The following is a 115,343-nucleotide window of genomic DNA, read 5'->3' as shown; positions in this document are numbered from 1 at the left end:
TGGTTTTGTGCGTGATTATTCTGCTGGTTATTAGCTTGGTGACTTTGACGATTATTTTGCTGATTGTTATTTCGCGCACCATTGTTATTAACTTGGTTATGATATTCATCCGAGTCATAGTCTTTGGTGTCATCAATCAAAAACAAACCATTCAAAGCATACTTACGAGCATAAGAACTTGATGCACCGAATGTTTGCGCTACATCCATCCCTTTTTTACTGATTTCAACACCAGCATGTGCTTTAACTACTGTTTCTTTACCATTGAAATCAGTGAAAATCACTTTTGCAGTTACCACAACTACTGATCCAACTTCCTGTACCTCATCTGTAATGATCAGTGTGGAGTTGTATTTCTGCAGGAGTGGCTTAACTGCTTCAAGTATGTCTTCACAGTTACGATAGTTATAATTACCAAAAGAATTACGTTTGCTTTTAGGCGCTTTTAATTCTAGCTGGATTTGCTGCAAGACATTGATAGAGTGTTCTGCAGGATTTTGAATTTGATTATTAGAATTAGTCATGATAATTCCCCTTAAGCCCCAACCCAGCCCATGCGTTTTTTGTACGCACGACGTTCATGTAATGGAATATGCGAACTTTGCATACCAATTGCGAAAGCTTTACGACGTTGAAAAGCACGTTCACGGTCGAAGTTCTGTCGGATCCAAGGCTTAGCCACTTGTTCTTCTAAAGTTACTTTTTCGAGTTCACCGGTTTTACGATCTTTAACAAAGATGTCTTTACCTTGCTCAACATAAACAGTGTGGCCAAGGCGCATAGATATGCTGTTTAGTTCATAACCACCAAGGTATTCAGCGAATTTTTGATTAGAAGTAGTCATTAGTGAGTTCCTCCATTTGAAGATTGGAACTGCAACTGATACTTAACTGCTTGAGCCTGTTGGCGATCTACGTCATCTGAACAACTATGGACTGTGAAAACAGTTGATACGATTGTGATACCGATTAGAGAAACAGCAGCAAACTCTTTGAAAATCACTTTAGTTTTAGTCCAGAAAGATAGATGCATTTCTTCAGGTTTAGGTGGCTGAAACAAAATAGAAGTCGTTTGACTTTTGTTAGTGTCAAAATCTGGGGTTTGACTATGGGAATGGATTTGGTTCATACTTATCTCGCAATTTGCAAAGCCCTGATGTCCGTCGAAAGTAATCGGGGCTTTTTGTTGTCTGGTGAGATAAATATTACCTAAAAGGTAATTTAATGCAAGATAAATTATCTTTATTTTATCTTTTTGGTTGTTTTATTTTATAGTAGACAAAAGAAAACCCATTACAGGGATGGGTTGGATGGAGTCTTTAAGATGACTAGAGAAGATTTTCGAGCAAATTTATATCAAACTTACATTTCTTCAGGTATGCAAGATCCAGTCTTAATACAAGAATATATAAAGATTGCTGAAGAATTTGTTTTTGACAGCAAGCAACACACTAGTCTTCAGCAAATTGAATTGATTGAAAGATTAAAAGCTTAAAATTAATCGTCAGAGGATACTATCTTCAAACATTCTTTATAAATTTCTTTCCAATACTCGATATCACCTGCTTGGTTATTCTGTTTATAGTAAGCAGGATTTTTAAGGTCGATACGTGTTTGTATAATTTTATCAGCCATCTCAATAGCTAAACGTTTTTCTTCAATTGAAGGCATATTTTTCTCCGATATTAATAGTGGTTTAAGATCAATGTTGGCACAAAGTCTTAACTTCATAATATCAGGGAAAATATGGCTTTTTAAAAAAGAAAACCCACATAAAGTGGGTGAGATAGGGCTTACTTAGTTATTACAGGTCTTGTCTTCGGATTAGACCTTGGGTTTAAAATATCGAAAATTTATTGCAGAAATAAGAAACCCACCGAGGTGGGTCTGTGCGAGATAAATACTATCCTTAGTATTTCCGGGTAAAGATAGGCTCATAAGATGTCATTAGTATTTAGATATGCCTGATATATGACCATACAAGCTATCTTTTTGTCTTATAAAAAATGATTAGCAATATTAGGATAAGAATTAGAATTACAGCAATAATAGCTCTTTCCATAATGAACTCCTGTAAATCACATGCGAATCTTTCAGCAGTGAATCTTGTCTTTTTTCTTATAGTAATCCAATGCTATATCTAAATCAGACAGTAATTTAGCTTCAGTGTATTCACTCGGTGAAAGCTTCATTAAAGCTGGCATGTACTTGGTTTTGTATTCAGTAGAGTAGTCTTTACATAGAATCTGAATACGCACTTCTTGTGTTGTGTTTGGATCATCCAATTGATCTAGGAATTTATTAATCCGTTTGTCAGATTTTTCAAACTGGGCATTTGCTATTGACGAGTCTGTTTCATCTGAATCGGATGCTTCAGCTACTTTTGATTGGTTATCGCAGCCAGCAAGAGTAATTAACAGAGTAGTTGCAAGGATTCTTATTTTCATGATTATTGTTTGTTGTTATTGGATGAGAAATTATAAAGAAAAATTGGTAAAAGAAAACCCATTAAAGAGATGGGTTTAAAGAAAATAAGCAAGCTAAGAAGAATCCCTAAAAACCCTCAAAAAAAATAAAGATAAGTTATTATTAATTTAATGAAAAACAAAACAAGGAATAATTAAAAGGTGATTTATTACTATATAGATTGTCTTATATATAATTTAGATTAGATCGAAAAGTATCTAGTTCTAGTAAATGTTCATTATATTGACTTTGATTTAGTAATGAATCTCGTTTATTAATTAGTTCAATAACTTTAAAAGAATGTGCTTCATAATTATTAGGAAGAGATTCCATACCTAGTATAATTTGATGATGCTTGAATTTAGCAATTGTATGCACCATTTTATCTATATTGGGGATGTCTTGTCCATTTTGCTGGATTGTATCAATAATGATAGGGAATAAAGGAAAAGTAGTAAGCTCATAACTTAAGGTTATGTATGCTAAATGGGCTGCTAAAACACTTCTTGAACTTGAACTACCTGTTAAGCTAGGTTTATAATACACCTGTTTAGGTAGTATATCTGTATCAACATCAAGTTTGTCGTAAAAAAATTTAAGATAGCTTTTAAATTTATCTTTTCGATGTTTGATATCTTCTTCACTTTCCAACTCATTAATTTGTAATTGAATTGAGTCTATTTCATCATCTATGGAAAAAATTTGTTCATAGAGTTCCTGCATATTAAAGTTTAGATTTTGCTTAATATCTCTGTTTGAAAATGTTTTAATGATCGACTCAAACGAATAGTTTAAATCATTACTTAATTGAGTTTCTAAAGTTAATTCTTCAATTTCATCATTTATAAGTTTTAATTTTGAATCTAAATTTTTTTCATTTTTATTCAAATTTTCAATTTGTTCTCTTAAATTATATATATTTTCTTCAATTCCTTGAATATCAAATTCAACTGCTATATCTGTTTTTAACGTTTTTAAATGATTTGTTCCACAAGTTGGGCACTCTAAATATGTATTATCTTTAATTTTATTCAAAAAATTCTTATCATCAACTAATTCATGATGAGTGTTATAAGCATTTTTCAAAAGATTATGTAATTTATTTTTTTCTGAAATTACCTCAATTATCTCATTTTTTAGATCTTCTTGAGTTATTTTGCATTTTTTAAGAATTTCTGAAGTTTTTAACAATTTTTGTCTAAAAAAATTATTGTCAATGTCAGGTAGTGGTGTGTTTTCATATTCATGAATAATCAATTGATTTTCAGATTTTTTATAAATTTTAAGTTCAACTTCTAGCTCTTTCTTTTTACTATTTAACTTCTTTTGATTTTGTTTTTTAAGGACTGTCTCATTGGACACAATTCCTGTAAAGTGCTCTATAACTTGTTGATAAAAATCTATATATCTCGTTAAGCCGTCAAATGGACCATTCCAACGGTTTGACCAACTAGAATCTTGGTTTATATAGTATGGGGTAAGGATTCCTTGTAAACCTAAATAATATTCTTGTAAATTACTAAAATGAATAGCTGATAGAGGATAGTTAAAAAAAATAGCCATATGTTCTTGCCATTTTGAGTTTTCACTTGTCTCAAAAATAATTTTTTTACCAAAATCATATAACTTTCTATTTTCACCATTTCGAAAAAAATAAAAAATATCCTCATCATAAGAGATAGTTAATAAACAAGTAATATTTCTATCTAATTTACCATTGGTAAAAAAATGAGTAGGGCTTAGTCCTAATGCCCAAAAAATTGACTTTATAACTGTAGATTTTCCACGATGATTTTCTGCAAAAATAATATTATTTTTGGCCTCTATTATGATTTTTTTTGAACTTTTTTCTTTTTTTGAAAGTATTAAAATCTCCTTGAATGTTATCTTCGATTTCAATTTGTTTCCCCTGTCTTAAGTTACGTATAAGTTTTAATAAGTTATAAGTTGAAGTATTGTTCACAATAAATATCCCCATCGGAAACTTCATAAATTAAAACCGAACATTTGATATATTCTAGTGTAATAAAGTTGTGCTTTCTAACTAAAAAAATCTTATCAGTGACAAAATCAATAAGTTTACTTAATGTCTCAAAATTATTAATAATTGATTCATGTTCTGAAAAAAAACTATCAATTTCGAAAAATAAGTTTTGATTATGTTCTTGATCTCTATTCCTCAAATCCAAAAGGACTTCTGTAGATGTCTTTAAGATTTTTTTTCGTAGACGGTAAGCATAACCTTCATCATTTAGAATTCTAAAACCTTCCTTCATATAATCTTCAGGAGTCTTAAATGTTTCTTCAATTTCATAAATAATATCTTCAAACCCTTTTCTTGTTATACATCTTTCTTTTAATTGTTCAATATTAATTGCATAATTAATATTACTAGTCAATTGATAAAAATGGTTTGTAATATATTTAGCTGCTACACCAATATTTCTAAGATAAATTGGGAATTTAGCTGCCTCATTTAAAGAATAAATTTTTCCAATAACATGAGTATCTGGCTCATTAACATCCATATTTGATATACAAAATTGTATTCTATTGAGTTCAATAACTTCTGTAGTTGATAAATTTAGTTGCCGCTGCAAGGCATTACTCATTCTTGTTACTTCATTTGGGTGAAAGTCAGATTCAAGATTTGAATTAAAGTGTTCAATATCTTTATTATTGCAGTCTTTGCCTTTTAATTTTTGATTTGTAATAAAATACATCTTAGTATCAAGTGGTTTGAATCTTAACCATCTAGAATAAAGTTTTGATAAAATGGAGTCTTCTTTTCCATTTTTTCTTTGAGGTGATTTAATTAAATCATTTATGAGCCATAAATTAGGTCTTTCATTCTTCTTAATTTGAAAAAATTCAATTTTCGTAGGATTTTCCAAACAATCAATTATTGTAAAATCTTCTTTTATTTCTGCTCCTACTGCAAAATTGGTATTCAATAATGACCACGTTTCAAATGTCTTATACGTACACCACCAATCTTGGTATCTAAAACCTCGTTTAGCATGGGTTCCCTGCTTTTCATCTTCTGTACTATCAAGCAGTTTTTTTATAAAATCATTGTTATTATTCATAATTATATCTATTAAACATCCCTATATAACCCAACAACTTTACCCACCAACTTACATCCTTCATCAAGTTCCATGATTTTCTCATGCCATTTAGGATTAAGTGGTTCTAGGTATTTGCCATTGGGTTCAATTATCAATTTCTTAAAAGTTGCTTTACTTTCACCCTCACAAGCAACAATGACTAAATCCCCAGTTTTTAAGTCACTTACCTGAAAGTCAGGGTTTACGTATATCTTGTCTGTAGGGCGGAAGTCTGGAAGCATTGATTCACCAACAACTTCAAGCCCATAACCATTTTTCCCACACTTAGGGTTAGGTGGTAGCCATTCATTAAACTGTGTATCTACAGGAATAGAATCAGCAGTCGTCCAAGTACCAGCCTGTATCCACGAAATAACAGGGATCAAACGGCCAGCGATAGGAAAGGGTGCTGATACATTACTTTCAAGTTTTTCAATTTCCTCTTCATGAGGAATATCTAACCATCCATGAGATTTTCCAAAAGCTTCCTCAATTTCACGTGCGACTTTATTACCAATACCTTTAATTGGATTAGTACCTGCAAACTGACTTGCTTGAGACTGTCCTTTTCCAATTTTTTCAGCAAAGTTAGATACGCCACCTATTTGATCGACAAGTAAACGGGTATTTGAGTATCTGATTGATTTGCTATCCATATTTCTTCCAATAAAACGTTGTGACATGTCACTACTTTAATTGTAGTTTTATCACCAAAAAGGTAAACAAGAAAAAAGGTTGTATTTGCATTACCTAAAAGGTAATATTTAAATTAATCAGTGAGGGTTAATTTATGAATTTCCGTGATTTTATTCTTCAACTTTCTCAAGAAGAATTAGTTGAATATGCAAAAAATGCGAAAACAACAACAGGTTATTTAAAGTCACATTTATTGTATGGCTATAAAGAACCACGTAAAAACCTACGTAAAGCCTTAGCACAGGCGAGTAAGGGAAAAGTTACTGAAGCAGAAGTTCTACAGCATTTTGGGTTATATCCTTCGCAACCATTGCACAACCTAAATGGTAATGAAGCAGTTATCTAATAACCACGTTCAAAAGGAACACGAATGAACATATCAGATGCTGCTTACAACACCGTGCATGACTACAAAGGCGGCTCGAATGCTTTAGCACCACGCTTAGGCATAAGAAGCCCTGCAGTGCTGAACAGCAAAGTGAACCAACATACAGACACGCATCATTTGACCTTGGCCGAAGCATCAAAACTGATGGCATTAACAGGGGACTATCGAATTTTGCAAAGCCTGTGTGCGGAACATGGAAAAGTATCTATTGATTTACCACAAATACCTGAATGCCGAGATACAGCACTTACCGACATTGTTCTGAATATTGGAATGGGTGGTGGAGACGTGTGTGCAGTTTTTAAAGAAATGATGGCAGATGGACGAATTACCAAAGGCGAAGCATTAGACATGTCAAAGGTTGTACATCAACTACATATGTTTTTAGCCGAATTAGATCGTCAGGTGCATTTATGTGTAGAAGAAAAAGAAAAAGCCTGACTTCAGAGATCAGGCTTTTCCAATTCAAAACACTTGCGGAGTTTTAAATATGCAAATGAATTTAGCACAAGATTTAAACAATGACAAATTCGACCTGATTGCCGGAGATGTTGTTGTTTTTATACAGGGAAATATGCCAGATCACTTGATGACAGTTTCAACTGTAAAGCATTTGGGTGTGTTTTTAGATGAAGGTCAAAAGTTTGCTATGAGTCATTTAATACGTACTGCATCGCTAAGCGAACTTAAAGCCAACCACCGTCTAGATCTACCGGTCGCTCTATTTGTTTCGGAGGAATCATGAATAGCCAATTCCAGAAACAACCAGATTTCAAGCAACAGCAGGGCGTTCAATCATTTTATGAACCTGCTCTACAGATCCTGAGTGAAATCCAGGAACAAAAGAAATTAAGCCTTCTTAAAAAGGGCTATGACGAAAACAACGCCGCCGTTACCAAAATTGAGTTTTCACAGTTAATGGCAAGAAGATTTCGTATCACGATTTACCTGGCTGATCAGATTGTATCAAGCCTTGTGAAATCGAATTCAGTTGAATCATTTGGTGGGTATGTGAAGCCCAAAGTAGTTGGGGTTTAGCTATGAGTTTAGATGCAAATATCTGGGCATGGAAAGTGCGTCAGAAGCAAAAGAAAGGCGGCAGTATAAAAGCGCTTAAAAGATTAGTGCTGCTTTCACTTGCCGATCGTGCAAGTGAAGATCATTGCGCATATCCAAGCATAGCCCGTCTGGTTGAAGATACAGAAATGGACCGAAAAACCGTCCTGAAAATTATAGATGAGCTTGTTGAGGATGGTTTGATTGAAGATACCGGAGAACGAAAAGGCCGGACAAAACAGGTCAAAGTTTACCGTTTACTCGGTGTAAATGGTCGTGAAACAGTTCCAACGATGGAACTCTTTAAGGCTGAAAATGATGATTTAAAGAGTTCCAACAACGGAACAGTTCCAACAATTCCATGAAAGAGTCCCAACAATTCCGGTAAACAGTCCCAACGTTGGGACACGGAATCTTTCAAAGAATCTATCATTAGAATCTAAAAATAAAAAATCGTGGTTTTGTTTTAAAAAACTTCGAGAAGAAATTTATCTGGCCGATGACAGCATCGATTTTGAAACCATCATGAATTCGAAATGGGCTGAACGAGAAAAACGTGCATTCGAAATTTACAACGCTGAAAAAACCATGAGCGATGATCTGATGATTTATCACTTTGCTGACTGGGTGATTAACGCATATCGAACCAAGTATTCGAATAATCAAAATCCAGCTTTTGCAAAACCTGCAGGTACAGGATCTAAAACTCAACAGCTTTCTGAAAAACAGATTCACACCTTCGCTCAAAAACTTTCACAGCATCCAGAGTTTTCAAGCAAGTTCTCTGAACCAGGAGAGTCGTACGACAAACTTGCAGCTCGTATCGCCGAAAAACTTGAAGACCCAGCTCAAGCCAAAAAATGGGAATCGTATTTGAAACAGGTTGGATTCAATGGGTCGTTAGGAGCTGCAGTATGACGGATGCAGATCGTACCTACATGAATCTCATGATCTTCAAAACCATGGCATCAACCAAAGGACGTATCTCTGTAAAACAAATTCATGAGGCTATTGAGCCAAATATGGGGATTTCGATTCGTAGCCTGCAACGTTACCTGAATGGCTTGGCGAGTTGGGGAATGGTGATCAAGGATGGAGAAACACCACAGGGATTTATTCTCACTGAACATGCAAAGCAACTTTTTAAAGAACTGGCCAATGGATGTGATGCATGAGCAGCATTTCACTGACTGAATACAAAAAGCTGTATGGCAAACAGAGTAAGACCACAGCTAAATCAAAACGTCAGCCCCGTGGTGCGAAAGTTGAGAGTATTGGTGAGTCATTGCTCGCAACACAGCTTAAAGCGCTCAAAATCGAATTTAAGAGAGAATTTAAGTTTCATCCAGAACGTAAGTGGAAAGCTGATTTTCACATTGTTGGCAAAAAGATACTGGTTGAGGTTGAAGGTGGGATCTGGATGGCAGAGGGTGGTCGTCATACAAGGGGTAAAGGCTATATTGGGGATATGGAGAAATATAACTCGGCAACAATGATGGGTTACCAGGTAATACGGTTTAGTACAGAACAAGTGAAATCAGGTTTAGCGGTTCAGCAAATACAGAAGATGGTAGGGGATTTATAACGATGAGTACTGCAGCAGTGAAGCAACATATTTTACAGTCGGTTGATTGGTCACGTTTTGATTTGGAGGGGTGGTTACAACAGTTTGGAGCATGGTTATATACCAATACTGGTTCTAGCGGTCGCACAGTGAATCCTATCGCCGTGGCCATGGATAATGCGGTAAAGGCTAAGAAGTCTAAAAAGATTCATGCTGATCAGCAGCTGCAGATTATTGCGGATTATCTATCAGGTGACTATGTACCACCGAAGCCTCGTAAAACGAAAATGACTTGTGAAATTGACGACAATGAAGCTCGAGCAGTTCAACGTTTAGTTCTGGATCTACAGGGGCAATCAGAAGTACTGGATGATTGGATGGATGCCATCATTGGCCGTTACTTTTACAGCTGCTCCTGGTCAGAGATGGTGACAGATGAACGCAGTCAGTTAGATGCACGAATGGATGTAAAGTGTGGGCTGGCTGCGTTGCATAGTCGGTATGGGTTTATTGAGTATGTTTGAGTCAAATATTAAGCTTGGTTGACAAACCCTTGAAATAGCCTGAAATTTTGGTTGACAAATAGTCGAATTAGTCCTAAATCAAACTTTTACTTTATAAAAAACATAGTAATGGAAACAGCATTAAAGATTATTGGGGTATTAATAGTACCTATACTAATAGTTATTCTTAACAATAGATTAGCCAAACTAAAACATGATAGAGAAATTAAAGCAGAATTTTTAAAGTTAGCAGAAGATCTGGAAAGTGATGAACTAGAGAAACGATCCACTCTATATAAAGATAGGCTCGCCAAATCAGCCTTTAATGACGATGCAATAACCTATAGTGAGGTTAAGTTTTTCCTAAACTATGAAAATGCAGATTTATGGGTAAGGGATTATGTAAAGATTAGAGGAATGTTGGAACGTGAAAGAGATGATGCAGGGGAAGTTACAGGATTTAAGCGTAAGTCCCACTGGATCAAATTTGTATTTGCACTCGTTCTATATGGTGTTTGCGCTTTCACAGGATTGATTCCATTTGTAATTATGAATAAATATATTGCATGGATGGTTAGTTCTTATGAAAAGGGTATGCCACTGATGATTGTTTTACTGGTTGCCATTCCAATTATTCTTTTAGTTGTTGCATATTTATGCTTAAGATATACAGAAAAATATGCAAGTTGCGGCATCTTTTTACATGACTTCTATAAAGTTGCTTTTAAGGCGAAGGGCGCTGAAGAAAAAAATGACAGTGAAGTAGATGTTGCTGCGTAGTTTGTGAGTTAAACAAAAAGGTTTTCTTGAAAATTTGGTTGGAATGGAAATTTCACAGAAACCTAGAGTTTTAAGAATTGTAGAAGAAAGCGCCTAAGGGCGCTTTTTTATATAGTCTTCATTAAGGTTGAAATTTCCTCAATTACATCAAAGACCTGTTTAAAGTATGTGTAATCTAGACTAGATTCATGTTTTGGAATAATATTTTTAATGAATGAAATTTTCGAGTAAACCTTTTTTTTATCTATTTGATCTTTTGAAGCAATTGCTTCACAAATTAAATGTTTTCCATTAATCATCATTGTCTCATTCAGGAGAGTACTATTGTTATATAAAAACTCAATCACAGTCTTCTCTGGATCAAATGGTACAACAGGTAGCTCAAAAATATAAAATTTTTTAAATAAAGCAAGAAATTTCATAGTAGGTACGGTAGTACTAGAGTGTTCTTTCCAAGAATTTTTAAAGAGTTTCTTAGCTTCAGTAATTACACCTTTTCCTGCGCCATCTCTATCAACAATTATGATAGTTGGATTTAATAAGTTTAATTGAACTTCAGATTTGTAAAGGATTTTCAAATTAGATAGAAATTTTTTTAAATTTTCAGTGCCACCATCTAAATGTAATAATTTTTCAAATTGATAATCTGAGTTGAAAGAACTAAATTTTATGTTAGTTATTCCTAGCTTTTCAGCTGCTTTCTTAAAATGAATAACATCAGTTATACCTTCACAAATAATTGAAGGTTTGTCATTGTATACATATTTTTTATGGAAAATAAATGAGCCATACATCTTATCCAATCCATTTAATGTATTAATATGATGATATAGAAGGCGACTTTCCCAATTTTTTTTATCTATAAACTCATTATGATGTTTTAAGTAATCATCATGCTGCTCTAGTAGCTTATAAGGTTCAACTTTTTTTATATTGTAAATATAATTCAAGATTCCATTTAAAGATTGTGAATCTTCTATCTGTGGCTCATGGAATACATGATATTTCGACTTAACAAAAGTATTAGTTTTACAAAAACTATCAACCATAGCACGCGTTGCTTTATAGTAATGTCTATTAATATTTACTTTTTTATTAACAACTAGTCCAGTTACAACCTGTCTCTGTTTTCTATTTGCTAATCTAGTTTTTTTATTATTAATATGAAAACCAAATGTTTCGAATTGCCTTATTAATCTTTCATTTAAAACAATGAGATTTTCATCCATTGTTAAAATTGCTTCTGGAAACTCTTTTAAATTTGTTGAAATTGTTATGTCATCAGCATATCTAGTATAAACACACTTATTTTTTTTGCATAACTTTACTAGTCGGCTATCAAGCATAGCAGTAAAGAGATTAGAAATGACAGGAGAGCATGGGCTACCTTGAGGTAGGTATCCTATTACTTTATCATTTTCTCGAAATGTTGCAATCCTTGCAATTGTCAAAGCCACTTCTTCACTTAATTCAAAATATTTATTTTGTATGAAGAAACCAACTAATCTATTGAATTTGATTGATGTAAAAAAATCTTTAATGTCGATGTTTAGAACTAAATTTTTATTTGTATGTATATGAGCATTTGTAAAAATTCCTGGGGTTATAGAATGGAAATTGTATGGCGAGTCAATATATATTTTTTTTCTGAATCCATGAGATACTAAGTGAAATTTAGGATATTTATTTGGTCTATTTTCTTGAAATTTTGATAGTGTTTCAGCTAATCGATTATTTTCAATTTCGCTTAAACATTGTTCCAAAAGAACTGATAATTTTTTTTGAACAATTTTTAAATATTCATAAGGTGCACTAATTTTTCTAGAAGTTTGATCCTTCTTTTTAATTTCAAAAGTTGAATATTTAGAAGAAATGTGACCACGATATAAAATAATTGAGAATCTTTTGTATGGTATATCTAAAAGTATAGCTAAATCTCTTGCTGTTTCACAACGTTTTAAATTCTCTAAATTTGTCATTGGAATAAGTCAAGTCAGAATAAGAAATAATAGAAGGGCACCTATGGAAACTTCATGGACTACCTAGTACGTTCTAAAGGTTATACTAAGTTTACATTACATTGTGTCTTAACATTAGATACATGATTGCGAATCACAATCATAAATCTTTCCATAGGTGCTATTTACTAATTTACAATAAAACAATAAATAAATCATTATTTTATTTAGATTTTCTTAAATATTTTTTATTTTTAATCCCTAAAACTCTCATTTCTAGGAATAGAGTACCAATAACGAATTTTCTCACCATTATTTAAAGTTTCGATATTGATTAATTCATATTGTGGGTTTTCATAAATCAGTTGAAATGGATAACCGTATTTTCTCATTGAGAGGTTGCCACCTCATCACATTCTTTGCCCGTACACCAGTCGCTAAAGAATTTCGAAAATGGGTACTCGACGTACTGGAAAAAGAAGTCCTGCAACAGCAAATCGACACACGTATTAAAATCAGCGCACAGCAACAAGCTGAACTTAAAGAAATCGTTGATCGCCGTTGCGAAGGTAGTGTGAAAAGAAGAACTGAACTTTGGAGCAGACACAACCAATACTTCCGTATTCCTCGCTATAGTGAATTACTCGCTATCCATTTTAGTGATGCAGTGACATTTCTACAAACAATGAAACTTAGAACTGTACAACAAGAAGCCAATATTCGAGATTTAGCTTTGCATATGCTTTGGCTAAACCACTGGTGGGGTGAGTTTGGTGATTCTATTCGTAAGCTTAGTCCGAAGACGGGACATGGCATCCATGATCATTTTAAATTTGGTGCACATGAAGCAAGATTGTTTTTAGGAAAGGCGACTTATATGCCCATCTTTGAACTCGCCAAGTCGCATGATTGGCATAAAGGTGGAATGGGCTACAAGACATTAAAAGAAGTAGGTCGATTATCAGTAAAAAATTGATTTAAGAATTCTAAAAATGCCACCTATACGGTGGCATTTTTAGATTAGGATTTTGATAAGATTTTTTCATATTTTTCAATAATAGATTGTTGGATGATGTTTTTTAAAGTTCCGATATCCGTTAAAAGTTGGAGTTCGTTAGTTGTTGTAGCGATCTGTGCTTTATTATCGATGTTATTTTGGGCAATTACTCCCGAAATAGCAGCCATTCCCAAAGCAGTAAGTGGCGAACCAGTAGCCAGACCTAAAAGGGCAGCAACTCCCATTACCACTGGTACATTGTTAGTTTTTTCTATATGTACGACCTTACTCTTTGTATTGGCTACAAATATTCCTTTTTGATTAATTTCTTCAATTGCAAGTTCTAACAAATACATAAATTCAGATGATTTTAAATCAAATTGTTGTCCAAAAATGAAAATTTGTTCAATGCTGATATTTGTTTCACCCTTTTCAAGTTTAGATAAACCAGATGTACTCATTTCGATATTTTGAGCCATATCTGTTTGCTTGATTCCTTTAAATTCTCTTAGGCAATGTAGTAATGCACCTGTTACATGAGAAACCGTAGTAGAGAAATTATAATTTGATAAATTTGTCATAAGTGGATCAAAAATGAGAATATAAAAATATTTTAGCAGAAATTGATAAAATATGTTGATTTCCTCTATTGGAGGAATTAGTATTATTTTGAAAGTTAAGCATTCTGTTTAACTCCCATTAAAAGGTATATATATGAAACAAGTATTGATTCAATTTGGCTTTAAATTACTAGGTTTGTTCCTTGATCACATTTATCAAATGATTGAACTGCGTTTAGCTGAATCTCGCCGTCTTAAAGCTGCACAAAGTATTAAAACGATCAATTAATAGATTGTTTTAATTAAGGTGATTATTTTTAAAAGAATGATGACCTTAGTTTGAACTTGAACTTCAAGGATGAAGAATTCTTAAGTGATAGTTTGTAGAAAGGGCTGATCGTAAGGTTGGCCTTTTTTTATTCTTTAAATGTCTCATTTAAAGCTTGTTGCACAGCATCCACCCGTGACTTACATACTTTGTAAGCAGACATAGACTCTTCAACAATCTTCATTAAATTATCAATATCAGGCTCTTCTTGTGATTCAAGCAACTCAGCATTCTTCTTAAGAACTTCATGGCCTTCTTTAAATGTTAATTCTTTTTTAGTCATTGCTTAATACCTCAGTCACATTGGCTTCGATGGTACCATCCTGTAATTCTACCTGGATGCTGTCACCTGAAATTTGTTGGATGGAACGAATAGCTTTACCTTGGCTACGCACTATACCGTAACCCTTGGCCATCACATTTCGTGGATTCTGTAATAGGGTTTCACGCATCAATGATTCAACCTGATTTGATGCTAATTTGATTTGCTGTTGTGCTAAGTACTGCAGGGTACCTTTCATTAAATCCAGGCTTTTATTGGCTTCATTGATTTGGCCATGCGCAAGTGTCTTAATCACTCGGATGTATTGATCATTTTGGCTTTGATACGCTGTGATCTGGTGCTGAGATAAGAGCTTGATCGTTTGTAGAGAATCTAAAACCTCTTGAGTGCGCTCAACAATCAGGTTACGAATACCACCAATGACTTTGCTGGGTGTATCAAAAGAACGGTGGGCCACTTCATCTAGAATGGTTCGGTCTTTTTCATGGCCAATACCCACCCAGATCGGAACTGAACGTTTGCAGAGTAGGGCAGCTAAATCATAGTCATTCAAATAAGCCAGATCATTTACAGCACCACCGCCACGAATAATCACAATTAGATCCGGGGCTACATCAAAATCTTTAGCCCACTGACGTAAACCATCACCCAGTGAACTAATAATTGAAACTGCAGCTGTATTTCCTTGAAAGGTCGCGGTGTGATAAACAAAATGACAAACACCGGCTTTATCTAAAGCATCGGCATCTTTCTTGAAGTCACCAAGACCTGCAGCATTTTCCGGAGCAATGACCAGGACATTTTGAATGTCGAAAGGAGTGGGGAGGAGCTTATTTTTATTGACCAAGCCTTCAGAAGTTAAACGCTCTAATATCTGTTGATAACGCCGTGCAATGTCACCTAAGGTATAACTCGAATCGATATCTTCAATATTGACTGAGAAACCGTATTGAGGACTGAAAGTAGCTTTAACTTTAATAAGAACGTTTAGATCTCGAGATAATTCGATACCACTTTCACGCTCAAATTTTAAAACCATTTTTGCTGCAGAGAACTTCCAGATCGTCGCTTTACAACTGGCAATCACTTTATCGGTATCTTCTTCTTTTTCAGCTAGCTCTAAATAATAGTGGCCGCCTTTGATACTTAAGTTACGGATTTCAGCTTTCACCCAGACAGGTTCGTCAAAAGTTACGCGTATAACTTCTTGGACCGTATTTAGGTATTCACTTAAAGAAAGCTGAAAGTCAGGCATGGAAGACAGGATTTCTAAAATTATTAATGAAAATAGTATATAACCATGGAATTAAAGGCAATGTAGAGATATTGACCTTGCGCAAGGGATATAGCATATTTCAGCTATAGTGATCAAAGTGTACGTTAAAGCATTAGGTTAATTTAGAAGCTCATCATTGGATGGGCTTTTTTGGGTTTCTGGGATGCTAAAATGTATTAAAAATAATCTGCCTATCCTTACTCTGCTTATAATTGTGTTAGGCGGTTTTGGGTATCCTTTTTATTCGGGCGAATGGATTACCCTTCCACGATTGGCGGAATTTGATGCTAAATGTTATGACATCAATGTGCCTGATGAGGTTGAGTATAAACAGTCTGAATTATTTTGTTCGTGCATGCACATGAGTAAGCTTGAGAATAATAAAGAAAAGTCTAAGTATTGCGCTAACCTAATTAAGAAGTGATATTGGCCGATTACATAAAATGTAAGAAAATATTAGGTATTTTTCCAGCATTAACTCACAATAGGTTTTCCTTATAAAATTTACAGTTCTAGAGAAAAAGAATGCCCATAAATAACTATTTACCCGCTCTAGAACAAGTTTATGAATTTTTAAAAGAAAGACCTGATTTCATAAGTCAGAGTAAATTTGAGAAATCTGTAGAGTATTTTAAAACTCTACATGAAGGGGATCCTCAGGAATTTAAATTCGAAGCACCGCATAATCTGTATGGCAAATTTGGTCCTAATCGAATGTTAAGCTTAAGACTTGCACCAGATTTTGATAATAAATCTAATTTCATTAAATGGGTATATTCACAACTTAATGATCAATTTTAAGATAGCTATGTAAAGCTCAGTAAAAAGGTAAGTTTTTATGGCGGCTCCCTTTATTCTTAGTGGTTTAAATTGAATACCGCCACCAGATAATTGAATTAGTATGAATTATTGTTGGTATAGTGATCCGTTACTAGGACACTTCTAATATGAATGATACTTATAGATATTTATATACGCATATAAGTATATTTGGATCTTTACCAACGCATAAAGTGTTTGTGAGCAATACCAGCAATAAGTCGAAATTAATTTTTGCTGATAATACTTTTATTTATGGTTTAGTTTCTGATTGGACTCTAAGAAATTCAGATTTTGGGAGTGATAAGGTTACCTGGATAGAAGAGCCTAAATCCTATTTGGAAAATGAAAAAAAGAAGTTAGCTTTATATAAGTCTACTCACCCTCTATTTATAACAGAGTCAGCAATTTGATAGATTTAATTAAATTTTATAACTAATTAAGATTTTTTTTTAGATTTAAATATCAAGAAAAGCTCGGTCACTGATCGGGCTTTTTTAATGTTTGGTAAAATTATAGGTTTTTATGCTATTGATACTTTTTATATACTGAATTATAACTAAAACCAATAATAAGGTAACAATTGGTTAGAACATGGAAGGGAACAGAACTATTGTTTTAATTGGTGTATTTTTAATATGCCTATGCTTTCTATGCAGTTACGTTTATTTAGATTTAAAGGCAAAAAAATCAGAAAGAATAAAACAATTGATACAGGAAGCCGAATTTTCTTTATCCAATGTTAATAAAGATAACTAAGTGAGGCTGGGTAGTGATAGAAATCTCGGTCATTAGGTTGTCTATTACAACTTCATAACTATGGTTCATATCACAAAAAAAATTATTATTGTAAAGAATTTAAAACATTTTACCTAAAACCTGTATTTTGAGACACTTCATGATTCAAAGTTAACAGAGTAAAAAACTGATCTTCTTATACTTTAGGTTGAAAAAAATAAGAATCAGGTAATAGAAATGTCCAAAACATTCATCTTAAAAGAAGTAAAAGCCAAAAGTCGTTGTGGTATGAAAATAGTGGTAGAGCAGGTATTTGAAAAGGTTTTTCATGAGCATAAAAGAAAACCTGTATGTGTACCTTTACCTAAAATAGTGATTAATGAAAAGGTGATTGGTCTAGATGATGAAAATACTTTTGTCCATCCTGGAACATATAAAGAGTTCAGGGTGACAAGAGAGGAAGTCATTTTTAAATCAAAATTTCCATATCTTAAAAAGAAAAATAACTCAAAGTAAACAAGTGAAAACAGTTTCTACGCATTCTTTATACTTTTTTATCGAAATTGAGGTGCTATATTTTTATTACTCCAAGAAGTTAAAGCAGTAAAAATAACTAAATGGTAAAGCAAATATTGGCCCGCTTAATTCCCCCGATTAAGCGGGCTTTTTATTGGACTTTGAAATTGAATTTTAAAGTAATATTTTGCCAATGATTGATATTTAAATATATATAAAATACGCGCAGAATCTATCGCTGTAGTTTCTGAATGAACCCTCTAGGTTCTTACTTTTAAGCCCACATCACCTCTCTGAGTGGGCTTTTTTTTGTCAGGAAAAAAAGATGCTCCACCTCTTAATGTGCTTATTTGGTTTACATGGTGCGACTGAGATTGAATACGCGCCTGATGATGAAGAAATCAAAGTGTGTCGGGATTGTTTGAAAGAAGTTAAGTGATTATTTATTAGTCAGAAAATATCAAGACTAAACAAATAATTACACTCTCATGTGTAAAACCTTTGCTAGGATATTTATACATAAAAACAAGTAAATAGTTTTTTAAGCATGACATGGGCCTGTTTGACTTGGGAGAGTTAAACAGGTTTTTTTTAAATCTCAATATTTTAAGAAGTGTATTAACATTGTTGATATGACTAGGCTCCTCTAAGCCTACCTGGGTATTATCCTGCTTTTATATGTTAAAGATAGAAGCTTATGAAAATTTTTTATAATGTATCACTTATTATTGCAGCAGTGACTTTGACTGCTTGTGCAGGTACTCCCGATACAGAAGTTGTTCACAAGCCTGAGATGATGAAAAAATGCGTGCCTGAAAGTGCAGCAAAATTAGCACGTACGACATTATCGAGTGAAGCTGATATCAAATCAAAAACAAATTCTGAGGTTGTTAGACTGGTTGCACCGGGTCAACCTATAACTAAGGATTATCATCCAGGACGAGTCACTGTAATTGCTGATCCACAAACTCAAACAATTCTTAAGGCATTTTGTGGTTAAAAACTGAAAAGCAATAACGTACAGAACCTCCTTCGGGAGGTTTTTTAATACGAATAGGAAATACAAAAAGCCTATCAACTAGATAGGCTCTTCTTACTAATCAAAATATTGAGCTATGATTTATTTTTTATCAGTATTTTCTTTTTGATCATGCTGCTCTTTAGTAGGAGCTGTTTCATTTTGATTAGGCTTGTCTTGAGCAGGCTTTTGCGCTTGGTCATTTGATGTAGGTTTGTTTTGGGTTGCGTTATTTGAAAATTGATTAAAAGAAGCTTTTTGAGCGGTATTTGTATTAACTAACATAATTTTCTCAATTTTGGTTGTCGAAGATTCGACCTAGTAAGAGTGACATAGTGGAAGCACTTACAGTGAGATGATTTAGAGAGGCAAGTGTAGATATATGTAGGATTTAAATGTTTATATCTTATTTATATTTCAAAGGTTTTTATAATAAACTCGTCGCCAGATTGATCTATATCACTATTTAAATAGTCAAGGTATTTAATTTATATCTTCTCGATACCTTGCTGATACAAGGAGTGTATATGGACGAAAAAGAATATTTCTGGAAAACCAAGAAACGCCCACATAAATCTAAACCACGCACCAAACCTTTACCGAAGGCTAAAGAAAAATACTTAGAAGCAGAAGAAACACTATTCCAAGAGTTAGAAGAACATGCCATTGGTTATGAACGTAAGTTTCAATTTGAATCAACCAAAAATTGGCGTTTCGATTTTTATGTTGTGAGGCTGAGGCTTCTGATTGAAATCGTTGGTAGTCCATGGTCAGTTGGTCGTGGTGGGAAAAAGATAGCAAACTCATTTAACAAGTATGATCTTGCCGAAGAGATGGGTTACACATTTGTGCGTTTTGAGCCTCATCAAATTGAATCTGGTTATGCAATTAATTGGATTCAGAATCAGTTAGAGAGATTAGAAGATGGAACAGATCAGACCATTTCCCCCAACGGATCTAATTGACCGAGCAGAAGAACAAGAAGCTATTTTGCTTGCACCCGCCGTGGATCTAAAAGAATGGGTAGTAAAAAACTGGCTAACCATTGGTGGTGAACTTCATAACCCAGATCATGATCACATTGCAGAGCTGCTACATGATGACGAGACCTTTTTAGCATTCGCATGGGCATCATCTGCATGTGTGGCTAAAAAGCGTATGGTTTTAGGTCAATGTGAAAAAGTGATGTTTAATCAGGGTGGTTGGAAGAAAGCACGCCAGGAACAACAGATGCGGGACTGGTTTGGATTTGTACCTCAATACTTAATTACTGTAGATGCTGCTTTCTGTGAACAAGCTTCAGATCGTGAGTTTTGTCGTTTGATTGAACATGAGCTTTATCACATCGGTGTTGAACGGGATGCAGATGGTGAAATCATTTATAGCGATATGACTGGGCTACCTAAGCATTACCTGGCTGGCCACGATGTTGAAGTGTTCTTTGGGGAAACAAAACGATGGGGTGCGGATGAGTCAGTAAAACGACTTTTAGAAATTGCCAAGAATGCGCCATTCGTATCAGAAACTAATATTGCTGCTTGTTGTGGGAACTGTGTGATTGGATAGAGTCTTAGGGCTCTTTTTTTTGGCCATCTTGTACGACGTAGAACGACAAAGAGGTGTTTATGGCAGCACTAAAAGAGCCTGTAAAAATGTTTATAGTTCAGTCTCTTGCTTGCTTTGAAACCCCTCAACAAGTAGCAGACTCGGTAGAAGAAATATACAAGATCAAGATTGATCGTAAGCAATGCCATAGCTATGACCCAACAAAATATGCAGGTCGTAATCTCAGTAAAAAACTAAAGGACTTATTTGAGCGAACACGCAAAGACTTCCGTGAAAATGTTGAGGATATTGCGATTGCGAATAAGGCTTTCCGGTTGATGGAACTTCAAAAGATGTATGAAGATTCTGGAAAAAATAAACGGACAAAACAAAATCTGCTGAAACAGGCATTCCAAGAAACTGATGGTCGTGTGACTAAGCAAGAAATTACCGGTAAAGACGGTAAACCTATTGAAACAGTAAGTTCAAACGTGCCGACTGAAAGCTACCTGAAGGCAAGGGAGCGGGTTTTAGATGAGTATTGATCCAGCACGTGAATTGGCAATACAACTTGAGGCTCAGGAAGATCTGTATTTCTTTTCGCGCTATATGTTTAAAGAACGTCGTAAGTATAAATGGCTGCATAACTGGCACCATCGAGTAATTTGTGATGAATTAATGAAGGTGTTTCAAGGTGAAACCAAGCGTCTAATCATTAACGTTCCACCGCGATACTCTAAAACAGAACTGGCTGTAATTAATTTTATGGCTTGGTGCTTTGGCAAGGTGCCTGACAGTGAATTTATTCATGTTAGTTACTCAGCTACGCTTGCAGCAAATAATGCTTTCCAGACACGTAACCTAGTACAAGAAGAGGCTTATAAGCGCGTATTTCCTGATTTTGCACTACGTGATGACAGTAAGGCCAAAGATGATTGGCGTACTGCAAAGGGTGGTGTCTGCTATTCACAAGGTACTGGCGGTACCATTACAGGTTTTGGTGCTGGTAAATTTCGCGATTCATTTGGCGGGGCAATCATTATCGATGACCCACATAAGGCCAGTGAAGCTCGTTCTGATACGGTTCGTAAAGGTGTAATTGAGTGGTTTCAGAATACATTGGAATCACGTACCAATTCACCAGATACACCCATCATCGTGATCATGCAGCGTTTGCATGAGGAGGATTTGGCAGGGTGGTTGCTTGATGGGGGGAATGGTGAAGGGTGGGAGCATTTAGAGCTTTCAGCTATTCAACCAGATGGATCTGCATTATGGCCAGCAAAGCATAGTATTGAAGTACTTGAGAGAATGGAGTTAGCAGCGCCGTACGTTTTCTCAGGACAATATCGACAAAGACCATCCCCACCAGCGGGTGGTTTTTTTAAGCCTGATAATATTGAAATTGTAGATGCATTACCTGCAGACATCACTCATCAAGTGCGTGCATGGGATTTAGCATCTTCCGAAAATGAAGGTGATTTCACTGCAGGGGTGAGAGCAGCTAAAGGGCGAGATGGGTATATCTACATTGTAGATGTGCAGCGTGCGCAACTTGGACCAGAGGGTGTTGAAAAGCGTATCAAGCAAACTGCTGAGTTGGATGGTAAGTCTGTAGCAATTCGCTTACCTCAAGATCCGGGACAAGCCGGTAAAGCTCAAGCGAAAAATTTCATTACCAAGTTATCTGGTTTCAATGTAAAAGCTGAAACTGTCTCAGGCGACAAGGTCACACGTTCGCAACCTTTTGCGGCTCAAGTCAACGTAGGAAACGTGAAAATGCTACGTGGTGACTGGAATAAACCATTTGTTGAGGAGTTACGAAACTTTCCAAACGGTAAATATGATGACCAAGTGGATGCTGGCAGCGATGCATTTAATGAACTAAACGAAGCACGAGTTGGCAAAAAACCTGCAGGTGCGGGTAGTCGAACTTATTGATAAGGAATACACATGGCAAAGTCTAAAAAAGACAAAGCGTCAAAGAAGGCTTTGTCTCATGGCAACTTATACACTCAAGAAGCTGTCACTCAGTTTCTGGTGAATTTTGGTAAGCAGCCTGACACGGATGAGGTACTTCGTAAGGCAGGCATTACTCGTCATAAATTACGTGTATTGCTTGATGATGACGAGATTGCTCAGACAGTTGAAACACGGGTTGATGCGCTGTTAGCAACGCCGTTGAGAATTGAGCCGAGCGATACCAAAGAAGCTGAAATACTGAATTTGGTACTGAAAGAATGGTTTCATGAAATTGCTACGGGTGCCTTGAATGCACTGTTCTTCGGCTACTCTGTTCAAGAAGCTGTATATGAGTTGAAGCCAGAAGGTTATGTGGGTCTTCAGTGGATCGGTGAAAAGCCAATGCAGTGGTTTGAACCTAAAAATGATGGACGTTTGATATACCGACAAGATGGTCATAACGTAGAACGAGAAGTTGATCAGGTATTTAAGTTCTTCTTGACCCGCCGTAAAGCTTCATTTGAGCAGCCATACGGTAAAGCATTGTTGGCCACACTGTATTGGCTATTCTTTTTTAAGCAAAACGGTTTCAAGTTCTGGGCTAAATTCTTGGAACGTTTTGGAACTCCGATCTTACTGGGTAAGTGTAAAGACACTGAAACTGATGATATGAGTAGAGCGTTGTTAAATGCTCATGCTCAGAGTGTTTTATCAATTGATATAGAAGATGATGTACAAATTCTTTCTGCACCAGGAACAAATGGATCAGCCGGGGCAGCTTTTGAAGCATTCAATGATCAGCTAATTCGCCAGATTCAAAAGGTCGTATTAGGGCAGACGCTCACTAGTGGTACCGATGGAACTGGTAGCCGGGCACTAGGACAGGTACATGAAAATGTAAGAATGGATAAGCTTAAATCTGATATTAGGCTTGTCACACCAACTTTACAGGCCGTAGTCAATGCTCTATGCGCTTTGAATGGTTGGGGAGATTATGAAGTGATGCTTGGTGAAAAGCCTAAACCGCTTAATAAGGATCAGGCTGAACGAGATGCTCATCTTAAAAATGCCGGAGCCAACCTTACTCCACAATATTTTCAGCGTGAATATGGACTGCAGGATGGTGATATTGCTGAGTCCCCTCAATTGCCTACCAATACCCAATTCACCGCATTGCCAAGGCAAGCATTCAGCTTTAAAGCCTCTATCAACAAGTTATCTGCGGCACAGCAGGAAGTTGAAGAATTGACGGACGGGCAGGGTGATTTGCAGTTATTGAAGTCGGAACAGGTTAAACAACTGGTCGGTGAATCGGACAGTCCCGAAGCTCTGGCTTTTAATTTGATGCAATTAATACCAGGTGCAACACAGTCTCAATTTACGGCTAATTTAGATCAGGCTTTGTATGCTGCGGATGTGCTGGGTTATGCCACTTCAAGTAAAGGTGAGTAGTTATGCAGCCAGTCACATTCCTTGAAGCCCTAGAATACGCTCACAACAAAAAGATCGTGCTGCCAGATGAATTCTACTCAATGGATCTAAAGACTCGGCAGATGGCGACTACGGTTAGCTTTTTATCGAGTCTTGAGCAGATTGAAACAGTTATTAAGGCCGTGAATAAATCCATTGCTGACGGTGGAACTTTTAATGACTTTCAAAAGTTAATTGAAGAATCTGAAATCATTCTGCCTAAGCATTACCTGGACAATGTATTTCGTACCAATATCCAGAATGCTTACGGTCATGGTCGATGGCAACAGCAGCAACGGAATAAGGCTAAACGTCCTTATCTCATGTATTCAGCTATCAATGATAGTCGTGTACGTCCTGCTCATTTGGATTTGAATCGTATTGTATTGCCGATTGATCACCCTTTCTGGCTGACTCACTACCCACCATTAGGGTTTCGTTGTCGCTGTACAGTGATTGCTTTAACTGAAAAAGAAGCATTGAAATATGGCATTACACCTGATGATAAGTTGCCAGAAGTGGCTGAAGCTTTGGATTGGAGTTCTCATCCTTTGCAGTTTGGTGAACTGGAAGAACTGGTTGATAAAAAGATTAGTGCTTCATCACTTGATAAAGAGTACTTGCTTGAGCAGAAACAGGTCATTAAGGCCGAATGGACTGCATCCAAAAAGCTGACCAGTTTGTTTGCGCCTATGGATGATAAGACTCGGGACCTATTTGACACGGTGGCCAATACGGTTATTCCGCTTGATCCAAGCATTAGACCAAGTGCCATACGAACTTTCTTAGACTATGTTCAAGGCAATGATTCAGCATTAACCAGTTACCTCAATTCAGCTACAAGCTCACTGGCTGACGATGTTTTGAAGCGATGGTTAGTTGATGACATGAAAGCTATTCAAGCCGTGGCAAGTAATACAGCTTCAACCGTGGTGGGTGCAGCAACTTTTAATCAAGTTGCTGCATATCAAGTTGGTCAAATTGTTCAGCTTAATTCGCCATTATTGATGAGTGATACAGCTTCAGACATTGTGATCAAGGTTGAGAATGCAAAGGGCTTAGGTATTGATCTGAATGAATTGAAGGTCGGTACTGGTGTTTTATTTCCAATTGGACTGTCTTTTGAAGTTGTTTCGATTGAAGTGGTCGAAGGGCAGATGGTTTATACATTGAAGACATTGGTGAATTAAATGAAGCTTATTTTAAAAAATGGAATGAGTGTCCTGTATAAAAATGGCATGTCATTAACTGGATTAAACATCGATTCAATTGTTGCAGAATCAAAAGAGGATCGAGCAGATCTTCGAATGCTTCTGATGGGGGCTTTAAAAGTAGATGAAGACGGTTGTCATCAATTAGGTCGTGGTTTTGGTTCAAATGCTTTAGCGACAAATCCAGATGTATCAAATGGAAGTCGAGCGCTAGGTAATGAGGCCTCCAAGGTAAAGCTATCGGAACTACTTACAAACTGTGCTCTTGATACGAAGATAGAGGTCATTAATGCGTTGAGTGCTGTAGTGAATATCGATGGGCATTTTGATGCAAAGTGTGCAGCAAGAGAGAAGCTTAGCCTGTTAATTCAAAAACTTTAAATAATTCTGAAATTTAGACCGCCTTAATTGGCGGTTTTTTTATGGAGCATGGAAATGCCAGATCCAAATGAAAAGCAAAAAAAGGAGCAAGATCAGTTTTGCTTCCAATTAGGTCAAGTCAGTGTAGACAAGCCTGAAGATGGAAAAAAGAAACGCACCTTCTCGGGTATTGCTTATAGCGGTGAGGCGATTACAGATCATTGGTATTGGGACAAGGTTGTATTTGATCTTGATTCAATTCAAATCAAAGGTCGTATTCCTGCACTACTTGAACATCGAACCAGTCAGCGTGCTGGAGCAATCAACTCTCATTCCGTCAGTCATGCCGAAGGTCTGAAAATTGAAGGTAATTTACTTTCAAATGAGTTTGGTACACAGGTTGCTCAAGACTCTGATGATGATTTTCCATGGCAGATGTCAGTTCGAATCTATCCAACCACAGTTGAAGAGGTAAAGGAAGGCTCGGTAATTGTGAATGGCCGAACCTTCCAAGCGCCTGTTGCGGTTTTCCGTGGTGGTCGTATTCGTGAAGTGTCTTTCTGTGCCTTAGGTGCAGATGATAATACAAACGCCGTGGCTGCCAGTCACTCTCCAAAAAACTTTAATCAACCAGAGGACACAAATGTGACCGAATTAGAGCAGGCGCAAGCCAAGGCGAAAGCATTGCAAGATCAAGTTGATGCTTTGACCGAACAAAACAAACAATTTGCAGCTGCAAAACGTGAAGCTGAAATCACTGCATTGGGTAAAGACCTAGGCAAAGAATTCAGTGCTGAAGATATTGTGGAAATGAAGAATCTTGATGATTCTGCTTTTGCATTCTCCGCTAAGCATTTGCGTCAGTTTGCAGCAACTAAGCCGACAGAGCAGAAAGCACCAGCCGTGCCTCCTGGATTTGCACATTTGTTTGGTCATCAAGCAGTAGGGGGTGAGGGTGATCAAGCCCCACAAGGATCAGCTTTAGACCAAGCTTTCGCTAAATTTGCTGCAGCACAGCAACAAGGAGCTAAATCATGAGCCAATTATTAACAGGCACGATTGAAAACAAACAACTAGTTGTTGGTGATGGTACTCGCACCGAAAATGCCAAAGTAAAAACCGCTACTGCGTACAAGCGCGGGGATTTGCTAAACATTGGTGCAAATAATGTGGCTGATCACCCAAGCGTTACTACAGGTGTGGTTGGCGATTGGAACGCGATTGCTTTAGCAGATTTTACTGCTGAGCAAGCTACCTACCATGCTGCAAATAATCTTGAAATGCCGATCTATGTACAAGGTGCATTTGATATTGCAGTTGTTACTGTGAATGGGGTTGCACTAACCACTGCTCAATATGATGCAGTACGTGCACAGGCATTGGTCAATAAAATCGAACTTCGTAAAGTTGTGGGGAACTAAGACATGAGTCAAACTTTTACATTTCAAAATGCACCCGTTGAATTGCTGGATGTGCCACAACTGGTGCTGCTGACCGATACCACCCAGAAGGTTGATACCTGGTTAATGGATCGCTTTTTCCCTCAGCGCGTGTCCTACACTAAAAAAGAAGTTCCTGTTGGTGAGTTGAATACAGCGACTCCACTTGCACCGTTTGTAACTCCAACTGCCGCGGGTCGACAGATTAAAGTGGGTGAGTCTGGCAACGTGAAATTCGTAAAGCCGGCTTACTTAAAACCAATGATGACTGTTATGCCAAGTGAAGTGCAGAACACAGCACTTATTGCACGCTTACGTCAATTTGGGGTAATTGCAACTGGTTCAAATCGTTTGTCTGATGCAGATCTGTTGTTAATTGATCAGGCTCAAAAAGCTTTATATCTGCGTCAGTCAATTGAAAACCGGAAGCTACTAATTGCGCGTGACGTGCTTCTATACGGTAAAACCACTTTTGCTTCAGCTGACTTCCCGATGTATGAAGTGGATTATGAGCGTAATCCAGCGTGTAACTACGCACCATTAATCAAATGGGGACAATTTGGCGCTACACCTGTTAAAGATATTCAATCAATGATTGACTTATCTATTGAACATTCTGGTACATCACCAATCATGGCTTTAACTACATCTAAGGTGTACAACACACTGATTAAAGATCCAGAGTTCAAAGAAAAATTCATTGCCCCATATGCAGGTATTAGCGTTCCACTGACTCCAACTTTCGACCAGGCCGACAAGCCTCAATTCCGTGGCACAGTGGACAATATTGAAATCTGGACTTATGACGTCAGTCACAATATGGGTGGCACATCTGATCGTTTTATCCCTGAAGACTTCTTTGGTCTTGTTTCGGATGCTAATGGATGGATCGCACATTGTGCATTGCAAAATGTTGAAGCGTTTGGCCAGGCTTTAGAATTCTATTTGGGCCAGTGGCAAGAAAAGAACCCTTCAAGCATTCAATTGCTTGCCGAATCTTCTCCACTTGCTGTTCCGAATAACAAAAACGGTTTAGTCGGCGGTCGCGGATTCGTTTAAGGAGAAATACATGCCAAAGTACATTGCAAAACAATCGATTGGACACTTTCGTCCAGGTCAGGAAATAGAAGGGCTTGAAGCTAAACAACTTCAGGCCCTTTTAGCATCTGGAGCTATTGAAGAATATCAAGAGCCGAAAGATGTTAAAGAGGATGGAACCGCTGCACGTTTAGCTGAGCTTGAAAAGGCTAATGCTGAGCTGACGGCAGCAAACAAGCTGATGACTGAGGAAAAGGTCAAATCAGATCAGATTAATGCTGAACTGAAGGCAAAGATTGCTGAGCTTGAAAAGGCAAAGCCTGCCGCTAAACCTAAAGCAGATTCAAAACCTGCTGATGAAACCAAGTAGGTGATCTATGTACGCGACTAAAACTGATTTGGTCGCTCGATTTGGTCAAAACATTCTTAACATTGCACAGATGTTTCCTGCTGATGTTCCAGATCCATTAGAAACATCTTTGCAGGATGCCTGTGAAGAGGTGGATGGATATTTAGCAGTGCGTTACCCATTACCCTTACCAAATGTGCCCAATAATTTGAAGCGACTAGTGTGCGATATAGCGCGTTATAAACTCCATTTTGAAGCAGCACCTGAGGTGGTTGAACTACGCTATAAGGTGGCGATAGATTTCTTGAAGGGAGTGCGTGATGGTAAAAACTCACTGGCAATTCTAGATACTAGTAACCAAATCAGCGATGACCAACCCAAAGGCAGACCATCAACAGCGCCAATCGGTACTTCATACACCGGTGGCGTATTTGGTGATTCTATCCTGGATCAGATGCCAAGCATGAAGTGAGGTATTTATGGCTTTTGCAATAACCATTCAAGCTGATAGTTCACCAATTGAAGCAGTGCTTAAGCAGTTAGGTAGCTTTGATAGCTTGAAAGATCGATTATTTGATGAAATTGGTCAAGCAATGGTTGTGTCAACTCAAGAGCGCTTTCTTTGGCAACGTGATGTTGATGGCAATCCTTGGAAAATCTCTTGGCGTGCTCGCCTGCAAGGGGGGGAGACTGGTCGTAAGGATGGGCATCTAGTAAACGGTATGAGCCACAACGTTCTTAACAATGGTGTGGAATGGGGTGCTAATCAAACCTATGCACATGTTTTTCATTACGGTGCTCACATCACTCCTAAAAACGGACAGTACATTACTTTTGCTGTTGGTGGTCAATTTCGAAAGGTAAAAGAGGTCAATATCCCCTCAAGAACTTTTCTAGGTATTGATGCCGAGGATGAAGCTTCAATTCTTAATATTGTGGGGAGTTTTATAGATGAGCACCTTCTTCGCGGTGCGTGATGAAATTGCAGAAAAGCTGAAAGAGATTCCAGAATTTCTAAAAATTTACACACCACTTAACTCGGTCAGCACGACTGAGATGTCACAGATTACACCATCAGCTCACGTCAACTTTGTGCGTATCGATAAAAAATCCAGTGCTGGTAAGGGTGCTATGAACCAGATCGGCCAGCAATGGGCAGTTACAGTGGCTTGTCGGAATGCTCAATCACAGATGACAGATGGACGAGCTGTAAGTGATGAGGCGGGCCTTTTAACTGAAAAGGTTATTGAACTGCTTTCAGGTTGGAAGCCTGAAGGATCACGTAAAGAATTGGAATTTATCTCAGTTCGGGATGGTTACAGTCCCGGCTTTGCTTACATCACTATTATTTTCGAATCTCAAAAACTCATTTAGGAGCCAATCATGGCGAAACAATACACGGCAACTCGGCCTGTCGGTCGCTTCAAAAAAGGCGATGTAGTCGGTGGGCTAAGTGATGCCCAAATTAAGAAATTACTGACTGATGGCACAATTCAGGAAGCACCTGAAATAAAAATTGCTGCTCCAGCCAAGAAAATCACAGGGGATGAAAAGTAATGGCTAAAAAGAACTATATCTCTCTGCAAGGTAAGTTTTACTTATCTGAGATTGTGAATGGCATCGCCGGTGCTATGCGTCAACTTGGTAACGTACCTGAGTTTGAATTGGAAATTGGTGCTGATGTTATTGAGCATAAAGAATCAATGACTGGTAAGCGTACCACTGACTTCACCATGATCAATGCGACCTCAGTTAATTTCTCGGGGCAACTCGAAGAAGTTAATCCAGAAAACATGGAATATATTCTCTCTGGTATGACACATGCCGTACCAACAAAAACAGAAGCTGATGTGTCTCTGGGTACTGTGGTTGCAGGTGAAGAAATCAAGCTGGATGGTTATAACTTAAAAACGGTTTCATTCAAGGATTCAACCAGTGGTACGCCTAAAACGGTTAGCGTTGAAGATTACACATTGGATGCTAAATTCGGTACTGTTATTTTTAATGATGTGGCTGATCTCACCATGCCGATTCTTGCGAGTTATACGACTGGTGCAGTAACACATACCACACTAGCATCCGACTTTGAAAAAGAGTATGAGCTCTTCTTTAAAGGGATTAATACTGCGAACGGTGAGCATGTGGCTGTAACACTATGGCGTACTAAAAAATCACCAGAAACGACGTTCCCATTGATTCATGAAGAATTAGGACAATATGAAATTTCAGGTCAGGCTTTATCGGATGTGACGAAAGAAGCAGATCCGGCATTAGGTCTCTATGGTCATGTAGTGACGATTCCAGCAGCGGTCTAACCCATACAGGCACAAAGAACCCCACAGGCGCATGAGCGTCTTTTTTTGTGCCTGTTTAGCCTAAATAATATTTTTATCGATGAGAGTCGGAAACGGCTGGAGAGTCGGGTGAAAAACCATCTTAGGGTGGTTTTTTATCTAAAAATTATTTAAAAATAATAAGTTGTTTGCTTTTGTAACAGTAGTTAGGTATCTTGTGAACCTATACATATGATAGTGAATAAATGCGAATATATAACTCTACAACAATTGCTCTAACATTTTTAATTTTTGGGATGATAATTATTTCCCACCTACAAAGAACTATTACAACTATTCCGATTTAATCTGACATATATTTGTATAAGTTATGACCACCGAAAGGTGGTTTTTTTAATGCTTGAAATTTGTCATAATTTTTTACTTGTTCCATTTATTTAGTATTGATAACAATTCTTATGATGATGTATAAAATTAGAACAATAAAAAGCAGGAGGGAATCATAATGAATACAGTAGAAATGCTCGTAACATCGTCTTCAGCTCTTGCTCTGATGTTGGTTATTCACCAATTTGGGCAAATGTTTAATTAGTGTAAACATAACTCTACAAAACCATTCTTCGGAGTGGTTTTTTTATGTGAAAAATAAAGGTAAGGTGGGTCATTAAGAAAAGGAAGGACTATGAAGAGGGAAATTTTACTGTTACTTGCAATGGGTATGGCAAGTTGCAGCAAAGTTGATGCAGATAATCAAATATCCGATCTTGGAGTGGTAGAAGAAAAGCAACAAGAGGATTCTAGAGAATTTCTTAGAAAATCATTACCAGGCCCAGATTTAGTAATATTTCGAAATCAAGTAGGGGGGTGTGGGGAAGTTAATTACATAAAAAAGCGCGATACCTACACTGGCTTTAAGCGTTTCATTATGGTAGATCAGAATATAGTTCTTATAGAAGGTTTTACCGATCCGGAAAACTTTGAGTTTGCATGGAAGAACACGTGCAAGCGAAGATGGAGTTAGTTTATTTAGCTCTAAAAAAAGCCCTCTATTTGAGGGCTCAAATTTATTCATTCGGTGCTTTAGATTGATTATCTTGTTGGTAATCCAATGCAGCCTGTTGTGCCTCTGCAGCGGCAGTGGCTTCGGGTGGGATTTCTTCTGCAATAGCTACTGTACCAGTGAAGCCAAATATGGTCAGTAATAGAATTTTTGAATACTTTTTCATCTGAATTTCCTCTACGTTTCTAAAACTTAAATCCAGTGTAAAGTGATAAATTAATTTAGTGCGTATGAGCAATGTCTGTAAATGTAAGATAATTAAGAATTAGAGCGGCATCTTATAAGATTTATGTAAGAACACTTATCTAATGATTTTTTTAGTTAATTTGGTTAAAGATTGGTTATTTAAAAAGTTTGATAAATAACCTATTTCAGCTATAAATGAATCTCATACATTAATATGTAGGGGGTATTTTGGACAAGATTATAGCTTTAGTACTTTTGACTTTAGTTACAACTATGGCTTATTCACACAGTGGCAGGACAGCAAGCGATGGCTGTCACAATGAAAGAAGCACTGGCGAAAGACATTGTCATTAAATAAAAGCACCTTCGGGTGCTTTTTTAATACCTGAAATTTATACCTGAGATATAACCATGAATGATTTTTTTCTAGCAACGAATCGAAGTATCAAGCTTCAAGACATCGAAGTTCGTCAGATCCAAATGAAAGACTTTGATATCTGGGCTACACATGCAGAACCGCTTAAAAACTTCATCAAAGACCAAAATCATTCAGATATGATTTTGACAGAGCTATTCAAAGTTCATGGCGTTCAGGTCATTTCAACAATTGCATGTGTTACTGAACTGGATAATGAATTACTGGTCGAACTTGCTGTTGATGAGCAGGGTTTTAAAGAATTGCTCAAAGCTGTGCTTCTGGTCAACCAGGCTTATTTTAAATACGAAAAGCCAAAGCGTGGAGCCAAGAAGCAAACCGCTGAATCAACATGGTTCGATTCATTCCAGTACTTAATCAGTGCTGGCCATCGTCCTGATGACATTATGAATATGACATATGGTGCATTTGATCAATACTTAAAATCAGCGCAAAAAGACCATAAGAATAAACTGCAGTATTTATCGAGTGTGATTCGATCAGCACATCATGCCAATGCCAAAGAGTTTAAAAAGTTCTTTGAGGAATTGAGGGAATAAGATGAATGTAACTCTTATCAAATGATTAGATATTCTCTTTGAAAATAGTATTTTAACCTTGATATAAGAGTAAAAAGATAAGCATCCTAGGATGCTTTTTAAAACTAAACTCAACCACCTTTCGGTGGTTTTTTTATGCCTGAAATTTAGAGGTCAGTATGTCTGGTAAAAATCTAACATTTAAATTAATTCTGGATGGTGACAGTAAAGGCCTCGTTGCGGCAGCAAAACAATCAGAATCGACTGTCAAAGCAGTATTTAATGCTATTAAGTCTGAATCAGATAAGTTAAAACAGGCTACTGAATCAGTTTCTAAAGAAATTGGTAACATTGTTCCAAAGGGCACAAGTGAACTAGCAGACAAACTTACTCAGTCATTGAGTGCTGCTACTGGAATTATTAAAAATGCCGGTGACAATGCTAAATCTACTGCAGGTAACTTTACAGATTTTGGCAATAAGGCTGAAAAAGCCTTAAGCCAACTTAACACTGATTTAACTCACGCTAAGCAAAAACTTCAGGAATTTGCATCAACAAATGCATCACCAGCGGATATCGAGAAAGCTAAAGCGCAAGTTGATCAATTAGAAAAAGAAGTTCAACAAGCTGATCAAGCATTTAATAATTTTCATGCAGAAGTAGGTAAAGCCAATACAAAGTTAAATGAAACTGATAGTGCTGCACAAACAGCTCAAAAAGGGATTAATGGTGCAAAGTTTGCTGTAACGGCACTTGTTGGTGCTATGGCTACGCTTGGTATTGGTTTGGGTATTCGTGAACTTGCTCAAGCAGCCGATTCATACACAAATCTTTCCACTCGTATCAGTATTGCAACGAGTGAAGGTGGAAATTTCCAGCAGGCAATCGCAGGTGTCCATCAGGTAGCACTGGCAACAAATTCAAGCCTTGATGCTACCGGTAATCTTTTTACAAAGATTAATGATACTGGTAAAGAAATGGGGATGACGCAACAACAAGCGTTAGATCTCACCAGAACAATTAACCAGGCAATTCAAATCGGTGGTGGTTCAGCGCAAGCAAGTGAAGCTGCAGTGCAGCAATTTATCCAAGCATTGCAGTCTGGTGTTCTTCGTGGAGATGAATTTAACTCCATCATGGAGCAAGCGCCGGGTCTAACCAGTGCCATGGCCAAAGGGCTTGGGGTGACTACCGGTGAACTCCGGAAGATGGCTGAGAATGGTGAATTAGGTGCTGAACGTTTAGTTAAGGCTCTTCAGTCTCAAGCGAGTGAGGTTCAAAAAACCTATGATAAATTCCCAACTACCATCAGCAATGCCTTACAAAAGATTGCAACACAATGGCAAATTCTTATTGGTGAAATGGATCAAGCTAATGGGTCAAGTGCAACTGTGGCAAATGCATTATCAATAATTGCTGATAATTTAAGGATTCTAAAGTTATTTTTTGATGATGTAGCTGCCGGAGTTGGTTGGTTCCAAGATAAGTTATCTGAGGTTGATCCTTCTACAATTGAAGCATTGAGTAGCACTTTGTCAGCGGTCTATGACACTGTGAAAAGTTTAATTTCCAATTTGGCTGGAATCGCAGAAACAGCATGGAGTGCTTTTACATCAACTTTGGATGCTATTGCACCTCTATTTAATGCCATTCTAAATGGTAAAGAAGATGTAAGTGGCTTAACGACTCTATTTAATGTTTTTAAAATTGCTCTAGGCGTAGTTTCAGATGCAGCTACAGGTCTAAATATTGCGCTTAAATTACTTCTTGCTGGAATTCAATTTATTTCAGGCGGTATTTATTCACTTAGCGCATCCGTACTTGATTTTCTCGGATTTGATGCGTTGGCTGCACAAGCTCAAAATGCATCTGATGCTTTATTTAGACAAGCTGAAAAAAATGCTTCTGAAGCAAATAGGCTTGCACTTGAAAGCAAAGGGGCAACAAAGGCAGCTCTTGAGGATATACGAAAAACTGAGGATGAAAAAAATCAGGAACGTATAGTAAGTAGTCAACAAACCCTTGATCAATTAAAAGCCCAGGAAGAAAAACATAAGGCTGATTACAAGGCGATAAGTGATGAGCGCATTCAAGCCGAACAACAGCTTTTTGATGCGCGCAAATCTGGCAATCAAGCTGCAATCGATTTAGCCGTAAAAGGTCTTGCTGAGATAGATGCAAAGGAAAAGGCTTATCAGGCTGAAAGTCAAAAAATTACTGAAGCTAAAATCCAAGCTGCACAAGTTGTAGCTAGTGCAATGATTAAGTCTGCAGATGCTGCAGGTATGGCGCAACTCAAAGTACTAAATGTTCAACTAGCAGCACAGGGTTTGCAAGCTGAATTTGATAGCACTGGGAAGGTTATCGTAAAAGCCATGGATGACGGTGCAAAAGCTACCGAAAACCAAGGCAATGCCACAGATAAAGCTCGAAAAGCTGCTACTGCGTTAGGGCTGGATTTGGATGTTTCTTTAAATAGAGTTTCAGAGAAATTTAAAGCAGGTGAAGCCAATGTTAATAGTTTTGTAGCTGGTTTAGAAGGCCTGGGAGTTACGGGTAAACAGGCCGGTGATGTTACTTATGAAGCATGGTTAAAATGGCTAGAAGCAGCTAAAAGCCAAGCTGAAATTGATGCTGCCAAAGCTAAGCTTCAGGAGTTTGGTGACCAAGGCCAGATTTCCACATCTCAAGTTGAACAAGGCTTGATTGCAATTAAGCTTCAAGCGCAAAAACTACCTGATGATATTGATCCTGTTACTGAGGCTTTTAAGCGTCTTGGAATTGAAACTAAAGCAAATTTAAAACTTGCAGCTCAACAAGCATTAATGGACTACATCACAATTCGTGACAGTGGCAAAGCTACTGCTGAAGGGGTTGAGAATGCTTATCGGAAAGCAGCACAAGCAGCCGCAGCTTCGGGTGATGCTGGTGTGGTGGCATCGACAAATGCAGCCAATGCTGGTCGTAATCTTGAAGTTCAAATCGATAGCACAGGTAAAGCTGTTGTCAAGACTATGGATGAATGGTCTAAATCCAACGATCGTGTAAGAAACTCGGCTGAAAGAATCGGCGATGGATATCGTCATGCAGGCCAAATCGCACGTGAAGAAGCCAAATCATCGACAGAGGCATGGCGTGATGCGGTTGCAGCTGCTTCCAAACAGTTTGACGCTGAAATGAAACGGCAGAGTAAATCACTCAGCAATGGTATCTATAACTATAACTCTTACAGTAAAGCTGATGTTTTATCACAGCTTAAAAGTAAGGGTTATAGCGATAAAGAGGCTGAAAAACTTGCTGGCACTATTTGGTCTGAGGCGATGGCAGCAGATCGCGCTGCTAAAGAGGACGGTTTGGGTAAAGATGGCAACCTGGGAATAAAAGCACTAATTAATCAAGAGTTCGATGCAGCTGCTGCTAAAGGTTTAACCACTCAATGGGGAACCAACAAAATTAATGACCTTCTTCGCCAGATGACGGCCAGCAATCTTGTTTCAACAGGCCCTTCAACCAAACCGGTTGATATAAACAGCCTTGCACCTAATGTAAGTGCGCCAGTTGCAAGCCCAACTACAACCAATGCATCCAAAGACGTTAATTACAACATTAGCTTTGGTGGTCAGACGCTTTCATTGTCAGGATCAGCAGAACAGGAATCAGCAATGAATCAACTGATCAAACAACTTAAAACACAGGCGAAATCAACATGAAGCTCGTTCGCTTAGCAACATCAGAGACCGTCCCACTAGAGGACGGTTTTTTATGGCCTGATGAATTCTCATGGAAGGCCATTGAGCAGAATCAAGGCTATGCCATCGATGGCACTTTGCATATTCAGGAAGGTAAAAAGAAGTCCGGTCGCCCAATTACTTTGCAGCCGGCAAACACCAGTATGGGGTGGATCAAGCTGCGTGAATTACGGACTGTTTTAGAGTGGTCCAAGCTGCAGGATGAGAATTTTAAACTCCAGTTTGAGCAGCCTCATGACAACCGGCAATTTACAGTCAAATTCAACCATCAGGATGGCGCTTTAGAGGCTGATCCGGTGAAAGGGATTCCAGCGGTATCACTGGATGATTATTACAACGTGACCTTGCGCTTTACGGAGTTAAACGATGGCGATTGAAACCAAAGATTTAGTGATTTACAAGTCTGAACGCTTGACGGATAACTCGGATGGTGGTGGTAAATATTCTGGTGTCGTGGTTCAAGATGGGATCAGCAATAACCTGTTTAATGATGTTTCAGAGATGGATGGGACCATGGGGGATGTCTCCATGCGCAAGATCTTTCCAGCGGTCACGACTGAAGATACTGATTTACTGATGGGTACAACGGTATTTATCTCTGAACTACCGAAGAATCCAAACGTCTCAGCACTGCTTTTCAGTACCAAGAACTGGACCGATGAACGTCAGTCTGCCCAGAACCGGTTAGAGAACTATCTGGCTAAAGGCGGGCAGATTGCCGGTACACCACTGGATACCCATTGGCAGGGCATGTCATCACTGCAAGTGGCGATGTTTCCACAAGAAACTGAAAGCTCTGTAGGTGACACCATTGTGCTGATTAGTGATGAGGGCAAGGTTTTAGAGCATGAACAGTATGTTCGTATCACTAAGGTTGAAACACGTACTGCCATTATGGTTATTGACGGCAAAAATGTTGAGTATAAGATTGCCACCTATTCCTTAAATGATGCCTTGGAAGTTGATTTTGTAGGGTTGTCTGCTCGTCAGTGGTACAACGGTGAGAAATCCAAGACCATCATCCGCGATACCATTGTTGCTGATACCGGCCTGTACTATTCATCTACTGCGTTGGCTTCTGATGCTGGTGTGGGTGAGTTTACAGTCAATGCCAAAAGTATCTTTGCCCAACTGATTCCATCGGCTCAGACTGAAACCCCGATCATTGACGTCAATGCTGCCGGTGAAAGTGTAGTACTGGTGGCAGGTAACAATGGCACGATTACGGCCAACTATCCGAATATGGTGATTGGTGTGAGCCAAAATCTGTATATCGGCTCTGCGGTGATTCCGTCTAGTGTCGCTTTCACATTGCAAGGTCAGCAGATTACGGATCAGGGCGGATTGCTCAAAAATACTCAAGGCACGCAGGTCGGAACGATTGATTATCAGCGTGGACTAATTCAGTGGACTGCAGCGGCTCCGACCGGAACTATGAGCTTAAATATCGCATTTAAGCCGGCAGCTGCACCGAACCAGTATTACCAAAGTGATGCCATTCCGGTCACTCAGAATAATCAAGGTACCAACTGGACCGGCGTTTTAGTTCCGATTCCTGCACCGGGTAGCCTTTCTATTTCATATATGTCGCAAGGCAAGTTCTATGAACTTAAAGATGATGGCTCAGGTCAGTTAAAGGCTGCCAGCCCATCCTTTGGTTCAGGCATGATCAATTATGAAACCGGTTCATGGTTACTCACTACGGGCGCTTTACCTGATGTGGATACACCGATTCTACTGAACTGGGGTACACCGATTGTCACTTTCGTGCGCTCTAATTTAAGTGTTGAAAAAGCTGCGTTTGATTTTGATCTAGGGCAAACCGGTATTGCACCTGGGGTGACTGTGAACTGGCTGCTGGAAGGTGAAGCAAAAACAGCAATTAGTAATGCACAAGGTAAATTTACCGGGGATGCCACAGGTGATATCAACTACGCCACCGGTATTGGCAAGATCATTCCAGGCAAACTGCCGCAAAAAGGCACAGTCTTTTCGGTGATCTATAACTATGGCGCCTCGCTTGAGCAGACCAAGATGGATGTTGCACCCGATGCTAATCAGAAACTCAGCTTTACGATTGGAACAGGTGCAGCAATTCAGTCCAATAGTATTGAGTTAAAAGTTCCTGTTCAAAGTAGTGAAGGGATTACAGGAACCGTGACGCTGACGGATGTACCAGTGAATTCTACGATTGGCAACCTGGTAAATGAGCGTGGTCAGGTACAGGGCACAATCACCTATGCCACAGGTGCGGTTGAAGTTACACCACAAGGTACGGCAAATACATTCGTACCAATCTATATAACCACAGCCGTCTACGGAACTGCATAGCGAGGAAATATGTCTTTTTATTCTCCACAAACATCCAGCATTCGGGGTGAACAGGTCGAACTTAGAGCCTATAGTGCCGTTGATGTGCAAGTGAAATACCGTGATACCTCAGGCTCGAATTCAGCAACGCATACGGTGACGGCTAATAAACTCAAGCTGGATTTGTCATCGGGCTTTGACGAGCAAATTTTAACTGGTTCAGCCCGATTCAAAGTGGGCGTTGATACCTTTCTAGATCGCACCGGTTTGCTATATCGAAACGTGAATCCTGCAAATAACACCGGAATTCAGTCTGGTGTGATCCAGTATGGTACCGGTATTGTTGAAATCGACTCATGGACACCGAATGCAGATAATACCATTGCTTTGGAATCCTTAACCACAACCACTGACTTATTGCCGGTTAATAAAATCAGTTTTAGAACACCGATTATGCCAATCCGCCCACAATCTTTAACCGTGGTGGTGGGTACGCTTGAATATGGTCAGCTTACACTGACAGCTGATGAAAATGGCGTAATTGAAACCAGTCGGGCGCATGGACAGGTGAACTGGGAAAATGGTTTTGTCACGATTTACTTCTACACCAAAACCAAAATCACTGAAGCCAACCGATCAGGGATTGAGGCAAACGACTGGTATGATCCGCTGCTGGAATACCAGGAAGGAATAGACACTTATATCAATATTCCGGTCTGGGTAGATGCTTCATCGGTACGCTATAACGCAGTGGCTTACACCTATATTCCGCTAGATTCGGAAATCTTAGGTCTGTCTGCTACTCGATTGCCGATTGATGGCCGGGTGCCGATTTTTCGGGTTGGTGGTATCGGGATTGTCAGCTCAAGCAAAGCACAAGAGTTACCTAGTGCAATTGCGGGAACTGCGTACGATCTGAATGATCAGCGTATTTCATGGGCTGAACTTGAGGATGTCAATGGAACGAAAGTACCTTTTGATTTGTACGTGGTTGATTATGATTATGGTCGCGTGACGCTCGGTGGTGATTTTACTTTAGGCAATCTGGTTGCACCTTTGGTGGTGAAATATCGCTATCAAGATATGGGGCTGATCCGTGATGTGCAGATCAATGGACAGCTGACATTCACCAAGCCACTGACGCATAACTATGATGCAGTGGATACTATTGTTGGATCTGCTTTAGTGATTGGTGATATGCAGGCGCGTTATACACGGAAGTTTGTGCAAGGCTCATGGAGTGGGGAGTGGGCGGATGAGCCAATAGGTGCAACCATCCCGTCGAATTACAACGATGCACTATATCCGATTCAGGTCACCAATAAGGGCGCCATTCAGGAGCGCTGGTATATCCAGTTTACTGATACGCAGTCATTCCGCTGCATTGGTGAATATTCTGGCCAGATCGTTACAGGTACCACCAATGCGGACTATGCGCCGATCAACCCGGCCACTGGTGTGCCGTACTTCATCATTAAGAAAGAAGGTTGGGGGGCAGGTTGGGCCAATGGTAACGTCCTGCGATTTAATACCATTGCCGCCACTTATCCGGTATGGGTTATTCGCACCGTAAAACAGTCTGAGCCCACAGTGCTGTCAGATCAGTTCCAGATCATGCTACGTGGTGACATTGATCGTATTGTTTAAAATTTAAATCAACTATGGCCGCTAATAGCGGTCTTTTTATGGATATTCGATCATGGCGACAGATGTAGATGTTCAATATTTTAGCCACTTAAATGGTTTAACCCTTGGTAATAATTGGGGTGATTTGATTCGCTTGCTTGATAATACCTTGGTGACCGGTATTGATTTTACCCAAATTACAGCAGCATCGATTGGTGCTCAAGGTGATGTTCATATCACATTGTATGCAGCACATAAGGCTATGCTGTTCCAGGTGGTAGAGCTATCAGGTTTCACTCCCGCTTCACTCAATCAAAAGTACCGTATCAAAGGGGTGCCAAATACCACACAATTAATTCTTAAACCTAAGTTAGATATTGCTGAGCGCGCAATTACCACAACTGGTGCAGGCAAACTTGCATCACTCGGCTATGATATTATTTTCCGTGATTTAAATGATGTTAAGCGGGTCTATCGTGCGAAAAACCCCACGGCACAGCATCCTTTTATTCGTGTTGATGAGAGCCTAACAAGTCCAGATGGCGTCACTGGGATATATGGTTCTAGCTATGCAAAATATGGCATGGTTGGTCTGCTTGAGCGCATGGATCATATCGATGATTACGAAAATCCGGATGTACTTCAGCTGCCATTTGATCCGGCAAATCCTTCAAAAAACTGGAAAATTACGGGTACAGGCACAGGTGCTGCAAGAGGGTGGAGCCGATGGTATTTTGGGACTAACAATGAGCCCTATTCAGGTTCATCGGGTACTAGCGGAGGCTCAAGTGGTGCAAGGAAATTCACGCTGTTTGGAAATGTTGATTGTTTTTATTTAAACAGGTCAACTACTCCAAATAGTCAGTACAAATATATTTCTGGGGCTGGTTTATTTAACGAATCTATAGATTCCAGCGTAATTCCAAGTTGGTTTTTAATGACTTATATGAGTCTTGCTAACGCTGGTCAATCTATTAATCCTGTTGACATACAGGGCGGTGAACCTTTTTCTTGGAATCCTAATACAGGATCATTTTTTACTTTAACATACAATCCCACATCCAGATTATCTCAGCATACAGCAAGCACACCCATCACCCCTGATTTTTCAACCGGTATGAGCGCACTATACTCTGGTTCTGAATTAGCAGCAGTAGAGATTCCTTTTTTTGATGCGGCCAAACGCCTAAGAGGATCTTTAAAGCACATTTTTTATTGTGGCGATAAACACAATATTAATAAAACAGAAACCACACCCATACTGAGTGACAACTCCATGTTTGTTTACGATAGTTTGGATTTGGCTGGCAACTACGGAGGTGTTTATTTTTACGTGGGAGTGCTTGAATGAAACCTGTTTCAAGAAGAGTAAAACACTCATCGAGCCTTTTTCAGAATTTAATCACAGGGCCTGTAGTTGCAAAAATTACAGGGTCGGTAAATAAGCTTGGTCAGCAGTATCAAAATGCCACTGTTGTGCTTTATAACAAAGCCAACTTGCAACCCATCGCAGTAAAAAGGCCAGATCGAAACGGTAACTACAGTTTTTTAGGTTTAAATACTAAATTGAAAACATTTATCGTGGCTTTTGATCAAAATCAACAATTCAATGCAGTCATCCAAGATAACATGGTGCCCAAATGAGTAAAACATCAGTTAATGCTCGGCTTGCCATGATTCAAGCCTTTGCAGGTTTCATGGATAGCGGTAGTCAGAGTGCTACCGCTATTTTTTATGAGGATGTGCAGCCTGCCAGCCCATTAGTCGCAGCAGATTCGAATAATGCCTTGGTCACACTTACATTTCCTGAGCCCTGTATTAAAGAGGTCACAGCCACTTATGTAGAGCTCCATCCAACCGACACGGCAACGGTGATCAAAACCGGTACTGCAACTTGGGCACGAATCTACAATGGTGCTGGTGAAGTGGCTGCCGATCTGGTCGTAGGTGCTGATATTACTTTGGCCAATACCAATCTTGCATTGGGTGGCACAATCTCCATCACTTCGATAAAACTCAGACCTTAAATTAAAAGGGTGCTCATGTGGATTTTAAAAATAAGCTCGGCACCGTTGATGCTCACAATACAAACCTGAATTTTAAGTCTGAAAATACCGATAGTCACAACATCATTTTGAATTTTGAACATCTAGCCGATGGTTCAACCAATCTCAATTTCGGTGATGATGTTTCGGCTGCAATCAATACGGTACTTAATACTGAGTTTTCATTTGAAGTCACAGCAGTCTATGCAGATAGCGGTGCAAATACTGCTGTCATAGACATGGTGATCGACACTGAGTTCGGTTTTAATGTCGTCGCTGAATTTAGTGAAAACACTGATGTTACTGGTCAGATCGATACGGTTTTAGATACCGTTTTTAGTTTTGAAATCGAAGCAGTATTTAGCGAAAACCTCTGTATCATTGATGCGGTTTTAGATGCTGAATTTCAATTTGAGGTTAAAGCGCTATTCGATATCAATCATCTGATGGGGGTGTCTTACGGGTTTAAGATGCGATATCAGAAAGCGATCGTATGTCTGAGTACCACAGAAATACCATGGGCCAAGCCAATTTTAAGAGTTTCGAATGAGGCTCTTTTTTATGATCAGTGCTTGGTGATTTCCAAGCAAGTAGATGTTTGGCATGAGCAGGCCGGGTCACTAAATCGGGTTATCAGATCGCTACATGAACAGGCAACCGGTTTAAATTCTGATGCATACATTATCTGGGAAGAAGGCGATAAGCGCTTTATTCATCAGCGCTATCTGCATGAAGAATCAATCAAATTGAGACATAACCGGGAAACGGTTTGGCAGGAGATGATCCGTCGGCGTAAGACGCTTACTTACTCGCATGAAGTAGGGCAAGTGTTTGAGCACCGCTTTTCATTTAAGTGGGATAAAAGCCTTGAGATTGTCACCAAGTCAAATTTACCTTGGGATAAAGCCAAAGCGATTCATTACCGTAAGCACCCCATTCAACTTTGGCCAAAACCTGAAATACCTAAATATGAAGGCACCGGTGATTTAAATTTCATCTGCCTATGTCATAACGTTGATCCGCACAATGTTATTTTAAATTTTGGTGCAGATGACTGTATTCCAGCACTGCCGAAACGAAACTGGTGGTATATCGTGAATACATTAACAGCCGAGCGACTGGATACCGGCGAGAAAATTAAAGTTATAGAGGGTACCTACAGTACCAGTCGATCACAGTGGTGCTGGACTTACTCAATCACGGTCGCTCATACTGAAAAAGAAAAGCTGCAGCCGATTAACAATCAGCCGGTAATTCTCAAGATCATGATCAATGGATTTGAACATCATATTCTGCTTGAAGATCCTGAAGAGACCCGACGCTTTGCCAGCGTGCTCTACACTTATCCGGGTCGCAGCACTACTGCACTCAATTCTGATAAGTACGCACCTTCACGCTCATTTATTCAGGATAACGAGCGAACCTCTGTGCAACTGGTTCAGGCTGAACTGGATCGGGCACAATCAAATACCACTTTGGATTGGAAACTGATTGACGATCTAGGTTGGATCGTAGAAAAAGAGAGTCTGAGCTATACAGAACTTGCACCGATTGATGCAATTAAACAGGTAGTGGATGCCGGTGGTGGTTTTATCTATAGTCAGAAAGAAGGCAATACATTGTCTATTTTACCCCGGTACCTAAAAGGTTATTGGGATGGGATGACCGTTAATGACTACGATATTTTGCTATCTGAAAGCATGGTCATGCAGCAGAACATCAAACAGAACGATGAATACATTGCTGACTTTAATGCCATTACTGTAGTGAATAGCCGAAACGGTGAAAGCTTAAAAGTACAGCAGCGTGGAACTTCAGGTGATGTGCCACTTGAATCAGCTACCGGCCCATTGTTTAACGTTGTATCGGGTGCCAGTTACGGAAAAAATGAATTGGTAAAAGCGAATATTCAGGAGTTGCACACCTTTTCGGATATTCCGGTAAGCTTCGATATTGGCGAGATGCTACCAGGTAAAACCATTGCTTTTAATGGTCAGTGGTGGGGTGTTATTGATGGGGTGAGTGGCAGCTTTTCCCATGCAAAAGTAAATGAAACCATTACAGTGGAGCGTATCAGCCGTGACTAATCCTTTATTTGAATTACGAAAGCTTTTAAATCCAACCCATGCAGAGTATATCGGCACCATTACATCAGTAAAGTATCCGGAATACCGGGTGCAGATTGATGGTGGATCTGGTCCAGTGCTGTGCACATCCGGTACAGCCTATAATTTAGGTGCCCGAGTTTTTATTGCCAATCAAGTCATTTTGCGACCTGCGCCAAGTGGATCGCATTCAGAAATAGAAGTCTAAACTCAATCAAACAACAGCACCTTCGGGTGCTTTTTTATTACCAAAATTTAGGAGATAGAACGGTCATTATAAAAAAGCAACTTGATACATGCTTTTGGTATTTATTGTGATGTAATTATCATAATATTATTGTAACGAGTGTTGTGTAGTCATACAATTGTCATATTAAGTAACTATTGAGATTTTAAGTGAATACGATTTTATGGGATGGGGAAAATATCTTTCCAGAAAAAATTGAATCCTTCAAAAAGTTCTTAAGAAAGTATTTAACTTCGGTTAGTCGCATAGAGCTTTTACAAGACACACAATTTCATTATGATCCTGAAAGTGATGAATTTCTAAATTCTGAGATCCAAGAATATTATTACTTATGGTCTATTACTTAGAACATATTTAAAAATCTGCATAACTTATACCGCCTAATAGGCGGTTTTTTATTGCCAAAATTTAGGGGGCGGCATGTCCAATGACTACACAACTGATCCACCGATAGCAACAGCAGGGCAGTTGATCGCTATTTCAGACAAGATTAACGATCTCGGCAAAAACTTGGAAAAATTGGCTGAGATGCCTCAAAAGCTTGACCGCATGAATATGCAGCTTGAGCAATTAAATAAAGAGCATCAGCAGACGCGAAATGACCTAACGCAGACTCGCGACAATTTACAGGATGAACTTGATCGAGCAAAGTCAAATTTTAAAAGCGACTTGAAGCAAATCCGCCAGGATACTGAAGTAAAGCATAAAGAGGTTGATCTTCAAATCCGAATACTAAGTGAAAGTAAAACAAAGATTGATAACACCACCAACATTGTGCGCTGGGGTGGGATTGCTTTACTTGGTGCCTTGGGAGTCGCATGGAATACCCAAACTGGTAAAACCGATACTATGACCACTCGATCCATGGAAAACACTCAAAAAATCCAAGTTCTTGAAAAGCAGTCTGATCAATCACTTCGAACTTTAGAAGAAATCCGCAACAAACTTTATGAACGCAATTACAGAGAGAGTGCTAATGAAATTAGTAGATAATGCCCGACAGTGGTATAAATTCTGGTCCATTCGATTAAGCGCTTTAGGCGCTTTTTTATTGTCTGCGTGGTTTGCATATGGTAGTGAAATTACTGCATGGTGGATGATTCATGCCGCTGATTATTTCTCTTTCTTGTCACCGCAAACGATAAAGTGGGTGGGCTTAATCCTCGTAATCACAGGGCAGTTGGCTCGGCTGGTGAAACAACCTCAATTGGTTAAAGATGGTGGTGATCAATGAAACAAATTTTTGAATTCTTGCGCAAGATTAGCGGTGGAAAGCTCACTAAAAAGCAGGTTGAAGCTGCCGATAAGTTAATTGCAACCGCCTACGATGATGTTGCTGGAATGCTTGGCATCGCTATAGACGTAATGAGTAAAAAAATCACCAACGATCAAATTGTTGCTCAAGCAAAATTACTCGGTATTGAAGTTGCGGCCTTAAAAGCAGTAATGGAAGTGGAGTGCAAAGGATCAGGATTCAATACTGATGGCTCGCCGGTTATTCTTTTTGAGCGCCATAAATTCTATGAGGGTCTTCAAGCAATCAACTGGATAACTAAATCCAAAGAATGGTCCAAGTTATATCCAGATCTTTGCAATTCTTCACCAGGTGCTTATGGTAAATTTTCAGAGCAACACAACAAACTAGACCGAGCATCAAAGCTTAATCGCGATGTGGCGCTTGAATCGTGTTCGTGGGGATTGGGTCAAGTGATGGGTTATCACTGGAAGGCACTTGGTTATGCATCACTACAGTCATTCATTGATGCCATGTACAAGGATGAAGCCTCGCAGCTTGACGCAATGTGTCAATACATTAAAGTAAATAACCTTGTGAGTGCTCTTAAAAGCAAGGACTGGAAAGCGTTTGCAAGAGGTTATAACGGTAGAAATTATGCGATCAATAAATATGATGTGAAGTTGGCCAATGCTTATAAGAAAGCCCTCAAGTGAGGGCTGCAGAGTTCAATCAGATAAATTTAGATAAGAATGCTTTCCGCATTACTTCGATACTTCTAGCTTAGGTAAATTAAAGTGCTTTAGATTTCAATTTGACTACCTAGTTCCACAACCCGGTTAGCAGGAATTTTATAGAAGTCACTCACAGGGCTAGTATTTTTTTGCATTGTAATAAACAACTTCTCACGCCATACCGCCATTTTATGCGACAGGCTTGGAATTAACCTTTCTCTAGAAATGAAGAAACTTATATTCATTAGATCATATTTTAGATCTAACTCTGTAAAAGCCTTTTTCAATTCATGAGGTACATTAGGCTCTTCTTTAAAACCATAGTTGATACCTATCCTGTAGAAGCCATTATTTAATACTTCAGTTACGATTCGGTTCGCCTCTTCTAAATAAGGAACTTCAGAAACCTTGATAGTAACCAGAAAATTATATTCATGAATAACTTTATTGTGCTTTAGGTTGTGTAAAAGAGCATGAGGTACTACTTGAGGCGTGCCAGTTAAAAACACTGCATTTCCGCTAATTTTTTGAGTTGTTCCTTCTATATATTCTAAAAAAGTATTAAGTGGAAGCGTATCCTTCTGTAGTTTCTTTTGAAGAATTTCTCTGCCTTTTTTCCAGGTCATCATTAATGTAAAAACAATAACTGCAATAAATACAGGTACCCAACCTCCAATAAGCACTTTTAAAAGGTTCGAACTTAATAGGATTAAATCAATAAAAGCGAAGGGAATAATAAAGAGCAATACTTTCCAAGTTTTCCACTTCCAATAACTATAAGCAAGGAAGGCTACTAATAACGTGTCGCAAAACATCGTAACAGTTACTGCCAACCCATAAGCACCAGCCAGCTTGCTACTACTTTCAAAAATTAAAATCAAAATTGTTATACAGATGAATAGAAGCCAGTTGAGTAATGGAATATAAATTTGCCCAATCTCTGAAGCTGATGTATGTAAGACTGTAAGCCGAGGTAGATAGCCTAATTGAATTGCCTGTTTAGCCATTGAAAATACACCACTGATCAATGCTTGCGAGGCAATGACCGCAGCAGCAGTGGCCAAAATAATCATTGGATATAGAAGAGCAGAAGGAAGAAGAAGGTAAAAAGGATTGGTAATAGCTGATGGATCTCGTAACAGTAAAGCGCCTTGTCCCGCATAATTTAGCATTAGACATGGCAGTACAATTAAAAACCAGCCTAACTTAATCGGTAAAATACCAAAATGCCCCATATCTGCATACAAGGCTTCACCACCGGTTACCGTTAAAACGACTGCGCCCATGACAAAAAAAGAGATAAAGGGATTATTAACAACAAATAAAAAAGCCCAATGAGGGCTGAATAATGCGAGGACAAATGGACTTTGAATAATGCTGCTGATGCCAATAGCCCCAATAGACAGGAACCATAATAGGGTGATAGGACCAAAGAATTTCCCCATCATTGCAGAGCCATGCTTCTGAACTGCAAAAAGTGCTACCAGAATTCCGATACTGATTGGAATGATAAAGCGATCAAATGACGGAGCAGCAACGGAAAGCCCCTCAACTGCGGATAGAACAGAAATAGCAGGTGTAATAATACCGTCACCGAAGAATAAGGATGCTCCAATAAAACCTAAGACAATAATTGCGAGTCTTTTTCCACGAGATAGGCCTTTCTGCCGAAGGTTTAAGGCCAATAAAGCCATAATACCGCCTTCACCATTATTATCAGCTCTCATGATAACGAGAACATATTTAATGGAAACAATTAAGGTAATGGTCCAGAAGATTAAAGAGAGAATTCCTAGGATATTAATTTCATTAATAGGTAGTCCACGTGTCGCGTGAAAACTTTCTTTTAATGCATATAAAGGACTTGTTCCTATGTCGCCGAACACAACTCCTAGTGCAGCCAGTGTCATTGCTGGTAGTGCTGGCTTACTCAAGTTATTTTGCATATATTTGATTTACAAAATTGAGAAGCCTATGATTTTATCATTCCTAATTCTGGTAAATCCTATATGCATAAAAAACCATAGCCGGATGATAGTTAATAGCTTTTCTTTCTAAGCCCGCACTAAATATGTGCATTAAAGCTATTATACTAAGCGTCGGTTAATTCAAAATTATTTGTTTTTTATCGTCTAGTTACTATCTAAAGCTATCCCTCCATCTCTAATAAACAGAATCATTTCCTAGTTTGAGATAGCTTTGAATCCTTTCAAAATCCATGATTATTATTCAATTTTATAGCCCATTTAAGCTCATTCCTAGAAATACATCACCCTTTATCATCTGCTTATTGTAGAAGTAGATATATTCCCTCATATTTTTTCTTTTATAGTTGATTTATATCCACCCAAAACAATGTCCTCAATGGCATTCATTGCTTCTCTTAATTTCCTTTCACTGACTTGTATATAGCCAGAGGTTACATCACGGTCATCATCTTCCTTATGATTAAGCAATTTTTTAATCGTGTACCGGCCATAATCAAGGTTTTCAGCAATAGAGCCAAAGGTTCTACGTAAGTCATGGAAGCTAAACTCAATCCCACACGACTTATTAATCTTTTGGCGTACTTTTGAAATATTAACAATGTGGCCTGAAGCAGATTTAGCAGAAGGGAATACCCATTCTGTAGTTGCTTGAGCATGACGTTTTTTCATTAACTCAAAAAGGAAGTCACCCATGGGTAATGTATGTGGCTCACCATTCTTTGGATCTATCGAGGTGATGCGGCCATATTTTAAATCGATACTTGACCAGGGGAGGGATTCACATTCTTCACGTCTGAATCCAGTCAACACTAAAGTTAATAAAAAATCCCGGTTAGTTTCTAATTGTTGGCCACGATCTTCATATTGAAAAACAGCTTTAATCCAATCCGGCATTTGGTCTTCATTAATATAAGTCTTACGTCGTCTAATTTTATTCCAAGCGTTTTTAGCATTTAAGGTTTTAATCGGATTATGAGCATCCAGAATAGGCTTATCCTTTTCATCTAAATAATGTTCAACTGAATAATTATAGATAGCACGAAAAACACGCATAGCCATATTTGCCTGCGCCTTACTTCTTTGTGATAGTTCTGAGTGCTTGGCTTGAATCATGGTTCGTGAAATATCATCCAGCTTTAAATGATTCCAATCCTTTAGATAGTCATCAACAACGATGGTGTAATCCTTAACACTTCTTGGTTTTAAGATTTTATGAAATAGATAATTATCAAAGGCTGCTTTTAATGTAGGTTTACTTCTAGATAGATCAGTTTTAGCTTTTTCATCAGCAATAGCTTTTTTCTTTACTTCATTTGGATTGATGCCCTGGGACATCTGAGCAAGTTTATCCCGAGCAATGTCACGTGCCTGAATTAGCGTCAGGTTTCCATGTAGACCAATTGTAGACCGAACGGTTTTACCTAAAACCTTCTTTTCAACAATATATGTCTTACAGGTGGAATTCACCCGAATAGCAAAACCAATAAGCTCACTATCCCGAAAAATGGCAGGAGTCATTTCGAGTTGATCAATAAATGTCTTTGTGAGCTTTACTCTTGATGATGACATCGCTAGAATCGCTATCAATTGCAATACTTTGCAATATAGCACAATAATTTCTAGCGTCTACTATGGGTCTACAAGCAAAAAATGCTTGCTCAATAATGAAATGTTAGATAGTATTGCTGCATAGCCAAGCTACTGAATATCATAGTTTTGCTAGATTATAGGGCCTATAGCTCAGTTGGTTAGAGCAGCGGACTCATAATCCGTTGGTCGACAGTTCAAGTCTGTCTGGGCCCACCAAATAAATCAACCCCTTACGTGTATTAATCGTAAGGGGTTTTTTAATGTCTGAATCCATGTAAGCACTATGTAAGATGTTACCTTGTAATCACTGCACAGAAATAGAAGATGATCTAGTAAAAAAGAAAAAATAAATTGATAAAATTAGACCGCATAGCTATTTCGATAAGTTGGCTTTTTTCATCAGCAAAAAAGTAAGATAAAATGAGGAGTGAAAAAATATGCGCAATCTTACTCCCCTGACCAAATTAGATGGTCATTAATTGCTGATTATTAATCAATCATTAAAGGGTTGGAATATAAACATTGGTTAAGAAAAGTAACTTAAGCTAAACATCTTCAAACATAAAAGTTGTATTTTCTATACTTTTTTCGATGTTTTTTGAAGGTATATTATTGTTATTCCAAGAACTTAAAAACAACAATAAGAAACCTATGAATTGAAAAGCCTACTTAATTAGAGAGAATTAAGTAGGCTTTTTATTTATTCTTGTAAAAGTTATTTCTTTTTTAAGAAATATAAATTTCATTACAAAAAATTAGTAAGGACTAAATTAACTAAATAAAATTTTATAGGTTTTAACTCAATTTTTTCAAAAATATAAATTTAATTTTTGGTATATTCCATCATTGAAACGTAATAATAAAAAAGTAAATTGATAAGTCTACTTAACTATAATGTCAATGATATGCAAAATAGAAGACTAGCAATTTTGCTCGGAATATTCATGATTGGATCTTTATGCCTCATGATATCAGTATATGTTCAGGCACAAAGGCAGAAGAGAGAAGATATCCAACGAGTTATAAAAGAGGCAGAAGAGGCTCTTAAGAACCAAAATTTCGGATATTAGTGCGAATTGAAATTGTAAGTTTTTTATTAATTATTAAATTGAATTTTAAAGTAATTTTTTGCCAATGATTAAAAATCAAGTTTATATAGAATATGTATTTAGAATCTATCGCTGTAGTTTCTGATTTTAAATTTTAACCTCCTTAGCAGGAGGTATTTTTTTGTCTGAAATCAAGGAGAAGTAAATGCTCCAATTCTTCCGAAAACTATTTTGCTTACATGCTTATGAATTTGATTACCATCATCAGCATGGGTATACACAAGAATGTCGTAAATGTGGTAAACATGAGTCATTAATTAATTGATTGTCTGACTAGACGGGTGGTTTACGCCACATAAAACCTTACTAAGGATCTATTATTATTTGGGTTTTTCTTTTTTATTTGTAATACTTATAACATGATGTGCATAAATTAAATCTTACGTAGATACGCCTAATATTTAAGAGTTAGTTACACAAAGGATGATTGTTGGGTATTGAATAATTTTATCGAATGTTTGAGCATAATACTTTCTTGTTTGAATAAGTGATGGATCGCCATGATAGATGAAGAAAAGCCTTTAGATTTCGAAGATGATAGTGAACCTCAAGATTTCGAAGATGAAGAATTTATCGATGATAAGAAAGAGGATGAGATGTACAACACTATTACGAAAGATGGTTCGAGTGTTGATCCAGCAGATGATGGGGTACGTCATATCCGTCCGGAGGACGGAGATCCCATAGAAGTCGAAGAGTAGAGTATAGGCCCAATTTAATGTTGGGCTTTTTTATTGCCTATCGAAAGAACAGTAGAGCACTTTATTTCTCAAAAATAATCAAAATAGAGAAACAAATGTTCCGCAAACTTCTCCTAAATATTAACCAATTTAGTGAGATTTTTCTTTTTTTATTAGGGATTTAATTATACGAGAGTATATACAAACTAAAAACTGCAGTTCTGTTATGAAGAACTGGCAAAATATCAAAGTTTAATCCGTTCAAATCCTAAGTTTCATCAAATGATGACTAGGATGAAATCAAGAATGGACTAAAGAGCATTTTAATACCTTATGAAATTTACTGTTCTAACATTTATTTAAAAAATCAGAAAATTTTCCTCTATTTCATGTCTATAAATTAGTCTTGAAGTTAAATTTAGCTTTAGTGGCAATATATTGAATGATTTGATTAATTCTTCATAATTAATTGATGTAAATTCTTTTTCTTTAAAAAAATTATTGTGTCTATACTTTATTTTTATCTAATTTTTTACTCATTGAATAACAAGATTTATTACAGATGATGAAATACTACTATAATTTTAATAGATTTTTTTGATTCTCCTGCCGTTTCGAGATCAGTTTTAATTTTGTGATTTGCTCTAAAAATTGTTGCTAAGTTATTTGAATTATCTCAAAAATATGGTAATAAGTAGTGGTGATGGTTTTTTAATCACACGGTTGTTTCAGGATGAAATGTATTTAAAAAAACTGAATTTTAAAAACAAGCAAAAGGGAGTTTAGAAAATGCTTCAATTACTTATGAAATTATTTTGTTTACATGTGTATGAGTATGAGCACATGGAGGAAATTGGGGAAAATCATAAGGAATGTAGGAAGTGTGGGGTTAATAAGCCACTTTAATTGAATTCTATTTATAACAAAGAAGTGAGTTTTAGCTCACTTCTTTGTTTCTAGCGCAAAATTAGTAATAATGGATAAGTAAAAATTTTTACTTAGGCAAGGCTAAGGCCAATGAACAAAGATTTTAAAGCAAAAACTTATATTGTGAATGAGCATCTGGAAGATACATTAATGTGGTTATGTCATCATCAAGACAGTTTTGATTCATTCACCTATGATACGATTTCTAAAGAATTGGTAGTGTATCATGCCAATGGTACCGATATCATTCGAGTAGGGGATTATTTAAACAGCAGTTATGGTATTTTAATTACGGCACATAACTTTGCAGAATAATTTTTCCCAGAAAAAAAGACCACTAAGGTAATGCTGATCAGTTAAGGGGTTTGACCATAAACTCCTTAGCTTTTAGGTTATTCATCGCGGAGTCTTATTTTTTTTAAATCAAATATTTGAAGTTCGTCAGTTCTTTTGTTTAGCCAAAAGAACCAAAAGCATTCGTCATTCGCAAAACTCGTCCACTACTACTGGGTAGCAAATCAGTTGCAGAAACATTAGCTTATTAATGTAATCCTGCCTCAAACAGTTGTGAATGACGTTTCCGTGTATCAAAAACATGATGAGTCCAAAAATAAAAAATGCCAGTCAATTTCTTAATAGACTGGCATTACTCAAAGAGGACTTTTTTATTAACAATAGAAATGAATCATTTAACTTGCCATTGCATCTACAGATAACTCTTTAACCGTCGGTTTGGCCTTTTCTGCAACCAAGCCCAACTTATCAAATAATTGTCTGTCTTTACCTTCGCCAGCATTTGGAGTAGTCAAAAGTTTTTCCCCAGAGAAAAGAGAATTGGCACCTGCCATGAAAGCCAAGGCCTGGTCCGCATCTGATAGAGACTCACGCCCAGCAGAAAGACGAATATAGCTTTTAGGCATAATGATTCGCGCAACCGCGATAGTACGAATCCATTCGGTGATGTCGAGTTTCTCTACCTCTGCAAGTGGTGTACCTTCAATAGGAACGAGCATGTTGATAGGTACAGATTCAGGATGAAGGGGTAAGGTTGCGAGTTCGTACAAAAGACCAATCCGATCTTTACTGTCTTCACCTAAGCCGACAATTCCACCACTACAGACTTTCATACCTGCTTGACGGACATGATCCAAAGTATTTAAACGATCATCATAAGAGCGGGTGGTAATCACATTGGGATAATATTCGCGAGAGGTGTCGAGGTTATGATTATAATAGTCTAACCCCGCCTCACTCAGGCGTTCGGCTTGCGATTGATTGAGCATGCCTAACGTCATGCAGGTTTCCAAGCCCAGTGCTTTCACTTCACTAACCATTTCCAATACATACGGCATGTCGCGTTCATGTGGATTACGCCATGCAGCACCCATGCAGAAACGTGAAGAACCTGAAGCAAGTGCTTCTTTGGCTTCTTGAATCACTTTATCGACAGCAATACGTTTTTCAGCTTCAAGTTTTGAGTCATAACGTGCTGACTGTGAGCAATATTTACAATCTTCAGGACATTTACCGGTTTTAATTGAAAGTAATGTGCTGACTTGAATTGTATTTGGATCAAAGTTTTCACGATGAATGCGTTGTGCTTCAAAAACTAAATCCAAAAAAGGCTGGCTATACAAAGCCTGAATTTCTTCACGTGTCCAGTCATTACGTACATTCATTGGCGAAAATCCATAATCATCATTATTTATTATTTATCATACCTAATTTAAACTAAATCTAAAGGCATAAAAAGCCAAATTTCATAGTATCTATCGATTATTTTTAGTCAATATAGCCTATTATAAGATTGTATATTTAGTTACAAAGTAAGTCTTATTTCTCTTAAGATAATCGCAAAGTTTTCAATGAGATTTTTTAGTTTGTTTTGAAATGGATGCTATTTTTTTTATAGAGATAAAACTTTGCTTATATCTGAAAAATAAAAAAACTGAAAAATGCTTTGAAGTGGAGGGAAAACCTAACTCGATTTAGCCAACTGCTCCTGAATTGCCCAGTCAATATGGACTTGCACAATCTCATCATGTAATTCGCGAGTTTGTTTTAAAGTTGCCACAATTTGATTAGAAAAAGGTGCATTTCCTAAGCCAATCGCAATATTTCGCATAAAACTTTGATAACCGGTACGACGTATTGGACTGCCTTCAGTGTTGGCTAAAAAGGTTGGTTCATCCCAGTGCCATAAATCCAGTAAATTGATCTGATCTAAACCATGTCGGGGATTAAAATCGTCAATCGTGGCTTTCTTGGCAAAACTATTCCATGGACAAATCAACTGACAATCGTCACAGCCAAATACACGATTACCAATGCCACGACGTAATTCTTCAGCAATAATGCCTTTATATTCAATAGTTAAATAAGCAATACATTTACGCGCATCCAACATATAAGGTTCAACAATAGCCTGAGTTGGACAAATATCGATACAGGCTGTGCAAGAACCGCAATGATTGGTTGCAGGGGAGTCGAAGGGTAAATCCAGCGAAGTAAAGAGTTCACCCAAAACAAAAAAGGAACCTGATTTTTTATGAATCAATAAGGTGTGTTTACCGGTCCAGCCCATACCTGCATTTTCTGCTAGAGATTTTTCAAATACCGGTGCAGAGTCAGCAAAAGGACGCGATTCAAAATTTCCAACCTTTTCACGAATGATGCTGGCTAAAGTTTTTAAACGGCCGCGCATGGTTTTATGGTAATCGCGACCACGGGCATAGCGTGCAATAATGGCGGCATTAGGCTCATCTGGGACATAACGCGGTTTAGGGGTTTCTACCAAATAATTCATTCGTACGCAAATAATGCTTTTGGTGCCGGGAACCAGTAGAGTTGGATCAGCACGTTTTTCTAAATTTTCTTCCAGAAACTTCATATCACCATGATAGCCACGCTTTAAATATTCTTGAAAACGTGGCAATTCTGCTTGAGCATCCGGTTTTGCGATGACACAATCGCTAAAACCTAATGCCAAAGCTTGAGCTTTAATCCACGCTTTTAGCGCTTCAGGATCAGTTTGATCTAAAGGTATTTTCTGTGACGCTGTGGATGTTGCCATAATTTAATAAGAAGGGAAGAACAATGCGTCAGCCAGTTTATCATAGCCCAGTTTATTTGAGCCAAAGTATTCAAGCATGGGAGCAACGCTGGTTTGCCAAGCAAAACGGTTCTTATGCCTTGATGCAGCAAGTCGCGTGGATGATTGCGCAGCGGCTGGTTCCCCTTTTTCAGCATCAGAAAATACAAAATATCGCAGTGTGTTGTGGACAGGGAAATAATGCAGGTGATGGATATTTAACGGCTCAATATTTAAAACAGGCGGGTTTCAAGGTCGAGATTTATGCCGCTGAATTGGGTTCTTCTAAAGATTTGTATACGGCTTATCAAGACGCTATCGCTGCTGAAATAAAAATTCATTCAGGTTTTAATTTTCAAAAACAATATGATTGTTATATCGATGCTTTATTTGGCATCGGTTTAAATCGTGAACTTAGTCCAGAGTGGCAGCAGATTATTCAAAGTATTAATGCTCAATCCGCTTTGAAAATTGCGATTGATGTTCCCAGTGGTTTACAGGCCAATAGCGGTCAGCCCCTACCATGCGCAATTAAAGCCGATTACACTTTCTCAGCCTTGGGGTTAAAAGCAGGACTGTTTACCGGACAAGGCAAAGAGTTTGCAGGACAGATTGAAGTTATTTCCCTGATTCCGACAGATGCAGAACTCAGTCCAATTGCCGAACTCTCGCCTGATACAATTTCATTGCCCGAGCGTCAGGCATTTGGCCATAAGGGCAGTTATGGTCATGTACTTGTGGTTGGTGGACATGCCGATATGGGCGGTGCGGTGATGATGGCCGCCGAATCTGCTTTTAGTGCAGGTGCAGGTAAAGTTACTATTGTCTGTCATGAAAAACATCACACCGCTATTTTGGCACGCTCACCGAATATTATGCTACGTGATATCAATGCTTTGACTAAAGCCGAGATTCAGCAATTATTAGAGCATGTCGATGCCGTCAGCTTTGGTATGGGCCTAGGACGTGATACTTGGTCAGAACAACAATTTTTTAAATGGTTCCCGAAGATCAACACAGCTGAACATTTACATGTGGTGCTCGATGCCGATGCTTTATGGTTCTTGGCCGAGCATCCGGAATTATTAAAAGCGGATTCTTATGCGACACCGCATCCGGGTGAAGCTGCAAAACTTTTAAACTGTTCAGTGAAAGAAATTGAACATAATCGAATTGCAGCGATTCATCAACTGCAAGAAAAATACGCAGGACAATGGGTACTTAAAGGTTCTGGCAGCTTAATTTTGCAAGATCAGCTCTGGATTTGCACGAAAGGTAATGCAGGAATGGGAACGGGCGGTATGGGAGATGTGCTGGCAGGTATGGTGGCCAGCTTAAAAGCACAATTTGGAGAGCAAATTCATCTACATGAAATTGTCACCTTACATGCTTTGGCAGGGGACTGGTTGGCGAAAAAAGGGATACGAGGTCTGCAAGCCCATCATATGAATGAGGCGGTTTATCATGTGGTCAATGGGAGTCATGATGAATAAGGCGATTAAATTAATCATTCATGGCAAAGTCCAAGGGGTGGGTTACCGGCGCTGGTTTGAACAGCAGGCTTTAACATTAGAACTCACAGGCTATGTAAAAAATCTGGCTGGCGGTGAAGTTGAAGCCATTATTGTTGGGACGGAAAATCAGCTCCATACAATAATCGAACGTAGTTATATGGGGCCATCACGTGCCGAGGTTTCAAAGATCATTCAAATTGAACTTGAGCAGGCATCGGAGTTCATTGCATTTACAATTTTGTAGTGAATATGACTTTTATAAAAAATATAAGAGGGAAATGATGGAAAAATATCTGGTTGTGGCAATTGTTATCGCAATTTGCATTGTTATGGTGATTTACACGCAACGTGGTGAAAGTTCAAGTCGCTCAGGCAATACCTCATTTAAGGACATTGTGCAAAAAGAATTCGTGAAATATAAGGTCATTGAAAGGAATCAAACCATTATGATTTGTGAGATAAACCATCGCAATGAACCGGATGAACTGGTTTTGATCCGGATTGATCCCAATCAGAAAAAGAATAGGCGAAGCTTTGGTCGAAGAGTCACTTTTACTTATCCCAAGCAACCCTCGATTGGTGAAATGCGTAAAGATTTCGCGCCGTATCTTTAAATATTCTAGTTATCTTCTTCTGCTGGTACGGCCACGACCGCGTGCCATACCACCTAAGGCATTCAGTACCGCCATTTTACTCATACTGCCTGAAGCATGGGCATGACAAATTGCAGCGGCTAAAGCATCGGCAGCATCCTGTTGCGGTTTAATGCTTAAATTTAAAATGCGCATCACCATCATCTGAACTTGTTCTTTATCTGCTGCACCATAACCCACTACCGATTGTTTAATTTGTCGTGCTGTATATTCAGCGACTTGTAAATCCAGATTTACCAAAGCAGCAATGGCAGCACCACGGGCTTGACCAAGCTTTAACGCAGAGTCAGGATTGACTGCCATAAAAACTTGTTCAACTGCAGCTTCTGTCGGGCCATGAAATTTAACAATACGTTCCACCCCTGCAAAAATTCGTTTTAAACGTTCCGGCATTTCAGGAGTTTCGGTACGAATGGTTCCTGCATCCACAAAAGTCAATTTTTGCCCATCTTTTTCGATAATACCGTAGCCAGTTAAGCGAGAACCCGGATCGATACCAATAATTAATGACATATAAAGACTTTAAAAATAGAATAATGCCCATATTGTTACATAAGCGTATCAAAAAAGCTTGATCGTGATTAAGCACTTGAATATTGCACCCTATTTATTTTATTGAGATTTGATTAATTTTTATGAAATTATTTCTTATTGTTTTAGCTGGCTTAATCCTTGAAGTCTTTGTCTGGATTGGCGTGGGTGACCTCGTCGGCAGTATGTGGTACGTATTTTTCTGGTTTGTAGCCGCATTTTTCATCGGGATCAATATGATCCGTACCCATGCGTCTGGTCTGCAACAGATGAAACAAGGTCAAATGGTAATGGACCCAAGTCTAACCAATAATTTACCAAAAATTATTGCGGGTTTGTTGTTATTGATTCCAGGCTTAATCACTGATGTACTTGCCCTGCTAATACTCATTCCACCAGTACAACAAGCTTTGAAAGCTGTGGCAATGAAAACCATGATGAAACGCCAACAAGCCATGATGGATAAAATGATGGGTGGCATGATGGGCGATATGAATGATATGGGCGGGGGTGCACAAGGTCAAAATCCATTTGCAGATATCATGCGTCAAATGCAGGACATGCAACAGCAGCAAGGTGGTTCACCGCGTCATGACTCTAGTGTGATTGATGGCGAAGCGCGCGAAGTGACGCCTGATGCGAAAAAAATTGAAATGAAAGATGTGAATAAATAAGTTTATTGATTTATATTTTTAAGCCGAATCCTGATGTTTCGGCTTCTTTATTGGCTCTAAATTTGTATGGAAATTAGATGGCAAGACATGCAAAAAATTGAACAAACGATATAATACGTTTTTTTAAAATCTCCTCTATTTCTATGTCATTGCTTTTGACCATTTGTGCATTGCATTTTGTTGCACAGCTTAGCCCCGGACCGGATGTTCTACTGATTGCTAAAAGTTCGGCATCGACTTCAAGAGCCAACACTTTAAAAATTATTTTCGGTATTTCAGTCGGTATTGTAGTTTGGGTGGTGCTGACTTTACTTGGCTTTACTGTGCTAATAGAACAATTTCCATGGATACAACAAGTTTTAATGTTGATTGGTGGACTGTTTTTGGCTCGAATGGGCTGGGCAATGTTGAATGGCGGTTTAAAAAACCTGAAGCAAGAGACCCGTTTAGATGATGATCAACAGGCTGTACCTGATTCTAAAAACCATTTTTTATTGGGGCTGTTTACCAACTTATCCAATCCTAAAACCCTGATTTATTTTAGTAGTGTGTTTTCTTTAGCTTTAAGTTCATCCGCATCAACACATTTAAAAACCCAGCTTGCAGTGATTATTCCACTACAAACTTTTTTGGTCTTTGCACTATTTATGCTCATTATGTCGATGCCAAAAATCAAAAATGTTTATCAGCGTTCAGGAAGTTATATTGATATTATTTCCGGCGGATTATTCCTGATTTTTGCAATTTGGTTGGGCTATGACGCATTAGCGATGTTTTAATCTTTTTTAGCTAGATCATCAACGGATTGCGAAGATGGGGGAGTGGCAGTGCTGACTTCCTCATTTTTTTCGCCTTGAGCATAGCGATTGGGTTTTAAGGTCGCTTCAGTATTTTCTGAACCTTTATAGCTGCGGCTACGGTTGGCACGTTCGCGTAAACCACCTTTCTTAATCAGTTGAACCATCATACACTCCAGATTATTGTCTGCCATTTTACCTAAAAAGCTGAGAAGTATCTGTTTTTTGCAACTTTCCTATTCAAAATTTGTTTTATTGCATTGTGTTACAAATGATGTCTTTAATATTTGAATAGATTGTTTAATTCTCAATATAAATTAGTGACTTATAAAAATAACTGAAGAGAAATATTTTTGGTATATTTTAGTTATTGATAAACAGCCTTGTATCTCGCTGAAGAGTCACATAAGATTTTATTGATATTACCTTCCATCAAAAAAAATAGGGTGGAAATATAAAAACAAGAATGTGCGTAATGTAGGAGCATAGCTATGCTATATCAATATCATTGTGCGTGTTGTGATCAGGTTATTGAGTTAACCCATCATAAAGAATGCACAAATTGCGGTTCACATAATATTAAAAGTCCGTATGGTTTCTGGATTTTCTGTATTTTAACCTGCCTGGCAGCAGTCATCATTTTTAAGATCGTGCATGTCTATTTACAAGATCATCAAGAAACGCCTGTGCAAATTTCATTATTAGAAGTTTTACAACAGGGAGGAAAGCCGAAATAATGATTTTTTACGTAAAAAAAGCCCACATCTGTGGGCTTTTTTATGAAAAAATTACAGGCCAGCAGAGGCTTTAAGCGCTTCCACTTTATCTGTTTTTTCCCAAGTAAATGCAGTGTCTGAACCTTCACGACCGAAGTGGCCATAAGCAGCAGTTTGCTTATACATCGGTTGAATCAGGTCTAGCATACGAGTAATGCCGTATGGACGTAAGTCAAAGTGTTCACGAACCAATTGAATAATCAATTCTTCAGATACTTTTGCTGTATTGAAGGTGTTGATTGAAATAGAAGTGGGTTCAGCAACACCAATGGCATACGACACCTGGATTTCACACTTGTCCGCAAGGCCAGCAGCAACAATATTTTTCGCTACATAACGACCTGCATATGCAGCAGAACGGTCAACTTTAGATGGATCTTTACCAGAGAAAGCACCACCGCCATGACGTGCCATACCACCGTAAGTATCTACAATGATTTTACGGCCGGTTAAACCGCAGTCGCCTACAGGACCTCCAATCACAAACATCCCAGTTGGGTTGATGTGGAATTTGGTGTCTGCATGGAACATTTCAGCAGGAATCACTTTTTTCACAATTTCTTCAATTACCGCTTCTTTTAAAGCAACTTGTGAAATTTCAGGATCGTGTTGAGTCGACAACACCACTGCATCTAAACGAACAGGCATGCCATTTTCATATGCAAAAGTCACCTGGCTTTTCGCATCTGGACGTAACCAAGGCAAATGTCCACTACGGCGTAGTTCAGCCTGTTTTTCCATTAAGCGATGTGCATAAGAAATAGGTGCAGGCATTAAAACATCAGTTTCACGGCTTGCATAACCAAACATCAAACCTTGGTCACCCGCACCCTGATCTTCAGGTTTTAGACGGTCAACACCTTGAGCAATCTCAGGAGACTGTTTACCAATCATATTGATAACAGCACAGGTTGAACCATCAAAACCAAGGTCAGAATGGTGATAACCAATTCCATTTACGGTTTGGCGTACAATTGCTTCGAAGTCAACATTTGCTGTTGTTGTGATTTCACCGGCAAGTACTACCGCACCCGTTTTTACAAGCGTTTCACAAGCAACCCGTGCATATGGGTCTTCTGTTAAGATTGCATCCAAAATAGCGTCACTGATTTGGTCAGCCATTTTATCCGGATGGCCTTCGCTTACAGATTCCGAGGTAAATACAGCGTACTCGCGCATAAGTCCTATCACAGTTAATTTTAAAGACCCGATATGTTACATCGAGTTAGACTTTTGGACTAGTTCTACACGACCAAAATGACTGAAATTATTTCAATTTCACAACTTTTTAATTGATATATGCATCTAAAAAACTGATAAGCAGAAGAAATTTCGTTTTAAAGATAGAGTTTTAACGAGAAAAATTTTTATAGAGCAACTATTTAATTAGATGTTCAAAGCTGTTTTATTGAAATTAAAATCATATTAACCTTATTTTAGGTTAAAATTTAATTATGTTAATAGTATTTATTATCAATATTTTACTCTAAATAAATTGAACTTTATGATCGCAGTTAGAGGAGTAGATCAAAATTATAGATCCAATAAAAACCGTTACAAAACATTCATTTTAACTCATTAAATTTTCATTAAATATTTTCAAAGATGAATTTTATTCAGCTTTTGTGTCTAGCGGGTATTAATTGATCAATTTTATTTCATAAAACTTTATAGGTAGCATTATTTGATGATAATCCCTCTATGAGCAGGTAAATAATAAAAATAATTCCTGTGAGAAGGGGGATGTGTGAATAATATTTTAATTAAATATAGTGAAAGCGATTTATCGTTAATAAGTCGTATATCAGTTTTAAATTAAATTACACCGCTCTTCACTCACTCGCCAATACTTAAAAGCGATGTCAAATTGAGCTTTACCAACCATTAAAATATATACAGTCACGAATAAATGTTGAAATGTTGACTATTAGGCTTTACCCCTTGCTGTTTTTTTAAGACAATATAGCCAGCTTTGAATTTTCCTATTCATCATCTTCTTTAAACGATTTAGTTGGACTCTGACCTATGACAACCCCGCTTAACGAACGTCGTATTGCAAATGCAATTCGTGTATTGGCAATGGACGCTGTGCAAAAAGCAAATTCAGGACATCCAGGTGCTCCAATGGGGATGGCAGATATCGCTGATGTAGTATGGCGTGAATTTTTAAATCATAACCCGACAAATCCACAATGGGCCAACCGTGACCGTTTCGTATTGTCGAACGGCCATGGTTCAATGCTTCAATATGCATTATTACATTTGACCGGTTATGCACTTTCAATTGACGATTTGAAATCATTCCGTCAATTACATTCTAAAACACCGGGTCACCCTGAATTGGGTTATGCACCGGGTATTGAAACCACAACTGGTCCACTCGGTCAGGGTATTGCCAATGCAGTTGGTTTTGCTTTGGCAGAAAAAACTTTAGCGGCTCAATTCAACAAAGATGATATTCAGGTTGTTGACCATTTCACTTACTGTTTCTTGGGTGATGGCTGCTTAATGGAAGGTGTTTCACACGAAGCATGTTCATTGGCAGGTACTTTGGGTCTAGGCAAGTTAATTGCTTACTATGATGACAACGGCATTTCAATTGATGGTGAAGTTGAAGGCTGGTTCTCTGACGATACAGAACAACGTTTCCACGCTTACGGCTGGCAAGTAATTAAAGTTGATGGTCATGATGCTGATGCGTTACGTGCTGCAACTTTGGAAGCAAAAGCTCAAACTACTAAACCGACGCTTATTATCTGTAAAACAGTGATTGGTTTAGGTTCACCAAACAAACAAGGTAAAGAAGATTGCCACGGTGCGCCGTTAGGTAATGATGAAATCGCATTAACCCGTGAAGCACTTGGCTGGAAAGAAGAAGCATTTGTTATTCCTGCAGACGTCTATGCTGCTTGGGATGCAAAAGATAAAGGTGCTAAATCTGAAGCTGCTTGGAATGAAGTATTTGCTGCTTATGCTGCAAAATACCCAACTGAAGCTGCTGAACTTAAACGCCGTTTAAGTGGTGATTTACCAGCTGACTTTGCTGTTAAAGCAGATGCCTATATAGCTGAAGTGAATGCAAAAGCTGAAACTGTAGCAACACGTAAAGCGAGCCAAAATGCACTTCAAGCATTTGGTCCGTTACTTCCTGAAATTTTAGGTGGTTCTGCCGATCTTGCAGGGTCTAACCTGACGCTTTGGAAGGGTTGTCAAGGTATTCAGGACAATCCTGCCGGTAATTATGTACACTATGGCGTACGTGAGTTCGGTATGACTGCAATTGCCAATGGTGTTGCACTACATGGTGGTTTCATCCCTTACGTTGCAACATTCCTGATGTTCATGGAATATGCACGTAATGCAGTACGTATGTCTGCACTGATGAAACAGCGTGTGATCCATGTTTATACACATGACTCAATTGGTTTAGGTGAAGATGGTCCTACACATCAACCTGTAGAACAAATTGCATCATTACGTGGTACTCCAAACTTAAACACTTGGCGTCCATGTGACACCGTAGAAGCAGCGATTTCCTGGAAATCTGCACTTTTACGTTCTGAAGGTCCAACTGCCTTAATCTTCTCTCGTCAAAATTTGCCATTCCAAGCGCGGACTGAGGCACAAATTGCAGACGTAGCCAAAGGTGGTTATGTATTGGCTGAAGAGAAAGGTGAATTAAAAGCAATCATCATTGCAACAGGTTCTGAAGTGTCTCTTGCGATGGAAGCGTATGCACAACTTGAAGGTGTGCGTGTAGTTTCTATGCCATGTGCTGAAGAATTCGTTAAACAAGATGCGGCTTACCGTGAAGCGGTGCTTCCATCTAACATCCGTGCGCGTGTAGCTGTTGAAGCTGCGCATGTGGATTACTGGTGGAAATTTGTAGGTCTTGACGGTCGTGTGATTGGTATGACAACTTACGGTGAATCTGCACCTGCGAAAGACTTATACCAATATTTCGGTATTACGACTGATGCTGTCGTTGCTGCTGTAAAAGAAATTACTGCTTAATTCTAAAAGATTAAATCAATGAAAACGTCTCTTACGGGGGGCGTTTTATTTTGATAAATTTTTGACGATATTGGTCCAGCAGTTTTTACGAATAAGTATATAGTGATGCCATTCATTGAGTATTCATGGTGAGATGGCATTTATTCAGCATAAGTGAGGAAAATATGAGCCTTTATAACCAAATTAGTGATGAAATCACTTTAATGGAACCAGGTGAGCAAAAGTGGATCGGTCAGGATCTGCCCCTTGAAAGCATGATGGCCGTAGTATTGATGCTCAAAGAACTGGACGAAGAAAAAGTGATTAAGGTGCGTCGTCAAAATCGTGAAAAACATACGGGTCTTAAGCAAGTCGATCGTGTGTTGGTTGAAAAGTTATAAGAGATTAATGATCTTAAAAAGCCCCTCATGGGGCTTTAATTATTTTAGCGATATATTAATTATCTTTAATTGCTTTTGGAGGGTTCATTCCATTTAAATTAAATAGACCAAGTCAGTCAATTGTCTGTAAAGTCACCTAATCTTCTTGCGGTATTGTGTCTCTAAACTGTATATTTTTGTATTAAATAATTCGAATATCATTCAAAAAATAATGTAAATCAGACCCTGAGCTAGAATAATAAAAGTTGATTAAAAATAATTTATGAAAATTATCAACTGATTAATATCAACACGTTTATATTGAGGTGAGTGTCTTCTGTAAAAGCAAGTGAGTGTTCTATTCTTGCAACATATCGTTTTATCTATACCAGTGAATTAAAATAAGAAACCTATACACTAACAATCATTCCAAAGAGAGATAAAACACATGAATTTCAAAGCAATAACTTTAGGTTTGGCGGTTGCATCTGTTGCAACTTTATCTTTGGCAAAACCCGTTGCTTACCAAATTGATCCGCAACATTCTGCAACTGTTTTCTCTTGGAGCCACTTTGGTTTCTCTACACCTTCAGCGAACTTTTCTGACATTCAAGGTACGATTAACGTCGACAATGCAAAACCTGCTAACTCCTCTGTAAATGTTAATATTCCAGTATCAAGTATCAATACCAATGTAAAAGCATTGGATGAGCATATTCAAACTGCAGACTTTTTTGATGCTGCCAAGTACCCGAACATCACTTTTAAAAGCACTAAAGTTCAGGCCTTAGGGAAAAACAAATACAAAATCACCGGTGATTTAACAGTAAAAGGCGTAACTAAACCTTTGGTTTTAGATGCTGTTTTAAATAAACAGGCAGTTCATCCAATGACTAAACTGCAAACTGTTGGTTTTAATGCAACCACTTCATTTAACCGTTCAGCCTTTGGTATAGGCGGTTATGTTCCGAACGTGGGCGATAAGGTTACTGTGAATATCACTACTGAAGCTTCAGTGCCTGCGAAAAAATAAGCCTAACAAGCGCTAAAACAAAAAAGCACCCTTGATGGTGCTTTTTTTTGTTTAAATTATTTTAGATGCGTTAATCACGGTTTAAGATCAGCAGACAGCCAAAACTGATAAAAATTCCGCCGGTAATGCCGTCAATTTTCTTACTGAATTTTTGATAATAATGATTAATTTTTGCTGTAGAGAAAACCAGAGCAACAGCAGAAAACCATATCAGACTTTCAATAAAAACCAGTGCGAGTAATGAACTTTGCTCGAAAATACTGACATTTGTGCTAATGGCGATGGAAAAGACGCTGCTGAAATAGACGAGTGCTTTGGGGTTAGCCATGTTGGTCAGAAAACCCTGAACTAACAGTGTGCTGTGTGATTTTTTCGGCAGAATTTCATTCTGGTTTTTCGAGATAGGTACCGGATTTTTATTGAAAGCGGATTTCAGCAATTGTATCCCTAAATAAAGCAGGTATAGACCGCCTAAAGTCATCAGCACCTGTTGTAGCCAAGCAATTTTCTGAAATAAAAAATGCAGCCCACTGATTGCGCAAATGGACCAGACTAAAATACTCAGCGAGACCCCTAATGCAGCGCATAAAGCATGCGTACGTGATTGGCGGATTGCACTTTGGGTGACAAAGAAAAAATCTGGACCCGGACTGATCAATGCAAAGAAGTGAATTACAGCAATACTGATTAAAGGTGTCATCATCAGAGACTTATATAAATGAATGACACCGTTATAAATGAATTAAATCATAAATTAAAGTCTATTTACTCATCAATTGGTTCATATAATTTAGCAAAATTTCTTTAGCACCGGTTTCCAAGGGCAGGGCATATTTTTCGTTATCTGCACGTAACGCTGGAATATTGATATTGGCTTTACGTAATTCACAAGTATGACCAATGAGCCATTTTTCCAGACTTTCTGCTGCAACTTCCAAATGGAACTGCAAAGCTAGAATGTTTTTTCCAACTGAAAAGGCCTGATTCGGATAAACGTCAGAGCTGGCCAGTAATTCAGCCTGTTCAGGTAAATCGAAAGTATCGCCATGCCAATGTAATACAGCTGTATCACTTAATGGTGCAAGTAAGTTGTTTGGAGTATTTGAAATACTCAGTTCACTCCAGCCAATCTCCTTTTGATGTCCTACATAGACTTTTGCCCCCATAGCATGTGCAATGAGTTGAGCGCCTAAACAAATACCCAAGGTCGGTAAATTTTCCTCTAAACGTACTTTTAGTAAGTCTATTTCTTGTTGTAAGAATGGGTAGTCATCTGTTTCATAAACACCAATCGGACCACCTAAAATAATGGTTAAACCTTTGTGCTGAAATGCTTTGTTTAGATCATCTACACCGGCTTCAAAATAACGCACCCGAAAGCCAAGTTGGTAAAAGATATCTTCTAAAGCCCCCAAGTCTTCAAAGGCAAGATGTTGAATGGCATAAATCGTATCAGGGAAATCTCGAGATGCTGTAGTCATACTATTTTTTCAGGATATTTGGAATAAGAGAAATTTAGCCCGAATCTGAAGAAAAATGAAGGTTTCAAACAAAATGATTTGGTTAATGCGCTGCATTAATAAAAAAGCGAACCGAAGTTCGCTTATTTATGCTTTACATACCTGGGTTGTTAGAAGAAGCCCATCGGTTTGGTCGCATAGCTTACCAACAAGTTTTTGGTTTGTTGATAATGGTCCAGCATCATTTTATGGTTTTCACGTCCAATCCCGGATTTTTTATAACCCCCGAATGCCGCATGTGCAGGATAAATATGGTAGCAGTTGGTCCATACACGACCGGCCTGAATGGCACGACCAGCACGGTAAGAGGTATGAGCCGAACGAGACCAGACACCGGCACCTAAACCATAAATGGTATCGTTGGCAATTTTGATTGCATCATCAAAGTCTTTAAAGGTTGTAACAGCAAGTACAGGTCCAAAAATTTCTTCCTGGAACGTTCTCATGTCGTTGGTGCCTTTCAAGATGGTCGGTTCGATATAGAAACCTTGCCCTACTTCATTGCGTTCGCCACCACCTGTCAATATTTCAGCACCTTCTGCACGACCTGTTGCAATACAGCCCAAGATTTTATCTTGCTGCTCTTGCGATGCCTGAGCGCCAATCATGGTGTCAGTATCGAGTGGATGACCGGTTTTAATCCGTTTAACACGCTCAATGGCTTTTTCCAGAAATTGATCGGCTATGCTTTCTTGAACCAGTGCACGAGAAGGACAGGTACAAATTTCACCTTGGTTTAAGGCAAACATGGCAAAACCTTCTAGCGCCTTATCTAAAAAGTCATCCTCTTGTGCCATTACATCTTCAAAGAAAAGGTTGGGTGATTTACCACCGAGTTCAAGCGTGACTGGAATAATGTTTTCGGTGGCATATTGCATGATTTGCTGACCGACTGAAGTTGAGCCGGTAAAGGCAATTTTGGCAATACGTGGATTGGTTGCAAGCGGACGACCCACTTCAACTCCATAACCATTAACAATATTTAATACACCTTCAGGCAGCAGGTCCTGAATCAATTCAACCAATACCAAAATACTGACCGGAGTTTGTTCAGCCGGTTTTAAAACAATACAGTTACCCGCAGCCAATGCCGGTGCCAATTTCCAGGTCGCCATTAAAATAGGGAAGTTCCAAGGAATAATTTGCCCCACCACACCTAAAGGTTCATGAAAATGGTAAGCAATCGTGTCTTCATCAATTTCTGAAATGCCGCCTTCCTGAGCACGGATACAGCCAGCAAAATAGCGGAAATGGTCAATCGCCAAAGGAATGTCTGCTGCCAGAGTCTCGCGGATGGGTTTGCCGTTATCCCAAGTTTCAGCCACTGCTAAAAGCTCTAGATTGGCTTCTAAACGGTCTGCAATTTTTAACAGAATATTGGAACGGGTAGTGGGAGAGGACTTGTTCCACTGTTCTTTGGCTTTATGCGCTGCATCAAGTGCCAACTCAATATCTTCAACACTTGAGCGTGGAACTTTGGTGAATACTTTACCGTCGACAGGAGAAATATTGTCAAAGTATTCACCTTTTACTGGAGCTACCCACTGACCGCCAATAAAGTTTTCATATTGGGCTTTAAACTGAACTTTTGAACCATCTTGATTAGGATCGGCATAACGCATATGAATTTTCCTTTGCTTATTTTAGTGTTTTAAACCGCATCTACAGCTTTGGTATAAGGTACTTTTGTACATTATTTAATTAGCATACATGGAATAAGGTTGGAGAAAGGTTGGAGACAAGAAGGTTTACAATCTTTTCAATCAGGCTTACAAGAATAGCTATTACAGTGGATGTAAATCATGAATTGTTGTGAGAATAAGGAATGATGAATAAACAAAGTTTGATCCAGAAAAGACAGAAAATTGAGCATTTTAGACAAAGTAGCAGTCTTTCTCCCTTACATGCAGAACAGCTCGGGCAAAGTATTGCCAGTTCTTGGCAACGCTCAACTTCTGCTGAAATTCCCAAAGATCGCGCAGCTGCGCCGTTGGTTCATTTACAAAAAGAAACTTACCCCACGGCTTTGGAACATGCATTGCAATATTGTGCACAAGATTTAAAACATATTGCAGAACAATCTTCCATGGTACTGGCGGTAGGCGATATCGGCAGCACTATTATTTGGACAGCATCGAGTCCACAAATGCAAAGTGCAGCAGAAAGTGTGCACTTTATTGAAGGCGGGCAATGGCGCGAAGAACTGGTCGGAACCAATGCTCTAGCACTTTCTTTAAAAACCCAACAATCGAGTTGTGTATTTTCCAATGAGCATTACATGTCGTCTATTCATGATTGGGTCTGTTATGCAGCTCCCATTATTGATCCTTATTCGAAACAGGTGCTTGGAGTGATTGATCTTTCCACCACTTGGCAAAAACACAATAGTTTGGGTTTGCTGGCGGCTGAACGCTGCGCCTCAATTATTCAATCTGCATTACTGGAATATCAAAAGCAGCGCTTGTTTGTTCGGGCTTTTTCCGTGCCGCAAGTAATGTTCAATGGCAAAGTTTTGGTGCTCACCCCACGGCAAATTGAAATTTTGACTATTTTGGCACTATGTCCGCAAGGCTTAAGTTTGGATACTTTGCATCAAGCCTTATATGGGGAGCGTAAAGTCAGCATGGGCACTTTAAAAGCAGAAATGTCACAATTACGCGATATTTTAGGCGGAATGCTCGGTTCCAGACCTTACCGTTTACTGGCGCACGTTGAAGCTGATTTTTTACTCACCGAGCAATCTTTAGATGCCGGATATATCGATTCCGCCTTAAAATTGTGTACGGGCGTTTTTTTGGCAAAAACTGAAAGTCCTTTTTTATGTGCTTGGCGAGATTGTCTAGAGTCACGTTTAAGTGATGCCATTTTTAAAGCTAATGAAACGGATGTTTTGCTTAAGCACGTGGCACGTTTTCCTGAAGCGATTGATGCAGTGGAACGTCTGATTGAATTGATGCCCAAGACGCATCCTGTGCATCAAACCTTATTAAAGTATCAAGATGGCTAAGGCTTATAGCGCTTTTCTTTAGATCTCTTTCATAAATAAAAAATTGTTCAATATTAGGTTTTATAAAATCGTCATTGCCGCATTTGACTGATTTAATTTTTATACCTTTGTATAGGCAATATTTCTACTTTTGAAAGGTCAAAATGAGAACATCAAAATATATTTTGAGTTCGCAAGAAAAACCTTTTGTTTCGCACACCCAACATTCTGAGTCAGTTTTAAGCACTGCTTTAAAATGCAGCGCAAGGAATAGGAACCGTGGGGCATGCATGCCACATTCATAAAACCCATACCTATTAAAATCCATTTTTGATTTTGACTTTACAATTTATTGGTAGTCTTTAAAAAATGATTTATGAAAAGAAGTCTTTTAGAAACCTTTTAATGCTAACCATTCAAATAGCTGTTGATAGACATTTTCGCGCACCGATTTTTCCGACAGCACCAAGTCATGCAAGCCATTTTTTATTTCGCAGATGGTGACATCACCGTTAATTTTTTTAGCATATTTATCAATATGTTTTACGTCCAAAATCAAATCACTACTTTGTGCATATTTATGCCATTTTTTTGGATTTTTAGTTTGATCTGAATGCATCACTAAGGCAGGGACTTTTAAGGTCACGCCTCGATGAATTTCCTTTTGCGCTTCAAAAATTGCCCGTATAAAACTTAAACGAACCAAAGGATAAGTGGCTTTTTTCCATTCAAGATTAAAGTCCCATTCTCCTTTTAAGCTTTTGTGCAAACTGGTCACATACCATTTATTCAGTTGACTGGGGAATTCTAAATCTGGACAAATTTTACCGACACGGCTTATATTGGGCAGGCCCAGTTTTTTCTTGATTGGATTCATGTTGAAATCGTAAAAAGGGCTATTGACCCACAATGCTTTAATTAAAGGATGATCCGGATGATGCGCTGCATATAAAGTCGTGGTGAGACCGCCAGTCGAATGTCCGCATAGTAAAATAGCCTCATGATCTTCTGCGCCAATAATGTCTAAGGCTTGGCTGATTTCAGCGTCGTATTCAGCAATCTCACGTACGTTATAATATTTTTGATGGGGAAGGTGAGAGCGACCGTATTTACGTAAGTCGAGTGCATAAAAGTTAAAGCCATGCTGATTAAACTGTTCGGCCATTTCGGTTTGGAAAAAATAGTCGATAAAGCCATGAATATATAAAACAGCCTTGTTGGTTGTTTGCGCTGCTTTTTTACGCACCAATGTAGCTATAACTTGACCTTCATAATCATCAGGGAAATTTAAGGTGGCTTGTTCATAGCCTGAACCTAAGATATCAACTTGATAAAGCGGTTCAATTGTCTGTTCTGTCATTATTGTGCTCATTTGGAATTATCAATTTTCTTTTATCCTTCATGATGAGCAGTGATTTGTCAAATAACTTTAAGATTACTAATAAAAAAAGGGCAATCTAAATTTCCACCTCTTTAAGAAAATAGAGTTTAGATTGCCCGAAATGTAAGTCAGAGATTGGAAGAGAGGACTTACATGGACGTTTTACACCGCTGCTTTAAAAATATCGACCACTTGAGCATTTGCCTTTAACGCGGCTTTAAAAATATTCACCACTTGATCATGGGTTGCTTTGCGTGGGTTGGTTAACATACAGGCATCTTTTTGTGCATTTTCAGACATCACATGAAGATCTTGCTCTTTCACACCAAGTTCCGACAAACTTGAGGGAATACCAATCGATGCTGATAATTCACGAATTGCATCAATAGCTGCATAAGCTGCTTCGGTTACGGTCAGTCCAGCAGTATTTATACCCATTAACTGTGCAATTTTGGCATAACGATCAGGACAAGCAATCAGGTTAAATTCACATACATGCGGAAGTAAAATCGCATTACATACGCCGTGGGGTAGATTGTAAAAACCGCCAAGTTGATGTGCCATGGCATGTACATAACCTAAAGATGCATTGTTGAATGCCATTCCAGCCAGATATTGTGCATAGCTCATCGCATCACGTGCTTCAAGGTTTTCACCATTGGCAACAGCAGGGCTAAGCCATTCACTAATCATGCTAATGGCTTTTTCAGCACAAGCATCGGTAATTGGATTGGCTGCTGTCGATACATAAGCTTCAACAGCGTGTGTCAATGCATCCATGCCTGTTGCTGCGGTTAAGCTGGCAGGCTTAGCAACCATCAGTTTAGGATCATCAATGGCAATCAATGGAGTACAACGCCAGTCTACAATCGCCATTTTTACATGGGTATCGGTATTGGTAATAATACAGAAGCGCGTCATTTCAGACGCTGTACCTGCTGTGGTATTGATAGCGATCAATGGTGTCATTGGTACTGTGCTTTTATCAATCCCTTCGTAGTCACGAATATGACCACCGCCCGCTGTGACTAAGCCTATACCTTTGGCACAGTCATGCGATGAGCCACCGCCTAAAGAGACAATGAAATCACAAGCATGGTCGTTATAGGCTTGTACGCCGTTATGTACGTTAATATCGGTGGGATTTGGTTCTGCACCCGGGAAAATGTGACTATCTACGCCGGCATCTTTTAAATAAGCTGAAATGGTATCTGCGACACCAAATTTAAAAAGACCTGCATCTGTCACAATCAGGGCTTTTTTAGCACCTAAATTTTGTGCTTTAGCACCAATTTCTTTGGCACAGCCTGGACCAAAAAGAGAAACACAGGGAATATAAAAACCGTTCGTTTGATCTGCAATATTTTTAAAAGCCATGGTGCGATTCCTTCTACCATTGGTATGTTGTTATCGGTGACCCTCACCGTGAATTGAGTATCAAAGGAACAGGATAAAAATCCTACCTACCAAACACCTACCCTTTTAAGTAATTGAATTTTTATTATTTTTTGGGTTTAATTATTTAATCAGAACTTAAAGCATATTTTTTATATAAATGTACAAGATAAACCGGGAGGGTTTAGACGGAATTTGATAACCAAAAATGTAAGTTCGTTTTAAGGTGGTGATTTTCTGATTAATGCATAGAGCTAAAGGTATTGTTTTAATAAAAATATAATTTTCTATTTGGTAAATAAATTATTTATGTTATCTATTGAATAATCAATGTTTTTGCAAATTGAAAATTCAAAAGTTAGTGTTTTTCATGGGGTAAAGGAATTTAAAACTTTATAAAAGCAAGTTGGAAGATATAGTTAAAAATACTTGATAATATTGTTGAGAGTAAATTATAGTCAATTTATATGATTTTTATATTAAATTCCTAAGGATGGGGGAGGTTTAATGAAAGTCGAACATACGAATGATGCCACATTATTATTACATGCAATCCATAAAATTCTACTTAAAGAATGGGATCCTTTAGGAATTCGTAGTATTCCTTCGATGCGTGACGAATATGAAGATTATTTACCTAAACTCTTTATGATGATTTGTGACAAGGCAGATGAATCAGAGATTTTTGAATATTTATGGCGGGTCGAAAATAAAATCATGGAAAAAAGAGGCAATAGGCAGCATACCTTACGTATTGCCAGTTTACTCAAAGATTTGCAATTTAAAAAATGAAGTCAAATTTTTTAGTAGCAAGCAGAATCTTTTTAAATACAAATGATTGACTGCACGGATGTTGATGAGGAAAACCGGTGCATGAGCACCGGTTTTTATTTTTAGAATTTCTTTTCCAGACTCATTAATACACTGGGAATTGCTTGATTCACACGTGATTCATAAAGGCTGCCATTGGCCTGACTGGTGAGGCGTTCTTTATAATCTGTGCTGAGAATATTGCGTGCATTGAGTGTGGTTGCCCAGCCATCGGTAAAGCGTTTGGTAATGCTGATATCCATGTTGACACGTTCATTGCTGGTACGCTCATAAGGTTGGTTATCCAGAGCACGGGTAAATTCTGGAATATAGTTCAGGTTGACACTGGTTGAAATGCGCCAAGGCTGATAGTTATAAGATAGACCGGTACTTGCAGTATAGGGAGCAACATCACTCACCAGACGTTCCTGATGGTTTTCATCTTCCACTTTGGCACGTACCGTAGACAGTTGCCCATTCAACATAAATGAATGACCATTTGCAGTTTGTTTCAATGCATAGCGTCCAGTAATTTCAACACCATAAGTGGTGGCATTGTTCTGGTTTTGTGGGCGTTCTACAAAGCGCGTACCTTCCTGGCGAATTACTTTTTCAATGTAGTCATCAATTTCACGTTGGTAGGCCGTAATATTGATCCCACCTGCCGGGGTGTTGTAACCCAGTGTCGATTCAAATGCAGTGATTTTTTCAGGACGCAAATCTGGATTACCACCGCGATCTGGATTATTCAAACTGCCGGCATCGCTATCGGTAGAAATGGAAACTGTGGGTAATAAACGGTCTGCCTTAGGACTACGGAAAGCCTGGCTGATATTGGTTTGTAATGACCAGGTATCGTCAAAGTCAAAACGATGTGCCAGAACAGGACTGAAGTGGTGGTCGCTATATTCAACTAAGCCCGAACGGTTAATCCATTCCTGACGTGCACCCAAAGTCACCGTTTGGCGATCAGTAAATTTCCAGCTACCTTCCGCATATAATGCGTATTGCTGTTCGTCTAAACTCTGGCTGACATTGCTTTCCAGTTCATTGCTATGTGCAGCTGCGCCAAATTTAAGTTGACGAGTTTCATTGAACTTTCGAACACCATCATAGGCAATACCATATTCATTGACCGTTTCATCGGTATAAGTGTTGAAGAGTGATGACTCCGTCGATTCTGTTTCATTCTGTTGTTCGACAGACAGGCGAATCTTGTCAGAATTGCCCTTGTCTTTACGTTCATAACGGGTGTTTAAGCGGATGCTGTCATTTTTGTCATGCTGAAACTGGTCGTCACGAACACCATCACTTTCGTTATTCCGATAGAACAATTCTGCAACCAATTTTTGCTGATCATCCAACTCGTATTCAACCCGTGGCGCCAGCATTTGTGACTTGCGTTCAGTCGTACGTTTTTGCTCACGTGTTTCGGTACTGGTTTGGGTCTGTGTAATCGATGTGGTGTCATTCCACATTTGATTGGCAGAAAGACTATATAACCATGGACTATCACGTCCATCGAGTTGAACGCTAATATTTTTACGTTGTTCTTCTTTTTGATCTGATTTTGCCAAGCCATATCCGACACGGACATTGCCGCCTAAGCCTGCATTATTTATCGGTTCCTTTAAAATAATATTAATCACGGCAGAGGAAGAGACGGAAGCTTGGGCGACACTTGGCTGTTTGGTGATTTCAATACGCTCAATCATGTCGGGAGTAATGCTGTCGACGACAGACATTCCACCACGTGGACCGCCTTGTACAGGTTCACCATTGATTAAGAATACCGGGGCGCCACCACCACGGAAACGCATACCTGAGGCACCGCCACCCCCACGTGGACCTTGGCCGGGTGTCGGCATTTGAAAACCAGCTGCACGACGTAAGGCATCATTTACCGACTGATCGCCAAATTGCAGCATTTCTTCGCGAGTAACAATAGTTTTCGCAACTGCACTGATATCAGGATCTTTTGTCATTTTCGGGGTTGCTTCAAACTTTAAAGTTGCCAAAGTTTGTACTGGAGCAGTTTGGTTAGTAGCGCTGTCTGTTGTATTTGTAATGGTATCAGCAGCCCAAGTTGGGGAAATAACAGTAAACAATGCACAGCTTAAGGTGCTTAATTGCCAACGCGGTTGTATGCGTTTCATTATTTGATGTTCCGAATGTAATTTTAGGTAAGATAACGTAAAAATGTGGAGAAAAATTGTGGAAATCAGCAGAACAAAAAATAAAAGATAGAAATCGATTGACTGAATAAATATCAGCAAATTAATGATTTAGATCCTAAGATTATGATTTTAATTCTTGGCTCAGGAGAATGATTGAATTTTAATCACTGAAGCTAGTGCGATAAATAAAATCCCCCTTTTATCTTTAACATGACTCACTGAATCTTGCGTTCAAGATTAATATCCATTTGTAAATTAAGTGCTCATTTTTTTAATAAATACAATCGGGCCTTATAAATGAAGCAGGCATTTAAGTGCATGGTATAGGCGCTGTCATACTATTTTAAGAGGATAAAGATCCTTATATATTTTGAGTCAGCAGGACAAAAAAATCTTTATTGCGTATCAAACAGCGTTGGACGTTCAATTCTTTCTCATATTTTGTATGGACGCATAACATCAATTAATTATTAAAACGATAAAATGCAGTTTTGGCTGATTTTTTCAATAAGTGCTTCGCTGATACTGATTTGATCCCATTTAACCATTTGCTGAATCAGCCATTTAAAGTCTTCTGCTTTAGGTTGAGATGATTCATTGATAAAATTACGGATAATATTTTGAATGGAGTGGAATTTTTGCACATGAATGTTGTCTGAACATTGAAACTGCACAATATTTAAGTCCATCAGCATTTGCCAGACTTGCGTATAATCCTCGAGATCTTTCAGTTCCTGTTGCGCTTTTTGAATGGCTTGGGTTAAGGCAAGATGGGTGTTGGGATGCTGTTCTGCCCAGTCAGCAGTGATCGCTAAAACCTTATCCGCCACTTGAGGAATAATATCCTGACTGGATGCCACAATCTGGCTGATTCCCAGCAATTCACCTTGAGTATTCCATGGCTCACCGACACAAAAACCGTCAATCACATGATTGCTTAAAGCTTCGACCATATAAGGCGGTGGAAGTATCGCGAGTTTGATGTTCTGTGCAACATCACGGTCTGCAAGTGCCAGCCATTCTCTTAAACAATAATGATGAATCGACTGTTTAAATACATGCGCCAGTTGAATGTTTTTTTGCTGTTGAATCGCAGTAACTAATTTTTGTGCCGATTGTTGGGCATTATCTGGAGGGGAAATCTGCAGGTCAAAACATAATTTTTGATTCAAACTGATAAAGGCACGGTTATGACTTAACACCAAAGCCGTTTGCAGGGGAATACCAAGCTGGTCTTCACCCAGAGCGGCAGCAGGAAGCATGGCAGACAGGCAATGGGCTGCATCTAAAAAACCAAAAGCCAATCGGTCTCTTAAACTTGCCCATGAAGCTTCCTTGACTAAAGTAATATCCAGACCAAGCTCATCGAAGAAGCCGCGCTGTTTGGCCCAAAGAATGGCCACACAGTCAAGCAAGGGAATATAGCCGATCTGAATTTGAGTTTTTTCTAAATCTGTCATGGCTTAATCCCTGAGTTGGTTTTGTAATAGTTGTTGGGCATCCAATAAACGCCGTGCCATTTCTCCAATGGTCATGCGATGACTCATGGCATTTTTACGCAGTAATTGAAAAGCCTGATCTTCACTGAGTGAATGCAATTGCATCATCAGTACTTTGGCTTTTTCGACATCTTTACGGTCAGCCAGTTTATTTTTGGTTTCTTCCAGATCACCGAGTAATTTTTTATGCTTTTTAAACTGTTCAATTGAAATTTCTAAAATACTTTCCAGTTTAGATGGGTCAATACCGTCGACGATATAAGCGGTTACCCCGGCATCAATGGCACTTTTAATGGTGTCTTTATGGCTATTTTTGGTAAATAACACCGTTGGCAAATCGAACTGGCTGACACAGCTTTCAATAATGTCACGATGTGGATGGTCCATATCCAGCAATATCACGTCGGCATGCAATTGTTCTAAACGGAACATGCTTAAATGGTCAATGGTCAGGCAGGCGACAACCTCGAAATTGTGCTCGATCAGAGAGGCTTTTATATAATTGGCACGTTCCTGATGGTCATCAATCAGTGCGATTTTCAGTTTTGGCATAGTGGCTAAAATATCATCAGGCAAGGCCTGAAAGAAAAGTCATAGCAAATGTAAAGCAATTAAAATGCCAAAACAGTTAAAACTGTATTAATTCGATAAAAATCAGATATAAAACTTAACTGTTATCGGATTGTGCACCGTATTAATGCAAAAATGCGCTACAAGGAAGCACAATCACAATTCATTTCCTTAGCTCTAGCGTTGTTAATCAGATGAACGTGCTGTAAGGATGAATATCAAAAATGATTAATCCATTATAAAAAGTTATAAAAAATATTGAGTTAATGATGTTTTTTTTATGTTGGCATGGACATTGCTTAATTTATATTGAGTCAAAGACGACTCTAAAGAATTTGTAGACGGCCAATGATGTCCGCTCTGATCGAATCTGGTGTGCAGCGATCCGCATAGCAGATAAACCAATACGTTCAGTTCAGGAAGGAGAAGGTTATGTCTTCAAATTTATATGAAAAAAAAGCCACAAAAATAGGTCTTTTTAATTTTAACAGCGCAGCGATGAGAGCCTTCCACATGAGTTGGCTCGCTTTTTTTGTCTGCTTCTTTGCCTGGTTTGCCTGTGCACCACTGATGCCTGTGATTGCAGGTGAATTTCATCTTACTAAAGACCAGATCGCCAATATTAATATTGCCGCAGTCGCAATTACCATTTTGGTTCGCCTGATTGTCGGGCCTTTATGTGACAAGTATGGACCACGCAAAACTTATACTGCACTACTGATTATCGGCAGTATTCCTGTCTTTGGTGTGGCCTCTGCCAACAGCTATGAATCTTTCCTTTTCTTCCGCTTATTGATTGGTGCGATTGGTGCCAGCTTTGTCATCACGCAATATCACACCAGTATCATGTTCGCTCCGAATGTGGTGGGTACTGCCAATGCTGCATCGGCAGGTTGGGGCAATGCCGGCGGCGGTGCGACACAAGCCTTGATGCCGTTAATGCTTGCTGCTTTGGTGATGTTCGGGGTGGAACAGGCGATGGGTTGGAGAATTGCTTTATTGGTGCCGGGTATTCTGATGCTGATTGTCGGTGCAATGTACTGGAAATTTACCCAAGATTGTCCACAAGGCAACTTTAAAGAACTTCGTGCGCAAGGCATTCAAGTCGGTAGCGATAAAAAAGGCGGTATGGCGATTCTGATGCACGCTGCACGCAACTACCGTGTCTGGATTTTATTTGGTGCTTATGCAGCGTGTTTCGGTATTGAAATCTTTATTCATAACATCGTGGCGATGTACTACGTCGAACACTTTAGCTTTGGTCTCAAAGAAGCAGGACTGGCAGCAGGGATCTTCGGTTTACTGGCACTGTTTGCCCGTGCTTTGGGTGGAATTGTTTCAGACAAAGTTGCAATGAAAAAAGGCCTGGATGGTCGTACTAAAGTGCTGTTCGGCATGATCCTGATGGAAGGTTTGTTCCTGATCTTGTTCTCACAAATGAATACCGCAGTTCTCGCAATTCTGGTCATGACCGTATTTGCACTGTTTACGCATATGGCATGTGGCGCAACGTATGCCCTAGTGCCATTCATTGACCGTGATGCCTTGGGTGGTGTAGCCGGCATCATTGGCGCAGGCGGTAACGTCGGTGCAGTCGCAGCAGGTTTCTTGCTCAAAGGTATGCTGGATATTCAAACTTGTTTGATGGCACTCGGTGGATTGGTCGTGATTGCAGCAAGCTTTGTACTGATGATTCGCTTCTCGGTTGAGCATAAACAGAAAGAACAAAAACTGTTTGAAGATGCAGTGCTTGAACGTAACAACATGGCGCAAGGTTAAGGAAAGGGATTAAGGAGAATTGATATGAAATTAGTCATGATTGGTCACGGTATGGTAGGGCACAAGTTCATTGAATCGGTTCTTGAACATGCAGGTGACGAAGTTGAAATCACGATTCTAGCAGAAGAGCCACGTTTAGCTTATGACCGCGTACATTTAACCGAATATTTCACTGGAAAATCTGCCAAAGACTTAACCCTTTGCCGTAGCGATTTTGCCGATGCGTATGGCATTGATTTATGCCTCAGTACTAAAGCCAATGCAATCGACACTTTAAATAAAACGGTTACCACCAATTATGGTGATGTAATTAGTTATGACAAGTTGGTACTGGCAACCGGTTCATATGCTTTTGTCCCTCCTATTCCAGGGAATGAGCGTGAGAACTGCTTTGTTTACCGCACCATTGAAGACTTGGATGCCATTCGTGCCGCGAGTTTAAATGCCAAAACCGGTGTGGTGATTGGTGGCGGTTTACTCGGTTTGGAAGCGGCCAAAGCCTTACGTGATTTAAACTTGGAAACCCACGTGGTGGAATTTGCACCCCGTTTAATGGCGGTGCAAATTGATGACCTCGGCGGTAAGGTTTTACGGGCAAAAATCGAAAATCTAGGGGTGAAAGTTCATACCCAAAAAGCTACACAATGCATCGAAGCGGGTGAAAATACGACCCATGTGATGAAGTTTGGCGATGGTTCTGAACTTGCAACCGATATCGTTTTGTTCTCTGCCGGTATTCGCCCACGTGATGAATTGGCGCGTCAAAGCGGTCTGGCGCTTGGTGAGCGTGGCGGTATCGTGATCAATGATTATTGCCAAACTTCCGATGCTGACATTTATGCCATTGGTGAATGTGCACTGTGGCAAAATAAAATTTATGGCTTGGTGGCTCCGGGCTATGACATGGCACGTATTGCTGCGAAACATGTTATGGATCAAGCCTGCAATTTATTTGCCGGCGCGGATATGAGTACCAAGCTGAAACTGATGGGTGTTGATGTAGCATCAGTGGGTGATGCGCATGCCATGACGCCGAATGCCTTAAGTTATTTCTATGCCGATGAAGATGCCATGATTTATAAAAAAATCGTGGTGAATGCGGAAAAAACCAAGCTACTCGGTGCTGTTCTGGTGGGCTGTGCCAAAGAATATAACGACCTGCTACAAATGATGCTGAATGGCCTGGCTATACCAGAACATCCGGAAAGCCTGATCATGCCGGGTTATGCACAGTCATCAGCAAAAACAGGCGGTAGCGGTGTTGATTTACTGCCAGACAGCGCAACCATTTGTTCATGTAATAACGTGTCTAAAGCCGATATTTGCAGTGCTATTGCCGATGGTTCAACCTCACTGGGTGCACTAAAAAAATGTACCAAAGCCGCAACGGCTTGTGGTGGATGTGCACCTTTAGTTACTCAAGTATTGAAATCTGAATTGCAACGTCAAGGGGTGACCGTAAACAATCACCTTTGTGAACACTTTGCCTATTCACGTCAAGAGCTGTATCACCTGGTGCGGGTCAATGAAATCAAAACTTTTGATGATCTGATCGGGCAACATGGTCACGGTCTAGGCTGTGATATCTGTAAACCGACTGCGGCGAATATTTTGGCATCTTGCTGGAATGATTTTGTACTCAAACCAAGCCATGCCGGTCTGCAAGACAGTAATGATTACTACCTCGGTAATGTTCAAAAAGATGGTTCCTATTCAATTGTGCCCCGGATCGCAGGCGGTGAAATTACCCCGGAAGGTTTAATCACTATCGGGCAGGTTGCGAAAGACTATGGTCTATATACCAAAATCACTGGTGGACAACGGATTGACCTGTTTGGTGCGCAAGTGCATCAACTGCCTGAAATCTGGGAAAAACTCATCAATGCAGGATTTGAGTCGGGTCATGCTTATGGCAAATCATTGCGTACTGTGAAATCTTGTGTCGGTAGCACTTGGTGCCGTTATGGTGTCGATGATTCTATGGGCTTGGCCATCTTCCTGGAAAATCGCTACAAGGGCTTGCGTTCTCCACATAAACTCAAAATGGCGGTCTCTGGCTGTACCCGTGAATGTGCCGAAGCACAAAGTAAAGATGTCGGGGTGATTGCTACTGAAAAAGGCTGGAACCTGTATGTATGCGGTAATGGCGGAATGAAACCCCGTCATGCCGAATTGCTTGCTTCTGACCTGGATACCCAAACTTTAATTCGCTATATCGACCGATTCTACATGTTCTACATTCAAACAGCAGATCGCCTGCAACGTACTTCGGTATGGCGCGACAACCTGGAAGGCGGTCTGGATTATCTTAAAGCCGTGGTGCTTGAAGATTCTTTAGGACTGGCTGCCGAGTTAGAACGCCGTATGGATCATGTGGTCGGCACTTATCAAGATGAATGGCGCACTGCGGTTGAAGATCCGGAAGTACGTAAACGCTTTATCACCTTTATTAATGCCAAGGCTGAAAAACAGAATGATCCACATATTCAGTTTGCTATTGAACGTGGACAAATCCGCCCAAAAACTGCGGTTGAACGTGATGTGACGCGTATTCCGGTAGTTGAAGCCTAAGCATTTTCATGGAAATGAAGGAGAATAAATATGACGATTTTAAAAGAAATGAATGACTTGGATTGGGTTGAGATTTGTAGTCTGGATGACATTACCCCGAATACCGGTGTGGGGGCTTTAATTGACAATCAGCAAATTGCCATTTTCCGTGTCGGTAATGAAAAACGGGTTTATGCTTTAAGTAACCAGGACCCATTTAGTCAGGCATTTGTGATGTCGCGCGGCATCATTGGCGATTTGCAAGGTGAGCGTGTCGTGGCATCTCCCATCTATAAACAACATTTCAGTCTGGCAACCGGGCGTTGTCTGGAAGATAAAGATAAAAAGCTACTGGTTTTCCCAAGCAAGATTGAAAATGGAAAAGTCTGGGTCAGTCCTACATCGCAAAAAACCTATATTACCAATAACGGCACTTCCCAAGAAAAGATGAAACTGGTGCTAGTGGGCAATGGTCTGGCGGGTATGCGCTGTCTGGAAGATTTGCTGGATATGGCACCTGAACGTTATGAAGTGACCGTAATCGGTGAAGAACCATGGGGCAACTATAACCGCATTATGCTCTCACCTGTGTTGTCTGGCGATAAAACCATTGATGACATCATGCTGCATCCGTATGCCTGGTATAGTGACAAAAACATTCGCTTCATTGCCGGTGATGCTGCGGTAAAAATTGATCGTCCTCGTAAACAGGTTTATACCGAAAAAGGCATAATTGTAGATTATGATCGTTTGATTCTGGCGACAGGTTCCAAGCCGTTCATTCCGCCCATTCCAGGTAGTGACTTAAAAGGTGTGCTCAGTTTCCGTGACATTTACGATGTCAACACCATGCTTGATTACTGCAAATCTAAACAGAATGCCGTGGTGATTGGTGGTGGCTTGCTTGGTTTAGAGGCTGCTTATGGCCTGAAACAACGTGGCATGAATGTGACGGTTTTACATTTGATGGACCGCATCATGGAACGTCAATTGGATAGCCGTGCAAGCAGCTTGTTAAGACAAAGTATTGAAGCGAAGGGCATCAACATCATGACTCAAGCCAATACAGAACAACTGATTGGCGAAGACGGTCATGTGACACACATTAAACTTAAAGATGGTACTGTTTTAGATGCTGATCTGGTGGTTTTTGCTGTGGGCATTCGTCCGAATATGGCATTGGCGCAAAGTGCTGGCTTACGTTGTAACCGGGGTGTGATGGTGAATGACACCATGCAAACTTTTGACCCGAGTATTTATGCGGTGGGTGAATGTATTGAGCACCGTAATCAAACCTTCGGTCTGGTTGAACCACTTTGGGGTCAAGCCTTTATTTGTGCCTCACATCTGGCCGAACACGGCAGCTTAACCTTTAAAGCACCGACGGTTCCGACGCAGCTCAAGGTCAGTGGCTGTGATGTATTTTCGGCAGGCCGAATTGATTTAGAAAATAGCGAACCGCAGGACGATTATGAAGACATTATCTTGAATGATGAAAAACGTCAGATCTATAAACGCATTATTATTCAAAAAGATAAAGTCATTGGTGCCGTATTGTTTGGTGATACTGAAGATGGTGCATGGTATGCAGAACTGATTTCCGATCAAACGCCAATCAGTAATATTCGTAATAAATTGCTCTTTGGTAAAGATTTTGCATTAAAGAAAGTAGGTTAATTACATGAGTGGTATTTGTTCAATTTTAAATATTTGCACAGCCACACTTTGCACTAATAAGTAAAGAGTAATTGCGTAGGCATGATCTTACTTTTGAAAGATCAAAAGTAACAAAAATCTTTGTTTCCCATACATTACGTCCTGTAATGATGGGAAACGGTGGCATCCATGCCACCTCGACAGAATACATACTTACGTGAACTCTAAAGATTTAAATAGCTTGGAAAATAGAAGAAATTATTCAAGTGAATTTATTCGATAAAAAGGAGCATCCATGAATAGTATCCCTGTGATGGAACTGCATAGCTCCACAGAAATAAGTAGCAAAATCACCAATACCACCTGTCCCTATTGTGGGGTGGGGTGTGGCGTAACTGCTACTGTGCAGGACACGGCATTAGGTCAAAAAGTTTCGGTTGCAGGAGATGTCAATCATCCATCCAATTACGGGAAACTGTGCATTAAAGGTAGCAATCTGGCTGATACCATTGGCTTGGAAACCCGTGTTCTCCATCCTATGCTCGGTCGCAAGCAACAGCGTGAAAAGAGCGACTGGAATACAGCAACGGATTTAATTGCCGAAAAATTTCAGCAATGTATTGATCAATATGGTCGTGACAGTATTGCCTTTTATGTCTCTGGGCAATTGCTGACTGAAGACTATTATGTGGTGAACAAGTTCGTCAAAGGTTACCTTGGTACAGCCAATATCGACACCAATTCACGACTTTGTATGTCATCTGCGGTTGCGGCACATAAACGTGCTTTCGGTGAAGATATTGTTCCGGCAAGCTATGAAGACTTTGAGCATGCCGATATGGTAGTGCTGGTCGGTTCCAATACCGCTTGGTGCCATCCGGTGCTATATCAACGCATCATGAAAGCTAAAGAGCAACGTGATTTGTTTGTGGTGGTGATTGATCCACGCTTTACCAGTACCTGTGAAGCAGCAGACTTACATTTGCCGATTTTACCGGGGCAGGATGTCGCATTATTTAACGGCTTATTACAATATCTGGCGCAAAATGGTCATGCAGACCAAGATTTTATTACTGCACATACTCAAGGTTTGGAACAGGCTTTGGCGCATAGCCAAACTGAATCATCTATTGAGGAGGTCGCAGTCCGTAGTGGTATTTCACTGGAAAAACTGCAAATTTTTTATGAGAAATTTGCCCAAACCGAAAAAGTGATGACCCTGTTTTCGATGGGGGTGAACCAGTCTTCCCAAGGGGTGAATAAAGCCAATAGTATTACCAACTGTCATTTATTTACGGGGAAAATTGGCAAGCTGGGTGCTGCACCATTTTCCATGACTGGGCAGCCAAATGCCATGGGCGGACGTGAAGTGGGTGGACTGGCCAACATGCTGGCAGCACATCTGGAACTGGAAAATGAAAGTCATCAGCAACTGGTGCAAAATTTCTGGCAAAGTCCTTATATTGCCAAGCAGGCTGGCTTTAAGGCCATTGATCTATTCCATACGGTAGAAAGTGGCAAAATTAAAGCCATCTGGATTATGGCCACCAATCCAGTCGTAAGTTTGCCGGATGCAGATCAGGTGAAACGTGCTTTAGACAAGTGTGAGTTTGTGGTGGTGTCCGACATTTGCCAAGACACCGACACCACACAATATGCCGATGTACTTTTACCTGCTTTAGGCTGGGGAGAAAAAGATGGCACAGTCACCAATTCTGAACGCCGTATTTCCAGACAGCGTTCATTTTTAGAAGAGCCAGAACAGGCTAAAGCCGACTGGTGGGCGATGAGTCAGGTCGCTAAAAAAATGGGCTTTAGCGGTTTTGAGTTTAACAACAGCCATGACATTTTTCTGGAACATGCACGACTCTCCGCTGAGCAGAATTCAGGTTTGGAACACCGTGGGAAAACGCCAAACTTCCGTTATTTCAATTTAAAAGGCTTAACTGATTTAACCTTTAATGAATATGATGAACTGCAACCGTTGCAATGGCCGCTTTGGTCTAGGCAGCAAGCCGATGGTGCTGTGGCACGCATCTATGCCAAAGGGCATTTTAGCCATGCAGATCACAAGGCCAAATTTATTGCCATTACTGCAATGAATCCGGTCAATCAAACCTGTAAAGAATTCCCTTTGGTTTTAAATACCGGGCGTATCCGTGACCAATGGCACACCATGAGCCGTACCGGTTTATCTGCCAATTTAAGTACCCATCGGGCAGAACCGTATTGTGAAATCCATCCCCATGATGCCTTGAAATATGGGATCAAAGATAAGGAGTTGGTGGAAGTCAAATCCAAGTGGGGCAACTGCGTTTTACGTGCCACGGTCAGTGACGATATTCGCCGTGGACAGGTTTTTGCCCCGATTCACTGGAACGATCAGGTCGCATCCGATGCCCGTATTGGTAAAGTGGTCAATCCGGTGGTGGATGCCATTTCCGGTGAGCCTGAATTTAAACATACGCCTGTGATCATCCATCCATTTTATAGCCAGTGGCAAGGCGTGTTTTATGTGCGTCAGGGTTTTGAAAAGGTTGTGCAATCCTCCATCGAAAACACGGTGTGGTGGACGAAAATTACCACGGCCAAAGCTGTGCGCTATGAACTGGCAGACCGCAGAAAATTCACCCAGACCACCGAGCATTTAAAAGAGCTGTTACCGTTTCAGGATGAAAGTTTTGAATGGCTGAATATTGAAGATCAGACGGCGCATATCAGTCATAGTGTCGTGCTGAAAGATGGTCATTTGATTGCGAGTTTATATATCGCGCCTTATGCACTCTTGCCAGATCGCGACTGGGTCGCAAGTCTGTTTAAGCGCGAGCGTTTAAGTGCCATGCACCGTAAGGCGCTGCTTGCGGGACAAGCAATGTCGATGGCCAATAATGAAGGTCCGTTGGTGTGTAGCTGCTTTAAGGTCGGTAAAAACCGCATTATTGAAACTATTAAAACCCAAAATATCACCGATGAAAAACAAGTCACGGCATGCCTAAAAGCAGGAGGTAATTGCGGTTCATGTCTACCTGAAATTCGTGGCTTGATCAAAGCCTGTCAAACGGAGGCAGTTGAATGAAGCAAGTCATGAAAAAAGCAGTTTATCCTGAGACTGATCTGGTCATTTTAGCCGGTGGACAAGCGCGACGCATGAATGGTATCAATAAACTCTTGCAGAAATTTGATGATCAGATTCAACTGATCAAGATTCATCAACAGCTTAAATCACATGTTGCACAAGTTTGGATCAATAGTCATCGTGATGATTCGATCTATCAAAAAATGATTCCGAGCATTCATTGCTATCAGGATGATGAAGCTGGCTTTCTAGGACCACTCATGGGAATAAAAAGTGCCTGGTCACATGTACAGGCAGACCATGTGCTGTTTGTCCCCTGTGATGTGACCTACATTCCTCCAAAGGTGATTTTAAAATTGCATCAGGCTTTAGCCAAAAATAGCCTGGCGGAAGTCGCCTATGTGGAAATAAACGGTGAAGCACTGTATCCATTTTGCCTGGTTAAACGCAGCAGCTTAGCCACTTTGATGATCCATCTTGAACAAAAACAGCGCAGTTTAAAGCATTGTTTTTCCGGTTTGCACGCACAAGTGGCACGTTTTAAAAATCACGCACTATTTTTTCACAGTATTAATTCAATGGATGAGCTGCAACAGCATCAACAACTCAAATTTCTGCATTAAAACTGAATATTTTTCGTTAAATCTAAATACTTCGCCTTTTGGCACAAAGTTGGAACACTTATTGCAAATCTAATCATCACAAGATTGGGCGATTCAATATTTGCGCACAATAGGTGTGCAGTCACCACAAAATGCCTGAAGATGGATGTTCAACATGAATATGATGACAGAGCTTAAAACCGAAGCGCAATTTGTCGATCAGTTTGGTCGTGGCAAGCGCAAACTGCGGATTTCAGTGACCGATCGCTGTAATTTTAAGTGTGTCTATTGCATGCCTGAACATCCGGAATGGATGAAAAAACACGACCTGCTCAGTTTTGAAGAACTCTACCAGTTTTGTGATTTTATGGTGCTTCGCGGTATTGAATCTATTCGAATCACCGGTGGGGAACCGTTAATGCGTCAGGGCGTGGTGCATTTTGTTGCACAACTGCAAGAATTAAAAAAGCTTGGGCTAAAACGCATTTCCATGACTACGAATGCACATTATCTCAAGCAATATGCAGATTCCTTGAAACAGGCAGGTCTGGATGATCTGAATATCAGTCTGGACAGTCTGGATGCTGATCAATTTAAACAGCTCACTCAAAAAGAGTTGGCACCGGTACTCGACGGAATTCGTGCCGCTCAAGCCGCTGGATTACCAATTAAAATCAATAGCGTATTAATGAACGGCATCAATGACAATCAAATTTTGCCTTTGGCACGCTGGTCGGTTCAGGAAAAAGTCCACTTACGCTTTATCGAGTTCATGCCGCTGGATGGTGACCGGAAATGGTCGAGCGAACATGTGGTCAGTGAACAGCAAATTTTAAACACTCTAGCCACTGAATTTACAGTGACCAGCCAAGCCAATGATTCAGCTCAATCAAGTTCAGACCCGGCACGGCAATATTTTATTGATGCTCATCCGATCGGAATCATCTCGACTATTACCCATTCATTCTGTGGAAGCTGTGATCGGGTACGTTTAACCGCGCAAGGCGAGTTCTATAACTGCCTGTTTGCTCCAAAGGGATTAAATCTTAAGGCTGAAATTAAGGCACTCGCTTCATCTGCACCTTCGAGTGAGGTGAGCTTACATAGCGCTTTATCCAATTATATCTGGAACAAAGAACAGGGCTTTCATGCGATTGAACAACGTTTAAAAAATCAAAGTATTAATCAAAACAGTCGCAAAATCAGCATGCACATGCTTGGAGGTTAAGATGCCACAGATCAAAATCAAAATTGAAGCCTTCGGTGCGGTAGAACGACAGTTGCCGCAAAACCTGGAAATTGTTTGCAGTGCAAATAGCACTGTCTCCGATGTTTTGGATCAAGTTACACAAGAATGTCCTGCCGCTTTTGCCATGATTGAACGATGTGCCTGTGCCATCGGTGAGGACATTATTTCACGTCAAAGTAAGCTGAATTCGGACAGTACCTTGGTGTTGCTTTCACCCGTGGCAGGAGGCTGAAATGGAGGCATTGAAACAATTTTCACGGATTCAGGATACAGCCTTAAGCCTAGAGAGTTTTGATCAGATTCAAATTTTTCCAGAATGTGGTGGTATTGGTATTTTTGTCGGCACGGTACGCAATCACCATGAAGGAAAAGTGGTTAAAGCGCTGAAATATACCGCCTATGTACCAGTGGCAGAAAAAATGATTCGCCAGATTGAGCAGGAAATTCAAGCCAAATATGGCGTGTCCTATGTGCGGGTGATTCACCGGGTCGGGGCTTTGGATATTGGTGAAAAAGCCATTATCGCGATTGCCTATGCAGCCCATCGCCGTGAAGCGTTTGCCGCCTGTGAAGAAGCGGTAGAACGGGTCAAGCATGAAGTTCCAGTCTGGAAAGAAGAATTTTATATGGATGGTACAAGTCAGTATGTTGAAGGCTGCTGTATCCGGAAGGATGAGGTCAAAGAGGGACATACTCATGACCATCCTGTGAAGGCTGAACATGACCAACATCAATATTGTCATCATGCCAAAGACACCAATCCACAAATCTACCAATGGCCGCTTTAAATTAAAAAATAGCTGTATAGCAAAAATGAATCAAAGGAACATGCAATGAAAAATGTCGGGATGAAAGCAGAGAGTTATCGCACTGCAGTGGCAACAGGGATTCTGCATGCACCGCCACATTGTATTGAATTGCTCCGTAACGGCAATACTGAAAAAGGCGATGCGCTAAAGACGGCACGTATTGCGGGTATTTTGGCGGCAAAACGTACTGATGAGCTGATTCCATTGTGTCATCCATTGCCCATCTACCGCGCCGACATTGAATATGAACTATTTGATGCGCACGTAGAAATTATTGCCACTGTGGAAACCATTGGTCCTACGGGCGTGGAAATGGAAGCCTTAACTGCAGTTAGCCTTACCGGTTTAACCTTATATGACATGCTGAAACCGCATTGTGAGCCTGAAGATTTATGTCTGGATCAGGTTAAATTACAAAAGAAAAAGGGTGGAAAATCACATTTTACCCGAGTGCTTAAAGAAACCTTATCGGCATCCATTATTGTGCTGTCAGATACGGTAGCTTCAGGTAAAAAATCAGATACAGCAGGTCAAAATGTTCTGGAAATTTTGCAGGAAGCCAATTTTAGCAATATTTCATATCAGGTGATTCCAGACAGTCCTGAACAGTTACTGGCTTTAATCGAACAGCAAAAAAATAACTATCCGCTCATTCTAACCGTAGGCGGTACAGGGTTGGGCCCGAAAGATTTAACCGTGGAAACCATTCAGCCTTTATTGAAACGTGAAATTCCCGGACTGATGGAAGCTTCACGCAGTTTTGGGCAAAAACGTACTCCATATGCGGCTTTAAGTCGCGGTGTGGCAGGTTATATCGATAACAGTTTGGTGATGACCTTGCCGGGCAGTCGTCAAGGCGCCAAAGAATCTTTAATTGCCGTACTGCCGGCATTGGTGCATTTATTTGATGTGCAAAAAAATATTCCGCATTCAGGGGGGTATGAATAATGTCAGGATGCGGCGCTGAACATGGCCTGATTACGGTAGATCAGGCGCTGGATTTAATCTTGCAGCACACCAAAGTTTTAGCGACTGAAAGACTTAAGCTCAATAAAGCTTTAAATCGCTATTTAGCTGAAGATTTTTACTCGAATATCAATCTTCCCTTATTTTCACAAAGTGCGGTAGATGGTTATGCAATTTATGCAGAATCTGCAATTGAACCACATACCGAATTTGAACTGATCGGTGAAATTCAGGCAGGGCATTCTTCTGAATTGCAGCTTAAGACAGGGCACGCGGTTCGGATTTTTACCGGTGCCAAAATTCCATTTGCAACCACAACGGTGGCGCGGCAGGAAATTGTACAGGTCATTGATGCATCCAGAATTAAAATAACCGAAAACCTAAAAGCCCATGCCGATATTCGCGATGTCGGTGAAGAAATTTCAGTGGGACAATTACTGGCCAATAAAGGACAGCAACTGTCCGTGGGTGCCATTGCCTCCTTAAGCATGGCCGGCATTCAAGCGGTTAACGTTTTTCAATACCCTAAAGTTGCGGTGGTGATCACGGGTGATGAAGTCGTAGAAAGTGTAGAAGACTTTGCAACAGGTAAAATTTTTGATGCCAATGGGCCGTTGATTGAAGCATGGTTTCAAAATCAGGCACAGCAGGTTGAAATATTCCATGTGGCGGATACTGAAGCTGCGGTTCAGGCACTCATTCAAAAATTATCGGCAACTCATGATCTGATTTTAACCACCGGTGGTGTATCGGTCGGGGACTATGACTTTATTCGACCCGTGACTCTAGATTTGGGTTTTGAACAAATTTTCTGGAAAGTCAAACAAAAGCCGGGCAAGCCGATGTTCTTTGCACGGTTAGAACGAGCGGATGATTCACATTGTTATCTATTGGGTTTACCTGGCAATCCTGCAGCCGTGTATGTGGGCATGCAAATCTACACCTCAACTTTATTAAATGCCTTGCAAGGGCAGAGACAGCAACCGGACTGGTTTAGTGCAGTACTGAGCCATGATCTGAAAATGGATGCCAGAGAGCGCTTGTTAAGAATGTCTGCCAGTTTTGATCAATCGGTTTTAAAAGTGAAAAGTCTGTCCAAACAGCAATCGCATATGCTGAGTAATTTGATGCAGGCGAATTGTCTGGTACGTATTCCGGCAGGGCGAAGCTTGAGTGAAGGTGAGATTGTTCACGGTTTATTTATTCACTGATGAGGAAAATACACATGAAAAAATCCCTGTTTTTATCCATGTGCCTCGCCATGACATTTTCCTCAGCGCATGCCGGGACAGTCAAAGTCTATGCGGCCGCAAGTCTAAGCAATGCCATGACAGATATTGCCAAGATTTACCAAGCCCAGCATCCACAAACTAAAATTGTACCGGTATTTGGTGCATCTTCAGCTTTGGCCAAACAGGTGCAGGCCGGGGCAAGCAGTGATGTATTTTTCTCGGCAGATCAGGACTGGATGAATTATCTGGTGCAAAACAAAATGGTAAATGCAGCTGCGGTTCGACCTCTATTGTTTAACCAGCTGGTGGCCATCAGTCCAAAAAATTTAAATATTGCATTTAAGCCACAGTCCAATTTTAATTTTGCCCAGGCATTTAAAGGACATTTATGTACAGGACAAATGCAATCTGTGCCTGCGGGTAAATATGCCAAACAGAGCCTGATTAAACTGAACTGGCTAGATCGTTTAAAAGGTCGGATTGTCGGAACGGATGATGTGCGCTCGGCCTTGGCTTTTGTTGAGCGTGGCGAATGTGAAGTGGGAATTGTTTATAAAACCGATGCCTTGATCAGCCAGAAAGTAAAAATCATCGGTACTTTTCCGGCAAACTCACATAGCCCGATCATTTATCCACTGGCCTTGACCAGGCAAGGGGAAAAGAATAAAGAGGCAGTGCAGTTTGAACAGTTTATGGAAAAAAGCGCTCAAGCCAAAGCCATTTTAAAAAAATACGGTTTTAGCCTGAAGTCTTAGGCAGATCACGGGGGAAATGGCTGAAATATGTTAAGTCCAGAAGAACTGAGCGCACTGTATTTATCTGCCAAAGTAGCCAGCTTTGCGACTTTGTTCTGCTTGCCTTTTGCTGTTGCTTTGGCATGGCTGTTAGCACGGCATGAATTTAGGCTTAAGTTTCTGGTAGAAGCACTATTACAGCTTCCGATGGTTTTGCCTCCAGTCGTATTGGGCTATTTGCTGCTGGTGTTATTTGGTAATCAGGGAATTATTGGAAAATATCTGCACACACTGGGCATACAGCTGGCCTTTAACTGGAAAGGGGCAGTTTTGGCATCGATGATTGTGGCATTTCCGCTGATGGTGCAACCGATTCGGCTTTCCTTTCAGCTGATGAACCAGCAGTTGGACCAGATTGCCGGTTCGCTGGGAGCAGCGCCGTGGAGAGTATTTTTCAGCATCAATTTGCCGCTGGCTATTCCCGGCATCGTGATTGGCAGTATTTTGTGTTTTAGCCGCAGCTTGGGCGAGTTTGGTGCAACCATTACTTTTGTTGGAAACATTCCTGATGAAACCCGCACCATTCCGATTGCGATTTATTCATTTCTGCAACAGCCGGATGGTGAAAACATGGCAATGCGTCTGGTTGCCTTGTCCTTGGTTTTGGCATTTTCAGCTCTGATTGCCAATTATTTTATTTTGCAGAAGTATCAACGGAAATTAGGAGGCTGATATGTTGAAATGTGATTTTCAATATCAACAGGCTGATTTTTTATTAAAGATCAAACTAGAAATGCAGCAAACGTTATTAGGCATCGTCGGGGCATCAGGAAGTGGTAAAAGTACATTTCTAAAAAACATTGTGGGGCTGTTGCAACCTCAGCAGGGTTCCATCCAGTTTAATCAGCGTATTTTAGTAGACACAGAGCAAAACATTTATGTACCGATGCATCAACGTAAAATTGCTTTAATTTTCCAGAATGCCTTGCTGTTCCCACACATGAATGTACAGCAGAATCTACGTTATGCAGAAAAATTAGTAGCCAACTTGGAAGGAAAATTTCAGTTTGAAGAAGTGCTGGAATTACTGGAATTACGACCCCTGATTCAGCGTAAAGCACATCAACTTTCAGGCGGGGAAGCACAGCGTGTGGCGATTGGCCGTGCCTTATTATCTTCACCGAATTTATTGTTACTGGATGAGCCTTTAACCGGATTGGATAGCAAACTAAAACAGCAGATTTTACCGTTTTTAAAACGGATGAAAGATGAGCTGGATTTGCCGATGATTTATGTGACTCATCATCTGCAGGAACTGGAATATTTAGAGGCAGATATTGTGCAGTTAAATCAAGGGCAACTACAGAATAAGTAAAATCCAATATCTAAGCGGTCATCTTACTTCATTCAATAAAAAATAAAATAGCCTAAGCATTTTAAATCCTAAGATACTCAAGCTATCGCCATAAAAATTAAAATAAATTATTCAGGGTTTTGATATTCATTAATGACTTCAAGTGCGGCACGAAAGGCTTCTTGGGTTGCGGGCGCGCCACAGTAGGGCAAGCTGTGAAGCAATACTTCCTGAATTTCTTCTACCGTCGCCCCGTTATTGAGTGCACCACGGACATGACCCTTAAGCTCAGTTGGGCTTTTTTGTGCAGTTAAAAATGCAATGGTAATGAGTGAGCGGTACTTGCGTGGCAATACGCCTTCACGTTGCCAGGTTGAGCCCCAGGCATGTTCATTTATCCAGTCCTGCAAGGGTTGAGTAAAGGGCACAGTATTGTCTTGCGCACGTTTTACGAAAGATTCGCCCATGACTTCGGTACGAACTTTTAAGCCATTTTCAAAATCTTGTTGTGACATATTTTTTTGCTCTTTCAAGGTCTATAAAAAAGAAGTGATCAAAGTTTATTCCCTAATCACGTTCATGCGTATAGTTTTATGGTCGTAGCTCAATTGGAATTTTAATTACTTTCCTACGACGTGTATTTTAATGAATTATTGAGTATTCAAATACATAAAAGCAGCCGAAGCTGCTCTAATTTTCACCTGACTATTTTTAAATATTAAGCTGCATTTAATTCAGTGGTGATCAGTTCCACACCTGTGGCTGCCTGAATCTGTTCAAGCGTGACATCTGTTGCCAGTTCAATCAGTTTGATGCCATCAGCCGTAATATCCATCACGCCTAAATCGCTAATCACCCGGTTGACCACACCTTTTCCGGTTAAAGGCAGGGTACACTGATTGACGATTTTCGGGCTGCCGTCTTTGGCATTCTGTTCCATCAGCACCACTACTTTTTGTACCCCAGCAACCAGATCCATGGCACCGCCCATACCTTTGACTTTTTTACCCGGAATCATCCAGTTGGCCAGATCACCCGTTTCTGATACTTCCATCGCGCCTAAAATCGCGATATTGACATGACCGCCCCGGATCATGGCAAAGGATTCTGAACTCGAAAAAAATGCTGCGCCGGGGCGAGCCGTTACCGTTTGTTTACCGGCATTAATCAGGTCGGCATCGACTGTTTCCGCTGTGGGAAATTCATCAATGCCCAATAAGCCATTTTCTGACTGTAACCAGACATTGATGCCTTCAGGAATATAGTTGGCAACCAGAGTCGGCAAGCCAATCCCTAAATTTACGTAGAAGCCATCTTCAAGCTCAAGCGCAGCGCGCTGTGCCATTTCATTGCGTGTCCAAGCCATGATTTAAGCCTCCACTTTTAAAGCCATTTGTTCAATGCGCTTTTCAGGCGTTGCATTGACGACGATACGGTTGACGTAAATACCTGGCAGATGGATATCATCAGGATCGATCTCGCCAATTTCAACCAGCTGTTCAACCTCAACCACAGTGAACTTACCTGCAACAGCACATTCAGGATTGAAGTTGCGTGCAGTTTTACGGAATACCAAATTGCCGGCCTTGTCTGCTTTATAGGCTTTCACCAAAGCCACGTCAGCAGTCAGGGTGTTTTCCAAGATGTATTCTTTGCCATTAAAAAAACGACTTTCTTTACCTTCAGCAATTGATGTACCAACACCAGTTTGAGTGAAGAATGCGGGAATGCCTGCACCGCCAGAACGTAATTTTTCAGCCAGGGTACCTTGGGGAGTGAGTTCGACTTCAAGTTCACCATTTAAATATTGACGTTCAAATTCCTTGTTTTCACCGACATAGGATGAAATCATTTTTTTGATTTGTTTGGTTTGCAATAATTTGCCCAAACCAAAATCATCCACGCCAGCATTGTTGGAAATACAGGTTAAACCTTTCACTCCGGTTTGTTTTAATGCATCAATCAATGCTTCAGGAATACCGCATAACCCAAAACCGCCCACGGCTAAAGTTTGGTGATCTGCGACAATACCGGCTAATGCTTCTTGTGCACTGGCAACGACTTTATTCATGACTCAATCTTCCCCCTGATTTTTTAGATCAATCGCCTAGTTTTTTAGATCAATGATTAGGCATCCACTTTTGCAAGAGCAGTGGCTTCGTCCAGTTCATCTGCATGCAAGAAATGGGTGTGATGGGGTGCACGTTTATTTCGGCTCCACTGTTCCAGCATGTCATATTTCATTTCTTCCGTGATCATGGCGATTTTTGCCGGTGCTTTTTCATCGTCATACGCCAACTCCAGACGGTGACCATTTGGATCGAAGAAGTAGATTGAATGGAAAATACCGTGATTGGTGATGCCCAATACATTGTTGCCATTGGCTTCTAGATGTTCTTTTGCCTCAAGCAGTGCTGCACGGTCTTTTACTTTTAATGCAATGTGCTGTACCCATTTTGGCGTGTTTTCATCACGGCCCATTTCCGGTTGGGTCGGCAATTCAAAGAAGGCCAAAACGTTGCCATTACCGGCATCTAAAAATAAATGCATGTAGGGGTCAAAGGCTTTGGTTGAAGGGACATAGTCTTCAGCAAAGGCTAAAATGAAGTCCATATTGAGGTTCTTTTTGTACCATTCCACGGTTTCTTTGGCATCTTTACAGCGGTAAGCCACGTGGTGAATTTTTTCGATTTGAATCGCCATATAAATATCCTTATTTAAAATTTAAGCTGCATCAACTTGCGCTTCAGGCGCAGCGTTCTGGAATGCAGAGAGCGTATTACAGTGCTGGTAAATCGCAGCAATTTTAGGGTAGGCTGCTAAATCAATATTGAAACGTAATGCGTTATACACTTGTGGTACCAAGCAGCAATCTGCGAAGGTGACTGTTTCGCCAAAGCAGAATTTGCCATTTGAATTTTTAAGCTGGGTTTCTAATCCGGCAAAACCGGTTTCAACCCAATGCTTGTACCAAGCAGATTTCTGTTCATCCGACACTGTTAAAATGTGAGATAAATATTGCAAAACCCGTAAGTTGTTGAGTGGATGAATATCACAGGCAATGCTTTGGCTAAAGGCGCGGATCAAGGCACGTTGTTCAATGTCCTGCGGCAATAAGGCTGTTTCTGGATGCTGTTCTTCTAGATATTCCAAAATGCTTAAAGATTGGGTCAGGATGAAGCCACCTTCATGTGCATCCTCAACCCAAGCAGGTACAAGTTCACTCGGATTAATCTGACGGTATTCAGCGCTGTGCTGCTCACCGCCATTTTTAAGCAAATGCACAGGGAAAACTTCAGCTTCCAGACTTTTTAAGTTCAAGGCAATCCGTACACGGTATGCCGCAGAACTTCGAAAGTAGCTATACAGTTTCACTGAGTTGCTCCTCGGCAGTATCGGCAGCGAAGTCAAATTCAACCGCAGGCAGCACGGTGCCAGACACTTCACCGAAACCGATGCGTAAGCCATCTTTTTTACAGTAGCCTTTCATGGTCAGTGTGTCGCCATCTTGTATAAAACTGCGCTGTTCGCCATTGGAAAGGGTCAGTGGCTTAGTCGCATTCCAGGTAATTTCCAGTAAAGAGCCATAAGAGTCAGGTGTAGGACCAGAAATCGTACCTGAACCCATCAAGTCACCGACTTGGACATTACAGCCAGCAATGGTGTGATGGGTTAACTGTTGAGACATCGACCAGTACATATATTTGAAATTGGTTTGGCTGATCACGTCAGCTTTTTCGCTACCTTCAGCCTGAATTTCTACAGATAGGTTAATGTCATAACTGTTGTTTAAATGATCTTCACACAAGTAGGCGAGAGGCTTTGGTTCCTGGACAGGTGAGCTGGTTTTAAATGGCTCAAGTGCTTCCATGGTCACAATCCATGGCGAAATTGAAGATGCAAAAGTTTTTGCATTGAATGGGCCTAAAGGTACGTATTCCCATTGTTGTAAATCGCGTGCCGACCAGTCATTAAATAACACCATGCCAAAAATATGATCCCAGGCATTTTCAATGGAGATGGGTTCACCGAGTTTATTGGGCTTACCCACAATGAAACCGGTTTCAAGTTCGAAATCGAGTTTGCGACAAGCCGAGAATACTGGGCGATCACTATTGAGAAGTTTGATCTGACCGGATGGACGCACTACATTTGTACCACTCACGATCACAGAGCTGGCACGACCGTTATAACCGACCGGAAGTTCTGACCAGTTGGGTAAAAGTGCATTTTTAGGATCACGGAACATGCAACCGACGTTGGTGGCGTGTTCTTTCGATGAATAGAAATCGGTATAGCCTGGAACATGGACTGGTAAATGCAGCGTTACATCAGTTTGTTTAAAGAAAGCTTGCTTACGTAATGCTTGATTATCACGAAGGGCGGCATTGTCTGCAGATAAAATATCTTGAAGTTCTGCACGAACCTTAGACCAATTTTCTTTGCCAGATTCAATGAACTTGTTCAATGTCGATTGATTGAAATAAGTTTCGCCTGGATTGATTTTCAAGAAGCCATTCGCCTCAAGCGCAGCAAGATCGACCACCCACTCGCCTAATGCGACACCCACACGACGTTCGCCTTCAGCTGATTCACTAAATACACCAAAAGGTAAGTTCTGGATGGGGAAATCCGAATCCTGTGCGACCTCAATAAATGATTTTAATTGACCTGTCATGTAAACGTTCCTTGTATTGAAAGGGAGTAATGTCCGGATATTGCTTTACTCATCGAGTTTTAAAAATTATCTACCTAACCCAGACTTGGGTTTTAAATGTTTTAATTTTATTTTTCATTTAAAAAACAAATGATTAATGAAATTAAAAAACTTATATAACGTATTGCTAAGCTGTCTTGATTTTTGCTATTCCTTTTATAATACTTATTTTATAAAATTACGCAATATATAATTTAATTATGAATAACGTAACTTAGATTAAGTTTTAGATCATCAGGGGAAAAGGGTAGCCTCAGTCGAAAAGCCATTTTTTCTTGTGTAATGCTTTGAAATTGACTAGCTTCGAGTAGAATGCTGGTCATTGCAGTTAAGAGTTTGAAAACCAATGTCAGAAGAAAAAACACAAGCTGGGGTTCAATCTTTAGAAGTAGGGTTGACGGTACTTGATGCGCTGATTGCCCATCGAACCCCCATGATGCTGAAAGAACTTGCTGAAAATTTGTCGATGCATCCTGCGAAAGTTCATCGTTATGTCGTGAGTCTAGTTCGAATGAATTACGCCAGACAACTGGGTGATGGAAGATATGCACTCGGGGAACAGGCGTGGCGTTTAGGTTTAAGTTGTATTCAAAGGACCGATACGATTCAGGCGGCTCAACCGATGATTTACGATTTGCACCGCAAGATTGATTGCGGTTTACAGATCAGTAAATGGACCTCTCAGGGACCATTGATCGTGCAATGGATTGAACCGAATCAACAGGTTTCGGTCATTACCCGAGTTGGTTCAATTATGCCGTTACTGAACTCAGCAACCGGTCGTACCTATGCTGCATTCATGGCGGAAGATATTGTTCGACCATTGATGGAAAATGAATGGCAACAGAAACAGGCACTCAGTCAACAGGTTTATCCTGCCAATTGGGAAGAGTTTCTGGAATTGAAACGAAGCATCATCGAGCAAGGTGCTGCGACAGTTTCAGGTGATATGCTAGTGGGTGTAAATGCGATCTGCGTACCAATTTTTAATAGCCATGGCGAGATTGAGTTTTGTATTGCAGCGTTAGCAAGCGACTTACATCTTCCTATTGATTTTGAGCACGAAAGAGTTAAAGCATTGAAGGAAACAGCAGCAGCTTTAACTCGTTACATTACTCAAGACTAAAGCTAGGTGATCTGTACTTTTTCCTTGGGTCAGGTGATTGACTGTTCAGGTAATTGACTGTAAGGAAACAGGGGGGAGTACTGAAGGACTTGAACAAGTTTTTCTATGCTTGGTAGATTTTTTTGGTGTGAATGGCGGTATCTGGTACAACCATTACACTGACCATTACCCCATTTAATATTTATTTAAATCAGTTGACGCAGTTTATTGGAATTTCACCGACGCAATTTGCTTTGTATTCAATTTTAAGACCGTCATGAGTAATGATCTAAATTTATGTTCAGCTTATTTTGCAGTATTTGTGGTGTTTCGGCTGGGATGCCATTAACTTAAGATCATTAATATTTTATTGAATGTAAATGCATTCTGGTGAAGGGGAGTGCAAAAATAGAATGCCTGTTTTGGTCGTATGCGTGCCTTGAGTTAAAGCAGGGATAAAGGATTGAGATTAAAACTATAAAAATAACGATATAAAAAAAAAGCCCTGATCAATGATCAGGGCTTTTTCGTATTCTGGAGCGGGAAAGGAGACTCGAACTCCCGACCCCAACCTTGGCAAGGTTATGCTCTACCAACTGAGCTATTCCCGCAATGGTTGTGAATTATAGAGAATTTAACGAAACTGTCAACTCTTTATGCTTCCAAATGTTTAATTAATCAGCACGACGCCAGATTGTACCTTGACGTGTATCTTCCAAAACTACACCTTGATCGAGTAAAGACTGGCGAATTTCATCGGCTTTGGCAAATTCTTTGGCTTTTTTGGCCTCAACACGTTGTTTAATTAAATCTTCAATTTGTTCTGCAGTTAAATCTAAAGTTTCCTGACCAATATCGGACTTTAAGAAATCATTCACATTATGTTGAACTAATCCAAGAATATTGGTGAGGTGGCGTAAAGTTGAATAGTAAAGCGTTGCCTGTTCTTGGTTTTCATCTTTTACCGCACGATTTAATTCTTTGTTGATCTCAAAGAGTACTGCAATCGCTTCAGAGGTATTGAAGTCATCACGCATTGCTGTATTAAAACGTTCAACTAAAGTTTCATCTAAATTTTCCACCTGTTTGTCACCATACACTGCTTGATAAGCTTTGAATGAATGGTAGAAACGAGAAAGGGTATTTTTTGCTTCTTTCAGGGCAGTATCCGAGAAATTCACTGGACTACGGTAGTGTGAAGACACAATAAAGTAACGGATCACTTCAGGATGAAATTTATCCATCACATCACGGATAGTGAAGAAGTTGCCTAAAGATTTAGACATTTTTTCGCCATCAACATTAATGAAACCGACGTGCATCCAGTAGTTTACATACTGCTCACCCGTTGATGCTTCACTTTGTGCAATTTCATTTTCATGATGCGGGAAGGTCAAATCCGAACCGCCACCATGAATATCAAAATGATTGCCTAGGCAGCAAGTCGACATGGCTGAACATTCAATATGCCAGCCTGGGCGACCATTGCCCCAAGGTGAAGCCCAAGATGGTTCATTTTCTTTGGCATGTTTCCACAGCACGAAGTCAAACGGATGTTTCTTTTCAACTTCGACATCGACCCGCTCAGAGGCTCCGGCTTGCATATCTTCGAGTTTGCGACCAGAAAGACGACCGTATTTGGCAAATTTTTCAACCTGGAAATACACATCACCATTACTCGATGGATAAGCCGTACCTTTATTGACTAAATTACCAATCATGTTTTGCATTTGATCAATATAGTCAGTCGCACGTGGTGCTTCATCTGGGGCTAAGCAACCCAAATTTTTAGCATCTTCATTCATCGCTTGAATAAAACGATCTGTTAATGCAGTAATGCTTTCGCCATTTTCATTGGCACGTTTAATAATTTTGTCGTCAATGTCAGTAATATTACGAACATATTTTACCTTCCAGCCTTGACTGCGCAAGAAGCGAATAATGTAGTCAAATGCAACCATGACTCGAGCATGTCCAATATGACAATAGTCATATACGGTCATACCGCAAACATACATATCGATATGTCCCTCCACACGCGGAACAAATTCTACTTTTTTACGTTGCTCTGAGTTATATAGAACAAAAGGTTGCATAGGTCTTCAAAAGGCTAAATATAAGATGGCTCATCTTAACCTAAGCATTTTTTTTCATAAAGTTTTATACGCTTTTTTTATATACGTGTGAAAAGTTATACATTTAGAAACGTGAGATTTGCATAGATATGATAAAATTGCGAAAATTATTTTTGCTTGAATAGAGTCAACGCTTTACAGCGTTAAGGTAAACCTACTTTGAACCCACCAAATATGCCAAATCAAATAGATTTCCAAAAAGTCGCCTTAGAAACTTTGCGTATAGAAGAACAAGCGCTAGAAATATTGGCGACGCAAATTGATGACCGTTTTAGTCATGCATGCGAAATTATTTTGCATTGTCGAGGGCGATTAGTCATTACCGGTATGGGAAAATCTGGTCATATTGGCCGTAAAATGGCGGCCACCTTTGCATCTACCGGTACACCCTCATTTTTTATGCATCCAGGTGAAGCAGGGCATGGCGATTTAGGTATGCTGGTACCGGGTGATGTTTTAATTGCAATTTCAAACTCGGGCAAGAGTGATGAAATTATGATGCTAATGCCATTAATTAAGCGTTTGGAAATTCCGTTAATTACCATTAGTGGTGATGACAAAGGACCGATGCCGCAAAATGCAGACGTGGCTTTAACCTTGGGTAATATTCAGGAAGCTTGTCCGCTGGGTTTGGCACCTACTTCAAGTACTACTGCCACTCTAGCCTTGGGTGATGCACTGGCTGTCGCTTTGCTTGATGCACGTGGTTTTACTGCAGATGATTTTGCGATGTCACATCCGGCGGGTGCATTGGGTAAACGTCTGTTGCTGCATGTCAAACACTTGATGCATACCGGTGCAGAATTACCGAAAGTATCTCCAGATACACCAATGAATCAGGTTTTATACGAAATTTCAAACAAACGCCTAGGTTTAACCACAATTGTAGATCAAAATGATGTTCTACTGGGTATTTTTACCGATGGTGATTTACGTCGCCTAATTGACAAGCAGCAAGGTTTTGATGTGAATTTGGCGGCGTCGGAAGTGATGATTAAAAATCCTTTAACCATTTCGCAAGACGCTCGCGCTGTTGAAGCTTTAGAGCGAATGAACGAAAAGAAAATCAATCAATTTGTTGTTGTAAATGATGTAAATAAAGTCATTGGTGTCATTAGCATGCATGACTTGATTCAAGCTGGGGTAAATTAACAAATGGCATCTTATATTTTATTGGAACAGGCGCGTCATATTGAAGCTTTAGTTCTTGATGTCGATGGTATTTTAAGTGATGGCTTTGTGACACTCACCAATACTGGGGATGAAATTAAATCTTTCGATATTCGTGATGGCTTGGGTATGAAACTTGTACAGCAAGCAGGTGTCAAAGTCATTATTATTACTGGACGTAAAAGCAATATTGTTGAAAAGCGCATGTCTGATTTAGGTGTAGACCTGGTTTTTCAAGGCCGTGAAGATAAAGGTACTGCATTGCGTGAAGCATGTGCACAATTGAATGTTGCTCCAGAAGACTGTTTATATATGGGTGATGATTGGCCTGATCTTTCTGCATTTGCCATTGCAGGTATGAAAGTCACTGTGCCGAATGGTCATGTCGAAGTCCGTCGTCGTGCAGACCTGGTGACTCAGGCAATGGGTGGCCGTGGTGCGGTACGTGAAATCTGCGATATGATTTTGATGGCCAAAGGGGCTTACGAAACGCTTCTTGAAAAATATACATCTATCCCACATTAATAGTTAAATAATTCATTTCATTTGAGTTAAGTACCACACTTATGGATACAAAAGTTTTATACGTAACTGCTATAGCCATTGCAGCTATAAGTGGTGGTTACTACTATTACAGCGGTAAGGGCAATAAACTTGAGGTTGATTCAGCAAGGAGTATGACCTATTCCGCTGAAAAAATTAATCTTACCCAAACTGATGATAATGGTAATTTGCATGTTCGTGCTCAGGTCGATCGTCTTGAACAGGACATGCAAAAACAAACCTCAAAACTCACCAATCTAAATGCGTCTATGTATAAAAATGGTGCTGTAGATGCCACTTTTTATGCCAAAGTCGCAAATGGTTATGATGATAATGAACGCGTGGTTTTGTCTGGAGATGTGTTGGCGGTTAAGTTGATGCAACAGGGCAAAATGCAGTTTCGAACCACAGAGTTGACTGGATACCCTAAAACTCGTGAAATCGAAACCAATAAACAAGTAATTGTGCAATCTCCGCAAGCTGAATTTGTAAGCCAAGGTCTGAAAGCCAATTTTAATAACGGTCAATACGAATTTTTTAATATTCGAGGAAAATATGAACCAGAATCTTAAGCTTACATTTTCTAAAACCTTGCTTCAGCAAGCAGCTTTAGTCGGTTTGGTTGTATTCTCATCGGCAACGGCATTTGCAATTCCTTCTGACAGAACTCAGCCTATCTCCCTAGTGGCTGATCGGGCAACCTATAATGAAAAGACGGGTGTGACAACTTATAGCGGTAATGTCATCATCGAGCAAGGCACAATGAAATTGCAGGCCAATTCAATTATTGCCAATCTGAACAGTCAAAAAGAAATCAGCACGATTACGGCAACAGGTGGTCCTGCGCGTTTTCAGCAAAAAGTAGATGTCAATAAAGGTTTAGCTAAAGGGCAGGCACAAAAAATTCTCTATAATGCCCAAACTGGAATAATCACCCTGTCGGGCAATGCATTATTAGAGCAAGGTGGCGCAAGTATTCGTGGTAATACTTTGAAATATAGTATGAACAAGGGTGATATTGAAGCTACTGGTACGCCAAATAACACGGGTTCATCTTCAGGTCGTGTTCAAATTGTCATTCCACCTTCTAGTTCAAAATCATTTCCGGGAGCACGTGATTAATGGAACAATCGTTAAACCAACCACAAACGCTTTGTATTAAACATCTTGCAAAAAACTATAGTAAAAGATGGGTGGTTAAGGACGTTTCTTTCCAGATGCAAAGTGGGGAGATTGTCGGATTACTTGGACCAAATGGTGCAGGTAAAACTACGAGTTTCTACATGGTGGTTGGTTTAGTCCGAATGGATAAAGGCGAGATTCATTTGGATGATCTTGATTTATCCGATTTGGCCATGCATGAACGTGCCCGTAAAGGGATTGGTTATTTACCTCAAGAAGCTTCTATTTTTAGAAAACTGACCATTTCTGAGAATATTATGGCGATTCTTGAAACCCGTAAGGATTTGAACAAACAGCAACGCCAACAGCGTTTAAGGGAATTGCTGGCCGATTTTAAAATCACCCATATTAAAGATTCTTTAGGGATGAGTGTTTCGGGTGGTGAACGCCGTCGTGCCGAAATTGCTCGTGCTTTAGCTGCTGATCCTAAGTTTATGTTACTCGATGAACCTTTTGCTGGGGTCGATCCTATTTCTGTAGGAGATATCAAAGACATTATTCGGAATTTAAAAGATCGTGGAATTGGTGTGCTGATTACTGACCACAATGTACGAGAGACTTTAGCAATTTGTGAGCGCGCTTATATTGTCAGTGAAGGTGCAGTAATTGCAGAAGGAACGCCACAAGAAGTGCTGGAAAATGAAACGGTGCGCCAAGTGTATTTAGGTGACGATTTTACGGTTTAAAAGTCTAAAAAATAATCAAAATAAAAGATGATTTTGTTAACAATAAATAACAGGATCATCTATACCTTATCATTATAAAAAATAACAATTAATTTATAAAAAAAGACGTATTTTTTACTAAATAAGTTAAGATATTTTTAAATGTAATTGTCACTTAAATAATGTTAAAAAATCAATCTAAAGTAGTTTTGCGGCAAAACTTATGTAAGAGGAGAATACAATGCCTGATATGTATTGTACCTCTACATATAGGTTATGCATATGCAGACGGTTCAAAAGAGTTTATGCAATCGGTCAAGTCCGGGATCAGCCAAATTTTTGTTCCTAAGCCCGATGAAAACTATAATAAAGCTGATATTCAAACCCTTAGTAACTTTCAATTAGATACCTCAAAAGTTCAGGAATTACCTGTAATACAGCGTTCTGATCAGACACATACTTTTTCTAAAAATCAGCCCGTATATCTGCCTGTTAGCCAATTAGGTTTCAATGAAACCATTCTTCGGGCATTACAGCGCAGTCCAGATGTTTCACAGAGTGTCTCGGTTTTAGCTGGACAGGGGGCTTATATTGATGTTGCCAAAGCCGGGTATTATCCCCAGCTTTCAGGTGGACTATCCACCGGAGACTTAAGTTCGGGTGAACGTGGCCATCAGCTCATCAGTCTGAATGCCACCCAGATGCTCTACGATTTTGGCAAAGTGAAAAGTGGAGTTGATATTCAACAGGCAAAACTTAGCGCTGAACAGGCCAATGTTTTAGTGAGCATAGATAATGTAGCTTATGAAACTGTCAATGCGATTGTGAATATTAAGCGTTATCAGGAAATCACCCAAATCGCACAGCAGCAGATTAATGGCATTTCACGCATTGCTGAAATTGCCAATTTAAGGGCAAAGGCCGGGATCAGTACCCAGGCAGATCCCGTTCAGGCACGTGCAAATTTAGAAGCCGCACAGGCCAATTTAGTGGTACAGCAAACCCAGCTGAAAAAATTTCAACAGAAATTGCGCACATTATTGGGTGCAGATGTGACAGGCCAGGATTGGTCTATTCCAGAGCGTGTGGTGAGGGATTCCAATTTATACCGTGATCCAGAATTTAACAAGATTCCGAGTATGATTGCGGCACAGGCCGAGGTCCAAGTTGCTAAATTTCAAAAGCAACAATCAAAATTAAGTAACTATCCAACGCTGAGTGTTAAAGGTTCACTTAGTCAGGCCTTGAATGGCCGTAATCCCAATAATAATGAAGATGATGGGATGTATAATTCCATCATGCTGGAAGCGAGCAGTAATCTGTATCAGGGAGGAGCAAAAGCATCCCAGACTCGCGCTGCCAGTTATGCCGAAGAAGCGGCAAAAGCAAAGGTCAATTCAGTTTATTTGGATGTGCTAGATGAAATCCGGCTATTACGTGAAGAAATCGAAAATAAGCAAGGTTTAATGGGTATTTTGATTGCGCGTAAGGAAACCACTATTCGTACCCGAGAGCTGTATCAGGAGCAATATAAACTCGGGACACGCTCAGCGGTTGATTTGCTCAATGCAGAACAGTCCATTCACAGTGCAGCTCAGGAAATCGAAAATGCACGTTATGACATTTATGACGCAATTGTAAGATTCATTAATGTCACAGGACGTTCTCGTGATCTCTATGAGCTTAATAATATTCCAATCCAAGGGTTTGAGATTCAGCCATGAATAATAAAAACAATTATCAGCCGTGGCTTCAAGCGGTACTTACGATTGCCAAACATTACCGTATAGAACCATCTGAAGAACGTATCCGTTTACAGCTTGACTGGAATTCCAACCAGAATGTAGATGACATCATGACATTAATTACGCGCCAGGTCGGCATGAGTTTGCGTAAGTCTACATTCAGTAAAGATTTAATCAATCCGTGGCGCCTCCCTGTTGTGGTGGAATTTAATGATGGTCAGGTCGGTGTTGTTGAAAAAGTTGATGCTGAAGGTAATGCCAATGTCCAGTTGAGTGGTGATCAGGGGCTTGCCCAGACTTTAACCCTAGATGTGCTGCAATCCAATATTCGTCAGGTCTATATTCTTCGACCTGAAAAATCCGTACCAGATGCGCGGGTGGATGAATATATCAAACCTTATGAAAGCAGCTGGTTCTGGTCAATTGTATTACGTGACTGGAAACGTTATATCGATGTGATGTTTGGCTCCATGATTGCCAACATTTTAGCCTTGGCGACTGTTGTTTTTTCCATGAATGTCTATGACCGGGTGATTCCGGCCCAATCTATCCCCACTTTATGGGTACTGGCCGGTGGTGTACTGATTGCTGCAATTTTCGAATTCAGTTTGCGGGTCGCACGAATTTATCTGTCTGATATTATTGGTAAACGTGCAGATTTAAGAATTTCAGATCGAGTTTTTGGTCATGCTTTAAGAATAAAAAATAGTGAGCGATCAAAATCCACAGGTACCTTTATTTCACAGATTCGTGAGCTTGAGGGCGTGCGTGAACTAGTGACATCAACCACAATATCAGCCATTGCCGATTTACCTTTCTTTCTGCTGTTTTTGGGGATTTTCTGGCTGATTGGTGGCAACCTGTTTTGGGTGATGCTTCTGGTGGTGCCTTTAATGATCCTGCCTGGAATTTTGGCACAAAAACCTTTGGCTAAACTGGCCAGTGAAGGAATGCGTGAAGGTGCAATCCGCAATGCCATGCTGGTTGAAGCAGTACAAGGGATTGAAGATATCAAGCTGTTGCGTGCAGAAGCCAGATTCCAGAATCAGTGGAATCACATGAATGAATCATCGGCAGATATTTCAATGCGTCAACGCAAGATTGTGGGTGTCATGAACGCTTGGACCCAGAAAATTCAGGGTTTGACCTTTGCCATTGTAGTGCTTGTGGGCTGTTTTGCGGTGATGAAAGGGGATATGACCACGGGTGCTTTAGTGGCTTGTTCGATGTTGTCTTCACGCATGCTTGGGCCAATTGCACAAATTACCGGTGTACTTGGTCGCTGGCAGCAAGCCAAAGTGGCTAAAAATGGACTGGATGAGTTAATGAAGAAACCGGTGGATCAGCCGGACCATGCCCACTTGATTCATCGTCCGGCACTAAATGGTCATTATGAATTGACGGGCATGACTTTTAAATATGGTGAAGATGATCCAAAACCAAGCCTAATGATTCCAAATCTAGAAATCAGATCGGGTGAAAAGATTGCGATTCTTGGGCGTAATGGTGCAGGTAAATCGACCCTGCTGCAATTGTTGTCAGGCATGCAAACTCCCGTTCAGGGCAAAATTAAACTTGACGGTGTTGAGCTGAGCTTAATCGACCCTTCGGATGTGCGCCGTGATATGGGGTTGCTGAACCAGAATGCACATTTATTCTTTGGTTCGGTACGCGAGAACCTGACGCTTGGCGCGCCTTTAGCCAGTGATGAAGAAATACTGAATGCCTTGAAAATTACTGGTGCAATTCATTTTGTGCAGGAGAAAAAAGAAGGCTTGGATCATATGATTCTTGAAGGCGGTATTGGTTTTTCTGGTGGTCAGAAACAGGCACTGTTACTGGCACGTTTACTGATTCGCCAGCCAAATATTCTGCTGCTGGATGAACCAACAGCATCAATTGATGATGTATCAGAAAAACAACTGATTGATCATTTGAAATTATGGCTCGGTCAACGCACCCTGATTGTTGCAACACACCGCCGCGCAGTACTGGAACTGGTAGATAGAATTATTGTGGTGAATGATGGCAAGATTGTAATGGATGGACCTCGTGATCAGATTCTCAATCAAAATCAGTCACAGCAACGTCAGGTTTCAGGAGCTAACTCATGAGCGCGAAATCACAGCATCTAAAAAGTACTATTAAAGTTACTGAGCTTGAACCGCCCTTACCTAAAGCCAGTTTGTTTATCTGGATTATCTGTTTAGGATTAGTCACCTTATTGCTATGGGCATGGTTCTTTAAACTTGAAGAAGTGTCTACGGGAAGCGGTAAAGTTGTGCCTTCTTCAAAAGAGCAGACCATCCAGTCCCTTGAAGGTGGTATTTTAACCAAGTTAAATGTTCGTGAAGGTGAAATTGTCAAGCAGGGGCAGATCCTGGCTCAGCTCGATCCGACTCGACTTGAATCTAATGTTGGTGAATCAGCTTCATTGCTGATGTCCTCACGCGCCACTTCAGCACGTTTAAGAGCAGAAGTGAACGGAACGCCGCTTTCTTTTCCTGAAGAAGTTTTAAAAGACAGTAAACTGGTGAAGGAAGAAACCGCACTCTATAATTCACGCCGTGCCAATTTGGATGAGTCCATAGCCGGTCTACGTCAGGCGTTAAGTTTGATTGAACAGGAGCTGAGCATGACTGAACCGCTTGTGGCTAAAGGTGCTGCAAGCGAAGTGGAAGTTTTACGTTTAAAACGTGAAGCCAATAATCTGCGTAATCAGATGAATGATATTCGCAACCAGTATTATGTGAAGGCGCGTGAAGAATTATCCAAAGCCAATACCGATGTAGAAACACAGCAACAAGTGGTGAGAGGAAAGTCGGATACTTTAAGTCGTACGGTTTTTAAAGCCCCGATGCGAGGGATAGTCAAAGAAATTGATGTTATGACGATTGGTGGAGTTATTCCTCAAAATGGCAAGCTCATGACCATTGTTCCTTTAGATGAACAGTTATTGATTGAAGCGCGAATTTCACCACGAGATATTGCATTTATTCATCCTGGTCAGGAAGCTTTGGTTAAAGTTACGGCTTATGACTATTCCATTTATGGAGGATTAAAAGGCAAGGTCGCGACTATTTCGCCAGATACCATACGTGATGAAGTGAAGCAAGACCAGTTCTATTACCGGGTCTATATTCGAACCAATACGGATAAACTAATCAATAAAGCGGGTAAGCAATTCAGTATTACGCCTGGTATGGTAGCTACGGTGGACATTAAAACCGGCCAGAAATCAGTACTGGATTATCTGCTTAAACCGTTTAACAAAGCGCAAGAAGCATTACGTGAACGTTGATTAAAATAAGAACCTTGGTTTAAAAATCTTCTTTTTACAGGAGGTTTTTTATTGCTTGGATGAGTGGATGAAGTGTTTTGGTGATTTATTTAGCTCGGAACTGGGATAGTATTTTTCATTCCAAATCCCTTGGCCAAAGCTGACTTCCACTTGAACAGCAAACGAAGATCATCAAAGTTTTACTGATAATGATTATTATAGTAGTGATTGCATCGACTTGGTTTTTGACGCTGTAAATATTTGCCTAAGATAAAAAATCCCGCCGAAGCGGGATTTTTTATCTTTAGTATTGGATTTTCTAAGAAAAGATTTCGAAAAAACTTTTCTTATCTGGCTAATTAAATTTGATTATATTTAATTAAATCATCAAGAACTAAACTTGTACTGGTTGTATTTTGCAAAATAATCAGCTCTGTTGGCGCATAGCTTGGGTCTGTTACCAAACCATCACGATCGATTTTTACTACCGTATCGTCTCCACGCTGTTCGAGTGTTATATAGTTTCCAAGATTCGATGCATTTACAGCCTGATCACTCAATAAAGCCGAAACATCAATCATGTCACCTTCAGCAGCATTAAAGTCAGTCCAAATATCGGTACCATTACCCCCAGTCGCATCAGTATTATTCAGTAAATAATAGATTGCAGTATCTGCTCCAGCACCGCCGGTCAGAGTGTCATTACCTGCACCGCCTTGTAACAGGTTATCTGTTGGGTCATCAGCATAGTTAATGATTTGATTTACGGTATCGATATTAATAGTCAAGTCTGCTGAAGCTGTTTCCTCATTCGTCTGTCCAGCATTGCGCGTTACGGTATAGTTGAATACCTCACTGATCGGAGTACCTTGTCCATTTAAACTATTAGAATCATAAATAAAATTACCATCATCATAGAGTTTAAGGACTCCATAGGTTCCCTGAATAAGAGTGAACTTACCATCTGCATCAGTTGAATTAAAAGTTATCGGCAAGCCATTTACTGCAGTTAATACACCATCCCCCCAGTTATCAGCCTGAGTACCATCTTCTGAGGTTTCCTGAATATTTCCTGTTGCACGGTACGTTTCTCCATTCACAACATATACTTCGGCGGTCGTTCCACCTAATATAGTTAATGGATTACTCAAAATTTCTTGAGCCACAATATCCAATAATCCATCGACAGTGGGTAAAACGTTACCTAATCCCAGATTATTGAGTAATGTATTTATTGAACCTAACAAGCTATTCAATCCAGTTTCCAGGCCGGAACCTTCGAGTACCGTATCTAATAAGATATCTCTAACTAACGGTTCTACTAAATTATCAAATAATGCTTGGCCCGCACCATCTACACCATTCAATATTCCATTTACTAGACTGTTTAGGACTGTACCTAGTCCAAGCGTAGTTAATAGGAATCCTAATGCACCTCCTGCATTACCTGCAATTATGTCGCCTACAGATGTATTATTTAAATCACCCAGTAATGGATTATTCAGTACAGGAGCGAGAATAGTATTAACAGCTCCGGTCAAGGTGCCTAGGGCTGGTATGTCAGTAGTTACCTCTAATAACTGGCTGAGTGTCAATTGTTCTAATAGCCCACGGGGATCAGCATCTGGGCTTGTTAAAGCTGTTTCTAGTAAACCTAATATAGTATCCGCTATCACCTCATTGACTGTATTATCACCTAAGTTTGCTAAATCTATACTTGTTAAAATTTCTGCCAGTTGTGAAGAGTCACCATAGATAGAAACTTCATAATTGCCTGCAGGCAAGTCACTAATGTTCAATCTCAGCCCTTGAGCATCTGCAACTCCGCCTAATAATTCTAATTCTAGCGCACCAGCAACTAATCCTCCTTGACTTGTATCTGCTGCTGCCACCTGAAATTCTTCACCAGTCGTCGTATTTCGCACTACAAAAGTGAAAGCACCAGCTAAGTCCACTAAATTATCTTGCTGTACAGCAATCACAACATCTTCTGTACCACTATCAATAGTGAAATTCATTACTGCTATTCTTGAATCTCCAGGAAGAACACTAATCAAATCTTGTTCATCTATTGTCGCAAGTGGTGTAGCTATATCAATAGACTTATTAACGAGTAAGGCAGAAATCGCATCATTGGCTAAACTCAGTGATAGTTCCGGATTATTCACTACACCATTTGGCAAATCAGCCGCATCAAATTCTTGCAGCACATTGCCGTCCGAATCCTGGATCCCTTGAGCATCTCCCGGCGTGCTGTCGCTATAGGTGACTTCAACGGTCTGGTTCGCGGAGATTTCAGGGTCGGTGATCAGGGTGATGATGCTGCCATTGATCAGAATGTCCGTCACCGGCACGACTGTACCATCTACAGTTACGGTGAAATCAGCTTCCAGGGGATTGGAACCGGAAACATCTTCATTAAAGCTCAGTTCGATATTGCCATTTTCATTGACTTCAGCATCGATCAGTACCGGTGCATCGACATCCGGATTCTGCTGCTCCGAGTTGTTTTCAACTCCGCCGACATCAACTGCATCAAATTCTTGCAGCACATTGCCGTCCGAATCCTGGATCCCTTGAGCATCTCCCGGCGTGCTGTCGCTATAGGTGACTTCAACGGTCTGGTTCGCGGAGATTTCAGGGTCGGTGATCAGGGTGATGATGCTGCCATTGATCAGAATGTCCGTCACCGGCACGACTGTACCATCTACAGTTACGGTGAAATCAGCTTCCAGGGGATTGGAACCGGAAACATCTTCATTAAAGCTCAGTTCGATATTGCCATTTTCATTGACTTCAGCATCGATCAGTAAAGGAGCGGTAGTATCTGGATTTTTTACACCTCCTACTTCAGCCGAATCGAAATCTTCCAGTACATTACCTTCCGAATCTTTGATGCCTTGATCATTATTTGGCGTACTATCTTGATAATCAACGATAACTTCTTGACCGTCGCGAATTTCTGGTTCAGTAACTAAGATAATCTTATCGCCCTCTACGATAATGTTAGTGACTGGAATTTCTTCTCCATCCACGATTACATTAAAATCCTCAGGACGTGGATTTGAACTGTTTATATTCTCATTAAAGCTTAATTCCAGCTGACCATTTTCATTAACAATTATGTCGGTTAATTTAGGTGGGGTATTGTCTCGACTTCCTGAACCAGAATCACCCCCAGAAGAACCTCCTGAACCTGCAGCAGCGGCTATAGCCCCAATCGCTAAAGCTCCACCCAACCATGGTAGAATTCCGGCAGCCATATTTGCGCTTTCGACAGTACCTTCTGTGAGTGGATGATAAAGGATAGTATTCAGCATTTCGCCATTTTGATCAGTAAACTCTGCCCAATATAATTTTCCTTCGTTCTCAAAAACAATTCGATTAGCATTCACCGGATAGTCGAAATAGTTTTCAATAATAATGCTTTCGCCATTTTTGAGGCGAATAACTGCAGAATTTCCTTGACGAGTAATAGTCGCTACTTCATCAATATTTGCACTAATCTGAATAACTGAATTTTGTGTTAGTTTTACAATATTATTATCAATATTCTGAATAACTTCTCCATTTTTCACAGATAATATTTTAATCGTAGCCATATCGAATCTCCCGCCTTTTTTATAAAGTATTTATTTCTAAAAATTAACCAAATTTAAATAACATTAAAATTGAAGATTGGGAATCGAGAAAAAATAGCTTGTAAATTATTTTAAATTTCTAACAAATTATTAATTAAAAACTACA

General features: G+C 39.7%; 117 protein-coding genes, 2 tRNA genes and 2 pseudogenes (1 of these 121 running past the window's edge). 83 read left to right on the top strand and 38 right to left on the bottom strand.

Going from position 1 to position 115,343, the window contains the following annotated elements:
- The 3 genes in view from E0H89_RS11520 to E0H89_RS11510 are tightly spaced (at most 11 nt apart) and all read right to left on the bottom strand, a layout consistent with a single transcriptional unit that may run on beyond the window.
- Positions 1-524, bottom strand: partial view of an ERF family protein gene (locus E0H89_RS11520; protein ID WP_131217208.1) — the 5' portion only. 253 nt of this gene lie to the left of the window's left edge; only the first 524 of its 777 coding nucleotides appear in the window; its start codon is at positions 522-524; its stop codon lies off the left edge, out of view.
- Positions 525-535: 11 nt separating this feature from the next.
- Positions 536-844 (bottom strand): hypothetical protein, encoded by a 309-nt coding sequence (locus E0H89_RS11515; RefSeq protein WP_131217206.1) that lies wholly within the window; start codon positions 842-844, stop codon positions 536-538.
- On the bottom strand, positions 844-1,128 hold the full coding sequence (locus E0H89_RS11510; RefSeq protein ID WP_131217204.1) for a hypothetical protein: 285 nt from the start codon (positions 1,126-1,128) through the stop codon (positions 844-846). The genes E0H89_RS11515 and E0H89_RS11510 overlap by 1 nt, the downstream gene beginning before the upstream one ends.
- Positions 1,129-1,323: 195 nt before the next feature.
- On the opposite strand from E0H89_RS11510, the gene E0H89_RS16470 reads away from it, so the two are divergent.
- The gene (locus E0H89_RS16470; RefSeq protein ID WP_165494048.1) at positions 1,324-1,494 is read left to right on the top strand and encodes a hypothetical protein; all 171 of its coding nucleotides are present in this window, start codon (positions 1,324-1,326) and stop codon (positions 1,492-1,494) included.
- Between the two features lie 2 nt (positions 1,495-1,496).
- Here E0H89_RS16470 and E0H89_RS16465 read toward each other — a convergent pair whose 3' ends face one another.
- From E0H89_RS16465 to E0H89_RS11490, 5 genes are all read right to left on the bottom strand, one after another.
- Positions 1,497-1,670: a hypothetical protein gene (locus E0H89_RS16465; RefSeq protein ID WP_165494047.1), complete on the bottom strand. Its 174-nt coding sequence runs from the start codon at positions 1,668-1,670 to the stop codon at positions 1,497-1,499.
- Between the two features lie 422 nt (positions 1,671-2,092).
- On the bottom strand, positions 2,093-2,446 hold the full coding sequence (locus E0H89_RS11505; RefSeq protein ID WP_131217201.1) for a hypothetical protein: 354 nt from the start codon (positions 2,444-2,446) through the stop codon (positions 2,093-2,095).
- A 205-nt stretch (positions 2,447-2,651) separates the two neighbouring features.
- A complete protein-coding gene (locus tag E0H89_RS11500; RefSeq protein WP_131217199.1) occupies positions 2,652-4,364 on the bottom strand; it encodes a synaptonemal complex protein 1 in 1,713 nt (570 codons plus the stop codon).
- Positions 4,365-4,405: 41 nt separating this feature from the next.
- Positions 4,406-5,554: a dsDNA nuclease domain-containing protein gene (locus E0H89_RS11495; RefSeq protein WP_131217197.1), complete on the bottom strand. Its 1,149-nt coding sequence runs from the start codon at positions 5,552-5,554 to the stop codon at positions 4,406-4,408.
- A gap of 11 nt (positions 5,555-5,565) precedes the next feature.
- A complete protein-coding gene (locus E0H89_RS11490) occupies positions 5,566-6,231 on the bottom strand; it encodes a LexA family protein (protein ID WP_131217224.1) in 666 nt (221 codons plus the stop codon).
- A gap of 134 nt (positions 6,232-6,365) precedes the next feature.
- Between E0H89_RS11490 and E0H89_RS11485 the strand changes: the two genes are divergently transcribed.
- The 9 genes and pseudogenes from E0H89_RS11485 to E0H89_RS11445 all read left to right on the top strand — a co-directional run bounded on the left by E0H89_RS11485 (position 6,366) and on the right by E0H89_RS11445 (position 10,562).
- A complete protein-coding gene (locus E0H89_RS11485) occupies positions 6,366-6,617 on the top strand; it encodes a hypothetical protein (RefSeq protein WP_131217195.1) in 252 nt (83 codons plus the stop codon).
- A gap of 24 nt (positions 6,618-6,641) precedes the next feature.
- Positions 6,642-7,100, top strand: coding sequence for a phage regulatory CII family protein (locus tag E0H89_RS11480; RefSeq protein WP_131217193.1), 459 nt, complete (start codon positions 6,642-6,644; stop codon positions 7,098-7,100).
- Between the two features lie 49 nt (positions 7,101-7,149).
- Positions 7,150-7,404 carry a hypothetical protein gene (locus tag E0H89_RS11475; RefSeq protein ID WP_131217191.1) on the top strand — a complete coding sequence of 85 codons (255 nt, stop codon included), beginning with the start codon at positions 7,150-7,152 and terminating at the stop codon, positions 7,402-7,404.
- Entirely contained in the window at positions 7,401-7,697 is a 297-nt protein-coding gene (locus E0H89_RS11470; protein ID WP_131217189.1) for a hypothetical protein, read from the top strand. Before E0H89_RS11475 ends, E0H89_RS11470 begins: the two co-directional genes overlap by 4 nt.
- Positions 7,698-7,699: 2 nt before the next feature.
- Positions 7,700-8,633 (top strand): annotated as a pseudogene (locus tag E0H89_RS11465) (helix-turn-helix domain-containing protein).
- Complete coding sequence (locus tag E0H89_RS11460) at positions 8,630-8,890, top strand: hypothetical protein (RefSeq protein ID WP_131217187.1); 261 nt, start codon at positions 8,630-8,632, stop codon at positions 8,888-8,890. Before E0H89_RS11465 ends, E0H89_RS11460 begins: the two are co-directional and overlap by 4 nt.
- On the top strand, positions 8,887-9,300 hold the full coding sequence (locus E0H89_RS11455; protein ID WP_131217186.1) for a DUF559 domain-containing protein: 414 nt from the start codon (positions 8,887-8,889) through the stop codon (positions 9,298-9,300). Before E0H89_RS11460 ends, E0H89_RS11455 begins: the two co-directional genes overlap by 4 nt.
- A 2-nt stretch (positions 9,301-9,302) precedes the next feature.
- Positions 9,303-9,803 carry a hypothetical protein gene (locus E0H89_RS11450; protein WP_131217184.1) on the top strand — a complete coding sequence of 167 codons (501 nt, stop codon included), beginning with the start codon at positions 9,303-9,305 and terminating at the stop codon, positions 9,801-9,803.
- A gap of 108 nt (positions 9,804-9,911) precedes the next feature.
- Complete coding sequence (locus E0H89_RS11445) at positions 9,912-10,562, top strand: hypothetical protein (RefSeq protein ID WP_131217182.1); 651 nt, start codon at positions 9,912-9,914, stop codon at positions 10,560-10,562.
- Between the two features lie 107 nt (positions 10,563-10,669).
- On the opposite strand, the gene E0H89_RS11440 is transcribed toward E0H89_RS11445, so the two are convergent.
- Complete coding sequence (locus E0H89_RS11440; RefSeq protein ID WP_131217180.1) at positions 10,670-12,541, bottom strand: retron Ec67 family RNA-directed DNA polymerase/endonuclease; 1,872 nt, start codon at positions 12,539-12,541, stop codon at positions 10,670-10,672.
- Between the two features lie 358 nt (positions 12,542-12,899).
- Between E0H89_RS11440 and E0H89_RS11435 the strand changes: the two are divergent.
- Positions 12,900-13,496, top strand: a pseudogene (locus E0H89_RS11435) (BRO-N domain-containing protein); the annotation flags it as partial.
- A 44-nt stretch (positions 13,497-13,540) separates the two neighbouring features.
- Here the strand turns inward: E0H89_RS11435 and E0H89_RS11430 are convergent.
- The gene (locus E0H89_RS11430) at positions 13,541-14,098 is read right to left on the bottom strand and encodes a helix-turn-helix domain-containing protein (RefSeq protein WP_131217178.1); all 558 of its coding nucleotides are present in this window, start codon (positions 14,096-14,098) and stop codon (positions 13,541-13,543) included.
- Between the two features lie 133 nt (positions 14,099-14,231).
- Between E0H89_RS11430 and E0H89_RS16855 the strand changes: the two genes are divergently transcribed.
- On the top strand, positions 14,232-14,366 hold the full coding sequence (locus E0H89_RS16855; RefSeq protein ID WP_284702743.1) for a hypothetical protein: 135 nt from the start codon (positions 14,232-14,234) through the stop codon (positions 14,364-14,366).
- Positions 14,367-14,493: 127 nt separating this feature from the next.
- Here the strand turns inward: E0H89_RS16855 and xseB are convergent, their stop codons facing one another.
- Together xseB and xseA are read right to left on the bottom strand one after the other, a co-directional pair.
- Complete coding sequence (gene xseB / locus E0H89_RS11425; protein ID WP_131217176.1) at positions 14,494-14,688, bottom strand: exodeoxyribonuclease VII small subunit; 195 nt, start codon at positions 14,686-14,688, stop codon at positions 14,494-14,496.
- Positions 14,681-15,943 carry an exodeoxyribonuclease VII large subunit gene (xseA, locus tag E0H89_RS11420; RefSeq protein WP_131217174.1) on the bottom strand — a complete coding sequence of 421 codons (1,263 nt, stop codon included), beginning with the start codon at positions 15,941-15,943 and terminating at the stop codon, positions 14,681-14,683. The genes xseB and xseA overlap by 8 nt, the downstream gene beginning before the upstream one ends.
- 546 nt (positions 15,944-16,489) lie before the next feature.
- On the opposite strand from xseA, the gene E0H89_RS11410 reads away from it, so the two are divergent.
- From E0H89_RS11410 to E0H89_RS11395, 4 genes are all read left to right on the top strand, one after another.
- On the top strand, positions 16,490-16,765 hold the full coding sequence (locus tag E0H89_RS11410; RefSeq protein ID WP_131217172.1) for a hypothetical protein: 276 nt from the start codon (positions 16,490-16,492) through the stop codon (positions 16,763-16,765).
- Positions 16,766-16,911: 146 nt separating this feature from the next.
- Positions 16,912-17,196 (top strand): hypothetical protein, encoded by a 285-nt coding sequence (locus E0H89_RS11405; RefSeq protein ID WP_131217170.1) that lies wholly within the window; start codon positions 16,912-16,914, stop codon positions 17,194-17,196.
- A gap of 562 nt (positions 17,197-17,758) precedes the next feature.
- Complete coding sequence (locus tag E0H89_RS11400; protein WP_502698405.1) at positions 17,759-18,037, top strand: hypothetical protein; 279 nt, start codon at positions 17,759-17,761, stop codon at positions 18,035-18,037.
- Between the two features lie 697 nt (positions 18,038-18,734).
- Positions 18,735-19,037, top strand: coding sequence for an I78 family peptidase inhibitor (locus tag E0H89_RS11395; protein WP_131217168.1), 303 nt, complete (start codon positions 18,735-18,737; stop codon positions 19,035-19,037).
- A gap of 120 nt (positions 19,038-19,157) precedes the next feature.
- Here the strand turns inward: E0H89_RS11395 and E0H89_RS11390 are convergent, their stop codons facing one another.
- Complete coding sequence (locus tag E0H89_RS11390) at positions 19,158-19,340, bottom strand: hypothetical protein (RefSeq protein ID WP_131217166.1); 183 nt, start codon at positions 19,338-19,340, stop codon at positions 19,158-19,160.
- Between the two features lie 242 nt (positions 19,341-19,582).
- On the opposite strand from E0H89_RS11390, the gene E0H89_RS11385 reads away from it, so the two are divergent.
- The 17 genes from E0H89_RS11385 to E0H89_RS11310 all read left to right on the top strand — a co-directional run bounded on the left by E0H89_RS11385 (position 19,583) and on the right by E0H89_RS11310 (position 31,744).
- Positions 19,583-20,020, top strand: a complete 438-nt coding sequence (locus tag E0H89_RS11385) for a putative endonuclease domain-containing protein (protein WP_131217164.1) — start codon at positions 19,583-19,585, stop codon at positions 20,018-20,020.
- The gene (locus E0H89_RS11380) at positions 19,980-20,621 is read left to right on the top strand and encodes a putative metallopeptidase (protein WP_131217162.1); all 642 of its coding nucleotides are present in this window, start codon (positions 19,980-19,982) and stop codon (positions 20,619-20,621) included. The genes E0H89_RS11385 and E0H89_RS11380 overlap by 41 nt, the downstream gene beginning before the upstream one ends.
- A 59-nt stretch (positions 20,622-20,680) precedes the next feature.
- Positions 20,681-21,145 (top strand): DUF2280 domain-containing protein, encoded by a 465-nt coding sequence (locus E0H89_RS11375; RefSeq protein WP_131217160.1) that lies wholly within the window; start codon positions 20,681-20,683, stop codon positions 21,143-21,145.
- Positions 21,135-22,541, top strand: a complete 1,407-nt coding sequence (terL, locus tag E0H89_RS11370; protein WP_131217158.1) for a phage terminase large subunit — start codon at positions 21,135-21,137, stop codon at positions 22,539-22,541. Before E0H89_RS11375 ends, terL begins: the two co-directional genes overlap by 11 nt.
- Positions 22,542-22,553: 12 nt before the next feature.
- Complete coding sequence (locus E0H89_RS11365) at positions 22,554-24,014, top strand: phage portal protein family protein (protein WP_131217156.1); 1,461 nt, start codon at positions 22,554-22,556, stop codon at positions 24,012-24,014.
- A 2-nt stretch (positions 24,015-24,016) separates the two neighbouring features.
- A complete protein-coding gene (locus tag E0H89_RS11360; protein ID WP_131217154.1) occupies positions 24,017-25,222 on the top strand; it encodes a phage head morphogenesis protein in 1,206 nt (401 codons plus the stop codon).
- The gene (locus E0H89_RS11355; RefSeq protein ID WP_131217152.1) at positions 25,223-25,624 is read left to right on the top strand and encodes a hypothetical protein; all 402 of its coding nucleotides are present in this window, start codon (positions 25,223-25,225) and stop codon (positions 25,622-25,624) included.
- A gap of 54 nt (positions 25,625-25,678) precedes the next feature.
- Entirely contained in the window at positions 25,679-26,641 is a 963-nt protein-coding gene (locus E0H89_RS11350) for a hypothetical protein (protein WP_131217150.1), read from the top strand.
- Complete coding sequence (locus tag E0H89_RS11345; RefSeq protein ID WP_131217148.1) at positions 26,638-27,024, top strand: hypothetical protein; 387 nt, start codon at positions 26,638-26,640, stop codon at positions 27,022-27,024. Before E0H89_RS11350 ends, E0H89_RS11345 begins: the two co-directional genes overlap by 4 nt.
- A 3-nt stretch (positions 27,025-27,027) precedes the next feature.
- Complete coding sequence (locus E0H89_RS11340) at positions 27,028-28,101, top strand: major capsid protein (protein WP_131217146.1); 1,074 nt, start codon at positions 27,028-27,030, stop codon at positions 28,099-28,101.
- 10 nt (positions 28,102-28,111) lie between these two features.
- A complete protein-coding gene (locus E0H89_RS11335; protein ID WP_131217144.1) occupies positions 28,112-28,450 on the top strand; it encodes a hypothetical protein in 339 nt (112 codons plus the stop codon).
- Between the two features lie 7 nt (positions 28,451-28,457).
- On the top strand, positions 28,458-28,901 hold the full coding sequence (locus tag E0H89_RS11330; protein WP_131217142.1) for a DUF1320 domain-containing protein: 444 nt from the start codon (positions 28,458-28,460) through the stop codon (positions 28,899-28,901).
- Positions 28,902-28,908: 7 nt separating this feature from the next.
- Positions 28,909-29,406: a phage virion morphogenesis protein gene (locus tag E0H89_RS11325; protein WP_131217140.1), complete on the top strand. Its 498-nt coding sequence runs from the start codon at positions 28,909-28,911 to the stop codon at positions 29,404-29,406.
- Complete coding sequence (locus tag E0H89_RS11320; RefSeq protein ID WP_131217137.1) at positions 29,381-29,803, top strand: phage tail terminator protein; 423 nt, start codon at positions 29,381-29,383, stop codon at positions 29,801-29,803. Before E0H89_RS11325 ends, E0H89_RS11320 begins: the two co-directional genes overlap by 26 nt.
- A gap of 9 nt (positions 29,804-29,812) precedes the next feature.
- On the top strand, positions 29,813-29,986 hold the full coding sequence (locus E0H89_RS16460; RefSeq protein ID WP_165494046.1) for a hypothetical protein: 174 nt from the start codon (positions 29,813-29,815) through the stop codon (positions 29,984-29,986).
- The gene (locus E0H89_RS11315; RefSeq protein WP_131217135.1) at positions 29,986-30,744 is read left to right on the top strand and encodes a phage tail tube protein; all 759 of its coding nucleotides are present in this window, start codon (positions 29,986-29,988) and stop codon (positions 30,742-30,744) included. The genes E0H89_RS16460 and E0H89_RS11315 overlap by 1 nt, the downstream gene beginning before the upstream one ends.
- Positions 30,745-31,405: 661 nt before the next feature.
- Positions 31,406-31,744, top strand: coding sequence for a hypothetical protein (locus E0H89_RS11310; RefSeq protein ID WP_131217133.1), 339 nt, complete (start codon positions 31,406-31,408; stop codon positions 31,742-31,744).
- 43 nt (positions 31,745-31,787) lie between these two features.
- On the opposite strand, the gene E0H89_RS16455 is transcribed toward E0H89_RS11310, so the two are convergent.
- A complete protein-coding gene (locus E0H89_RS16455) occupies positions 31,788-31,949 on the bottom strand; it encodes a hypothetical protein (RefSeq protein ID WP_165494045.1) in 162 nt (53 codons plus the stop codon).
- A 293-nt stretch (positions 31,950-32,242) separates the two neighbouring features.
- Between E0H89_RS16455 and E0H89_RS16925 the strand changes: the two genes are divergently transcribed.
- From E0H89_RS16925 to E0H89_RS11235, 14 genes are all read left to right on the top strand, one after another.
- The gene (locus E0H89_RS16925; protein ID WP_350417026.1) at positions 32,243-32,323 is read left to right on the top strand and encodes a YHYH domain-containing protein; all 81 of its coding nucleotides are present in this window, start codon (positions 32,243-32,245) and stop codon (positions 32,321-32,323) included.
- A 57-nt stretch (positions 32,324-32,380) separates the two neighbouring features.
- Complete coding sequence (locus E0H89_RS11300) at positions 32,381-32,944, top strand: hypothetical protein (protein WP_131217130.1); 564 nt, start codon at positions 32,381-32,383, stop codon at positions 32,942-32,944.
- 158 nt (positions 32,945-33,102) lie between these two features.
- Positions 33,103-36,633 carry a tape measure protein gene (locus E0H89_RS11295; protein ID WP_131217128.1) on the top strand — a complete coding sequence of 1,177 codons (3,531 nt, stop codon included), beginning with the start codon at positions 33,103-33,105 and terminating at the stop codon, positions 36,631-36,633.
- Complete coding sequence (locus E0H89_RS11290) at positions 36,630-37,049, top strand: hypothetical protein (protein WP_131217126.1); 420 nt, start codon at positions 36,630-36,632, stop codon at positions 37,047-37,049. The genes E0H89_RS11295 and E0H89_RS11290 overlap by 4 nt, the downstream gene beginning before the upstream one ends.
- Positions 37,039-39,003 carry a hypothetical protein gene (locus E0H89_RS11285; RefSeq protein ID WP_131217124.1) on the top strand — a complete coding sequence of 655 codons (1,965 nt, stop codon included), beginning with the start codon at positions 37,039-37,041 and terminating at the stop codon, positions 39,001-39,003. The genes E0H89_RS11290 and E0H89_RS11285 overlap by 11 nt, the downstream gene beginning before the upstream one ends.
- Positions 39,004-39,012: 9 nt before the next feature.
- Entirely contained in the window at positions 39,013-40,629 is a 1,617-nt protein-coding gene (locus tag E0H89_RS11280; RefSeq protein WP_131217121.1) for a hypothetical protein, read from the top strand.
- Between the two features lie 52 nt (positions 40,630-40,681).
- Positions 40,682-41,959, top strand: coding sequence for a hypothetical protein (locus tag E0H89_RS11275; protein WP_131217119.1), 1,278 nt, complete (start codon positions 40,682-40,684; stop codon positions 41,957-41,959).
- Positions 41,956-42,252, top strand: coding sequence for a hypothetical protein (locus E0H89_RS11270; RefSeq protein WP_131217117.1), 297 nt, complete (start codon positions 41,956-41,958; stop codon positions 42,250-42,252). Before E0H89_RS11275 ends, E0H89_RS11270 begins: the two co-directional genes overlap by 4 nt.
- On the top strand, positions 42,249-42,635 hold the full coding sequence (locus E0H89_RS11265; RefSeq protein ID WP_131217115.1) for a hypothetical protein: 387 nt from the start codon (positions 42,249-42,251) through the stop codon (positions 42,633-42,635). The genes E0H89_RS11270 and E0H89_RS11265 overlap by 4 nt, the downstream gene beginning before the upstream one ends.
- A gap of 17 nt (positions 42,636-42,652) precedes the next feature.
- The gene (locus E0H89_RS11260) at positions 42,653-44,740 is read left to right on the top strand and encodes a hypothetical protein (protein WP_131217113.1); all 2,088 of its coding nucleotides are present in this window, start codon (positions 42,653-42,655) and stop codon (positions 44,738-44,740) included.
- Entirely contained in the window at positions 44,733-44,966 is a 234-nt protein-coding gene (locus tag E0H89_RS11255; protein WP_131217111.1) for a hypothetical protein, read from the top strand. The genes E0H89_RS11260 and E0H89_RS11255 overlap by 8 nt, the downstream gene beginning before the upstream one ends.
- 459 nt (positions 44,967-45,425) lie before the next feature.
- Positions 45,426-45,998, top strand: a complete 573-nt coding sequence (locus E0H89_RS11245) for a coiled-coil domain-containing protein (RefSeq protein WP_131217109.1) — start codon at positions 45,426-45,428, stop codon at positions 45,996-45,998.
- Entirely contained in the window at positions 45,982-46,239 is a 258-nt protein-coding gene (locus E0H89_RS11240) for a DUF7940 domain-containing protein (RefSeq protein ID WP_131217107.1), read from the top strand. Before E0H89_RS11245 ends, E0H89_RS11240 begins: the two co-directional genes overlap by 17 nt.
- A complete protein-coding gene (locus E0H89_RS11235; RefSeq protein ID WP_250697863.1) occupies positions 46,236-46,955 on the top strand; it encodes an N-acetylmuramidase family protein in 720 nt (239 codons plus the stop codon). Before E0H89_RS11240 ends, E0H89_RS11235 begins: the two co-directional genes overlap by 4 nt.
- An 86-nt stretch (positions 46,956-47,041) precedes the next feature.
- On the opposite strand, the gene E0H89_RS11230 is transcribed toward E0H89_RS11235, so the two are convergent.
- Both E0H89_RS11230 and E0H89_RS11225 read right to left on the bottom strand, forming a co-directional pair.
- Positions 47,042-48,919, bottom strand: a complete 1,878-nt coding sequence (locus E0H89_RS11230) for a potassium transporter Kup (protein WP_131217105.1) — start codon at positions 48,917-48,919, stop codon at positions 47,042-47,044.
- Between the two features lie 366 nt (positions 48,920-49,285).
- A complete protein-coding gene (locus E0H89_RS11225; RefSeq protein ID WP_131217103.1) occupies positions 49,286-50,530 on the bottom strand; it encodes a site-specific integrase in 1,245 nt (414 codons plus the stop codon).
- 160 nt (positions 50,531-50,690) lie between these two features.
- On the opposite strand from E0H89_RS11225, the gene E0H89_RS11220 reads away from it, so the two are divergent.
- The 3 genes from E0H89_RS11220 (at position 50,691) to E0H89_RS11210 (ending at position 53,582) form a co-directional block, all read left to right on the top strand.
- Positions 50,691-50,767: transfer RNA gene (locus tag E0H89_RS11220), tRNA-Ile, on the top strand.
- 1,393 nt (positions 50,768-52,160) lie between these two features.
- Positions 52,161-52,361: a hypothetical protein gene (locus E0H89_RS11215; protein ID WP_131217102.1), complete on the top strand. Its 201-nt coding sequence runs from the start codon at positions 52,161-52,163 to the stop codon at positions 52,359-52,361.
- A 996-nt stretch (positions 52,362-53,357) separates the two neighbouring features.
- Positions 53,358-53,582: a hypothetical protein gene (locus E0H89_RS11210; RefSeq protein WP_131217100.1), complete on the top strand. Its 225-nt coding sequence runs from the start codon at positions 53,358-53,360 to the stop codon at positions 53,580-53,582.
- 374 nt (positions 53,583-53,956) lie between these two features.
- Here the strand turns inward: E0H89_RS11210 and bioB are convergent, their stop codons facing one another.
- Together bioB and queG are read right to left on the bottom strand one after the other, a co-directional pair.
- A complete protein-coding gene (bioB, locus tag E0H89_RS11205; protein ID WP_131217098.1) occupies positions 53,957-54,946 on the bottom strand; it encodes a biotin synthase BioB in 990 nt (329 codons plus the stop codon).
- Positions 54,947-55,245: 299 nt separating this feature from the next.
- The gene (queG, locus tag E0H89_RS11200) at positions 55,246-56,340 is read right to left on the bottom strand and encodes a tRNA epoxyqueuosine(34) reductase QueG (RefSeq protein WP_131217096.1); all 1,095 of its coding nucleotides are present in this window, start codon (positions 56,338-56,340) and stop codon (positions 55,246-55,248) included.
- Between the two features lie 23 nt (positions 56,341-56,363).
- Between queG and E0H89_RS11195 the strand changes: the two genes are divergently transcribed.
- From E0H89_RS11195 to E0H89_RS11185, 3 genes are read left to right on the top strand one after another with little or no spacing between them, the layout of a single operon-like run.
- Positions 56,364-57,851 (top strand): NAD(P)H-hydrate dehydratase, encoded by a 1,488-nt coding sequence (locus E0H89_RS11195; RefSeq protein ID WP_131217094.1) that lies wholly within the window; start codon positions 56,364-56,366, stop codon positions 57,849-57,851.
- The gene (locus E0H89_RS11190) at positions 57,823-58,116 is read left to right on the top strand and encodes an acylphosphatase (RefSeq protein WP_250697862.1); all 294 of its coding nucleotides are present in this window, start codon (positions 57,823-57,825) and stop codon (positions 58,114-58,116) included. Before E0H89_RS11195 ends, E0H89_RS11190 begins: the two co-directional genes overlap by 29 nt.
- A 34-nt stretch (positions 58,117-58,150) precedes the next feature.
- A complete protein-coding gene (locus E0H89_RS11185; protein ID WP_171459159.1) occupies positions 58,151-58,486 on the top strand; it encodes a hypothetical protein in 336 nt (111 codons plus the stop codon).
- A 9-nt stretch (positions 58,487-58,495) separates the two neighbouring features.
- On the opposite strand, the gene ruvC is transcribed toward E0H89_RS11185, so the two are convergent.
- A complete protein-coding gene (gene ruvC / locus E0H89_RS11180) occupies positions 58,496-59,038 on the bottom strand; it encodes a crossover junction endodeoxyribonuclease RuvC (protein WP_131217090.1) in 543 nt (180 codons plus the stop codon).
- Positions 59,039-59,160: 122 nt separating this feature from the next.
- Here ruvC and E0H89_RS11175 point away from each other — a divergent pair, with 122 nt between their 5' ends.
- Positions 59,161-59,730: an FxsA family protein gene (locus E0H89_RS11175; RefSeq protein WP_131217088.1), complete on the top strand. Its 570-nt coding sequence runs from the start codon at positions 59,161-59,163 to the stop codon at positions 59,728-59,730.
- A gap of 143 nt (positions 59,731-59,873) precedes the next feature.
- Complete coding sequence (locus E0H89_RS11170) at positions 59,874-60,509, top strand: LysE family transporter (protein WP_131217086.1); 636 nt, start codon at positions 59,874-59,876, stop codon at positions 60,507-60,509.
- Here E0H89_RS11170 and E0H89_RS11165 read toward each other — a convergent pair.
- Positions 60,506-60,694: a hypothetical protein gene (locus E0H89_RS11165; protein WP_131217084.1), complete on the bottom strand. Its 189-nt coding sequence runs from the start codon at positions 60,692-60,694 to the stop codon at positions 60,506-60,508. The two genes, E0H89_RS11170 and E0H89_RS11165, sit on opposite strands and share 4 nt — an antisense overlap.
- A gap of 324 nt (positions 60,695-61,018) precedes the next feature.
- Here E0H89_RS11165 and E0H89_RS11160 point away from each other — a divergent pair, with 324 nt between their 5' ends.
- Positions 61,019-61,264: a hypothetical protein gene (locus tag E0H89_RS11160; RefSeq protein ID WP_131217082.1), complete on the top strand. Its 246-nt coding sequence runs from the start codon at positions 61,019-61,021 to the stop codon at positions 61,262-61,264.
- Positions 61,265-61,315: 51 nt separating this feature from the next.
- Here E0H89_RS11160 and metK read toward each other — a convergent pair whose 3' ends face one another.
- Positions 61,316-62,482 (bottom strand): methionine adenosyltransferase, encoded by a 1,167-nt coding sequence (gene metK / locus E0H89_RS11155; RefSeq protein ID WP_131217080.1) that lies wholly within the window; start codon positions 62,480-62,482, stop codon positions 61,316-61,318.
- A gap of 846 nt (positions 62,483-63,328) precedes the next feature.
- Between metK and tkt the strand changes: the two genes are divergently transcribed.
- The 3 genes from tkt (at position 63,329) to E0H89_RS11140 (ending at position 66,709) form a co-directional block, all read left to right on the top strand.
- Positions 63,329-65,317 (top strand): transketolase, encoded by a 1,989-nt coding sequence (gene tkt, locus E0H89_RS11150; RefSeq protein WP_131217078.1) that lies wholly within the window; start codon positions 63,329-63,331, stop codon positions 65,315-65,317.
- A 164-nt stretch (positions 65,318-65,481) separates the two neighbouring features.
- A complete protein-coding gene (locus tag E0H89_RS11145) occupies positions 65,482-65,697 on the top strand; it encodes a hypothetical protein (protein WP_067724440.1) in 216 nt (71 codons plus the stop codon).
- A gap of 427 nt (positions 65,698-66,124) precedes the next feature.
- Positions 66,125-66,709, top strand: coding sequence for a YceI family protein (locus E0H89_RS11140; protein ID WP_131217075.1), 585 nt, complete (start codon positions 66,125-66,127; stop codon positions 66,707-66,709).
- A 70-nt stretch (positions 66,710-66,779) separates the two neighbouring features.
- Here the strand turns inward: E0H89_RS11140 and E0H89_RS11135 are convergent, their stop codons facing one another.
- From E0H89_RS11135 to exaC, 3 genes are all read right to left on the bottom strand, one after another.
- Positions 66,780-67,412 carry a LysE family transporter gene (locus E0H89_RS11135; protein WP_250697861.1) on the bottom strand — a complete coding sequence of 211 codons (633 nt, stop codon included), beginning with the start codon at positions 67,410-67,412 and terminating at the stop codon, positions 66,780-66,782.
- A 58-nt stretch (positions 67,413-67,470) separates the two neighbouring features.
- Positions 67,471-68,190 carry a glutamine amidotransferase gene (locus tag E0H89_RS11130; protein ID WP_131217073.1) on the bottom strand — a complete coding sequence of 240 codons (720 nt, stop codon included), beginning with the start codon at positions 68,188-68,190 and terminating at the stop codon, positions 67,471-67,473.
- Positions 68,191-68,339: 149 nt separating this feature from the next.
- On the bottom strand, positions 68,340-69,851 hold the full coding sequence (gene exaC, locus E0H89_RS11125) for an acetaldehyde dehydrogenase ExaC (RefSeq protein ID WP_131217071.1): 1,512 nt from the start codon (positions 69,849-69,851) through the stop codon (positions 68,340-68,342).
- 203 nt (positions 69,852-70,054) lie between these two features.
- Here exaC and E0H89_RS11120 point away from each other — a divergent pair, with 203 nt between their 5' ends.
- Positions 70,055-71,236: a sigma-54-dependent transcriptional regulator family protein gene (locus E0H89_RS11120; protein WP_131217069.1), complete on the top strand. Its 1,182-nt coding sequence runs from the start codon at positions 70,055-70,057 to the stop codon at positions 71,234-71,236.
- Positions 71,237-71,606: 370 nt separating this feature from the next.
- On the opposite strand, the gene E0H89_RS11115 is transcribed toward E0H89_RS11120, so the two are convergent.
- Positions 71,607-72,575: an alpha/beta hydrolase gene (locus E0H89_RS11115; protein ID WP_131217067.1), complete on the bottom strand. Its 969-nt coding sequence runs from the start codon at positions 72,573-72,575 to the stop codon at positions 71,607-71,609.
- Positions 72,576-72,758: 183 nt separating this feature from the next.
- Complete coding sequence (mdh, locus tag E0H89_RS11110; RefSeq protein WP_131217065.1) at positions 72,759-73,973, bottom strand: iron-dependent methanol dehydrogenase; 1,215 nt, start codon at positions 73,971-73,973, stop codon at positions 72,759-72,761.
- 525 nt (positions 73,974-74,498) lie between these two features.
- On the opposite strand from mdh, the gene E0H89_RS11105 reads away from it, so the two are divergent.
- On the top strand, positions 74,499-74,783 hold the full coding sequence (locus E0H89_RS11105) for a hypothetical protein (protein WP_131217063.1): 285 nt from the start codon (positions 74,499-74,501) through the stop codon (positions 74,781-74,783).
- A 101-nt stretch (positions 74,784-74,884) separates the two neighbouring features.
- On the opposite strand, the gene E0H89_RS11100 is transcribed toward E0H89_RS11105, so the two are convergent.
- From E0H89_RS11100 to E0H89_RS11090, 3 genes are all read right to left on the bottom strand, one after another.
- Positions 74,885-76,957: a TonB-dependent receptor plug domain-containing protein gene (locus E0H89_RS11100; RefSeq protein ID WP_131217061.1), complete on the bottom strand. Its 2,073-nt coding sequence runs from the start codon at positions 76,955-76,957 to the stop codon at positions 74,885-74,887.
- A gap of 491 nt (positions 76,958-77,448) precedes the next feature.
- Positions 77,449-78,438, bottom strand: a complete 990-nt coding sequence (locus E0H89_RS11095; RefSeq protein ID WP_131217058.1) for an ABC transporter substrate-binding protein — start codon at positions 78,436-78,438, stop codon at positions 77,449-77,451.
- A 3-nt stretch (positions 78,439-78,441) separates the two neighbouring features.
- On the bottom strand, positions 78,442-79,029 hold the full coding sequence (locus tag E0H89_RS11090; RefSeq protein ID WP_131217056.1) for an ANTAR domain-containing response regulator: 588 nt from the start codon (positions 79,027-79,029) through the stop codon (positions 78,442-78,444).
- A gap of 450 nt (positions 79,030-79,479) precedes the next feature.
- On the opposite strand from E0H89_RS11090, the gene E0H89_RS11085 reads away from it, so the two are divergent.
- From E0H89_RS11085 to E0H89_RS11025, 13 genes are all read left to right on the top strand, one after another.
- Positions 79,480-80,826: an MFS transporter gene (locus tag E0H89_RS11085; protein WP_131217054.1), complete on the top strand. Its 1,347-nt coding sequence runs from the start codon at positions 79,480-79,482 to the stop codon at positions 80,824-80,826.
- A 24-nt stretch (positions 80,827-80,850) separates the two neighbouring features.
- Complete coding sequence (gene nirB / locus E0H89_RS11080) at positions 80,851-83,397, top strand: nitrite reductase large subunit NirB (RefSeq protein WP_131217052.1); 2,547 nt, start codon at positions 80,851-80,853, stop codon at positions 83,395-83,397.
- A gap of 30 nt (positions 83,398-83,427) precedes the next feature.
- Positions 83,428-85,053, top strand: coding sequence for a nitrite reductase small subunit NirD (gene nirD / locus E0H89_RS11075; protein ID WP_131217050.1), 1,626 nt, complete (start codon positions 83,428-83,430; stop codon positions 85,051-85,053).
- A gap of 274 nt (positions 85,054-85,327) precedes the next feature.
- Positions 85,328-88,108, top strand: a complete 2,781-nt coding sequence (locus tag E0H89_RS11070; RefSeq protein WP_131217047.1) for a nitrate reductase — start codon at positions 85,328-85,330, stop codon at positions 88,106-88,108.
- Positions 88,105-88,731: a molybdenum cofactor guanylyltransferase gene (mobA, locus tag E0H89_RS11065; RefSeq protein WP_131217045.1), complete on the top strand. Its 627-nt coding sequence runs from the start codon at positions 88,105-88,107 to the stop codon at positions 88,729-88,731. The genes E0H89_RS11070 and mobA overlap by 4 nt, the downstream gene beginning before the upstream one ends.
- 154 nt (positions 88,732-88,885) lie before the next feature.
- The gene (gene moaA, locus E0H89_RS11060) at positions 88,886-89,938 is read left to right on the top strand and encodes a GTP 3',8-cyclase MoaA (protein WP_131217043.1); all 1,053 of its coding nucleotides are present in this window, start codon (positions 88,886-88,888) and stop codon (positions 89,936-89,938) included.
- A 1-nt stretch (position 89,939) separates the two neighbouring features.
- Entirely contained in the window at positions 89,940-90,191 is a 252-nt protein-coding gene (locus E0H89_RS11055) for a MoaD/ThiS family protein (RefSeq protein ID WP_131217040.1), read from the top strand.
- A gap of 1 nt (position 90,192) precedes the next feature.
- Positions 90,193-90,747 carry a molybdenum cofactor biosynthesis protein MoaE gene (locus E0H89_RS11050; protein WP_131217038.1) on the top strand — a complete coding sequence of 185 codons (555 nt, stop codon included), beginning with the start codon at positions 90,193-90,195 and terminating at the stop codon, positions 90,745-90,747.
- 12 nt (positions 90,748-90,759) lie between these two features.
- On the top strand, positions 90,760-91,716 hold the full coding sequence (gene moaCB, locus E0H89_RS11045) for a bifunctional molybdenum cofactor biosynthesis protein MoaC/MoaB (RefSeq protein ID WP_284702744.1): 957 nt from the start codon (positions 90,760-90,762) through the stop codon (positions 91,714-91,716).
- Positions 91,716-92,945: a molybdopterin molybdotransferase MoeA gene (locus tag E0H89_RS11040; protein ID WP_131217033.1), complete on the top strand. Its 1,230-nt coding sequence runs from the start codon at positions 91,716-91,718 to the stop codon at positions 92,943-92,945. Before moaCB ends, E0H89_RS11040 begins: the two co-directional genes overlap by 1 nt.
- 14 nt (positions 92,946-92,959) lie before the next feature.
- Positions 92,960-93,721, top strand: a complete 762-nt coding sequence (gene modA / locus E0H89_RS11035; RefSeq protein WP_131217031.1) for a molybdate ABC transporter substrate-binding protein — start codon at positions 92,960-92,962, stop codon at positions 93,719-93,721.
- A 27-nt stretch (positions 93,722-93,748) separates the two neighbouring features.
- A complete protein-coding gene (modB, locus tag E0H89_RS11030; protein WP_131217029.1) occupies positions 93,749-94,432 on the top strand; it encodes a molybdate ABC transporter permease subunit in 684 nt (227 codons plus the stop codon).
- A 1-nt stretch (position 94,433) separates the two neighbouring features.
- A complete protein-coding gene (locus tag E0H89_RS11025; RefSeq protein WP_131217027.1) occupies positions 94,434-95,075 on the top strand; it encodes an ATP-binding cassette domain-containing protein in 642 nt (213 codons plus the stop codon).
- Between the two features lie 107 nt (positions 95,076-95,182).
- Here E0H89_RS11025 and E0H89_RS11020 read toward each other — a convergent pair whose 3' ends face one another.
- From E0H89_RS11020 to fahA, 6 genes are all read right to left on the bottom strand, one after another.
- Complete coding sequence (locus E0H89_RS11020; RefSeq protein ID WP_131217025.1) at positions 95,183-95,569, bottom strand: carboxymuconolactone decarboxylase family protein; 387 nt, start codon at positions 95,567-95,569, stop codon at positions 95,183-95,185.
- Between the two features lie 203 nt (positions 95,570-95,772).
- Complete coding sequence (locus tag E0H89_RS11015; protein WP_131217023.1) at positions 95,773-96,420, bottom strand: 3-oxoacid CoA-transferase subunit B; 648 nt, start codon at positions 96,418-96,420, stop codon at positions 95,773-95,775.
- Between the two features lie 3 nt (positions 96,421-96,423).
- Positions 96,424-97,125, bottom strand: a complete 702-nt coding sequence (locus tag E0H89_RS11010; RefSeq protein ID WP_131217021.1) for a CoA transferase subunit A — start codon at positions 97,123-97,125, stop codon at positions 96,424-96,426.
- A gap of 56 nt (positions 97,126-97,181) precedes the next feature.
- The gene (locus tag E0H89_RS11005) at positions 97,182-97,757 is read right to left on the bottom strand and encodes a VOC family protein (RefSeq protein WP_131217019.1); all 576 of its coding nucleotides are present in this window, start codon (positions 97,755-97,757) and stop codon (positions 97,182-97,184) included.
- A gap of 21 nt (positions 97,758-97,778) precedes the next feature.
- A complete protein-coding gene (gene maiA / locus E0H89_RS11000; RefSeq protein WP_131217017.1) occupies positions 97,779-98,429 on the bottom strand; it encodes a maleylacetoacetate isomerase in 651 nt (216 codons plus the stop codon).
- Positions 98,416-99,732 carry a fumarylacetoacetase gene (gene fahA / locus E0H89_RS10995; RefSeq protein ID WP_131217015.1) on the bottom strand — a complete coding sequence of 439 codons (1,317 nt, stop codon included), beginning with the start codon at positions 99,730-99,732 and terminating at the stop codon, positions 98,416-98,418. The genes maiA and fahA overlap by 14 nt, the downstream gene beginning before the upstream one ends.
- Positions 99,733-100,117: 385 nt before the next feature.
- Between fahA and E0H89_RS10990 the strand changes: the two genes are divergently transcribed.
- Positions 100,118-100,897, top strand: coding sequence for an IclR family transcriptional regulator (locus tag E0H89_RS10990; RefSeq protein WP_131217013.1), 780 nt, complete (start codon positions 100,118-100,120; stop codon positions 100,895-100,897).
- A gap of 514 nt (positions 100,898-101,411) precedes the next feature.
- On the opposite strand, the gene E0H89_RS10985 is transcribed toward E0H89_RS10990, so the two are convergent.
- Both E0H89_RS10985 and cysS read right to left on the bottom strand, forming a co-directional pair.
- Positions 101,412-101,487: transfer RNA gene (locus E0H89_RS10985), tRNA-Gly, on the bottom strand.
- A 63-nt stretch (positions 101,488-101,550) separates the two neighbouring features.
- Positions 101,551-102,972 (bottom strand): cysteine--tRNA ligase, encoded by a 1,422-nt coding sequence (gene cysS, locus E0H89_RS10980; protein WP_131217011.1) that lies wholly within the window; start codon positions 102,970-102,972, stop codon positions 101,551-101,553.
- Between the two features lie 213 nt (positions 102,973-103,185).
- Here cysS and E0H89_RS10975 point away from each other — a divergent pair, with 213 nt between their 5' ends.
- The 8 genes from E0H89_RS10975 (at position 103,186) to E0H89_RS10940 (ending at position 111,617) form a co-directional block, all read left to right on the top strand.
- Positions 103,186-104,163, top strand: a complete 978-nt coding sequence (locus E0H89_RS10975; protein ID WP_131217009.1) for a KpsF/GutQ family sugar-phosphate isomerase — start codon at positions 103,186-103,188, stop codon at positions 104,161-104,163.
- 3 nt (positions 104,164-104,166) lie between these two features.
- A complete protein-coding gene (locus E0H89_RS10970; protein WP_131217007.1) occupies positions 104,167-104,706 on the top strand; it encodes a KdsC family phosphatase in 540 nt (179 codons plus the stop codon).
- A 41-nt stretch (positions 104,707-104,747) separates the two neighbouring features.
- Positions 104,748-105,296: an LPS export ABC transporter periplasmic protein LptC gene (lptC, locus tag E0H89_RS10965; protein ID WP_131217005.1), complete on the top strand. Its 549-nt coding sequence runs from the start codon at positions 104,748-104,750 to the stop codon at positions 105,294-105,296.
- Positions 105,280-105,846: a lipopolysaccharide transport periplasmic protein LptA gene (gene lptA, locus E0H89_RS10960; RefSeq protein ID WP_131217003.1), complete on the top strand. Its 567-nt coding sequence runs from the start codon at positions 105,280-105,282 to the stop codon at positions 105,844-105,846. Before lptC ends, lptA begins: the two co-directional genes overlap by 17 nt.
- Positions 105,846-106,592: an LPS export ABC transporter ATP-binding protein gene (lptB, locus tag E0H89_RS10955; RefSeq protein ID WP_131217001.1), complete on the top strand. Its 747-nt coding sequence runs from the start codon at positions 105,846-105,848 to the stop codon at positions 106,590-106,592. Before lptA ends, lptB begins: the two co-directional genes overlap by 1 nt.
- A gap of 161 nt (positions 106,593-106,753) precedes the next feature.
- Positions 106,754-108,295 carry a TolC family outer membrane protein gene (locus E0H89_RS10950; RefSeq protein ID WP_131216999.1) on the top strand — a complete coding sequence of 514 codons (1,542 nt, stop codon included), beginning with the start codon at positions 106,754-106,756 and terminating at the stop codon, positions 108,293-108,295.
- Complete coding sequence (locus E0H89_RS10945) at positions 108,292-110,430, top strand: type I secretion system permease/ATPase (RefSeq protein WP_131216997.1); 2,139 nt, start codon at positions 108,292-108,294, stop codon at positions 110,428-110,430. The genes E0H89_RS10950 and E0H89_RS10945 overlap by 4 nt, the downstream gene beginning before the upstream one ends.
- On the top strand, positions 110,427-111,617 hold the full coding sequence (locus tag E0H89_RS10940; RefSeq protein WP_131216995.1) for an HlyD family type I secretion periplasmic adaptor subunit: 1,191 nt from the start codon (positions 110,427-110,429) through the stop codon (positions 111,615-111,617). Before E0H89_RS10945 ends, E0H89_RS10940 begins: the two co-directional genes overlap by 4 nt.
- Before the next feature lie 338 nt (positions 111,618-111,955).
- Here the strand turns inward: E0H89_RS10940 and E0H89_RS10935 are convergent, their stop codons facing one another.
- A complete protein-coding gene (locus E0H89_RS10935; RefSeq protein ID WP_131216992.1) occupies positions 111,956-115,198 on the bottom strand; it encodes a SwmB domain-containing protein in 3,243 nt (1,080 codons plus the stop codon).
- Between the last annotated feature and the right edge of the window lie 145 nt (positions 115,199-115,343).

Origin of the sequence: Acinetobacter sp. ANC 3781 (assembly GCF_004331285.1) — a bacterium.
Taxonomy (GTDB): Bacteria; Pseudomonadota; Gammaproteobacteria; order Pseudomonadales; family Moraxellaceae; genus Acinetobacter.
Note: the sequence above shows the minus strand (reverse complement) of the source record. Positions and strands in the feature narration are given on the sequence as shown.

Coding starts and splice junctions, on each gene's coding strand:
- E0H89_RS11515 (WP_131217206.1), bottom strand. CDS start 844: ATGACTACTTCTAATCAAAAATTCGCTGAATACCTTGGTGGTTATGAA.
- E0H89_RS11510 (WP_131217204.1), bottom strand. CDS start 1,128: ATGAACCAAATCCATTCCCATAGTCAAACCCCAGATTTTGACACTAAC.
- E0H89_RS16470 (WP_165494048.1), top strand. CDS start 1,324: ATGACTAGAGAAGATTTTCGAGCAAATTTATATCAAACTTACATTTCT.
- E0H89_RS16465 (WP_165494047.1), bottom strand. CDS start 1,670: ATGCCTTCAATTGAAGAAAAACGTTTAGCTATTGAGATGGCTGATAAA.
- E0H89_RS11505 (WP_131217201.1), bottom strand. CDS start 2,446: ATGAAAATAAGAATCCTTGCAACTACTCTGTTAATTACTCTTGCTGGC.
- E0H89_RS11495 (WP_131217197.1), bottom strand. CDS start 5,554: ATGAATAATAACAATGATTTTATAAAAAAACTGCTTGATAGTACAGAA.
- E0H89_RS11490 (WP_131217224.1), bottom strand. CDS start 6,231: ATGGATAGCAAATCAATCAGATACTCAAATACCCGTTTACTTGTCGAT.
- E0H89_RS11485 (WP_131217195.1), top strand. CDS start 6,366: ATGAATTTCCGTGATTTTATTCTTCAACTTTCTCAAGAAGAATTAGTT.
- E0H89_RS11480 (WP_131217193.1), top strand. CDS start 6,642: ATGAACATATCAGATGCTGCTTACAACACCGTGCATGACTACAAAGGC.
- E0H89_RS11475 (WP_131217191.1), top strand. CDS start 7,150: ATGCAAATGAATTTAGCACAAGATTTAAACAATGACAAATTCGACCTG.
- E0H89_RS11470 (WP_131217189.1), top strand. CDS start 7,401: ATGAATAGCCAATTCCAGAAACAACCAGATTTCAAGCAACAGCAGGGC.
- E0H89_RS11460 (WP_131217187.1), top strand. CDS start 8,630: ATGACGGATGCAGATCGTACCTACATGAATCTCATGATCTTCAAAACC.
- E0H89_RS11455 (WP_131217186.1), top strand. CDS start 8,887: ATGAGCAGCATTTCACTGACTGAATACAAAAAGCTGTATGGCAAACAG.
- E0H89_RS11450 (WP_131217184.1), top strand. CDS start 9,303: ATGAGTACTGCAGCAGTGAAGCAACATATTTTACAGTCGGTTGATTGG.
- E0H89_RS11445 (WP_131217182.1), top strand. CDS start 9,912: ATGGAAACAGCATTAAAGATTATTGGGGTATTAATAGTACCTATACTA.
- E0H89_RS11440 (WP_131217180.1), bottom strand. CDS start 12,541: ATGACAAATTTAGAGAATTTAAAACGTTGTGAAACAGCAAGAGATTTA.
- E0H89_RS11430 (WP_131217178.1), bottom strand. CDS start 14,098: ATGACAAATTTATCAAATTATAATTTCTCTACTACGGTTTCTCATGTA.
- E0H89_RS16855 (WP_284702743.1), top strand. CDS start 14,232: ATGAAACAAGTATTGATTCAATTTGGCTTTAAATTACTAGGTTTGTTC.
- xseB (WP_131217176.1), bottom strand. CDS start 14,688: ATGACTAAAAAAGAATTAACATTTAAAGAAGGCCATGAAGTTCTTAAG.
- xseA (WP_131217174.1), bottom strand. CDS start 15,943: ATGCCTGACTTTCAGCTTTCTTTAAGTGAATACCTAAATACGGTCCAA.
- E0H89_RS11410 (WP_131217172.1), top strand. CDS start 16,490: ATGCCCATAAATAACTATTTACCCGCTCTAGAACAAGTTTATGAATTT.
- E0H89_RS11405 (WP_131217170.1), top strand. CDS start 16,912: ATGAATGATACTTATAGATATTTATATACGCATATAAGTATATTTGGA.
- E0H89_RS11400 (WP_502698405.1), top strand. CDS start 17,759: ATGTCCAAAACATTCATCTTAAAAGAAGTAAAAGCCAAAAGTCGTTGT.
- E0H89_RS11395 (WP_131217168.1), top strand. CDS start 18,735: ATGAAAATTTTTTATAATGTATCACTTATTATTGCAGCAGTGACTTTG.
- E0H89_RS11390 (WP_131217166.1), bottom strand. CDS start 19,340: ATGTTAGTTAATACAAATACCGCTCAAAAAGCTTCTTTTAATCAATTT.
- E0H89_RS11385 (WP_131217164.1), top strand. CDS start 19,583: ATGGACGAAAAAGAATATTTCTGGAAAACCAAGAAACGCCCACATAAA.
- E0H89_RS11380 (WP_131217162.1), top strand. CDS start 19,980: ATGGAACAGATCAGACCATTTCCCCCAACGGATCTAATTGACCGAGCA.
- E0H89_RS11375 (WP_131217160.1), top strand. CDS start 20,681: ATGGCAGCACTAAAAGAGCCTGTAAAAATGTTTATAGTTCAGTCTCTT.
- terL (WP_131217158.1), top strand. CDS start 21,135: ATGAGTATTGATCCAGCACGTGAATTGGCAATACAACTTGAGGCTCAG.
- E0H89_RS11365 (WP_131217156.1), top strand. CDS start 22,554: ATGGCAAAGTCTAAAAAAGACAAAGCGTCAAAGAAGGCTTTGTCTCAT.
- E0H89_RS11360 (WP_131217154.1), top strand. CDS start 24,017: ATGCAGCCAGTCACATTCCTTGAAGCCCTAGAATACGCTCACAACAAA.
- E0H89_RS11355 (WP_131217152.1), top strand. CDS start 25,223: ATGAAGCTTATTTTAAAAAATGGAATGAGTGTCCTGTATAAAAATGGC.
- E0H89_RS11350 (WP_131217150.1), top strand. CDS start 25,679: ATGCCAGATCCAAATGAAAAGCAAAAAAAGGAGCAAGATCAGTTTTGC.
- E0H89_RS11345 (WP_131217148.1), top strand. CDS start 26,638: ATGAGCCAATTATTAACAGGCACGATTGAAAACAAACAACTAGTTGTT.
- E0H89_RS11340 (WP_131217146.1), top strand. CDS start 27,028: ATGAGTCAAACTTTTACATTTCAAAATGCACCCGTTGAATTGCTGGAT.
- E0H89_RS11335 (WP_131217144.1), top strand. CDS start 28,112: ATGCCAAAGTACATTGCAAAACAATCGATTGGACACTTTCGTCCAGGT.
- E0H89_RS11330 (WP_131217142.1), top strand. CDS start 28,458: ATGTACGCGACTAAAACTGATTTGGTCGCTCGATTTGGTCAAAACATT.
- E0H89_RS11325 (WP_131217140.1), top strand. CDS start 28,909: ATGGCTTTTGCAATAACCATTCAAGCTGATAGTTCACCAATTGAAGCA.
- E0H89_RS11320 (WP_131217137.1), top strand. CDS start 29,381: ATGAGCACCTTCTTCGCGGTGCGTGATGAAATTGCAGAAAAGCTGAAA.
- E0H89_RS16460 (WP_165494046.1), top strand. CDS start 29,813: ATGGCGAAACAATACACGGCAACTCGGCCTGTCGGTCGCTTCAAAAAA.
- E0H89_RS11315 (WP_131217135.1), top strand. CDS start 29,986: ATGGCTAAAAAGAACTATATCTCTCTGCAAGGTAAGTTTTACTTATCT.
- E0H89_RS11310 (WP_131217133.1), top strand. CDS start 31,406: ATGAAGAGGGAAATTTTACTGTTACTTGCAATGGGTATGGCAAGTTGC.
- E0H89_RS16455 (WP_165494045.1), bottom strand. CDS start 31,949: ATGAAAAAGTATTCAAAAATTCTATTACTGACCATATTTGGCTTCACT.
- E0H89_RS16925 (WP_350417026.1), top strand. CDS start 32,243: ATGGCTTATTCACACAGTGGCAGGACAGCAAGCGATGGCTGTCACAAT.
- E0H89_RS11300 (WP_131217130.1), top strand. CDS start 32,381: ATGAATGATTTTTTTCTAGCAACGAATCGAAGTATCAAGCTTCAAGAC.
- E0H89_RS11295 (WP_131217128.1), top strand. CDS start 33,103: ATGTCTGGTAAAAATCTAACATTTAAATTAATTCTGGATGGTGACAGT.
- E0H89_RS11290 (WP_131217126.1), top strand. CDS start 36,630: ATGAAGCTCGTTCGCTTAGCAACATCAGAGACCGTCCCACTAGAGGAC.
- E0H89_RS11285 (WP_131217124.1), top strand. CDS start 37,039: ATGGCGATTGAAACCAAAGATTTAGTGATTTACAAGTCTGAACGCTTG.
- E0H89_RS11280 (WP_131217121.1), top strand. CDS start 39,013: ATGTCTTTTTATTCTCCACAAACATCCAGCATTCGGGGTGAACAGGTC.
- E0H89_RS11275 (WP_131217119.1), top strand. CDS start 40,682: ATGGCGACAGATGTAGATGTTCAATATTTTAGCCACTTAAATGGTTTA.
- E0H89_RS11270 (WP_131217117.1), top strand. CDS start 41,956: ATGAAACCTGTTTCAAGAAGAGTAAAACACTCATCGAGCCTTTTTCAG.
- E0H89_RS11265 (WP_131217115.1), top strand. CDS start 42,249: ATGAGTAAAACATCAGTTAATGCTCGGCTTGCCATGATTCAAGCCTTT.
- E0H89_RS11245 (WP_131217109.1), top strand. CDS start 45,426: ATGTCCAATGACTACACAACTGATCCACCGATAGCAACAGCAGGGCAG.
- E0H89_RS11240 (WP_131217107.1), top strand. CDS start 45,982: ATGAAATTAGTAGATAATGCCCGACAGTGGTATAAATTCTGGTCCATT.
- E0H89_RS11235 (WP_250697863.1), top strand. CDS start 46,236: ATGAAACAAATTTTTGAATTCTTGCGCAAGATTAGCGGTGGAAAGCTC.
- E0H89_RS11230 (WP_131217105.1), bottom strand. CDS start 48,919: ATGCAAAATAACTTGAGTAAGCCAGCACTACCAGCAATGACACTGGCT.
- E0H89_RS11225 (WP_131217103.1), bottom strand. CDS start 50,530: ATGTCATCATCAAGAGTAAAGCTCACAAAGACATTTATTGATCAACTC.
- E0H89_RS11215 (WP_131217102.1), top strand. CDS start 52,161: ATGATAGATGAAGAAAAGCCTTTAGATTTCGAAGATGATAGTGAACCT.
- E0H89_RS11210 (WP_131217100.1), top strand. CDS start 53,358: ATGAACAAAGATTTTAAAGCAAAAACTTATATTGTGAATGAGCATCTG.
- bioB (WP_131217098.1), bottom strand. CDS start 54,946: ATGAATGTACGTAATGACTGGACACGTGAAGAAATTCAGGCTTTGTAT.
- queG (WP_131217096.1), bottom strand. CDS start 56,340: ATGGCAACATCCACAGCGTCACAGAAAATACCTTTAGATCAAACTGAT.
- E0H89_RS11195 (WP_131217094.1), top strand. CDS start 56,364: ATGCGTCAGCCAGTTTATCATAGCCCAGTTTATTTGAGCCAAAGTATT.
- E0H89_RS11190 (WP_250697862.1), top strand. CDS start 57,823: ATGTGGTCAATGGGAGTCATGATGAATAAGGCGATTAAATTAATCATT.
- E0H89_RS11185 (WP_171459159.1), top strand. CDS start 58,151: ATGATGGAAAAATATCTGGTTGTGGCAATTGTTATCGCAATTTGCATT.
- ruvC (WP_131217090.1), bottom strand. CDS start 59,038: ATGTCATTAATTATTGGTATCGATCCGGGTTCTCGCTTAACTGGCTAC.
- E0H89_RS11175 (WP_131217088.1), top strand. CDS start 59,161: ATGAAATTATTTCTTATTGTTTTAGCTGGCTTAATCCTTGAAGTCTTT.
- E0H89_RS11170 (WP_131217086.1), top strand. CDS start 59,874: ATGTCATTGCTTTTGACCATTTGTGCATTGCATTTTGTTGCACAGCTT.
- E0H89_RS11165 (WP_131217084.1), bottom strand. CDS start 60,694: ATGGTTCAACTGATTAAGAAAGGTGGTTTACGCGAACGTGCCAACCGT.
- E0H89_RS11160 (WP_131217082.1), top strand. CDS start 61,019: ATGCTATATCAATATCATTGTGCGTGTTGTGATCAGGTTATTGAGTTA.
- metK (WP_131217080.1), bottom strand. CDS start 62,482: ATGCGCGAGTACGCTGTATTTACCTCGGAATCTGTAAGCGAAGGCCAT.
- tkt (WP_131217078.1), top strand. CDS start 63,329: ATGACAACCCCGCTTAACGAACGTCGTATTGCAAATGCAATTCGTGTA.
- E0H89_RS11145 (WP_067724440.1), top strand. CDS start 65,482: ATGAGCCTTTATAACCAAATTAGTGATGAAATCACTTTAATGGAACCA.
- E0H89_RS11140 (WP_131217075.1), top strand. CDS start 66,125: ATGAATTTCAAAGCAATAACTTTAGGTTTGGCGGTTGCATCTGTTGCA.
- E0H89_RS11135 (WP_250697861.1), bottom strand. CDS start 67,412: ATGATGACACCTTTAATCAGTATTGCTGTAATTCACTTCTTTGCATTG.
- E0H89_RS11130 (WP_131217073.1), bottom strand. CDS start 68,190: ATGACTACAGCATCTCGAGATTTCCCTGATACGATTTATGCCATTCAA.
- exaC (WP_131217071.1), bottom strand. CDS start 69,851: ATGCGTTATGCCGATCCTAATCAAGATGGTTCAAAAGTTCAGTTTAAA.
- E0H89_RS11120 (WP_131217069.1), top strand. CDS start 70,055: ATGATGAATAAACAAAGTTTGATCCAGAAAAGACAGAAAATTGAGCAT.
- E0H89_RS11115 (WP_131217067.1), bottom strand. CDS start 72,575: ATGACAGAACAGACAATTGAACCGCTTTATCAAGTTGATATCTTAGGT.
- mdh (WP_131217065.1), bottom strand. CDS start 73,973: ATGGCTTTTAAAAATATTGCAGATCAAACGAACGGTTTTTATATTCCC.
- E0H89_RS11105 (WP_131217063.1), top strand. CDS start 74,499: ATGAAAGTCGAACATACGAATGATGCCACATTATTATTACATGCAATC.
- E0H89_RS11100 (WP_131217061.1), bottom strand. CDS start 76,957: ATGAAACGCATACAACCGCGTTGGCAATTAAGCACCTTAAGCTGTGCA.
- E0H89_RS11095 (WP_131217058.1), bottom strand. CDS start 78,438: ATGACAGATTTAGAAAAAACTCAAATTCAGATCGGCTATATTCCCTTG.
- E0H89_RS11090 (WP_131217056.1), bottom strand. CDS start 79,029: ATGCCAAAACTGAAAATCGCACTGATTGATGACCATCAGGAACGTGCC.
- E0H89_RS11085 (WP_131217054.1), top strand. CDS start 79,480: ATGTCTTCAAATTTATATGAAAAAAAAGCCACAAAAATAGGTCTTTTT.
- nirB (WP_131217052.1), top strand. CDS start 80,851: ATGAAATTAGTCATGATTGGTCACGGTATGGTAGGGCACAAGTTCATT.
- nirD (WP_131217050.1), top strand. CDS start 83,428: ATGACGATTTTAAAAGAAATGAATGACTTGGATTGGGTTGAGATTTGT.
- E0H89_RS11070 (WP_131217047.1), top strand. CDS start 85,328: ATGAATAGTATCCCTGTGATGGAACTGCATAGCTCCACAGAAATAAGT.
- mobA (WP_131217045.1), top strand. CDS start 88,105: ATGAAGCAAGTCATGAAAAAAGCAGTTTATCCTGAGACTGATCTGGTC.
- moaA (WP_131217043.1), top strand. CDS start 88,886: ATGAATATGATGACAGAGCTTAAAACCGAAGCGCAATTTGTCGATCAG.
- E0H89_RS11055 (WP_131217040.1), top strand. CDS start 89,940: ATGCCACAGATCAAAATCAAAATTGAAGCCTTCGGTGCGGTAGAACGA.
- E0H89_RS11050 (WP_131217038.1), top strand. CDS start 90,193: ATGGAGGCATTGAAACAATTTTCACGGATTCAGGATACAGCCTTAAGC.
- E0H89_RS11040 (WP_131217033.1), top strand. CDS start 91,716: ATGTCAGGATGCGGCGCTGAACATGGCCTGATTACGGTAGATCAGGCG.
- modA (WP_131217031.1), top strand. CDS start 92,960: ATGAAAAAATCCCTGTTTTTATCCATGTGCCTCGCCATGACATTTTCC.
- modB (WP_131217029.1), top strand. CDS start 93,749: ATGTTAAGTCCAGAAGAACTGAGCGCACTGTATTTATCTGCCAAAGTA.
- E0H89_RS11025 (WP_131217027.1), top strand. CDS start 94,434: ATGTTGAAATGTGATTTTCAATATCAACAGGCTGATTTTTTATTAAAG.
- E0H89_RS11020 (WP_131217025.1), bottom strand. CDS start 95,569: ATGTCACAACAAGATTTTGAAAATGGCTTAAAAGTTCGTACCGAAGTC.
- E0H89_RS11015 (WP_131217023.1), bottom strand. CDS start 96,420: ATGGCTTGGACACGCAATGAAATGGCACAGCGCGCTGCGCTTGAGCTT.
- E0H89_RS11010 (WP_131217021.1), bottom strand. CDS start 97,125: ATGAATAAAGTCGTTGCCAGTGCACAAGAAGCATTAGCCGGTATTGTC.
- E0H89_RS11005 (WP_131217019.1), bottom strand. CDS start 97,757: ATGGCGATTCAAATCGAAAAAATTCACCACGTGGCTTACCGCTGTAAA.
- fahA (WP_131217015.1), bottom strand. CDS start 99,732: ATGACAGGTCAATTAAAATCATTTATTGAGGTCGCACAGGATTCGGAT.
- E0H89_RS10990 (WP_131217013.1), top strand. CDS start 100,118: ATGTCAGAAGAAAAAACACAAGCTGGGGTTCAATCTTTAGAAGTAGGG.
- cysS (WP_131217011.1), bottom strand. CDS start 102,972: ATGCAACCTTTTGTTCTATATAACTCAGAGCAACGTAAAAAAGTAGAA.
- E0H89_RS10975 (WP_131217009.1), top strand. CDS start 103,186: ATGCCAAATCAAATAGATTTCCAAAAAGTCGCCTTAGAAACTTTGCGT.
- E0H89_RS10970 (WP_131217007.1), top strand. CDS start 104,167: ATGGCATCTTATATTTTATTGGAACAGGCGCGTCATATTGAAGCTTTA.
- lptC (WP_131217005.1), top strand. CDS start 104,748: ATGGATACAAAAGTTTTATACGTAACTGCTATAGCCATTGCAGCTATA.
- lptA (WP_131217003.1), top strand. CDS start 105,280: ATGAACCAGAATCTTAAGCTTACATTTTCTAAAACCTTGCTTCAGCAA.
- lptB (WP_131217001.1), top strand. CDS start 105,846: ATGGAACAATCGTTAAACCAACCACAAACGCTTTGTATTAAACATCTT.
- E0H89_RS10950 (WP_131216999.1), top strand. CDS start 106,754: ATGTTAAAAAATCAATCTAAAGTAGTTTTGCGGCAAAACTTATGTAAG.
- E0H89_RS10945 (WP_131216997.1), top strand. CDS start 108,292: ATGAATAATAAAAACAATTATCAGCCGTGGCTTCAAGCGGTACTTACG.
- E0H89_RS10940 (WP_131216995.1), top strand. CDS start 110,427: ATGAGCGCGAAATCACAGCATCTAAAAAGTACTATTAAAGTTACTGAG.
- E0H89_RS10935 (WP_131216992.1), bottom strand. CDS start 115,198: ATGGCTACGATTAAAATATTATCTGTGAAAAATGGAGAAGTTATTCAG.